The following is a 115343-nucleotide window of genomic DNA, read 5'->3' on the forward strand; positions in this document are numbered from 1 at the left end:
AAAGCAAGAGAAGATTACATAATGTTTAAAAATTTGAAAAGAAACAATTTAGAATAAAATGGGATTTGTAAAATAGTGCAATCTTTTTTTTATAATCACCTAAAAACTCAAAAAAAAACAATAACCAATAACCTAAATAACCATGAAACTAAAATTAAAAAAACTGATGCTTTTGAGCATTACAACAGCTACTTTACTGGGGCTTACATCTTGTAAAAAAGAGACTTACTCTACAACTAAAACAAGCTTAGCAAGTATTTTTGAAGATTACAATAAGAATAACGAAATTAAAAATACAGTTGATACCATAGTTCTTGACAATGACCAAATGTTTGTTGACTGGTCTTGGCAAAAATTTTTATGGTTAACGTCAAATTCCGAAGATAATGTTCCTGTATTTATGAAAGAATTAAAACAGGTTAATGATTTTGGTGAAGAAATAAAAATAAATGCTTTAAAAACGAAAGGATTACCATCTTCATACATAAAAGATGGCAAATTACCATTAATCTTAGATTTGTATCAACAAGCAGACGGAACAAAATTAAGTAGCAAGAGCAATTCTCTCGTAAGATATTCGATACATGCTAATGACGGAATATTAGAGATGTTTAATTCAGCCGATGCATCATCAATTATTAGCCAAGCAGCTGAAATACTAAAAAATGACAGCTTAAAGCGTTCTATTCGTGAGAGTAAAAATCAATATCCAGTGGGTGCTACCGAAATTAAAATAGCTTGGATAAAAACATCCGAAGTAGTAGATTCTACTAAAACTTTTAATATAACTGCGATTGTTAATAAACCTAATGAAAATTTGGACGAAAATTATAATAACGCTGAGCTGCAAAGAATGTCTATGATTGGCTTTCATATATTTACAGTTACAGCAGAGCACCCTGAAGGCGTGTGGTCAACTTTTGATCAACAAGATTTAGCACCAGATAGAACAAGTTTTCATGGAGACCCTGTAAATTCTAAATCAGATAAATACACATTATTCGATGGAGGCTCTGTTGGAAATACAGCAGATGGAATTATTCAAGATAAAACCACTCTTACTCCAAAAGTTAAAAATAAAGTATTTCAATCCTATCCTGAAGGAGTTAGATACAATCAGGCATCTCAAGGAATGGACGTTATTAAAGAAGATAAAGAGTTTGCTACAATGATTAAATCTAGTAACGAATTAGCTAAAAAATCCCTTACGAATGATAAAGTTAAAATATGGGCGAACTATAAATTTGTCGGCTCTATATGGTCAAAAACGAATGCTCCAATTAATGAGTTGCTCGATGGAGATTTATCAAAACCATATGGTACCGGTAATGGGCAAAGTTTTGGTAGTTTAAATTTAGCAAATGTCACTATGGAAACCACATTCCAAGCAGAAGGAATGAATTGTTTTACTTGTCACTCTATGAATAATAATTTATATAGGACAAATGGATCAAAAAAAATAAATGTTAAGTCTCCTTTAATTAGCTCACACTTATTTGAAAAATACGCAGAATTAAAAGCAGCATTATTAGCAAGTCAAGGAACAGCCAAAACTGACATTAATAAAGAATTGAATACTAGTACAATAAAATCTTCTAATAATATAGATGAAATTAATAAGTTAAAGAATAGCATAAGGGAATCATCTCGTGAAGAAGCTAGAGAATTACTTAAAAAGTAGTTATAATACCCTCAAAATACTGGATCGATATCTAATTTTAAAAATATTTACTTTAAACAAGTCCAAAAAAATAAAATACAAATTCGATCCAGTATTTAAGACAAAAATAGCTCTACAAAAACCATTATGAGTTAAATAACAAATTAATTAAAACTAATAAAAATGGAAAAAAAATACATATCCGATCTTAAAGCTCAGTTCATAGATACTTACCAAAAAGTTATGATAGAAAATGGTGCACATCCAGCACCAAGGGCCGTATTCAGAAAACAACATGGTGTAGTACATGGTGAATTAAGTTTATCCAATAACTTACCCATTGAAAAACTAGTAGGTGATCTTGGTTTCTTTGGCATTAAAGATAATTTCAAGTGTGTAATGCGTTTTTCAAGTGATACAGCTCCTAAAAAAACAGATGTAAAATCTACCATTGGTGTAGGTTTAAAGATTTTTGATTTACCGAATAATGCTGAAGGATTTGATGGGCCAAATACAGATTTTATATTTCAAAATATTGATATGTTTTTCGCTCAAAACGCACAACAAATGGTAGATTTCACTCAAATTTCAGGTTCTGGTGATATCAACCAACTAAATGAATATTATAGAGAAAACAAAGAATTGAAACGTATTTTAGACCAAATGGAAAAATACGAAGACAGTTGTTTAACCACTACATACTATCCTATCATACCATTCCGATTAGGTGAAAAACATATGATCAAACTACGACTTAAACCAGTAGTTAAAGAAAATTTCCCTGTCATCATGAAGCAGAAAGATTATCTCGCTAAAGATTTACAGCAAAAATTATCTAATGATTCTTACCAATTTATTCTTGAAGGGCAAATTAAAGAGCTTGATGAAAAAATAGCAGATAATTTACAATTAAAATGGGATGAAAGTTTTATTGAAATTGGTAGATTAAACCTCCCCAAACAAGATTTGAATCTGATTGGAGTGAAAGAACTTGGTGATCATATTAATTTTAATTGCTGGCGTATCAATTCATTAAATCAACCTCTGGGTAGTATTGCTGAGGCTAGAAGAGATGTTTACAAATATGGTGCAGAAACGAGATACAGTGCCAATGCTTTAGAGTTCAGAGAACCTCAAAAACAAGTTTGCCCTTTTCATGCACAAAATAAGGATGAAAAAATAGTTGACCACGAAATTGTGAGTGCGGCAATATATCCTTCAATAGGCATTATGCGTGTAGGAAATAGTGATGAGTATTATATAGGACCACAAGTTCCGGAACCTATACTATCAAATGATCTTTCTTTTTATAGGGATAGAGAAGGCAAAATCAAAAGACAAGCAGCAGAATTTAGAATATATGGTCTGAATATTAAAGGAGAAGTTGTAAAGGAACTTACCCATCCTGATATTAAAGACAAAGTTGAAATCAGCTGGTCGTGCCATTTAGCTAACCAAAAAGCAGCTTGGTATCAATTTAATCTTGCATTAGATATTCCGGAAGCAAATGAAGATGAATATAAATTTTCATTTAAAAGAAATTCAGATGTCCCGGATCGTATGAGCCTCGTTATTGATGGAGGTATAAAAATTATCAATAGCAAATCGATCAGCAAATCAGCAATATTTAAAGGTAAATTTTTAAAAAACAACGAAGTTTATCTTGGAGAAATATTTTTCGATAAGAATTCACCAAATTCCAAAAGATTGCATGTACTTGGAGGTAAAGGTATATCTAAAAGTTCTAAAAATGAAATTGCCTTAGATTTTGCAAATAATGATGATTGGTATGATGACACTTCTGATGGACCGGTAACAGCCATTGTAAAATTCAATAATAAGGAAATTAATGTAAAACCTGCTTGGGTAATTTGTGCACCTCCAGATTATGCTCCTGTGCAGCAATCGGTAAGAACAATGTGGGATTTAATGAGAGATCTATCTGTAAGAGAACTCAACTTACCTGCTCCCATTAGCCCTTCATTTTCTTATGATATATTTCCCATCTTTAAGAGAATGACAGAACTACAATGGGTAAACAAAGGTTTTTTAACCACTTTTGGGTTCAATGGAGCTTATAATTTCAATGAAAATATATGGATTGAAAAATTAAGAGATGGAACGATGAATAACTTAGAATTCAGAAGACAAATGTTTAATCAGTTCAGACAGTTTGATCTCCCGGGTTCTCAATCTCCGGCTTTATGGCCTTGGTTATATGGAGATGCTATAGAGATAGTAGGAAACGGAAGCCCTAGGCAGCATAGTACACTTACAGATCTGCAAATCAAAATGTTGCAGCAATGGGTAGATGGTAATTTTATTGATGATTGGGATAAATATAAAACCAATTATATTAATCCTAAACCTTTAGATGAATATCCTGTAGAAGAGCAAGCCGACTTACTTACAAGAGCTGCTTTAGATTTTTGTCTGGCAGATGCTTTTCATCCGGGTTGCGAAATGACGTGGCCGGTAAGAATATCTTCTATGTATGATTCTCCTTTCAGATTTAACTTTGATAAAGATAATCTTATTAAAGACAACCTTGATTACGGTCCTTTTATAGATCAAACGTTACTTAATAAAATAATTAACCCTTTCGAATCTCAAGTTGCAGGCGGTATAACACGCTGGATGGCTATTCCCTGGCAAACAGATACAGCCTCTTGTAAAGATGGATACGACACTTCATATGACCCTTATATTCCAACATTTTGGCCAGCACGAGTGCCTAATGAAATTATTACTTACAAGCAATTCAAAGCTTTACAAGAAAAACAAGGAAATCCAGAAGAGCAATTAGAAATACTAAATCAACGTTTTGAGTGGTTAGAAGATTTACCTGGTAACCCCACCATTTATTCTCCATATCAAGAGATTATTAATAAAATGATTACTCATTTTGATTCTGTAGGCACAGTGCTACCTATAAAATTAGATGAAACAATTACGAATAATGAGAATACTAAAGTTCCTAATACTGTGCAGGTTGCCTTAACCAGTTCATACACTAAAATTATCAATATCATTTTAAAAGAAACCAGACAAAAGCAGATAATAGATAATCTCGGAAAAGATAAGGTACTTAAAATAATATCAGATAATGTATTAAATTCTTCTAAATTACAAATTGACGAAGAAGTAAAAAAAGAAGCGGAGCACATATTAAATAACTCAGAAGCATTAGAAAATCTACTGTCAAAAGTTCAGGAAACAAATAAAGATTTACAAATAGAATATGTTAAACCAAATCAGAAAATAGTAACTATTCATGAAAGATTTAGAAGACGTTTTAATTCCTAATAATGAATAACGATTTTGACATTATAATTATTGGAGGAGGCATAGCAGGGTGTATCGCTGCTATGCACCTCCATCCTTTTTACAAAATTTTAGTCATTGAAAAACCAGAAAACACAAATGTTTTACATGGGGAAACTTTAGTGGCATCCAGTAAACGTATTTTTAGTGAACTAGATATTGATATTGATGCAATAATGCAAGAGTCATTGGTGGGCAAACCTACCATTGGGATGCAATCATATTGGGGAACCCCTCATCCTATCATACAAGATAGCATACAAAATCCTGAAGGTCATGGCTGGTCTATCGATAAGAATAATTTTGTATATGAATTACAAAAAATAACAAGTGAGCGAGGTATTAAAATCATTAGAGAAAATATTATTAGTATTGTAGAAGAGTCTCAACAATGGGCTTTGATTACAAAGACAAAGGAGGGTTTTGAAAAAAATTATCAAGCCAAATTTATCATAGATGCTTCAGGACGCAGAAGTTTGATGGCTCAAAAAATGAGCATTAAGAGCCTCAAAAAAGATCAGCTTATCGGGATTCATGGAAGCATATCCATTCCTACTTTAAAAGAACTTTCTACAATCTATGCTGTTGAAAATGGATGGTGGTATATTACTAAACTACCTAATAATAAACATTTGATTAGTTTCTTTACAGATTCCGATTTATGCGATAAAAAGTTGACCAAAGATGGAGAATTTTTTAAAAATTATTTTTTAGCTGAAAAAGATTTAATTAAAATTTTAGAAATTAAAGAAGAAATATTAGAGTATGAATTTTTAGGTACAAAAGCATCACATTCGTCCTATCTTAAACTTCCAATACAATCAAATTGGATAGCAATTGGAGATGCATGTTTAACCTTTGATCCATTATCCTCTCAAGGAATATTTAATGCTTTAGCAATGGCTGCTCAATACTCTAAATTAATCATTAAATCGAATGTAGTTCATACCTTATCAGAAAACATTAAAAATGCATTTATAGCAGAATGCAATCGTATTGCCGAAAATATTTGGTCTCATTACGAATATCATCATTACATCTATTACAAGATGGAGAAAAGATGGCCAAACCAATTATTTTGGAATAGACGTCATGATATTAAATAAGCATTATTGATGAAATTAAGTTATTAGATTTACTTAAAATTAATGCTAGAGTTTTTGCTCAAAAACCGGATCTGATGAGATAGCTTTTCGAGCAACTCAAATTAATTTGAAACTTTCATATATCCTGTTAATAAACAACATTTTACGAAATAAAAAAGGAAAGATCACTAATAAAAGTGATCTTTCCCTTAGAGTGACTTCGGCAGGGTTCGAACCTGCAACCAACGGAGCCGAAATCCGTCATTCTATCCAGTTGAACTACGAAGCCGATTTTATGAATAATGAGTAATTTATAATAAGTAATGCAAATATTGCTCATTACCAATTACTCATTATCTATATTTTAGAATGTAATCTTAATCCCTCCTACAACCTGCGCACCAAGAACTTTATAGCCTTTGTACGTTTGGTATTTTGAGCTTAGAAGATTGTTTCCGAGTGCAAAAATACTGAAATTTTTGTGAATTTTATACTCTGCAGATAAGTTTAAATCTGCGTAACCACCAACTTTATCATTGGTATCTTCAGTTGATTGGAATACCATCGACGGACTTCCCACGCCTTCAAGCATATACGAATTCGTCGTTCTGTCTGTGGCAAAAATTCCTTTGAAACCTAAAGACATTTTTTTCTCAAACATCGTATATTTTGCACCAATACTTCCTGTAACCAAAGGCACATTATAGATATTTTCGTAATTTTTTAAATCATATTTCAAAAATCGCACATCAGCATCTAAAACTAGATTTTCTAATGGGAAATACTGTAGACTACCTTTAATGTCGCTCACATTTCCGTCATCATAAATTGCTGAAAATGTATTGGCAAAATCGTAACCGGGTCTGTCTAAAGTAAATTCATTTGAGAAAAGATTGTTGCCTTTAAAAAACATAATATTTTTCATTTTTCCGAATCCGGCAGAAACATCATATTTAAAAGTTTCGTCGATATCTCCTCTTAAACCTGCGTAAAAATGATACTGTGTTTCAGTAGGTCTTAACATCTGATCTGAAACCAAGAATGGGTTTTCTTGTAACAACTCAGCATACGTATTTAGTTTTAAACCACCGTCAACTCCACCGTAGAATTTAAATTCTTTAGAAGCAGCCACCTGAAATTCAGCCTGTGGAAACCAATAGGTTTTGTTATTTTTTAATTCTTCAGCTAAAATCAAATTAGAATTTCTTGCATTTAAAAAATTAAATGAAGAACCCAACATTAAGTAAGACTCACCTTTTGCAAAAGTTACTTTCGGCGCTAAGCTAGCATTAAAAAAAGTTGCCGAATTTTTGTCTCTGATTGCAAAATCTGTTTTTACAGTTTCTAAACCAACACCCAAATCTGCATTCATTACAATTCCGTTATCTGAAAGCTTTACGGCGTGCTTTGAAAGGTTTGCCAAGATGGAAGCCTGATTTTCTTTTGCATCAAAATGATCGCTTAAAAATGAAGATTTTACCCTTACATCATTCAAAATTTCATTCGAATAAAAATCATAGTAACCGTTTACTTTAAACTGATTTACTTTCTGTTGCAAATCAACACCCGCAGAAGGATTTACAGCATAAATACCATAATAATTATAGTTATTTAAGCCATATTCTGCATTCACATTAATCTTTCCTTTTTCTCCATAAGAATTTAAGAAAGCTCCTAATGTTGCTGAACTTTGCTTAGAATCCCAAGGATACACTTTTTTTAGTCCGTTGGTAGATAAAACATGTACATCTGCTCCTACTTCCAATTTATTTTCAAGGGTTGTAGAAATATTGGCATCCGCTAAAATCTTCCCATAATTCCCCATTCCGAGTTGGAAATAATTATTTTGAGCCGTACCATCAAACTTTGGAGTAACATCTTGCCCCTGAATAGTAGACGTTTTAAAATCTGATACCGCAGGAACATCCGTAATCGTGTATTTTACAGGATTGGCAGACTTTTCTTCAGGCGGATAATTTTTTTCCGTAACGACAGAAGTTTTTTTCTTTTCAATCTTCTTTACTTCCGGTTCTCTTTTTTTGTTAAGAATCAGCTTTTCTTCTTTGATCTGAGAAAACGCCACAGACGAAAATCCCAGAAATAATATAGATAATATTTGAATTCTTTTGTTCATTGCTTATTATTTGTATTAATGCATAATGTCTGATGTAAAATGTATTTTCAACAATACACTTTACTTTTACATATCACATTGTACTTTTTACTTTTTAATTGTTTTTTTAACCTCCTTTGCTTCTGCAACAATCTCTGGGAAATCTGCATAATTGGCAATAATCTGGTCGCAAGTATAACTCGCCTGATAATTATCTTTTAAGCCAATATAATTTTTCGCCATCAAAACCAATGCTTTTGCACCCCAATAATCTTCTGAGGCATAATTATTAGCCAGTTTAAAGATGGTTTCATTAGAAGATTTATAGGCTTTTCCTTTGTTCTGATAAAATGCTTTTGCATAGAAAGCTTCAGCCGCAACTTCAGTATTCGAAGACTTTTCAAGAGCAGTATAAGCCGTTTGAGCATCTTTATCTTTCCCTGAATTCATCAAGCTTCTTGCCTTAATTACTTTTGCGGTTTCGATAACGGCAGCAGAGTTTTTGTTGTTGGCAATTACTGCATCGGCTAATTTTTCAGCCTGCGAGAAGTTCTTTTCTTCAGCATACATTTTCATCAATTCTACATTGGCGTAATTTTTTACGTTAACGTTAGATGAATTTTTAATATTTTCTAAATATTTCTTAGCCTCAGCAGAATTTCCTTGAGCAAGATAAATTTGAGACACTCGAGTTGCCGCATCATCCTGATAATCGTTCTGAACATTCGCTATTTCCTGAAGAACCAATAAAGATTTTGTAGGATTATTGGTCTGATAATAACTTTCACCCAACTCGTATTTAGCCTGATAAAGACCTTCTCCTGTAGGATTTTGAGTTAAATATTTCTCGTAATAAGAAATTGCATTTTTATAGTCTTTCTTGCTGAAATATTGTTTTCCGGTTAATAAATTGATTTCGTCAATTTCAGAAGCGTCTATATTTACACCTGCATTTCTTGCAAAATCTGAATATCCAGAGACATCACCATTTTTCGTAAAAATTGGTTTTGCAGCCAGAACAATTTTCTGTGCATACGCAGTATTTTTATACTGCTCACCAAGAGACTTCAACTCAGATAACGCTTTATCGCTTTGATTCTGATCAATATAATTCTGCGCTCTGTAAATCGATGCATTGGCAACCAAATCTTTATCAGATGAAGATTTTATTACTTTTCCGAAGAAATCGTTTGCGTTATTATAATCATCCTGAGAGGCATAAGCTACCCCGATTTCGTATTGTGCATCATCAATATATTCTGAAGCAGGATATTTTGAAATCAATGATTTTAAATTGGTAATTTTCGCAACATTATCATTTTTAAAGCCTAAAGCCAAAGCTTTTTGGTATAAAGTATAATCGGTAGCATCTTCGTTTTTATCGTAAATGGCAATCGCACGATCCAAATCGTTGTTGGCATAATTAATATCTGCTAAACGAAGCTCGGCATCATTTTTAAATTCAGGTTTCGGATTTTTCAGATATTGGGTAAAATATTGTTCTGCCTGATCGAATTTTTTAGATTTAAAATAAGCATATCCCAAATCGTAAGAAAGCTGCTGCTTTTCAGGGAAAGTTGCGTTGGTTAGTTTTTCGTAACGCACAATGGCAGAAGGATAATTTCCTTTCTGATAATACACCTGACCCAACCAATACAAAGCTCTGCTGTGAAATTCTTTATTTAAATCAAACTCTAAACTTCTAAGGAAATATTTTTCAGCTTCATCAAAACTACCTTTATTAAATTCTTCAGTTCCTAAAAGGTAAGAAACTTCCTGGTCTACTTTATCAGTTTCAGGAGTTGAATTTGGCAATTTATCAATCGCATTCAATGTTTCTTTAAAGTTCCCAGAATACAGATAAGATTTCACCAAAAGTGATCTCATTTCTGAAGTCTTTGCATCATTATTATTAATGGTAATATAATCCTGAATAACGGTGGTAGGGCTTTCAAAAGGGTTCCCAATATCATAACTCAGTTTTGCATACTGCTCGTGCGCTAGTTTTTTCACACTTTTATCATAATCCATCTGATAAGACGAACGGAATGCAGAAAGTGCTTCCTGCTTTTTACCAACCGCCAAATAAGCATTTCCTAATTGATAATAAGCATTCTGCGCCAAAGCCGAATTATTGTTTAACAACTGATTATAATAAGAAACCGCCTCATCATATTTTTTAAGCTGAGCGGCAACAAATCCCATTTCATACAAATCGTTTTCAGTAGGATTTTGCTGTACACTTAAATAATCTTTTAAATGCGGATAAGCAGAATTGTAATCATTTTTCATGAAATAAGATTCACCAATGATTTTATGTACTTCTGCTTTATAAGAATTTGAAATATCTTCATTCAACAAAGCACTTCCTTCCGAAATTGCCTTATCATAATCTTTATCATTGTAATACATCTGCACATAATACGGACGTACTAATTTTGAAAATTTAGACTGGTCTTTTACAGAATCAAAATACTGAAAAGCCTGAGTATTCTGTCTTTTAGAATAATACAAATGTCCCAACATATAAGCAATATCGCCTTTTTGAGAGTCATCTGCCGTTTTATGAGCTTCTTCTAAGGCATCAATAGCCCCTTTAGAATCACCCATCATAAATTTAGCATAACCCAATTTCAGAATATACTGTGTATTTTCTTCTTTGGTCAATTGATATTGATTGACTTTCTTTAAAGTTTTTAAAGCTTCCTTAAAATCTTTTTTAGCTAAATAATAATCTGCCAAAGGTAAATTGGCTTGTGCAAAATAGGCAGAATTAGGATATTCTTTCATAAAAGCCGTCAAACCGTCTTCCGCATGATTTTTCTGAAGAATAACACCTATTACATTATCAAAAAATTGCGCTGCTTCTTTTTTCGACTGCTCCAGATTCTGATTATAGAAATACTGTCGCGCATATTCGTATTGAGAAGCATTGTATATTTTTGTCTGATAAAGATTCTGAGCTAAGTTAAACCTATAGTTTTCCTTTTGGGTAAAGTATTGTGACTGTTGCGCCTCGGAAACTCCGAAATAAAAAACAGCAGCCGCTAAAAGTATTTTTTTTGATTTCATTAATATCAAATTTTAAAATGGATAAGTCTTCAAAAATAAGACCAATATTTTAATGTTGAGATAAGATTTTATCCCCAATTTAGCAACGAAAATATCGAAAAGATATTGTATAAACAAGTCTTTTTGCACATTGTTGGTATCTCAATTCTTTTTTAGCAGTAATTAACTTTTACATAAGAAGCATTAAGAAAAACTTAATTATTTCACAGAAATAATTACATTTGTTTTTTTCAATTTTATATAAACATTCAATGAATCAACTTTTCAGAAGAAAGCAATACTCAGAAACAGATACTTCAACTAATCTTTTAAGAGTTTTAGGGACTTGGGACATCGTATTTTTTGGTATTGCCGCTATTATTGGAGCAGGAAGCTTCAGTAGTTTGGGTGAAGCCGTTTTCAGAGGCGGCCCCGGTGTTATTCTTCTCTATTTGATTTGTGGTTTTGCCTGTGGTTTTACCGCTTTATGCTACGCTGAATTTGCGAGTAGAATTCCTACCGCAGGGTCTGCTTACACCTATGCTTACGCTAGTTTTGGAGAATTAATTGCTTGGGTCATTGGCTGGGCTTTGATTATGGAATATTCTTTCGGAAATATTTATGTTGCATTTTCATGGTCAGATTATTTTACCAGTTTTCTCGAGCGCCTCGGAATGCACATTCCCGATTATCTTACCTGCAGCTACACTGAAGCTAAAAAAGCCTTTACAAACGGCTCTACAAATAAAGAACTCATCAATGCATGGGTAAACGCACCATTATTAGGAAGTTTAAAATTCATCGTTGATGTTCCTGCATTGGTTATTAATGGATTGATTACCTGGCTTTGTTACCGCGGAGTAAAAGAAAGTAAAAACTTCAACAACTCTTTGGTTATTTTAAAATTAGCCGTAATTGTTTTAGTAATTTTGGTTGGTTTTTCATACATCAATACCGAAAATTGGACCCCCGTAAGTATCGAAACTGGCCAACCTTCTTTCATGCCAAATGGTTTTGCAGGAGTGATGAGTGCCGTTTCTGGAGTTTTCTTTGCTTATATAGGATTTGATGCACTGAGCGTACTTTCCGAAGAAACCAAAGACCCACAAAAAACCCTACCAAAAGGAATGATTATTTCTTTAGTTCTTTGTACCGTAATTTACATTGCATTGACTTTAGTTTTAACCGGAATGGTAGATTACAGAAAATTTGACGGTATTGGCGACCCACTATCATTTATATTTGAAAAAACGAATGCTAATGTTGCATGGATGGAATTGACAGTTTCTTTCGTAGCCATTGTAGCAATTACTACTGTGTTATTGGTTTTCCAAATGGGACAGCCAAGAATTTGGTACGCGATGAGCCGTGACGGATTAATGCCTAAAAAATTTCAAGACGTACATCCAAAATACAAAACTCCGTCATTTGCAACCATCGTAACCGGAATTGTAGTAGGAGTACCTATTATTTTCACCGACAAAAGTTTCATCTTAGATTTTACAAGTATCGGAACTATTTTCGCCTTTGTATTGGTTTGTGCAGGAGTTTTAATGCTTCCGCCTAAAGAAAAAATTCAAGGTCGTTTCCACCTTCCTTATATTAATGGGAAAATCATTTTCCCTATACTTTTTATTGGTTTATTGATAGGTTTTCATTATTTCCAACCGGAATTTTTCGATAATTTGATGGATTGGAATGACCCTAAAGAAGGAGAATTCAGAGCTTCTATTTTCTTTTTTATCTTAATTAATCTTGCGCTCTGCGTTTTCACTTTTATTAAAAACTTCTCACTGATTCCATTGATTGGATTAAGCTCTTGCTTATATCTTCTTACCGGAATGAGCCACGAAAACTGGTATTACTTCGGATTATGGTTCGCAGTAGGTTTGGTTATTTATTTCTGTTATGGTTATAGAAACAGCAAGCTTAAAAATGCATAATTGATTGATGAAATATCTTTTCTGTATATTATTTTTAATGATTATCGGATGCAACAAAACCAAAGTTGAATCCGATAATCATTCAGGAAGTGATAATTTAGAAGAAACTAAAATTCCATACAAAGAATTTATAGCTTCAATCAACAAAAAATCTAGAGAAGAAAAGAAGAATTATCTGTTTAAATTTATCAATTATGATGTTCCCAATTATTGGACTTCTACTCCATGGTCATTTAACGGAACATCGAGAGAGCCCCAGAAAGGAACTATCGCCTGTGGATACTTTGTAACCAATACGTTGACAGATTTTGGTTTTGACATCAACAGAACCTATTTAGCTCAACAGGCTTCATCAATAATGATAAAAAAACTTTGTAAAGACATCAAATATTTTAGTAAAAGACAGGATTTAGAAAGTTATATTTTAAGTAAAGAAAAGAACCAAGTGTATATTGTTGGGCTAGATTTTCATACTGGATTTATTACCAGAGAAAACAAAGACACTTATTTCATTCATTCCAATTATATCAAAAATAAAGGCGTTGTAAAAGAGCTTACTCAAAATTCTAAGGCACTCAACGCTTCCAAAACCTTTATGATAGGAAGTTTAAACTATTAGTAGTTGATAGGTTTTGTTGATATTGGTATCTAACACAAGTAAAACCTATTCACAGGATTTCATAACAGAAAATCTTTGATTTTCAACTGATGTGTTCTAAAATATTTTCAAAGTATTAAAACTAAAACTTATGTGACTTATGTGTCAAAAAAAACTTATATATTTTTAGTTTTTAATTGTTTAAAGATAAATAATTGGCGAAATTATTGCTAAGATTCCTTCAAGAACGTTAAACTATAAACGTCATGTCTGAAAGAATAAAAACATACCACGAGTTCTATGAGTTTTACCTCGGTGAACACAAAAAACTGGGAACCCGGATTTTTCATTTTTTGGGAATCCTATCTGTATTTCTCGTCATTGGTTTTGTCATTTATACTGAAAAAGAAAGATTCTTATGGTATATTCCGATATTTGGATATGGTTTTGCATGGTTGAGTCACGCTTTTATTGAAAGAAATAAGCCCGCCACTTTTAAATATCCTCTTTGGTCTTTAGGGTCTGATTTTAAACTATTTTTTGAATTATTAATTGGAAAACAGAAATTTAACGGAAAGTAAAACACTCCTACCCACTCTCACAAAACACTGACAACAAGCCAATTACCACAAACCTATTATTTAAAATGTATTCAGAAATAATATTTTTGGCACAAAACTTGTAAACCAACCCCCAAATTATATGAAGTTATGAAAAATGCGAAACGATTCCTAAAAGGAACTTTATTAGCATCGTCTTTATTTGTTTTATCACAATGTAAGCCGATGCCAAACTCGACACCAGACAATGAAAAAACATTTATTGTAGGTTCCGAAACAGCAGATTGTACAGGAGTAGCTCCTATGAAATGTCTTCAGATAAAAGAAAAAGCATCTGACAATTGGCAAAATTTCTACACCAATATTGACGGTTTCACGTACGAACCTGGATACGAATATGTATTAAAAGTAAAAACAGAAAAAATCGAAAATCCACCAATGGATGCCTCATCGATAAAATACACTTTAATAAAGCAGGTTTCTAAAACCAAGAAATAAAAAAATCCCTTTCAAAATAATTTGAAAGGGATTTTTTTAAATTATATTGTCTATTCCTGAAAACCTCTGTTTTTTGGAGGATTAGGCATCGGAGCCTTATTGGCTTCATCCATTTTTTGCGTTGCCGCCATAGAAACTACCAGATCATTCAACATAGAACTTGCAGCCGTTGGAGAATTAGGTAATAACACCAAATTACTTCTGTTATTGGCACCAATCGAGCTTAATGTATCATAATGTTGCGTAACTACGATTAATGCAGAGGCTTCCTGAGCATTGATATTGGCTGCATTCAGCATTTTCACAGACTCTTCCAAACCTTTTGCGATCTCTCTTCTTTGGTCTGCAATACCTTGTCCCTGCAGTTTTTTAGATTCTGCTTCAGCTTTTGCTACAGCAACAATTCTGATTCTTTGAGCTTCAGATTCATATTCTGCAGCGGTTTTTTCACGTTCTGCAGCGTTAATTCTATTCATGGCGTGTTTTACTTGCTCATCCGGATCTATATCGGTTACCAAAGCTTTGATAATGTCATATCCATAACTTTGCATCGCTTCTTGTAATTCATTTTTTACCGCATTGGCGATATCATCTTTTCTTACAAAAACATCGTCTAATTTCGTTTTCGGAACTTCTGCACGCACCACATCAAAAACGTAAGATGTAATTTGATTTTCAGGATTCTCAAGACGATAATATGCGTCTTTTACATTTTCTCTGATGACCTGATACTGCACAGAAACTTTCATTTTAATGAAAACATTGTCTAAAGTTTTAGTATCAATCATCACGTCCAACTGCTGAATTCTTAGATTCAGACGTTTAGAAATCTGATCCAAAAACGGAATCTTCAAATGCAAACCAGCATGGCTTACTTTTAAAAATTTACCTAATCTTTCTACTACTGCTGCAGATTCCTGTTTTACGGTAAAGAAAGATGCAAATAATGTTATAAGTCCAAAAAAGACCAAAATACCTAAATACACCATATAGTTTTTATTTTAATTGATATGTCGAGAAGATACAAAAAAGTTACAGATACATCAAATAAAATTGAATAAACTACATCGTCATCCCGATGTCAATTCCTTTTATTTTTCTGTACAAATCTGTAGCGTAATTATCGGTCATTCCGGAAACAAAATCAATCACGCCTAACGTTTTTTGATAATCACTACCCTCTTCATAAATAAATTGTTGCGGAAGAAGCTTCAGCGCCATTTTATCGTAAGATTTTCTTGCGTCTTTTGGTTTTAAAACTGATGGAATAAAATGATCCAGTAATTCATACATTACATTATAGCCAGCATTTTCTATCTCTACTACCGCTTTATGATTGTAAATTTTCGCAATTGAATAAGATTCTATTTCCTGCATTGCTTTATTTCCATCTCTGTAAATATCCAGCAAACCTTTATCTAAATTCCCTTCTAAAATCGTATTAAAATTGGTTTTAAAACTCTCAATCGATTTATTAATTAAAGCATTAATCACTTTCGCTCTCAGATAAGAAACCCTTTCATTATCATTAGAAATAGCCACCAACTTATCTTTCACTTTTTTCATGTCCTGATTTTCCGACTCGATAAGGTCTAAGAAAAGATTTTCGCAGTCAGCGTTTGAAATAATTCCCAAACGGTGCGCATCTTCCATATCAATAATGTTGTAGCAAATATCATCAGCCGCTTCTACTAACCAAACAAATGGATGCCTTTTAAAAATATACGGTTCATCATTTTCTTGAATCAGATTGACCCCTTTTGCAATTTCCAGAAAAGTTTCTTTTTCGTTCTGAAAAAAACCGAATTTCTTTCGATGGATAATTCCTTTTTGCTTTGCAATCGCTTCACAAGGATATTTTGCAATACTTGCCAAGGTCGTAAACGTCAACTGAGTTCCTCCAAAATCTTTTCCTTGTTGTTGATGTGCTAAAACACGAATCGCATTGGCGTTTCCTTCAAAATTAACAAGATCGGCCCATTCTTTTTCTACGAATTTAGGTTTAAGATCGTTTTCGTTTTTATCAAAATAACTTGCAATTGCATCTTCGCCAGAATGCCCGAAAGCAGGATTTCCTACATCATGACAAAGACATGCCGCAGCAATTACATTTCCTAAATTATGATTGTAAAAATTCTTTGACTCTTCTGTAAGTTCACTTTTGTGATTTTCAGCAATAAACTCTCCGATTACACTTCCTAAACTTCTTCCCACAGAGGAAACCTCTAAAGAATGCGTCAATCTGTTATGTACAAAAACACTTCCCGGAAGTGGAAAAACCTGCGTTTTATTTTGTAGTCTTCTGAAAGCCGAAGAAAAGATAATACGGTCAAAATCTCTCTGAAAATCCGTTCTTGAAGCAACAGTATTTGGATTGTTACCGGTACGCTGACTCGTAAAAATCTGGTTCAAATTCATCATTTTCCAAAATTAATTCAATTTTTACTTTTAAAGGAATAATATTTGAATTTTTGTTGAAAACAAAACAATGCCCGAAGGTCCTACGATTGTTCTTATGAAGGAAGAACTTCAACAATTCATTGGTAATAAAATAATTTCCGTTGAAGGAGATTTCGTTTTTGAGACTTCCCAGATAAAAGGAGAAATTTTAAGAGACATCAAAACTTTCGGTAAACAAACATACCTGATTTTTGATACTGTCATTTTAAAAATTCATTTGTTGATGTTTGGCTCTTACAGTTTATATAAAAGAAAAGACATAGACACTCTTTGATTGGGATTAACTTTCAAAAATGCCGGAATGTATTTTTATACTTGTTCTGTAAAGATTGTCGATGAAAGCTTTCTTAAAAAAATCAATTGGAAAGCTGACGTAATGAGTGATGTCTGGAATCCCGAAAAAACTGAAAATATTTTAAAAACTACCCCTAAAACGATGATTTGTGATGCTTTGATGAATCAGGATATTTTTTCGGGTGTTGGAAACATTATTAAAAATGAAGCTTTATTCAGAGTCGGTATACATCCTGAAAGTCTAATTGGAAATTTACCTTCAAAAAAATTAAAAGAAATTATTTCGGAAGCAAGAAATTATAGTTTTGATTTTAAAAAGTGGAAAAAAGCGAATGTTCTAAGTAAACATTTTCAGATTTATCACCAGAAGAATTGCCCGAAATGCGGTGCAGAAGTCGTTAAAAAAGATACCGGAAAAAGCAAAAGAACAAGTTTTTTCTGCGAAAAAGACCAGAAAATGTATTAAAAGTCATGTTTTTAAGAACAAAAAATATTCTAAATTTATAAAACCTTAATTACATGAAATGACCGATAACAAATGGCTTGACCGATGGAACGAAAGATACAGCAACGATGAATTTGCTTATGGCACGCAACCCAACAATTATTTAAAAGAACAGCTGCAAAAATTAGAAATAGGTTCTATTCTTTTTCCTGCAGAAGGTGAAGGACGAAATGCTATTTTTGCAGCTCAACTTGGATGGAAAGTCTCTGCATTCGATATTAGTCCTGAAGGAAAAAATAAGGCTTTACAATTAGCTGAAGCCAATCATGTTGAAATTGATTACCAAGTTGGCGAATTGCAAACTTTAAACTACAAAAAAGAGCAATTTGATGCTATTGCATTAATTTACGCACATTTTCCAGCTGATATTAAATCATCAATTCATAAAATGCTTGATACTTATATACGGAAAGGTGGTTTTATAATTTTCGAAGCATTCAGCAAAAAGCATCTTGATTTTGTCTTGAAAAACGAAAAAGTTGGCGGCCCAAAAGATATAGAGTCTCTGTTTTCAATCGAAGAAATTAAATCTGATTTTCCGGAATATGATATTATTGAATTAGAAGAAAAAGAGATTGAGCTTCAGGAAGGTGTTTTTCACAATGGTACAGGTTCGGTGATTCGGTTTTTAGGAAAGAAAAAATAAGATATTCTAAACATCAAAATTCAATGAACCTCCTGAATAAGCTGTAAAAAAATCAGATTTATAGACTTCTCCCAAAGGAACTTCAGACTCATCTATAAAAATAGTATGGTTATCAAAAGAATCAATACTGTTTAAATTAACGACAAAAGATTTGCTGACTCTGCAAAAAATTTCCGGAGGAAGTTTTTGGTGAATCGTTTTGAGATTCATTGCTGTAATCAGTTTTTGAGTTTTGGTGTGAATGACTACATAATCTTTCAACCCTTCAATAAATTTAATCTCATCGAAATTGAGTTTATAAAATCTTCTGTCTGCTTTTATAAATAAAAATTCTTTGGTGTTTGATGCAAATGTATTTTTCACAGTGTCTTGTGAAAGCAACTGATGATAGAGAATTGCTTTTCCGATTGCTTTTTCCAAACGCGGCTTTTCTATAGGTTTTAATAGATAATCAATAGCATCGAGCTCATAACTTTTTAAGGCATATTGGGAATAAGCGGTTGTGAAAATAATCAGGCAATCTTTGGGAAGCATTTTTGCAAATTCAAGACCTGTCACGAGAGGCATTTCTATATCTAGAAAGATAAGATTCACCACATTTGTTTTTAAAAATTCTAAAGCTGCAGGAGCATTGGAAAACAATCCAACAATATTTATTTTTGAAACTTCAAGAATCAACGACTGCATTTCGGCTCTTGCCAAAGGCTCATCGTCTACAATAATACAGTTCATAAAGGAATTATTAGGTATACAATATATTCGTTGTTGGTGGAATTGATTTCCAAAGTAAAAGTATCTTTATAAAGAAGCTCAAGTCTCCTTTTGATATTCACTAATCCGAGTCCGCTATAAATAGTTTCCGGAACCGGAAAATCTGAGTTTTGAGAATTTCGGCATTCAAAATGAAGATTTTTATCTTGTATTTCAATATTCACTTTCACATAAGATTCTTTTCCCGTAATATCTACACTATGTTTCACAGCATTTTCTACAAATGTGGTAAATAAGTTGGGCGGAATAAAAGTGCTGTTTAAAATTTTTTTATCGGTTTTGCTATCAATATAAACCTGAAAGTCTTCTCTTCTTATCTTTTCAAGATTTAGAAAGTTTGATAAAAAATCTATTTCAGAGGTAAGGATTGTTTTTTCTTCGTTGTTTTCGTAAAGCTGATAGCGTAGAAATTCTGAAAGTTTCATAATGACAACAGTTGCTTTTTCAGGATCTGTTCTTATTAATGCCTTCACATTATTCATCATATTAAACAAAAAATGAGGATTAATCTGATTACGCAATTCATTAAGTTCCATTTTTAACGTCAGATTGCTCAGTTCTATAATTCTCTTGTTATCACTTGTCCATTTCTGAATAAGTTTCACCGTGGTGCTCACCAAAATAATCGGAATACAAATCATAATCCCTTCATAAAGCCCACCTCTACGAACATCATTCTCGAGACCTTCTATTTTATATTCTGAAAAGAAAATTTCAAAACAGTTACCTATCAAATTAAGCCCCGCAATTCCCATAAGGAAAAGCAACAGAAAGTAAATAGCATATCGGGTTTTAAAGAAAAAATACGGCACTAAAACATAAATATTAATATACGCCATACCAATTAATGACACAAAAACGAAAAACAAAACTAAATATCGATACCCTTCTTTGTACCAATGCCAAAAATCTGCGAAGTAGAGAAATATAAAAAAACAAATCGCAGACACCATATGTCTTAATAAACGGTAGCGATCTTCTACCAGAAAATCTATCACTATGGTGTCGTTTAATTCTTTAGACTTGTAATTCATTAAATATTTAATTGTAAACAAAAATAATTAATAACGACATCACACCCCATATTATTATACGAACCCTGCCTTTTTTTATACAAAATTTCAAACCGTCAGATTTGGTAGAATTTGTAAGGCAGTTGGTATAAAAAACAGATTACAAAAGTGTTTTCTATATTCCTTTGTCCTTTAAAATTTATTTAAGACATGGAATTAAACGTTTTTCAGAAACTCACAGAACAAATTACACAAGAATGTTATTTTATGACCGATTCTCAGCAGGAAGAAAAAGTGATACAATTAATCGATCTTCATCATTTTATAGAATCTTACAATCAAAGCCTAAAGGTGATTGATTACATTCATCATCCTATCAACATCATTGAAGAAAACGGAGTAAAAAAAGGGATTCTATTTTACGATATGAAGTATGCTCATGCTTTAGACATTTACGAATCTGAACTTTTTAAAGCCCAGCATCAGATACAAGAATTATGGTTTGTTTTTGTGGAGGAAGAAAGCATATCGCAAGCCGAAAAGTATATCAACTTTATCAATTCAAATGCGATAGAAGTTTTTTATGATAGAATATTTATGTTCAGTTTCTTTCAATCTACCATCCAGTCAATCAAGTAATATTCTATGAAACCATTAAAAAAAAATCTAATCACTTTTGCTCTAGTTCCTGTTGCAACATTGCTTTCTGCTCAAAAGAAAGACAGTATTCCGCATAAAGTAATTGCTTTTGTTACTGACAAATTTCCTCAGGCAAGAGATTTAAACGTAGAATTTACCCAAATGACTCCGTATAAATTTTCTCCCGAATTGTATGGAAATGATTTACCGGAAAACAAAGTAAAATCTTTTCAGCAGGTAAGAGCTAATGCCAATTTTTATTTTATTAAAAACAGGAAATGGATGCTTAATACCTCATTAAATTACCGCTTTACCTCGATTAACTCTGAAAACAACATCAATATATTTTCTGATCAAAATATAAATAAAGGAAATTTCCATTATCATTCTGAAGCCATAAATGTCACTCATTTCTCAAAACTGTTTAATAAAATAGCGGTTTACACAGCAACAGCATCCGTGGACGGAAGCGACCAACATTTTGAAAGAATCAGAGGAATGGTAACCGGAAGTTTGATTTTAAAAGCCAATGCAAAAACTAAAATGACTTTAGGAATTGCTGTTTTAATCGACCCTAGCACACCGGTTCCTGCGCTTCCTATTTTCACATACGAACATAAATTTGATAACGGTTGGGTTGCAGATGTTCTATTGCCGAAAAAGATTCTCATTAGAAAAGACATTTTCTCAAACGGAAGAATATCACTGGGAACAGAGATGGATAATACTTCATTCTATCTTTATCCTTCAGGAAAGAAATATGAATTCAGGCAATTGGAAATCAATTCCGGAGCTATTTATGAGCATCATTTAGGCGGAAACTTTATCGGAACATTAAAAACCGGGCTCAGAGCAACGCCAAGTTCAAGGATTTTTGAAAAGAAAGAATCTCAGAAAGACTATATTTTCGAATCCAATGCAAAGCCTTCTTTTTATTTCAATTTAGGACTTTCTTACAATCCTTTTGGAAAACCGAGAACAAAATGACATAAAAATTCAATGTAAAAATGTCAGCTTTTGATGTTTCTAACATTTAATATGCTTTACATTTCATTTCCTTGATATTGTCAACCTGAAAACAACAAATACAAAAACATTAACAAATTCTTAATTTTTTATGAATTAAATAATTAAAAACAAAAGTAAAAAGCATATAAAACAGTTAATCCATTAATACTAAATTCATCTAAAAACCTATTTACACACTCTTAAAACACTGATATACATCATAGCAATTGAATTTGGCACGTCATTTGAAAGTTGTAATATTGCAATTATAAAATTCGCAATAAAAAATAAATAATTTAAAAATTCAAAAATTATGATCGCTTATATTGGTATCGCTACATGTGCAGTTATTGTTACTTCTTATTTTGTAACAGTTAGAAAAGAAGGAAACTAGTTTTTAGTAAACATTCTTTTATTTAACAAATTTCAATTAATATTTTTTTTATGTTTGCAGTCTGAAAACTGCGGCTCTTTTACTCAACCGGAGTAAAAGAGCAGAAAACATAAAATCATGATTATACCTATCGAGAAACTTCAGGAATTACTTTTTTCACCTCTCGGTTTAATCATATCAAATCTACATCAGGAGCCTGAATGCGAAGATTATTTCGGATTCAATTTTCAGCTCAATCATTTTCAAATTAAATTCAGAAAAGCTAAAATAACGCCGACCAAAATTGGTCAGTTTGTTACCCTGTGGAAAAGAAATCCCATTTCTAAAGAAACAGAACCATTTACTTCTGAAGACTCTTCTGATTTTTATTTAATTTTAACCGAAACTTCAGAACATTTCGGGTTTTTCCTTTTTACGAAAGATATTTTAATTGAAAATAAAATCCTTAGCACAGATTCCAAAGAAGGAAAACGAGGTTTCAGAGTGTATCCGGACTGGGATATTCCACAAAATAAACAGGCAAAGAAAACCCAAAACTGGCAGACTCAGTTTTTTATTGATTGCAGTCAGGAAAATTATCTTGAGAAGTTTAACTCTATTTTAAAATCTGAAGTTAAATAAAAATTACAATTTTCTCTCGCAGATTTTGCGGATTGAGCAGATTTAAATACCTTAAAATGGATGAGTTTATCTGTAATAATTTAAAAATAAATAGAAGAAATTGCTTTTCAGACTCATTTAAACTGGCTTCAAAATTTTAAATCAAGTATCTTTGCAGACCAATTAAATCTTCTACTACTATGAATCTGTACAATCTCATTATTCAGGATAAAGAAGCCGTAACGCTTGATGAAGTTTATCTTGAACCACAAAATAAACAGCAATTTGTACAGCTCATTAAAGAACACACTTACAGTAAAGAACTTCAAGAATACGGACTTCCCATCAATAATAAAATACTTCTGGAAGGAAGTTCCGGTTGTGGAAAAACAATGACCGCAAAAGCGATTGCCAATGCGTTGGGGAAGAGCATTATCATTCTTAATCTGAGCAATATTGTTTCCTCAAGAATTGGTGAAACTTCTCAGAATATCAAGATGATTTTCGACAAAGCTGCAAGAGAAAGGTCGGTTCTGTTTCTGGACGAATTAGACCAAATCGGAAAAGCCCGCGGAAGCGACGATAAAGATGTTGGTGAAATGCGAAGACTCGTTAATACTTTGATTCAACTGATTGATTATTATCCTGAAAATGCGCTTTTATTGTGCGCTACCAATCACGCTGAGATTATTGATACCGCTTTAATAAGACGTTTTCAATTAAAGATAAACTACAAAATGCCTTCTAAAGATTTTCTGGATGAATATTACGACCATCTTTTGTCTCAGTTTCCCGAAGAATTGAGAAATATTGAAAGAAAATATGAGATTTCGTTCGCCGAAGCGAAGGATTATACTTTTACGGTGGTGAAAGGGAATTTGATTGAAAAGTTGGAAGCCAAAAATTCAATACTTCTATAAATATTGAGATAAAGATTTTTCTTTCAATGTTGAATTAAAATTGTTTTGAACTAGATAATTATATTACTTTAGCGCAATTAGTTTCGATTGACGTAATGTGTGAAGCGAAACGTTAACAGTAATTTTAAAACAACAACATGAATATTGAAAATTTAGACGATTACGTAATTTCAAAAGTAATTTATGCTTATTTGATAGAATCTAAAAGTCATAGGCAAATACAAAAAGAAATTTTAGGATTACCTGCTCCACAAAAAGGTGGTGGTTTTGTTACAATGGAAGTTTTACACCATTTTAATCTAAAAAAAGAAGCAAAAGGAATTCTAAGTGAGAACCTAAATCAATTAGATACTCTTAATGTTGAAGTTCAAGAAATTATCTGTGAATTTTTAAATATTCAAGCTGAAGCAGAAGCCTTAATCCAGAAAAAGCAAATAAACCCTAATAACAATAAAACAGAACGATTAACAACAGTAAAAGCTCGAGTTTATCAAGATGTTTTAAAGAAACATGTATCTGAAAACTATAATCATTGTTGTTCACTTTGTGAAAATGATCAACCTGAATTATTGGTAGCAAGTCATATAGTTCCATGGAAAAGTGATGAATCTAAAAGATTAGATTTAGATAATTGTATATTATTATGTAATTTTCATGATAAATTATTTGATAAAGGTTTTATAACATTAACCGACGAATATTCGGTTTTAATTTCTGAAAAGCTAAGTGTTAATATTGCTAAACAAATTACTAATACAACTTTTCAAACTCCAAAATTTGAAAGCCCTAATAGTGAAAATCTAAAATTACATAGAGAAGAAATATTTAGATAAAAACGGCTGCTAACAAGGGTTTACGTCAGGCGAGCTGAAGTGTAAAATCGAAGTTTTATTTTTTCATTGAAGTTTACATTTATGAAGTTTCGTACTTCGAGTACCGCCTGAACGCAAAGTCCCCAACCGTTAGCAGAAATTTTAAACATACACTCGTCACAAATGAAATTTATTATATTTTTTCTTGGGATTTCTACCTTTTGCTTCTCGCAAAAAATAAGTTTTATTTACGAAACAAAATACAAACTGAATTCAGAAAAACAAGATGATGTTTATTCCGAGAATATGATTTTGGATTTAAAAAATAATACTTCAATTTTTAGAGATTCACTAGACAAAAAATCAGATTCAATAAGGTTGAATAAAGGAAACGGAAGGTATAAAATGGGTGTTGAAAACCAATTCTATGTCAAAAAAAATTTAGCTCAAAAAAGAATTGAAAAAATAATAACCTATTTGGGAACAGATTATCTTCTTCCAGTTGAGGAAATATTAAATTGGAATATAACTTCGGAACAAAAACTCATTGGAAAATATAAATCTCAAAAAGCAGAAACAAATTACGGAGGAAGAAACTGGATTGCTTGGTTTACTACAGAATTACCTTTTGCAGATGGTCCCTATATTTTCAGTGGTTTACCTGGATTGATTATTTCTATTCAAGATTTAAACAACGACTATTCATTTAATTTGATAGAAGTCAAGAAAAGCGGGAATATTTTTGACGCACGCACAAAAACAGTAAAAATTGATTGGAAAAAATATGAAACACTTGCAAAGTCATATTTTAATGACCCCTATGATGTAAATTCAAAAATAAGAATGGGAAAAACAGTTACATTTACCGGCCCGAATGGTATTGCAATGGATATTTCTATAAAGAATAAAGAAATGCAAATTAATATTTTACAAGAAAATAATCCTATTGAATTAAATCATAAAATAAACTACAAATAAAAATTTCTTCTAATGTTGTATTGGCAAAATGCGGAAGAAAAGGATAATTGAAAAAATTACCACATTTGACCTACACTTCTCCATTACTTTTTCCGTTCGCAGAAATTCTAAAAAACATTCTGCTTTACAATTGAACCAACCTTAAAATATGATAATGCGAATATTAAAGTTTAAAATTTTATTTGTAATTCTAGCACTATATTTCATCTCGTGTGAACCTAAACTAACTGATAAAAATAAAATTTTTCACGCAGGACCAAATGAAAGTGGCTTTGGAGGAACTTTTTTTTCATTGTATAAAGACAATTATTACGAATTTTGTGATGGAGATTTTATGAATCATGGTTGTTATTCTGGAAAATATAAACTTAATGGAGATACTTTAACGTTAGAAGATTTAAAATTAAATGACAATGTAAAAAATAATCGATTTATTATTTATAGACTAAGTGAACAAGATAGTTTGTATTACAAAAATAAATATCCTAAAGCTTCAAACTGGAAAGAATCAAAAGAAAGTGATTCACTTCGCGGATTTCAAGGAGATATCTATGAATTAGATAAAAATAATGTTCCAAGAACAAACGTTAATTATTGGTACGTAATTAGACTTGATAAATTAAAATAAGGATTTCTGCTAACATAGGTTTTACAAAATGAAAAAAATCTATCTATTCTCGCTTTTGACAATAGTATTTTCCTGTACCGAAAAGTATACCGGAGAAGTCAGCTTTAAATCTTGCAAAATCAAATATGATGTCGTAGATGAGAAAGAAGAAAAACGCATCTATGGTCAGAATATGGTTGGTAATCAATGGAGATTAGAATCTGCAAAACAAGAATTAGCGCTTTGCCTTTGTGAGAAATATTTACAGAAACCTAATCCGGAAATAAAAGACAAAATTTTAGAAATCTATATTGATGATTTGGAATACTATCGTAGAGAGAAAAGTTTTAAACCCGTTAATTTCGATTCAATCCTAGAAAATAGAAAGGTAGTTTTTGATTATAGAATCCTTGTAGACTAAAGTAAATTTTTAAAGGTATCTCGTAGTATCTAAATTTAAGAATCATTTTTCAATTCTTTATTGATAAAAAACCTCACTTTAATCCTAATTATTCATCCACTTCATTGGAAAAAATATCTTTAATTAGACAGATGTAAAATATGATTGCACCATTACTCTAAATCATTTATATTTACTTCCTATTAAAAATCACAATGATAGAGCCCAACCAGTTTCTTTTTTTCTTTAGTGCTTTAGGAGCTTTCAACGGTATTTTGCTTTCTATTTACTTCGCAGTTAATGCCAATAAGAAAGTTTTTACAAATTACTATTTGTCTTTTCTGTTACTGGTTTTGAGCATTCGGATTATAAAGTCTGTATTCTTCTATTTTAATCCGCAATTGGCTAATATTTTTATTCAAATCGGGCTTTCTGCATGTATATTAATTGGCCCTTTTCTTTATTTGTATCTAAAATCTTATTCTGAAAATACAAAACAGAACTGGCAAATACACGTGATTCCTTACGTGGTAGTGCTTTCCATTGTAGGTTATTTTTATCCTTATGTAGAACATCGCCCAATTTGGAGCCAATGGATTGTGAGTGCAATTTGTGCGCAATGGTTTATTTACATGATTTTCTCAGTTAAAAGTGTAAAACCCATTTTCCATAAATTAAAAACTAAAGAAAACCTTCTGAAAATAGACATCTGGGTATTGAGTATTTTTATCGGTGTAGCATTGATATGGCTGGCTTACACCACTTCCGCTTACACCTCTTATATTGCCGGATCTTTGTCATTTACCTTTATTTTATACATCATTGTTTTGCTTCTGGTTTTCAGAAAAAGCGATGAACCCGAATTTTCTCCGGAAAAAGAGAAGTATAAAAACAAAATTGACGAATCGATGTTGGTTTTAATTGATAAAAAACTAGATATCATTATTGAAAAAGAATTATTTCTCAATCCCAATTTCACCTTAGAAGAAGCGGCAAAAGAACTGAAACTAAGTAAGCATTTATTATCTCAATATATCAATGAAAATTTAGGCAAATCTTTCTCTACGCTTATCAAAGAATATCGTGTAAACAGAGCCAAACAACTTTTGGAAACCGAAAACAATTACACCATCGAAAGTTTAGGTTACGAAAGCGGATTCAATTCTAAATCAAGTTTTTTCACAGCATTCAAAAAAATAACTGGTGTTACGCCTGCAGAGTACCAAAAAGCATATTCTAAGTAAGTTCTATTTTATAAATTCATACTTCTAAATTATAAACGAAAGCTTTTGAAAGGGCTATAATCCTCACTTTTGTTCTCATTATTTAACAAATTAAATTTTATTAAAAATGAGAAAATTATTTCTATTCATCGGATTATGCTTTACCTTTTTGAATGTAACTGCTCAGACAGAAGACCCACAAAGTGACTTCAATTTAATTCAAAAAACCATAAATCTTTACATCGACGGGCAGTCAGTCAACGATACAGTTAAGGTAGGAAAGTCTTTCGACGACTCCTGGCAAATCAAAGTCTTCCGAGACAATAAAGTCAATGTAATTTCTAAAAAACAATACCTCACAGGCTGGAAAAAAGCAACCAAAAGCGACAATTGGTTTGGTAGAATCGTATCTATTGATATCACCAACAATATTGCCGTATCAAAAATTGAAATAAGCACACCTACCCTTTTATTTACAGACTATTTTAATCTTTTAAAAACCGATAAAGGCTGGCTTATCGTAGACAAAATTTCAACAAGAACTCCACATAAAACTGCAGAAGCTCCTGCCAATAAACCAAAACAATAATCGATTAAAAATGAAAAAACTACTCATTGTATGGTTGGTTGTTCTAAGCACAATAAATCTGTTGGCACAAAAGAAGATTCTTTTTGTTACTTCCAATCAGCATTTCTATGGCAATACGAACATCAATACTTCTAATCATTTTGAAGAAATCACCATTCCTTATGATATATTTACAAAAGCAGGATTTGTGGTTGATTTTATAAGCCCAAAAGGTGGCGCTATTCCGTTGGGATATATCAATACATCAGACAGTATTCAGAAAAAACATTTGTATGATAATGTATACATGAACCAACTGAAATACACAAAGAAACCCTCAGAAATTAATCCCGATAACTATGCTGCGATATTTTACGGTGGTGGTGGCGCCGCAATGTATGGCGTACCGGAAGATATTACCATCCAAAAACTGGCAAAAAACATTTACATCAAAAAAGGGATTATTGCAACCATCTGTCATGGTACTGCAGGAATTGCTTATCTGAAAGACGACAACGGAAAATCACTTTATGCTGGAAAAAAAATAACCGGCTATCCCGACTATTTTGAAAATAAAGAAATGGATTATTACAAAGCCTTCCCTTTCTCTATGGATAAAGCCATCAAAAATAATGAGGGCAACTTTGTTTATTCTGAAAATCGGGGCGATGGATTTTATGTCGTAGATGGAAGGTTTGTGACCGGACAAGACCCAAGTTCTTCAGCAAAAGTAGCTCATGAAATAGTTTCTATGTTGAAGAAAAATTTATAAAAGCAACAACAAATGACTCTATATTATAAGAATGTTTAAATTTAGATGAAAATAATTTATCTCGCAGATTTTGCTGATTTCTTTCTTTTTAATCTGCTAAATCTGTATAATCTGCGAGAATTACTCTAAAGACAGATTCTAAAACGATTTAATCGCTTCGTCCGTTCGAGTGTTTTTCTGCAACGAAGTGGAAGAAAAATGTATCGAGAACCCGTGAGCTGAAGTACAAAGTTTATCTTCTCATCAACAACTTCTCGATATGATTTTTTTCAAAAATCTACTCGAAGTGACGGGGCGTACAAACTACTTTCTTAATTGAGAATTATTTATTTTTAACGAAAAAATTGTTTAAACTTTTTATTAAACCACAAAAGACACAAAAGATTTTGTGCATATCCGTCTTTAAGCATAACGCTAAAATTAGCAGTCGTTTTGTCATTCCGCAGGAATCTCAACACATTGAAAATTAATCAGTTTAGATTCCTACGGAATGACAAACAAGCTGTTAAAAATTAAGTTATTATTAATTACGGACATCCATAAAAGATTTAGATATTTCTATTAAAAGCTTATTTCTAAAATGAAAAAGAACACATAAGTTTTCAAAAATCTTAGATTTTTATTCTTTGGAGAGCTTTGAATATCTAAATAATATACACTTCAAATTTCTTTTGTCTCTTTTGCGGTTAAACAAAAATTAGCTTAAACAGATTTGAAATTATATTTTTGATTGTTGCATTACATAAAACCAAATATAAGTGCTATCTAACCATTTAATCAAATAATTAAACTATATCCATGAAATATTTAAGCGCTATTTTATTTTTTGCCTTGCTTGGGTGTAAAAGTGTTCAGCAAATCGATAAACAAAATGTTGAAAATGCGATTACAAAAAATGCTCAACAGCTATTAGAAGACAAAAGATTTCATTCTGTTTCTGTTGCAGTCTTTAAAAATGGTGAATCCACAATAAAGCATTTCGGAGAATTAACTATTGGAAAAGGAAACAAACCCAATGATTCTACACTTTATGAACTGGCTTCTGTAACGAAAACTTTTACAGGTTATATAGCCGCTAAAGCGGTACTTGATAAAAAAGTAAATTTAGATGATGATATTAGAATTTATCTTGACGAAGCTTATCCCAATTTAGAATTTAAAGGAGAACCAATAAGAATTAAACATCTCATCACCCATACGGGTGGATTCCCTAACTTCCCTATAAAAAGCGAAAATAAAGAGGCTTTTTTTGAAGGATTGAAATTAATTAAAATTGAAACAAAACCTGGCGAAAAATATTACTATTCAAACACAGCTCCCGAGGTAACAGCATATATACTTGAAAAAGTGTATCAAAAACCTTTTGAAGAATTGGTCACTGAATTTGTTTTGAAGCCAAATAAAATGAACCAAACTAAGTTTACACTTAATGAAAATGATAAAACAAGATTGGTAAAAGGCTATAACGATAAAAACGAGTTAATGCCTAACTTCAATAGAACTTTATGGGGCGGAATTTCAGGTCTGCACTCTACAACTACCGATTTAGTAAAATATATGAAATTGCAACTTGATACATCAAATCTTATTGTAAACGAATCTCATAAAAGATTATATAAAGAAGGTTCTGATTTTTGGGAAGGCTATCATTGGTATATCATAGAAAATGATGATAAATTGATTTATAGACATCATGGAGGTATATACGGAATGCAGAATTGGTTTGTCATTTATCCCAAACAAAACATAGGAATATCTATACTGACAAACACCAGCTTTAACGAAACGGGAGAAATTTTAGAAAAAGTTGTTGACAAGCTGTATAATGACATCAATGTAAATAAAAAATAAACAACATGTAATAGCATATTTGTAGTACATAAGATTATAAACTATTTAGTCTTTTCCAAGATAAAACAAAGGGGAATATATCGAGAACCTGCAAACTGAAGTACAAAATCTGTCTTCTCATCAACAGCTTCTCGATATGATTTTTTTTTTTAAGTCTACTCGAAGTGACGGGATTCATTATCACACTATTAAGACGTCAAGATAGTTTGATGGAAGCTTCAATCACTTAGAAATACCGTTCAAGCATTCAATTGCGATAATCAACTACTTCGTTAGGGCAATCAATCACTTCGATGAGAGAATCAAGTACTTCAATGAGACAATCATCCATTTCGTTGAAAGAATCATTCACTTCGAAGAGGTAATCAACCACTCCGTTGAAGCAATCAACCACTCCGAAGAGGCAATCAAGTACAATTTATTATATCCCAACACTTTACAAGCTCTTCTAGAAAGCCAGCTCGTTAAACAATCTATTTAAAAATAGAATTAAATGCTATTCTTAACTCAAACCAAAGATTGCCGCTTAATATAATTCCATAAAAAAAGGATTTCAAAATTTGAAATCCTTTTTACTTATATTTTTTTAATCTTACAATCCGATTACCGGCATTGATAACATTAAGATATTTTCGTTTTCTTCAAGGCCGTCAAGCGGCTCGATGATTCCCGGTCTGTTGGGCTGAGACATTTTCATTGTGATATCATCTGCTCCTAAAATACCTAGCATTTCTGTTAAAAATTTAGAACTGAAACCAATGTTGATATCTTCACCGTTATAATCACAAGGAATCTGCATATCTGCCTTGTTTGCATATTCTGTATCTTCTGCATGAAGGTGAAGAATATTAGCCGATAATTTGAATCTTACCTGATTGGTTGATTTATTAGACATGATTGACGCTCTCTTGATTGCACCTAATAAAAGGTTTCTGTTAATCGTCAATACATTCGGGTTTTCTTTAGGAATTACCGCTGTATAATTAGGATATTTACCGTCAATCAATCTACAAATCCAGATGTGTTTACCAAAGGTAAATTTCGCCATATTCTCGTTGAAGTCGATGGTGATATCTTCGTTTGAGCTTGCTAAAATATTTTTGAAAATATTCAACGGCTTTTTAGGCATGATAAATTCCATCGGCTCCGCATTCACCAAATCTGTTCTTTTGTACACGACCAATCTGTGAGAATCTGTAGAAACAAAATTGGTTTCGTTTTCCCTAAACTGGAATAAAACTCCCGTCATTACCGGACGAAGAGAATCGTTACTTGTTGCAAAAAGAGTATTCGTTAAAGCTTCAGATAAAACTCCGGCAGGCATGGTTACACTTTGAGAAGCGTCAAATTCCGGAATTTCCGGATAATCATCTGCATTATCTAAAGCCACAGCAAAATTATCTTTTTCATCTAAAATCTCCAACAAACTACCTGTACCTTCGGCATTGTCTTTCACTACCAAGGTAAGAGGCTGCTCGCCATACGTTTTTATAAAATCTTGAAAAATCTTAGCTGGAACCGCAAATTTACCCGAGTCGTCTGACTTTACCTCCAAAGAAGTAATAAGCGTTGTTTCTCCATCAGATGCAGTAATGGTAACGATGTTTTCGTTTAGTTCAAAAAGATAGTTTTCTAAAATCGGTCTCGATTGAGAGCTTGATATTACGCCACTTACAGTTTGCAAAGCCTTCTGCAGTTCACCACTTGAAATAATAAATTTCATAGATTTAATAATAAGTTTCTACAAATATAATAAATAGAAAACAGATAGAAAAGAATAATTCTGAGAGTTATTAACAAATATCATTATTCTGTTTTTAGCATCGATATAATATTCAGGGTTTTGTAGTCATTAATTTTGGGGTCAAAAATCTCCATCGTAAAATAGCTGATGTTAACTTTCTTGTTTATCAAAGTCTGATATTCTTTAGGTAAATCTAAATTGGAGTCCACAGATGAAATCCAATAAAGCTTATTAAGCATTTTATTTTCTCCTACCACGTGAAAAATAATAAAGTTTTCTTTCTCTATTTTAGAGACCGTTCCGTTTATCAAAAGCTCTGAAGATTCTTTTTCACCTGCTTCCTCATCAGCATATTGAGCTATTTTCAAAAACTCTTCCTGACATTCTTCTGCCATCAGAATTCCCATTTTTATTCCTAACTGCTCCATTTTAGCACCATCCGTAATATCGGCAGTAGGGTCAATATTATAATCCTTTTTGATTTCTTTTGAAAAAGGCATTGCGGCTTTCAGCATACATACCCCTAACTCAGCAGTTATTGTGGAGCCTTCTTTTCCCTCAGTCTTAATTGACCTAACGCAATCACAAGAAGATTTAGCAATTTTTTTCTTATAATCCTGTGCAAAAAGGCCAGTGGAAAGTACTAAGCCTAATAAAAGAAATACATTTTTCATCATTGAAATTAAATTTGTCAAATATAAGAGAAAAATTAAAAAGCACCCCCTTTTTTCTATCTTTGTAAAAAGAAAAAGATGCGCAAACCACCCATTCACAAAAGTATTTTGAATGCTTTTCGAGGTCTTTTTTTCATGCTGACATCTGAGAGAAATTTTCAGTTGGAAGTTTTAGCTTTGTTAATTAACATATTTTTAATTTTTTATTTAAAACTTTCAACTATTGATACCATTCTCATTCTTATCGTTTGTTTTATGGTTTTAGTCGCAGAAATTTTTAATACAGCAATTGAAAAATTATGCGACATGATTCAGCCGGAATTTGATAAAAGAATTGGTTTTATTAAAGATATTTCTGCAGGAGCAGTTACCTTGATGGCTATACTTTCTTTGATTGTGGGAGTTTTTGTGTACTGGAAATATATTTTCATTTAAACCGTCATTGTGAGGCAACGAAGCAATCTTCTGAGGTAAGTTTTGGCTAAAGCCTTATTGTCGGATTACAAACACAAACGAACTAAAGTTCGTTTCTATTGATTAAAATTTTTGCCTACAGATTTCTCATATTTTCACAGATATTTGTGTGTTTTTTTGAAAACATTTAACTTAAAAGTTAGTCTAAAATTAACGTAATGTTTTTATGAGACTCTATGATTTCAATTAAAATCTCAAATAGAGTTTGTCCATTTCCAGAAAGTAAATCATCAAGTTTTTGCTGAATCAATTGTACGTTGAAAGGCTTTCCCTGCATGATTTTATTTTTGTAGAACTCTTTAGTTAAATCAAATCCTAAATCTTCTTTTGATTTCCGAGAATCTTTCCAGGTAATATCCGATTCAACTCCATACAAAACATCATCAAAATCGTCTAAAGTTCCTATGTTCCAATCTTCATCCTTTATAAAAAATTGAGAAACCTCTTCATAAAAGCCTGCTAAATCTGAAAAATGACCGCCATTGATGACAGTCATTTTCTTATGATGAATTTCGTTTTTCATTTAATACGATATCAATTATTTTCTTAGATAAATATTACCATATTTGGATTCCAGATTATATTGTGGTCCGCTTCCAAATGTTGTCGTAACTAAAGTACGAAAACCTTCCGAATCTTTTCCTGTGAATTTAGCATCCAGATTTGAATAAATTTGTCCGAAATGAGTTTCTGCAGAAAGTTTTCCTATTTTTTTATCTACAATGGTCGCATCAATTCCGCCATATATTGCATTCACCTTAATGTTTCCACCAAAATCTTTCACTTCTACCAAACCATATTGAGATTCTATCTGAGTCATTAAGTATTTCGGAACTTTAATTTCTAGTTGAATATCAACATCAGCACCCTGCGTCATTGAATTAAACGTTACATTGTCTTCTTTACAATATTTTTGATATTCTTCTCTGGTTTTAAAAATCAACTTTCTATCTCCTTGCTGAACTTTGATTCGATGCGGAATATTTTTCATTTCAGGTATTTTCCCTTCGATAACCAGAGCGTTTCCTTGTTTGGACTCCTTTATTTGAAAAGCATCATTACTTTCGTTGCCATTAATATTGACAGTTCCCGAAATCTGAACTTCAGACTTATCCCAACTGCTGATTCGTATCAATTGTGGATAATCAAACTTTAAGGATAGATTTTGATTTTTATCGGTAGAAAAACTTTTATTAATCGCTGTTTGTGCTGCAGTAAGACCGAAAACGAAACTTACTGCAAGAGTTAATAGCGTTCTCATTTCGCTCTTAAATAAACTTTACTGTAATCGGAACGAACTTCGATATTAGTACCGCCACCATTCACTTTTCCAATCAATTCATCACCTTGACGTATCAAACCATCTTTCTTTTCAACATCAATCTTAAAATCCGGAGACATATAAATTTCACCATACGAAGTTGTTGTTTTCAAATTAGCTTTCACCGATTTAGGAAGTGTAACATCAGTAAGACCGTACACCGAAATAATAGACAAAGGACCTTTTGTATTTTGGCTAAAAACCGCTTCTACATTACCATAAATAGATTTTACCGTTGCAGGACCTGTAATGTTTTCCAGCTTAATATTGTTATAAGTGGTTGAGATTTCAATTTCATTCTGAATATTTTTGAAAACTATGTCCCCACCATATTGCGATTGATGTTTAAAAGAAACAATAACGTTTTCTGGAACTAAGATTTTTACATCCGGAAAAGACATTTTTTTCAACGAATTCACTTCCATCATACCGTCTTTTTCACTTACATTAATTCCAAGCCCAGTATTGTCTACAAGCCCTAAAGAATTAATGATTTGCAGGCCCTCCGCACGCTTATCTTCTTCAGCATCTTCTCCTTTAACCGAAAAAATGATTTCGCTCCCCTTGTAACCTTCCACCGTTACTTGACCTAGATTAAGGAGCAGCTTGCCTTTACTTTTTTTGATTTTATACGTTTTAGAAATCTCTTGTGAAGAATTAATTTGCTCAGTATCTTCTTGTGCGTGTACAGAAAGCGTGATCAAAGCAAATAAGATTAAATATATCTTTTTCATAGGTAGATTTTTATTGTTTTTTAATTGCCATATGTTATCGCTATACCTTCACACGTGTTTATGTTTCCAAATAATGGCGATTTCATAATGTTTAATTTGTTAATAATTTATTTGTTTATATATAAAAGCTTTTAATATCTCATTAAAACTGCGTATGCTTCGTCCTTCACGAACACTGCCGTTGTAGGATTCAGAGTAAGTTCTCTAAGTTTTGCATTAACTTCACCGTGAAGCTGGGATGGATTTTTCTCAGTTAAAATCGCAATAAGTTCTTTTTGTACAAGAGGGTCATCCTGATTGAGAAAAATCTGTCGAATATTTTTACCAACCTCTGCATCTTCAATATGTACAGACAAAGCGTCAACAGCAGCCAATCTTACATTTGTACTTTCGTCTGAAAGGGCTTTTTCCGACAAAACATTGATAATTTTTTCATCGGAAACTGAAAAACGCTTCAGTAAATCAATTCCTCGTAACCTTGAACTTGCAGAATGCTGATTATTAATCAATTCTAAAGCTTTCAGTTCATCAAAACTACTTTCACCTGCAAGTTTTTCATTCTGAACAAGATTTTCAGTTTTTACTATTTTCTTTGAATTATCTGAATAGTTTTTTGTGAAAACTTCGCCTGTATTCTGTTGTACTACAACCTCTGTTTTCAACGTTTCTAAATCATTTTTTTGATTTAAAACATCATTTTCATTTTCCTTAAATTTTTCATGAACCGCAATCATAGGTTTTTCACCTTCTCTTTGATTCCAAAAAGTATAAAGTCCGACGCTGAAAATCACCGCCACTGAAGCTGCTACGCTCCATTTTTTCCATGAAAATAAGGGAACTGTTTTTTCTACAGAAATTGTTGGTTCATTCAGTCTTGACATTATTTTGTCAAACATTTCATCCGGAGCTTCGAGGGTGTCGAATTCCTCACGGTGGTCTTGAATATATTTTTTAAGCGGATCTTTCATTTTCAGATTTTTGAGTTATTTTTTCAAAAATTTTCTTTTTAGCACGATGATAATAACTTCTTACTGTACCGTGCGGAATATTGAGGCTTTTTGCCACTTCTTCTTGCGACATATCTTCAAACAGAAGAAGATTTACTATAGTTCTGATTTGTAACGGAAGCTCTGCAATAGCGTTCTGAAGTTCTTCTATACGAAATTCTAAAGCGAGTTTTTCTTCCAGCTCATCATCATTGATATCCAACATCTTATCATCATCAATTTCTGCAAAGTAAATTTTCTTTTTTCGAAGAAAAGTAAGCGAATGATTGATGGCTATTCGTTTAATCCAACCTCCGAAACTATCAGTGTTTTTTAAAGATTTTATTTCCGAAAACGCTTTTAGGAAAACCTCCTGAAGCAAATCTTCTGCATCTTCCCTGTCATTTACAATACGAAAGATAGAATTGAAAACAGCTTTCGAATACCTTTGATAAAGCAGAGAATATCCGGAATTGTTACCAGAACTACACCGTTCTAACAATTCCCTGTCACTGATATTTACTGTTGTTGTTTTCAAAAATTATTAGTTATTATTTGTTGTCTCTATTCAATAGACGCGATGACATCGTTAATGTTGCAATTTATTTTAAATTTTTCCAATTTTTGAATTTCATATTACCATTTCAATTTTCTTGCTATTAAAAAGATGAATGAATATAGAAAATGTTGCACGATTTTCAATAAAAAATGACTGCCATTGCTGACAGTCATTTTATTTGTATTATTTGAAATACTCAAATATGTGGCTATAATTAAACCTTACAAAAATCTAATGGTTTAAAAGCTTATTTAAAATATTCAACTCCGTTTTTAAAGATATTATGATAATTCGCTGTTGGAATATTTTTCATCAAACCTTCTGCAAAACGTTCAGGGTGTCCCATTCTACCATATATTTTTCCACATGGGCTCGTAATTCCTTCAATTCCGAATAATGAATTATTTGGATTAAAAGGCATTCCGTGAGCGATGTTTCCTTCTAAATCTAAGTATTGAGTCGCAATCTGTCCGTTTTCATACAACTTCTGAATCTCTTCTTTTGAAGCCATAAAACGACCTTCACCATGAGAAATCGGAATTGTATAAACTTGTCCTTTCATTCCTTTCAACCAAGGTGATTCGTCATTCAGAACTTTCACGTTCACCATTTGAGAAATATGTCTTCTGATAGCGTTATGAGCTAACGTAGGAGAATTTTCATCTAAGTCTTTGATTCTACCATAAGGTAATAACCCTGACTTCACCAAAGCCTGGAAACCGTTGCAGATTCCGATAATCATTCCGTCTCTGTCTAGCAATTCGTGAACAGCATTTCTCATCTTCTCATTCTTCAAAACATTCACGATAAACTTAGCAGAACCGTCCGGTTCGTCACCTGCAGAAAACCCTCCAGAGAATGCTAAAATCTGTGACTGTTTAATTTCTTCAACCCACGCATCGATGCTTTCATCAAGCAATTGATGATTGATATTTTTCAACGGTAAACTGTTTACAACTGCACCTTCTTTTGCAAATGCATTCAGCGTATCATATTCACAGTTTGTTCCCGGAAACACAGGAGCAAAAACTCTTGGCTTCGCCATCCCATGTTTTTTAATAATGATATTCCTTGGGTTGATTGAGTTTACTTTCTCATCAATCTCAACCGTCAATTTTTCTTTTTCAACCGTTGGAAAAAGGTTTTCAAAAGTATTTGTATTTGCTTCAAGTAATTTTTCGATTTCAAAATTCAAATTACTGATTTTCAAAATATTTGAACTTTTAACTTCACCAATCAATTGAAGTTCAACAGAACTTAATTCTTCAGTTGATTCAATGATTAAACTTCCAATATTTTTAGCTAATAAAACTTTCTCATCAGCGATATTTATTTCAGCACCTAATCTGTTTCCGAAGCTCATTTTCGCTAAAGCAACGGCAACTCCACCTTCTTTAATTGTTTTCACAGAAACGATTTTTCCGGCTTTGATATTTTCAAAAACCAATTCAAAAACAGCTTTTAATTTATCGTAGTTTGGAAGTCCGTTTTCTTGAGCGATATGATTAAAGAAATATAATTTATTTCCTGCCTGTTTAAATTCCGGAGAGATTATATTTTTCTTTTCTCCGTTTGCACAAGCGAAAGAAATCAAGGTTGGCGGAACATTCAAATCTTGGTATGTACCACTCATTGAATCTTTACCACCAATTGCTGCTAAACCGAAATTAATCTGAGCATCATAAGCTCCAAGTAAAGAAGCCAAAGGTTTCCCCCATTTTTCAGGACTCTGACCTAGTTTCTCAAAATACTCCTGGAAACTGAATCTGATATTTTTGTAATCGCCACCCATCGCAACGATTTTAGCAACACTTTCTACAACAGCATAAGAAGCTCCTAGCAATGAGTTTTGCTTTGAAATTTCAGCATCAAATCCCCAACTTGCCAAAGAAACCGTTTCGATATTTTTTGCGCCTAAAATTGGTAGCGTTTGAGCACTACCTTCCATTAAAGTTTGCTGGTATTTTCCACCTAAAGGCATCGCAACCGTAGTCGCACCAATCGATGAATCAAACATTTCTAGCAAACCTTTTTGAGAAGCAACGTTTTTATCGCTTAATATTTTTAAGAAATTCTCTTCATTGAATGTCAAAGTTTCTTCTTTAACTTCTTCTAAATGAGTAATTTTTGCTTCCTGAGTTTTTGAACAACCATTTGTATCTAAAAAGGCTCTTGAAAGGTCAACAATCATATCACCCTTCCAGAACATCTGCATTCTTCCTGAATCTGTCACTTTTGCCACTTCAACAGCCACAATGTTTTCAGCTTCACAGAATTTGATAAATTGTTCTTTATCTTTTGGCTCAACCACAACCGCCATTCTTTCCTGAGATTCAGAAATAGCCAATTCAGTTCCGTTCAAACCTTCATATTTTAAAGGTAAAACATCTAAATTAACCTCCAAAGAATCAGCGATTTCACCGATTGCCACAGAAACACCTCCAGCACCGAAGTCGTTAGATTTTTTAATCAATCTCGTCACTTCAGGATTTCTGAATAATCTCTGGATTTTACGTTCTTCAACAGCATTTCCTTTCTGAACTTCAGAACTCATCGTGTGGATAGAAGTTTCGTCTTGTTCTTTAGAACTTCCGCTTGCTCCACCAACTCCGTCACGACCAGTCGCGCCTCCTAAAATGATGATAGAATCACCAGCTTCAGGCTTTTCACGTCTTACCCAATCCACAGGAACGGCTCCGGCAACGAAACCAACTTCCATTCTTTTTGCTTTGTATCCTTCATCATAGATTTCGGAAACCATTGTAGTCGCCAAACCGATTTGATTACCGTAAGAAGAATATCCGTTTGCAGCCTGTTTTGTGATTGTTTTTTGAGGTAATTTACCCGGAAGAGTTTTATCAACTGATTCTAAAACATCAGCAGCACCCGTTAATCTCATCGCCTGGAAAACGAAAGAACGCCCAGACAAAGGGTCTCTAATTGCACCACCTAAGCAAGTTGACGCCCCACCAAAAGGCTCGATTTCGGTTGGGTGATTGTGCGTTTCATTTTTGAATAATAAATACCAAGGTTCTTTTTTACCATCGTATTCAGCTTCAATTTGGATGGTACAAGCGTTGATTTCATCAGAAACTACCAAGTTATCCAATTGACCTGTTTTATGGAAATATCTTCCGCAAACTGTTGCCAAATCCATCAAAGAAATTGGTTTTAATTCGCGTCCTAAGAATTTTCTTTTTTCGATATAATCATTGAAAATCGTTTCCAATGTATGTTTAAATTGTCCTTCAAATTCAATATTTGACAATTCTGTTTCAAATGTAGTATGACGACAGTGGTCGCTCCAATACGTGTCTAAAACTTTAAGTTCAGTTTCTGTAGGATTTCTTTCTTCCGTTTTAAAATATTCCTGAATGAATTTTAAGTCATCCAATCCTAATGCAAAACCGTGATTATTAAAGAATTCTTCCAATTGAGCATCATCAAAATCAATGAAACCTTCGTGAACAATTACTTTCGACGGCGTTTCTTCTGCAGGAATATCCAAAATAGATAAATCTTTTTCCTGAGATTCTACTTTATTGATTAAAAGGTCTTTGATTTTTGTTAAATCAGAATCGGAAACTCCTTCAAATTCGATTAATTTTCCGCTTCTTACTTTAGACTTCTCATTTCCAGTCAATAAAGCGATACATTGTTGCGCAGAATCGGCACGTTGGTCGTATTGTCCCGGTAAAAATTCTAATGCGAAATAAATTCCTTGTGCAGGGTTTTCTTCGATTAAAATATCAGTAACTGGGTCTACAAAAGTACTGTTAACTACTTTTTCGAATTCACCATCATTTAAACCAAAAATATCGTAAACGTTATACACCTTTACGCTTTGGATAGACGGAACAACCGCTTTTACTTCATCAAAAATTTTTGGACTTTCTACATCGAAAATCTCTCTTTTTTCTACGAAAATTCTTTTGTTCATTTTTATAGATATAAGATTTTAGTTTTCATTCTAAAATCATTTATTAGATTTATTAATTTTATTTAAATCAACTGCGCAACTCTGTTTATTGAGCAGTATTCATCACATTTTCCACTTCTTCTATCAGCTTTTGCTTATCTGGCAAAACAGTGATATATTTTGAAGCAAAAAGATTATTTTCAAATCCACCCAAAATATATTCTGCAGTAATTTCGTCTTTTTCAGCACAAAGAATAATTCCTATTGGTGGATTGTCATTCTCGTCATTCACCTCTGTTTTATAATAATTAAGATAGGTATTTAGTTGTCCACCATCCGCAATATTTAGTTTTGTGGTTTTCAATTCTATCAAAATATAGCATTGCAATATTTTATTATAAAAAACCATATCAACATAATAATGTGTATTGTTGATAGTTATACGTTGTTGAGAGCCGACAAACATAAAACCTTTACCCAATTCTAACAAAAAGTCTTCGATATGCCGGATGAGTTTCCTTTCTAAATCTTTTTCAAGGATAGGTTTATTCTCAGGAATTCCCAAAAACTCAAAAACATAAGGACTTTTAAGAATATCTTCAGCCTTAGTTAGTTCTTGGCCTTTATTTGATAATTCTAAAACCTTTTCTTTGTTAGATTTTCCTTGAGAGAGTAAAAGCCTTTCATAAAGAGAACTATCAATTTGTCTTTTCAATTCACGAATAGACCAATGAGAGTTTACTGTTTCTTTTTCGTAAAAACTTCTTTTCGATTTATCTTCAATAATGAGTAACTCGCAAATATGTGTCCAAGTAAGTTGTATTGAAGACAAGAAAAGATTTTCATCAAACTGTCCAGTCGGTGACTGGACACTTGAGTATTCTAGATAAAACTTCCTCATATTGAAAAGATTAGAACGAGAAAAACCTTTTCCAATCTCTTTAGTCAACAATTTAGATAGCTTCAGAATAATCTGTCTGGATGTGGAATAATCAATATCATTTCTCCTTTCAGCTTCCACAATTTCTTTCCCAATTTCCCAGTAGGTAAGTATCAGTTCCCGGTTTATTCGTTGATACGCATTTGACCGAGCTTTAAGAACAATAGATTTAATGTTCTCAAGCAGATTTACATCAATGGCGGACAAATGATTATCTTCCTTCATAATTTTCTCAGGAACGGTCATTCCAATTACAATTTCACAATACCTCTGTTCAAATAATAAACAAAAATTATTTTTACAAAATATGCAGCCGAAAAGACTGCATATTATTTATACTTTAAGATCAGCTTCTAATCCTATCAGCTCTTTGTTTGCATCAATAATCGGCTGAACTTCATTTGCAATGAATTCTTCCGTTTGAATAGGTGCAAAACCAATGAAATTTTTAGGATCAAGAACTTCTTTTAATTTTGATTTATCTAATTTTAATGAATCATCATTCAAGATTCTTTCGATAAGATCGTTTTCTAGACCTTCTTCTTTTACCTTTTTAGATGCTTCCATAGAATGAACTCTGATTACTTCGTGAATTTCCTGACGGTCACCACCAGCTTTCACTTCTTCCATGATGATGTATTCTGTCGCCATGAAAGGAAGTTCTTCCATAATATGTTTGTTGATTCTGTTCGGATAAACCACGATTCCGTTCATGATGTTATTCCAAATCAATAGAATTGCATCAACCGCTAAAAACGCTTGAGGAATGGTTAATCTCTTGTTTGCAGAATCGTCCAATGTTCTTTCAAACCATTGTGTTGAAGCAACCATTGCAGAACTTGTCGTTAAAGACATTACGTATTTTGCCAATGCTCCGATTCTTTCGCTTCTCATCGGGTTACGCTTGTAAGCCATTGCAGATGAACCGATTTGGTTTTTCTCGAACGGCTCTTCAATTTCTTTCAAATTTTGAAGTAAACGTAAATCGTTTGTGAATTTATGTGCAGATTGTGCGATATTACCTAATAAGGCAACCACTTTTGCATCGATTTTTCTATCGTAAGTCTGTCCTGAAACGCCGAATACTTTTTCGAAACCGAATCTCTTTGACAATTCTTTATCTAAATGTTTTACTTTAGAATAATCACCGTTGAAAAGCTCCAAGAAACTTGCTGCAGTTCCGGTTGTTCCTTTTACACCTCTGAATCTTAATGTTTCCAAGAAGAAATCAAGCTCTTCGATGTCAAGAACTAAACTTTGTAACCAAAGTGTTGCTCTTTTTCCAACAGTTGTTAACTGAGCTGGTTGGAAGTGAGTGAATCCTAAAGTTGGAAGGTCTTTATATTGAATTGAAAAATCAGCAAGATTCTTCATCACGTTCACCAACTTTTTCTTTAAAATTAAAAGTCCGTCACGGATCTGAATTAAATCTGTATTGTCTCCTACAAACGCCGAAGTTGCTCCTAAGTGAATAATTCCCTTTGCAGAAGGCGCCACATCACCATAAGCGTGAACGTGAGCCATTACATCGTGACGGAATTTTTTCTCGTATTCTGCTGCTTTATCGTAATCGATATTGTCAACATTCGCTTTCAACTCAGCAATTTGCTCGTCTGTAATTTCAAGACCTAAGTCTTTTTCGATTTCAGCCAGAGCAATCCAAAGCTTTCTCCAATTCTGGAATTTATTGTTGTGTGAAAAGTTAAACAACATCTCTTCGCTTGAATAGCGTTCTTCCAAAGGATTTTTGTAGGAATTCATTTCTTTACTTTTACTTTTTAGATATGCAAAAATAAGGATTTTCGGTGAGAGATAAAAATCGTGATGTTGGTTTTAAATTTTGTTTAAATCAAACTTATTTTAATCGATTTAAAATTCATTTTTAGTTCAGATAAATTCCAAAAAACCACGTCCAGGCTATTAAAATAATCTGCATAGGAATTCTTTCTTTATACAGATAGCTCATTCCGGGACCCGAATAATCTGCTTTAAAAAGATTGACTTTTTTTCTTGATGAATTAATATTCGCAATAAAAACTAACACCAAAAAGATAATCAACAAAATTGAAGTCAGCTCACGAATTGAAGGAATCATCAAACCAATTCCTGCCGCAATTTCGATAATACCGGTAAAGTAAACCCAAAACATTTTTGCAGGCATAAATTCAGGAATCATTAAAGCCATTCCTTTTTGGAATTTAAAATGAGCAAAACCTGTGAATAGTATAAAAACTGCCATTCCGAGGTTTCCTGAAAAGAGAAAGTTCCAGTTTCCCTGAAAGATTTTTGTCCCCAGTAGCGCTAAAGCAAATGTTATGAAAAGGATTGATAGTAGTTTCATGATAATTATTTAGATTCCTACAGATTACGAAGATTTTCGCAGATGATTGAGGATATTTTTTAAAGTTAAATAAAAAAGAGGCTTTCTCTAAAAACCTCTTGATATAAATTATTCAAATCATATTATTTAGATTCGGAAAGATCTTTTACAATCTGTAAGCCTTTTGTAAACCCTTCATTCATATGATCTTTCCATTCGCTCTCAGCTTGAACTTCTGCCTGAAGCTTTACCGTTCCGTCATCCAGGGAAATCAGGAAATATTTTTCAAAAGAACCGTTCCACTCCATCACTTCTTTGCTTTGGGTGTCTTCGTTTCCGTCTTTATCGACCATTCCCAAATGTTTAAAAACAATCTGATCAGGTTTTTCCAAACTATCAATTGTAGAAACCATTCCTTCACCATCTGTGTTTGTGAAATAGGTTTTCCCACCGACCTGCCAATCAGATTTCATCAATGAAATAGATTTAGGATTAAAAAATTTCGTCCATTCAGAGTAGGTTTGGGGAGTCCACAAAACATCCCATATTTTTTCTTTAGGAGCATCAATAATGATATTGTATGATAAATTTTCCATGATAATGATTTTTTGGCGTGTATTATTTAACTTAAAAAATCATTTGTGTCTTTGAAAGTAATCATCAGTAAATTAAAGCTGATTTTCCGACAGATTCTTCACATTCTGAAGTGCTGCAGGAAATTTTTCCTCAAAAAAATCTTTGAATTCTGGCGAAGATTTAATTGTGGCTTTTAATATTGTTTCTTCTTCTGTTTCCTCTAAAGTATAAGTTTCTGTGGCATCACCCCAATCTTGTGGGGTTTCTATCCCATCATAAATTTCACCCAAATGCAGAAAAGTCATCTCTTTATTGGGATCGTTTTTCAAAACACGGCTGTACATTCCGTTGTTATTAGGATCAAAAAACTTTATAATACTGCCTTCATCCCAAGTTCCCACATAGAAAGAACCTTTTGTGAATGCGGAAGTCCATTGTCTGTAATGCATATCGTCCCACAGAACGGTCCATATTTTTTCGGGACTTGCATTGATTTTTATTTCAAATTCTAAAACTTCCATGGTTTAGGTTTAGGTTTAGGTTTAGGTTTAGGTTTAGGTTTAGGTTTAGGTAAAATTATTTATACTTCATCAAAATCTTCGCCATTCATGTGGATAATTTCACTGGTGATAAAACCAACTACACTCTTGACCAAAATTTTCATGAAAAAATAACGTCTAACATCCAGCTTTCATCATTCAACTAAGAATTATAAGCTTCTTCTAAGTCTTTAATCACAATTTTTTGCATTTTCATCATTGCTTGCACTACTTTTTGAGCTTTCAGCTGATCAGAATCGCTCATCAATTCAATGAGTCTTTTGGGTACAATTTGCCAGCTCATTCCGAATTTATCTTTTAGCCAACCACACATGCTTTCTCTTCCCCCTTCTGCTGTTAACGAATTCCAAAGGTTATCTGTTTCTTCCTGATTATTTGTCATAATGACCATAGAAATCCCTTCATTAAAATCAAACTTGTGATCATAAGAATTATCCATGCAAAACATCGAATAACCGTCGATTTCAAAATGGGCATGCTGTACGTTTTCCGGAATTTCGTGGTTTTCACCATTTACTCCTTCTCCATATTTCAGCACGCTTTCTATTTTTGAGTTTGGAAAAACATGAGTGTATAATTCCATTGCTTCTGATGCTTTTCCGTTATTTTGATGAATAAACATTAAAGTCGGAATAATTCTTTGCTCGCTTTTCTTTTCACCTAAATACAATTGCCATGTAACGCCAAATTTATCTCGGATCCAACCATATTTTTTACTCCAAGGATAAGAATCTAACGCCATCAAAACAATTCCTCCGTCTTCCAATTGATCCCAATATTTCTGAACTTCGTCTTCCGTTTCACACATCACCATAAACGAAACTGAAGCATTTTTTTCAAAATGAGGGCCACCGTTCAAAAGCATTATTTTCTGCCCGAAAATCTCAATATTCATTACAACAGGTGTGTCTGCAGTAATTTTTCCGCCAAATACTTTGCAATAAAACTCTGCAGATTGTTTAGCATCACCATCATACCATAAACACGGGAAAATATTGTTATTCATTTTTTTTTAACTTAGGATTTATTAAATATTTTTCTGAACCTCTTTTTCTGAGACTCAATTTATTTTATTGATTTTTAAAAGAAAAATTATTTTCTTTCATGTAATTTTTAAGCTTTGAAATTGTATTTTTTCCGAAACCGTGAAATTTCAGCAATTCATTTTCAGAATAATCTGATAGTTTTCTAAGAGAATCGATCTGTTCTTTTTCCAGCGTTCTTCTTGCAGGCATTGCTATAACGCCTTGTAAAAATTGATTTCCCTCCACATGATTCTCAGCGCAAATGGGTTTTAAACATTTTGCCATTATTACCAAATTGATCATGATTACACGTTTTTAAAGTTTAATGGTTTTCTACATATTTATGAAAATTATTGAGAATCGCATACCATCCTTCACGCTGCATCTCCACTGAATTTTGTTTTTCAGCATCAAAAATTTGGATTACTTTGGTTGTATTCTCGTCAATTTTTTCAAAAATCACTTCTACTTCTCTACCATCTTCAATCTGATATTTTATTCTTTCATTCTTATCCACTTCATCATAAATTCCTGCAAAATCAAATCCGAAGCTGCCGTCTTTTGCTTCCATTCTATTATTGAATTTACCACCGATTTTCAAATCATTTTCAGATTTTGGACAATACCAACTTTCATGGGCAAAATTCCATTTAACAATATGTTTTGGAGCATTAAAATAATCCCAAACTTTTTCTACTGGTGCCAGTATCGTAATATCAATTTTAACTTTATCCATTTAATAATTTGTTTTTAGGGTGTAAAAAGAAGGGTAAACTCAACATCTACCCTTTCAATAATTAAATATAAAACTATTTTGTGTATTCTTCATTATAATTAATCATCCAATGTACACCAAATTGGTCCTGAAAACTACCGAAATAGTCTCCCCAAAATTGGTCTTCAAGTGGCATTTCAACATTTCCACCTTCTGAAAGTCCTTTAAAGATTCTTTCTGCATCTTCTCTGGAATCTGGAAATACTGAAACGTAATTATTATTCCCAACGGTTAAGTTTTGCCCAAATGACGGTACAATATCTGAAGCCATCAAAAGGTCTCCCCCAATAGGAAGCGCAATATGCATTACTCTGTTTTTTTCTTCATCTGATAAATTTTCAGTTCCGGGAGCGTTACCCATTTTATGAATTTCTCCAACGAATTCTCCGCCAAACACAGATTTGTAAAATGTGAATGCTTTTTCTGCTGTACCGTCAAAATTGAGGTAAGGATTTAATTTTGCCATGATTTTTATTTTTAAAAGTTAGTTTTTTTTTAACACTAATTTCACTAATGTTTTTTTTCACAAATAACACGATTAAATTGGTGTCTATTGCTGTTTTATTTTAACGCAAAGAGCGCAAATATTTTTTAGAGCTTGTTTAAATTTTATTAATTTAAATTCTGTGCGATTAAGTTGTGATTTTTTCCAATCATTTTTTATATAATTCTCGCAAATCACACAGATTTAGCAGATTAAAAACTGAGAAACTAATCTGCTAAATCAGCAAAATCTGCGAGATAAATTATTTTCATTTAAATTTAAACAGCTCTTAATCTAATTGAGAATATTTTTTGTTCGCAAAGGCGTTCTACTCAGCAAAGACTACATTAATATTTCATATTTTCGTCAAAATCGTATTTCATTCCTTCGTAATTAAGGATTCTACGCATTAATCCTATTTGTCCGCAGAGATAATCTTCGCGACCGATGCACATTCCGATAAAATTGAGTACATTTTCAGGAAAAAACTCAATATTCATTCCCATTGGAAAAGCTTTATCTAAATCTTCATCTGAAGCTTCCAATAATTTTTGATAAACAAGAGGTGAAATTTTATGAAAAGAACCTTTCAACTGCTGTAAAGACGGATATTCTAAATTTTCATCTAACGCTTTTCCCTGAAAGAAAAAATCTTTAAACTCAAATTCTTCATTCAAACCGAGTACGCTTCCCATTGCATAACGCATATCGAGAAAATTTCCAACCATCCAAATGATATGGTTGGTTCTGCCTTCAATTCTTTTTAAGGCATCTTCTTCTGAAATCCTGTCAAGAACCATCAGAAAATTCTGACTATGTCCTCGAAATGCAGGAATAATGATTTCTAATTTTGTTGATTTTGGAGTGTCCATAATTTGATTTTTATTTATTTAGCCACAGGTTCTTCCGATTTACATAGATAATTATGATTATAAGACTCTGTAGATTTATTATTAATTTCCTCTCGTAGATTTTACGGATTGAGCAGATATTTTCAGATTAAACAATCTGCGTTATCAGCTAAATTTGCAATAATTTAAAAATTATTCAGTAGGCATTTGAGAGATATCAGCAAATGTTACATTCCAACCATGACCGTTGATGTCCCAAAAAGAGTTCTGGTACATCCATCCATAATCCTGAGGTTCTTCATGTTGAGTTGCTCCGTTTTCAACAGCTGCGTTAACAATTTTATCAACTTCTTCACGACTGTTTAAGCCAATAGCTACCAAAACCTGCGTAGTATCACCTTTTGGAATCGGTCTTTCTGAAAAAGTCTGGAAATATTCTTCCGTTAAAAACATCACGTAAATAGTATCGCTCAACACAACACAAACTGCTTTGTCATCTGAAAACTGTTCGTTAATAGTGAATCCTACATTCGTCCAGAATTCTTTTGTTTTTAGAATGTCTTTTACCGGAAGGTTGACATAAATTTGGTTGATTTTCATATTGTAATTTTTGGGTGTAATACTTTTAACCAAAATTACTAAGTCGCTACGAAAATCAACTTGCCATAAGACAAGATTTAATTTTTCTTGGGATGGGAAACCAATTCTTTACGAATTCGGCTTAAAGAAGTGTCTGTCACACCTAAGTAGGAAGCAATTTGCTTTAGTGGAGCAAATTGTACAACATGAGGTTTTTGTTCTAATAAATTGAGGTAACGTTTGGTGGCAGAAAGCGTAAACATCTCTACAGAACGTTGTTTATAAATGAAAAGTTGCTGAGACATCCATGCTCTTCCCCATTCTCTGAGGTTTGGGATTTTGTGAAATAATTCCTGAAAGGTTTCAAAATCAAATTTCCAGCATTCGCAATCTGTAATGCAAACAATATTTTCCTGAGTCGGAATTCTTTGGAATAATGATGAAACATCAATAATGATTTCATTTTCTACAAAAAAGTGGGTGGTGACTTCATTTCCATTAAAATCATTGACCCATGAACGAGCAAGACCTTTTTCTAAAATATAATATTCATTGGCGGTTTTTCCTTCTTCGAGAATGTATTCTCCTTTTTGAAAACTTACTTTTTCATGAGCCTGAAAAATTTCAACAAGTTCTTTCTGAAAGAAAAAAGGAAAATCGCGATAAACATCAAAGGCTTTGCTAGTCATCCAAATACTATTTTGAGATTTTAAATTTATAATTTTTATTGGAATTGAACGTATTTTTTTTGACAGCTTAAATTTTCAACTCATCGTAAGGTTTTTAAATCCCTAATACTTATTATCATTGTTGTCCGATTAAAACAATAAACAAATTGACAAACTCAATGTTAATAATGTAAATCGATAGGTCGCTCCTCTGGAGCTTTGTTTTGGATTATTTCATTTTTTCTATTAACAGAAAATCCCGATGGGATTAATGCAGCTCCATTAGGAGCAAACTGTTAATAGAAAATAGTGGTTCTTTTATCATTAAAGCTCCTGAGGAGCGAGCTGTTAATTGTATTTCTAATTTTTACCGGACATCAATGATTTATCATAAATATCTATAATTGGTAATAAGTTAGTTTTTAACAGCTTATTTGTTTTTCCTTAGGAAACCTAATCTAATGGTTCGACGAAGTCGATTTAAGATACTTTATATTTAGTATATTAAGATTCCTACGGAAAGACAAAATGTCTGCTGGTTTCTAAACTTTGGTTAAAAACGGACATTCATAATATTTATAAATTGATTTTCTGTTTTAAGACAAACACCCTTGTTTTAACTAAAACAGATTTCTACGAAAGGATAAACACACCCGTTTTAATACAAACAGAATTGTGTTTTTATTAAATCACTATTGTTTTAACCAAAACAGATTTGCGATTGAGTACAAACACCTTTGTTATAATTAAAAATCAGATTTACAAGAATAAATATTTAAAACAAAGAAAGCTGAATCGGCTTTGGTTTTGAAGGTTTTTCTGCATCCCCAAAAACAGTTTTTCCACCAAAACGCCAAGAGTTTTGTCTTTCTTCTTCAATCACCTCATTAATATCAAAATCTGGTGTGAAGTTTTTCTCAGCTTCAGAAATAATCGTGTGAAGCTTATTGATAGACTGCAATTTGTCTGAATTTCCCAACTTAGATTTTTCAATTCCTTTTTGCAAAATTGAAATTGTCTCGTCATAAACATTGATGGGAACAGGAAACGGATGACCGTCTTTTCCACCATTCGCAAACGAAAATCTCGCAGGGTCTCTGAATCTTGAAGGCGCCCCATGAATCACTTCACTTACCAATGCCAAACTTTGTAAAGTTCGCGGTCCTACGCCTTTTAATAACAATAATTCTTCAAAATTTTCAGGTGGCTTTTCTCGGGTCATGTACAAAAGTGTGCCCAGTTTTTTCAAATCTACATCCGAAGCACGTACGTCATGATGAGCAGGCAGAATGAGATTGGCAAAATCCTGCATTATTTTTTCTGAATTGGTGTGTGAGATTTCCAAGATTCCTTTGCGGCTGTTTTTAGCTTCACTCGCTGTTAGATTTAAAATTTCACCTCTATTAATCCCTTGAATTCCTTTGTGTGGTTCTTCTACAAAAGATTCCATATTTTCAGAATGCCAATGGTAACGTCGCGCTGTGCCATCAGAATCATTCATTCCTTGCTGTACAACTGCCCAATTTCCTTCATCTGACAAAATAAAATTATGAAGATACAGTTGATAACCATCCTGAATCGCAGTATTATCCACTTTTGCAGAGAGTTTACTTGCACGAACCAATTCGTTTCCATTTAGTCCGGTTTTATCAGCAATAACTAATAATTCATTCGGAGTTTCTTTGGAAAGCTTGCCTTTTCCACCACAAATATAAATTCCTAGTTCTTTAGAATTAGGATTAATGCTGCGTTTTAATGCTCCCATTACCGAAGTTGTGATGCCTGAAGAATGCCAATCCATTCCCATTACCGCACCGAAACTTTGAAACCAAAACGGGTCTGCTAATCTGCGAAGCACTTCATTTTTACCATAATCTGCTAACATTACTTCTACGATGGAAAGTCCGAGCACGGCCATTCTTTCGTATAGCCAAGGCGGTACTTTTCCGTAATGAAGTGGTAAAGTTGCGGTTCCGGAGCGTTTCATTTATTAGAATTGATAGTTGATAGTTGATAGTTGATAGTTGATAGTTGATAGTTGATAGTTGATAGTTGATAGTTGATAGTTGATAGTTGATAGGCAAAATTAAAGCCTTACAGTTGAAATACATAAGGCTTTAACATTTTTATTTTTTTGATGCAATGATTTTTAATTAACTAAAATTAATAGAATAATATTAGACTTATTGATGTGAAAGAATATTAATGAGCTTTCCGAACGGGTCTATCACAAAGAATCTTCGAACACCCCAATCTTCATTGGTTATTTTGTAGATAATTTTAAATTCTGAATCTACCATTTTGTCATATATTTCATCGACATTATCAACTTCAATAGAAAAGTCGGGAACCTTGGTGTCATTTCCACCTTGAGTTGCAAAACTTATCTGAACTTTTGATTTTTCCTCATTACCGAAAGTTTTAATCCAGCCATGATTCATCAATGTTTCGAGACCCAAAATATCATGATAAAATACATCAGCTTTAGATAAATCTTCAGTTTTTATATTGGCTACGATTCTTTTTACCATTTCATTAAAATTAAAATTTAAGTTTAAAATTAACAAAAAAGCCTTGTAAAAATAATTCTACAAGGCAATATTTATTATTAATTTGAACTTTAATGCTTCACAATTTCCTTTACAATTCCGCCTTGAGGTTCTCTTACGGTTTGGGTAAAAATAAATGCTTTCGGATCAATTGAACGAACAATATTCTGTAGTTTTCGAACTTCCAGCCTGGTTACAATTGTAAAAATAATATCGGCATCGGCGCTTTGCTCAAAAGATTCTTTCATAAAACCTCTTTCTCCTCTGTAAACAGTAATTCCTTTATTCATCGTTAAAACCAAAGCTTTTTTAATCTCTTCGCTGTTTCCTGAAATAATCGTTACTCCTGTATAGGCTTCAATTCCTTCAATCACATATTTAGTAATCTGACTAGCCACGAGATACGTCATAATTGCATACAAAGCGGTTTCAAATTTAAGAAAAACGGTTGCGATGATAAAGATAATCACATTCATTCCTAAAATAATTTCGGTGATACTGAAACTACTTTTTTTGAATGTTAATAATGCTAAAACTTCCATTCCGTCGAAAGTTCCGCCACCTCGCATAGATAAACCGATTCCAATTCCCATGAAAAATCCGCCAAATACAGCGACCAATAATTTGTCATGGGTCACTTCCGGAAAAGGGACGAAAAAAATGGTGATGATGATTAGTAAAATCGTTAAAAAACTTCTGATGGCAAAGTGTTTTCCGATTTGGAAGTACGCCAGAATGATAAATGGTAAGTTTAAAACCAATAGAACGACTCCGAGATTCCAATGGTAAACTTCGTGAAGTAAAAGTGAAACACCGGTAACACCACCATCTAAAAAGTGATTGGGAACGAGGAAAGATTTTAAAGCAAAACTCGCAGAAATAACTCCTAAAACGAGATAAATAATATCTGAAAGAGTAAAAAGCGGGCCATGTTTAGTTGAAGCAGAGCTCATAAAGTAATCAGTTGTTTTTTAGTTTTGTTTTAATAATATTCAGGTTATCCTGTTTTTTTTCTTTTCTGGTATTGATGGCAGTTTCTGTGAAATAATGATGGCTTTCTAAGAATTTCTCCTGTAATAAATTCCAATCACGCTCGGAATTGACAATTCCGAACATCGAAAGTTCTTCAAACAACTTATCACCAATTACAAAAAAGTCATCTCTTCCCAAGTAATCTAAATCGGCATCGGCAACGATTTGTTCTAAATGGTTTTTCGGAGTCTGAGGAATTTTTGTCGCCATGATCATTCCTTTTATTTTATCTAACTGATCTTGCGAAAAGCCATATTCTAACAGATATTCTGCAGCAATTTCACATGATTTTTCCTCATGATTTTTTGATCCGTATAAAAATCCGGTATCGTGAAACAACGCCGCGGTTTTTAGCAATACTAAATCTTCATCACTAACTCCTTCAGATTTAGCAATTTTTTCTACAGCATCGATAACGTCTTTTACGTGCATCACGCTGTGATAAGAAAGATGCTCAGGAAGGTTTTCTCTGAGTCTTTTTAATATGAGTTTATTTAGTTTTTCGTATTCCATATTTAAAATAGAAAATGTTTTTTAAATTTTGTGAACTTTTAATTTTCAAAGATAAAATGCTTTAAATTCAGCAAGAAAACTTTTGTTTCTTTTGTGGTTAAATATTTTTAGCTTCCAATGCAAAATACATATCCATATCTCCTTTTCCTTTTGTATGAATTTTACCTCGGTATTCGCAGGTAATTTTTTCTTTTATCAATTGGTAAGTCGATTCTGAAATATTTATTTTTCCTCTTTCGCTGTTTTGCTCCATTCTTGCTGCGGTATTTACGGTATCGCCCCAAATGTCGTAAGCGAATTTTTTCACCCCAACAATTCCGGCAATTAAAGAACCAGAATTAATCCCGATTCTGATATCTAAAACATCAGGATTGGTCTTTTTTCTTTCTTCAATAAAATGAATAATATCTAAAGCGACCAATACTGTTTTGTAAGCGTGGCATTCATTTTTAATAGGCAATCCGCAAACTGCCAGGTAAGCATCACCGATGGTTTTTATCTTTTCTAAACCATGCTTCTCCATTATCATATCGAAAGCGGTAAAACATTCGTTGAGTTCGACAAGCATTTTTTCAGCACCCATTTTTTCGGAACTTTGGGTAAAATTAACAAAATCGGTAAATAAAACACTTACTTCATCATAATATTTAGCTTCAGAGCTTCCATTTTCCTTCAGTTCTTCGGCCACTTCATGCGGAAGAATATTGAGGAGTAGATTTTCTGTTTTTTGCTTTTCTTTCTGCAATTCAAAAGTACGCTCATCAACCTGTTGCTCAAGCAAATCATTTTGATCTTGCAAAATCTGCTGTTTTTCCTGTTCCTGTTTCAAATTAATATCAGAAAGTCGGTTGACTTCATCCAGCTGTTTTACCAAACTTAAATTCGTTGAAGCAAATTGCCAACCCAAATAAGCCGAAATAGAAATCGGGAAGCTTACAAAAATAACAATCAAGACTATTATTCCGAATGTATCTCCTGAAAACATTTTTGGGGCAACAATATTTAAAGAATCTAAAATATTAAAAATGATGGTAAGAATAATGATAGCAACGAAAGTAAGAATTCCGCCACCAACTATAAAAGCCGATTTTTCTTTTCTTATCATGGCTCTTATGATAAGATACAACGATTCAGACCAAACGAAAAACAGATAAAACATAACCAAACTGATCGCTACTTTTGCACTGAAGTAATACAGTATCAGAAGCAGAGCTGCAAAAATCAGTAAGATTTTTAATCTAATTTTACTTCTACCAAATAATGTATTAACAAAACCAGTGAGCGATGCTCCAAAAGCCAACATGGAAAGAAAAGAAAAGAAAGCGTAAGCATCTATTTTCTCAGGATTATTCATTTCAAAAAATAAAAGAACCATATAGCTCATTAAGCCAATAGAGAGGTTATATATTGAGAAATACAGATTATAAATCGCTTTTCTATAAAATAAAAATAAGAGCAGGTGTATGAATCCCAGTGCGGAAAAAACGCCACAAATCAGCATCGATACAAAGTTAAACCCCTGTTCCATTTCTACTTTGTCATGAATAAACTCCTTGGCATCTATTAATTCTATATCTAATGCTACAGGACTGTAATTGATCGCCATTTTTTTTCCACCGACGATAGGCAGAAAGCGAATCGCCAAGACATTGACTTCTGTATTATTTAACGAAAACAATTCAGGAATATCATTTTTCATTCTAAATTCTCTTGCACCGCTTTTTCCTATTTTCCCTATCGTTTCAATCTTTTTACCATTGAGATAAATTTCGGAAGCTCCTACTTGTTTGATATCAAAACACAAAGACTTATTTACAGAGGCCGAATCTATTTTAAAGTAATATCGGATCCAGTAAACCTGATCTTTATCGTAGGCTTTTTTAGAACTAAAATCAGCATATTTCCAAGCAGAATCATTGTAGTTTGGTAATGCAAACGCGGGGTTATCGTCGGCAATAAATTTACTCTCTTCATCAATCAATGCTCCATACATCAGATTTTTTTCAGTAAACACTTTAGGTTTATCAAAAGAGTTTTGGGCAAAACAGAATGTCTGTAACACCATTAAAACCAAAAATGCAAAGAGTATATTTTTTTTCAATTTTTTAAGATTTAGCTAAATGATTGACAAAATACATATCCATATCACCTTTTCCTTTGGTATGGATTTTCCCTCTGTATTCGCAATTAATTTTCTCTTTTATTAATTGGTATGTAGATTCTGAAATATTTATTTTTCCTTTTTCGCTATTTTGCTCCATTCTTGCTGCGGTATTCACCGTATCACCCCAAATATCGTATGCGAATTTTTTAACCCCAACAATTCCGGCAATTAAAGAACCCGAATTAATCCCGATTCTGATATCTAAAACATCAGGATTGGTCTTTTTTCTTTCTTCAATAAATTCAATAATATCTAAAGCGACCAAAGTTGTTTGATAGGCATGATTCTCATTTTTAATAGGCAATCCACAAACTGCCAAATAAGCATCACCGATGGTTTTTATCTTTTCTAAACCATGCTTCTCCATAATCATATCGAAAGCGGTGAAGCATTCATTGAGTTCTACAAGCATTTTTTCAGCACCCATTTTCTCTGAACTTTGGGTAAAATTAACAAAATCGGTAAATAAAACACTTACTTCATCATAATATTTAGCTTCAGAGCTTCCGTTTTCCTTCAGTTCTTCGGCCACTTCATGTGGAAGAATATTGAGGAGTAGATTTTCTGTTTTTTGCTTTTCTTTTTGCAATTCAAAAGTACGCTCATCAACCTGTTTTTCAAGCAAATCATTTTGATCTTGCAAAATCTGTTGCTTTTCTTGTTCCTGTTTCAAATTAATATCAGAAAGTCGATTGACTTCATCCAACTGTTTTACCAAGCTTAAATTAGTGGAAGCAAATTGCCAACCCAAATAAGCCGAAATCGAAATCGGGAAACTGATGAAAATAAATATAAAAACATAAGTAATAAAATCATCTCCGAAGAAATTATTTATATCAATAGTATTCAGTTTATTTAAAAGCATGAAAATAATGACCATTACAATAAAAAGGAAGAATACCAAAACTCCGCCTCCAACAATGAAAGCCGATTTTTCTCTCCTGATCATCGCTCTGATGATTAAATAAAAAGATTCGAAAGCAACGAAAGCAATATAAAAAAACGCAAAACTTGCTGCAGTAGTGGCACTAAAATAATAGAGCAGAACAATAGAGGCAGAAATAATCAACATTACTTTCAGCCTTTTTTTTGTTCTTCCAAACAATGTATTGATAAAACCTGTAAGTGAAGTACCAAATAACATCACCGCCAAAAATGAAGCAAAGGTATAAGTATCCAGATTTAAAGGATCTGTCATTTCAGAAAAGAGCAACGTTAAATAGCTCATCAAAGAAATAGAAATATTGTAGGTAGAGAAATACAGGTTATAAATCGCTTTTCTATAAAAAAGAAACAACAATAAATGAATAAATCCTAATGCACCAAATATACCGCAAATCAGCATCGTATAAAAATTAAAATCCTTCCACAATGAGACTTTATCTTTAATAAAATTGTGAGCAGAAACAAGCTCTATACTTATTGCGACAGGACTAAGATTGACAGTCTTTTTTTTGACTACTACAAATGGTAAAAAACGTATCGCTAAAACATTTACATCGGTTTTATCTAAAGAAAACAACTCTGGAATTTTGTTTTTCATCTTAAACTCTTTCAACTTTATATTTCCGATGCTTTCTATCTTTTTACCATTTAGATAAATCTCTGAAGAACCAAGTTGAGTGATATTCAAACACAAAGGTTGATTCAGTAATGTAGAATCTATTTTAAAATAATAACGAACCCAATAAACCTGATCTTTTTTAGAAGCATTTTCAGGACTTAATTTAATAGGATTCCAAGAATAGATTTTTTTAGAATTAAAATTGGCATGTTTCCATGAAGAATCATCAAATTCTGGCAAAGCAAAAGCAGGGTTGTCACCGGCAAAAATTTTACTACTTTCATTGATTGGTGCACCAATTATAATTTCATTTTCAGTAAAAATTCTGGGTTTTTCAAGAGAATTTTGAGCAAAACAGAATGTCTGTACCACCATTAAAACCAAAAATGCAAAGAGTATATTTTTTTTCAATTTTTTAAGATTTAGCTAAATGATTGACAAAATACATATCCATATCACCTTTTCCTTTGGTGTGGATTTTCCCTCTGTATTCGCAGATAATCTTTTCTTTAATCAATTGATAGGTCGATTCAGAAATGTTTATTTTTCCTTTTTCACTATTTTGTTCCATTCTTGCAGCTGTATTTACGGTGTCGCCCCAAATATCGTATGCGAATTTTTTCACCCCAACAATTCCGGCAATTAAAGAACCCGAATTAATCCCGATTCTAATATCTAAAACATCCGGATTAGTCTTTTTTCTTTCTTCAATATATTCAAGAATATCTAAAGCTACCAAAGCTGTTTGATAGGCATGATTCTCATTTTTAATGGGCAATCCACAAACGGCCAAATAAGCATCACCGATGGTTTTTATCTTTTCTAAACCATGTTTTTCCATAATCATATCGAAAGCGGTGAAGCATTCATTGAGTTCAGCCAGCATTTTTTCAGCACCCATCTTCTCGGAACTCTGGGTAAAATTAACAAAATCAGTAAATAAAACACTTACCTCATCGTAATATTTAGCTTCAGAGCTTCCGTTCTCTTTCAGTTCTTCAGCCACTTCATGCGGAAGAATATTGAGGAGCAGATTTTCTGTTTTTTGCTTTTCTTTCTGCAATTCAAAAGTACGCTCATCAACCTGTTGCTCAAGCAAATCATTTTGGTCTTGCAAAATCTGCTGTTTTTCTTGTTCCTGTTTCAAATTAATCTCAGAAAGTTGGTTGACTTTGTCCAGCTGTTTTACCAAGCTTAAATTAGTGGAAGCAAATTGCCAAGCCAAATATGCCGAAATAGAAATTGGGAAACTGATGATGATTAATATCAAAAAATATGCTCCAAAATCGTCTTTTGAAAACTTCCCAGAGAAAGATACATTAAGATTGTCTAAAACATTAAGAATAATAATGAGTAACGTGAATACAAAAAACGACAATATACCACCTCCAACAATATACGCCGCCTTTTCTCTTCTTATCATCGCCCTAATTACCAAATAAAAAGATTCGAAAGCTACAAAAGCGAGATAAAAAAAGCCAAGAATGATTGCGAATGTATCATTGAAGTAATAAAAGATAACTAAGATGACAGCAAGAATAAGCATCACTATTAATCTTGTCTTTGATTTTGCAAAAAGAGTATTAACAAATCCGCTTAAAGCTGATGCAAACAACATCATCGATAAAAACCCAATAAATACGTATGTATAAACTAAGTCTGGATCTCGCATTTTATACAAAAGGATGACCAAATATCCAAACAACGCAATGGAAATATTGTATATGGAAAAGAACAGATTATACAATGCTTTTCTATAAAAAAGGAATAACAAAAGATGAATAAAACCCAATGCAGTAAAGACTCCACAGGTAAGCATCATATAAAAATTAACTTCTTCTCCAACTTCCAATTTATCTTGTACAAGATAATCTGCCTGTTTAATTTCGATATTGAGAAGCCTTGCATTATTGATCACTCTAGATCTGTTAAGTAGTGGTAAATATCGTATCGCTAAAACATTGACATCCGTATCATTAAGTGTAAAAATAGTTGGTATCGTATTTTTGATGACAAATTTTCGGGATTTCCCTTTGCCTATTTTACCAATGCTTTCTATTTTTTTGCCGTTGAGATAGATTTCTGATGCGCCAAGCTGACTCAGTTCCAGACCAAGTGGTTTGTTGACAGATGAAGAGTCTATTTTGAAGTAATACCGAATCCAATAAGGTTGATCTTTTTTATAAACTTTTTTGGAGTTGAAATTTTCATATTTCCATAAAGAATCATCAAATGTAGGTAATGCAAAAGCCTGATTATCATTCTCAGAAAATTTACTTTTCTCATCAATTAAAACACCACTTCTTATTTCTTTTTCAGTAAAAACTCTAGGTTTTTCAAGAGAATTTTGAGCAAAACAAAAAATTTGCAATAGAAATGATACAGAAAGTAGAAATTTAAAGAGTAGATTTTTTTTCAATTTTTTAAGATTTAACTAAATGATTTACAAAATACATATCCATTGCCCCTTTTCCTTTGGTTTCGATTTTTCCACGATGCTCAAAACTAAAGTCTTCTTTTATTAACTGATAGGTTGCTTCAGAAATATTTACTTTTCCCGCTGAACTGTTCTGCTCCATTCTTGCTGCCGTGTTTACCGTGTCACCCCAAATATCGTAAGCAAATTTTTTCACACCCACGATTCCGGCAATCACCGGTCCTGAATGAATTCCTATTCTGATATCTAAAGCATTTGGATTCTCTTTTTTTCTTTGCTGAATATAAGAAAGAATTTCTAAAGCTGCATTCACTGCATTTTTTGCATGCTGTTCATTAGAAATAGGTAAACCGCTTACCGCCAAATAGGCATCACCAATGGTTTTTATCTTTTCTAAATTGTATTTCTCCATGATTCTGTCGAATTCTGTAAAACAGATATTCAGTTCATTCAAAACTTCCTGCACCCCAATTCTTTCTGAATTTGCAGTAAAATTGACAAAATCGGTAAACAAAACAGAAACCTGATCAAAATGTTTGGCACTGGTTTTTCCTTTTTCTTTTAATTCTTCGGCAACTTCATGAGGAAGGATATTTAACAATAAATCATCCGATTTCTTTTTCTCTTCAGCGATTTTTTTATTGTCTTTACGTTTTTGATTGTAAGAAAATCCGGCAAAACCTAATAACAGCAAAGATAAACCGGCTCCAATTGCCCACATATTTTTTTGTATTTTAGAACTTTCTAAATCTGCTTTCGCAAGGGCATCTTTTTTTTCCTGATTGATTTTAGCAATATTTTTTTCCTGAGCATATTTTAGAGCCACTGCTTTTTGCTCTTCATCAAATTTAATCTGAATTTCTTTTCTTTTTAAATCTTCCTCTAGCGCAAGTCTTTTTCGTTCTTCCTCAGTTTTTGCAGCCGCCTGTTTTTTTTCGTATTCAAAACGGAGTGCTTTTAGTTCTATTTCTTTTTGAAGCTGGATGCGTTTGGTTTCTTCTTCTAGCTTTATCCGGGTTCTTTCGTTTGCAAGTTCCGTTTGTGACTGTATATCGGAAAGGTTTCTCATATTATCCAAACCGTATGTTTCTTCCTTTTTATCTTTTGCCTTTTTTAGATAAAATAAAGCTTTCTTATAATCTCCCAATTTTTCATAGGCTTGCTGCAAAATATCATAATTTTGAATAAAAACTTCAGCAGAAACCACTGTTTTTAAATTCAAAAAATATTCTAAACTTTCCGATTGTTTATTCGTAAGTTTTTGAAGTTCTTGTGCTTTTGCAACGTCTTGACCAAAATCTGCTTCATCATCAATCAAAGTTTTTAACTCAATCAATCCTTTTTGGTGTGTAAAATAATGATACATTGGATCTTGTTCACTACTCAATTTCAAAGCTTTATTAATGTAGAGCAAAGCATTTGTATAATCTTTCTGTTTATAATTTATATCAGAAAAATAGTAATAAAGCATCTGTAAACTACTATTTAATTGATGTTCTTCAAAGTAATTTTTAGCATCATTAAAAAAAAGTTTTGCTTTTTCGTACTGCTTCGTTTCAGAGTATATATTGCCTATAAACATTTTAGAATTAGCAACTTGCTGCTCATTCTTACTTTTCTTTGCAATTTCAAGTGACCTCTGATAGTAGTCTAGTGATTTTTTAAAATCTTTATTTGAAAGATAAAATGTTCCTGCGAAAAAGTACGCATCATAAATAAATTCTGGAAAATTATTTATTGTAAACTCGATATATGTATTTAAAGATTTGTAGGCTTCAACTGGGTTTTCTTGAAGAAAATTATTTTGAAACAATCGTTGATATGCTGTCAGAACTAACTTTTTATCTTTAATTTTATTCTGATTATAAAGATTTAGGATTTGATTACAATAATCGTTTGCTACTTTATTTTTTTTATTAACCGAATTTACTGTAGCTAATAAATAGTAAGCCCAAGCTCTTTTGTCATAATTTTCAGTCTTATTGAGATATCGCTCTCCTTCCACAAGATATCTTTCGCTATTCGCAAAATCCATTTTTTGTAGTAATAACCCACCAATAAAAAGATTAGACCTACCTATTTGTTCAATATTATTTAATTTTTCGTAAATAGGTAAACTCAATTTAGAATATGCTAACGCACTGTCAATAATCTTACTATCTGAGTATTTGTTCGCAAGATCATCATATAATTTAACTTTTTCTCTGTCATTTTTTGTGGTAAGCAATTTATTTTTAAGGTCTAAAATCTCTTTAGATTCCTGCGCTTGAAAAACTGTATTCCCATAAAAAAGGAAACAGATAATTGCAAAAGAGGTAAATTTATTTTTCACCGACTAATTATTGAGTTCGCACAAAAATAAAAAAATCATTCTATTAAATAACAGAATGATTTCAAATTGATGAGAAATATTTTTATTTACTTCAAAGAAGCGATAGCGGCTTCGTAATTAGGCTCTTGTCCTATTTCCGGAACTTGCTCTGTGTAGATCACATTAGTTTTTTCGTCTAAAACCACAACAGCTCTGCTCAAAAGCCCTTTTAAAGGCGAATCTGTAAGAGTAACTCCATAATCTTCACCAAAATTTCCTCTGAAATCTGATAACGTTTCTACATTCGTTAAACCTTCAGCTGCACAAAATCTAGATAATGCAAAAGGTAAGTCTCTAGAAACATTGATAACAACAGTATTATCAAGAGTAGAAGCCTCTTCATTGAATTTTCTTGCTGAAGCTGCACAAATTCCTGTATCAATGCTTGGGAAGATATTTAATACTACTCTTTTCCCTGTGTAATCAGCAAGATTTTTTTCAGATAAATCTCCAGAAACCATTGTGAATTCCTGAGCTTGGTTTCCAACTTGTGGAAGGCTTCCTATTGTATTTATTGGGTTTCCTTTAAATGTAATTGTAGACATAGTTGATGTATTTATAATTTTCTTCAAATTTATTTAAATTTAGAATGATTAAGGCTGAAATAAAGGTTAAATAATTCTTAAAGTGGAAAGCAAAATTTTTTATCCCCACAAATGTGAAATTTATTTATATTAGCGGTCTTAAATAAATATAAATGCGAAAAAAAATTACCCTCTTATTATTTGGAGTTCCTTTTTTCGGCTTTGCCCAGTCTGTGATTGGAGGCATCAATTCCGGAGCAGTTTCTGCAGATAACTTCAACCATTCGGTTGGTGAGATTTATGTAATCCCGACCGATCCCGACCAAGCAAATTCCGGAACAATGGGAATGTTTTATCAATCTGTCCTGCAGGTTTTAGGAGTTACCGAACTTGAAAAAGACAATGTAAAAATTTACCCGAATCCTACCGCAGATTTCGTTTACGTAAAATTGAACTCAAAATCAAAAATCGAAAGTGCTGAAATCTATGATCTTTCAGGGAAGCTTGTCTTCAAAACAAAATTAGAATCAGAGAAACTGGATCTTAGAAACCTTCCTCAAGGTGTTTACATGATTGTTTTCAGAAATTCTGATATCAAGCCTATTAAAATTATCAAAAAAAATTAAAAACTCATTGAAATGAAAAAACTTTACACAAGTATAGGATTATTTTTAGCTACATTATTAAGCGCACAGGTTCCACAAGCTTTTAGTTACCAAACAATTGCTTTTAACGCAGCTGGAGCTCCAATTGCCAATGGAAACGTAGCTTTAAAGATCAGTATTTTAGAAAACTCAGCTACAGGAACTGTTTTATATACAGAAACACACAACAAAACAACCAATGCTAAAGGTTTAGTTAATTTAAATATCGGACAAGGAACTGCAACAACAGGAACTTTTGGAGGAATTAACTGGGGAGCAAACACAAAATTTTTAAAAGTAGAGATGGATCCTGCGGGAGGTTCTAACTATACAAATGTTGGAGTAAATCAACTGATGAGTGTACCTTATTCCCAAGTTAGTAAAACAGTTGTAACTGGATCTGGGCAAGGAATTACACTTACTTCTCCGAATGGAACACCTTATACTTTGAACGTAAGTGACTCAGGAACGTTGAGTTTACCGACTACATCAAGTTCTAGTTCAACTGCCCCTACAAATCTTTATATGTATGGTTCACATAACAGTTTTAATGCTACCACTGCTGAATTATTAAGAAATGTTGGAAATAAAAAAATCGGATATAGATACTTACCTGCAAATACTCAATTAAAATTCATTTCATCACAAGCTAATGGTGCCCAAGTTTATGGAGTGGGTAGCCAATCTGTTTTAGTGCCCAATGGTAGTGACTTTAATATTTCTTCCAATGGTTTCTACGAAATTGCCATTACAGATTATGGTCTATCTGCAACTATAGCAGCAGAAAATATTATGCCTTCTGTAGATTTCATTGGTAGTTATCCGTCATCAATGACACCTTTATCGTATAATGTAACAAATAATACATTTTCTACACAAGTTTTTGGAATTACAAATGTGATGGCTTCTACTTTTGTAATTACTGTAGGTGATGAAGAATATGGTGATAATTTAAGTGATGGTAATATTGATGTGGGAGGAGCTCCTATTACATTTCCAAATTTGACTTCAACTCCTAAAAATTATCAAATCACATTTACAATAAACTTTAACGGCACAGGAACATATACAATCACACAATTATAAATTTAAAGAGGCAATAGCCTCTTTTTTTATGTAAAGATTCCAAATAAAACAATCATAATCACTAAATTTGTGAAACTAAAAATTTAAATAATAAATTACAGTATAATGTCAGACAAATCAAAAATCTATTACACACTTACGGATGAAGCTCCAATGTTGGCTACACACTCGTTTTTACCTATCGTAAAGGCATTTACAAAATCGGCAAACATTGAGATCGCCGTTCCGGATATTTCTTTGGCAGGAAGAATTCTAGCAAACTTTCCTGAGTTTTTGAATGATAATCAAAAAGTTGGTGATGCTTTGGCTGAATTAGGTCAATTGGCAACTCAACCTGATGCAAACATTATCAAATTACCAAATATTTCTGCTTCTGCTCCTCAATTGGATGCGGCTATCGCTGAATTACAAGGAAAAGGTTTCGCAGTTCCAAATTATCCTGCAGAACCTAAAAATGACGAAGAAAAAGCAATCAAAGCTAAATATGCTAAAGTTTTAGGAAGTGCTGTAAACCCTGTGTTAAGAGAAGGAAATTCTGACAGACGTGCTCCAAAAGCAGTAAAAAATTACGCAAAAGCAAACCCTCACAGAATGGGTAACTGGGCTTCAGACAGTAAAACTGATGTTGCTCACATGAACAACGGAGATTTCTACGGTACAGAAACTTCTACGACTCTTGAGAATGCTACAAAATATAAAATCGTTTTCAAAGGAAATGACGGTGCTGAAACTTTATTAAAAGATTTCGCAGGTCTTCAGGCTGGAGAAGTAATTGATTCTTCTGTAATGAACTTAAATGCTTTGAAAGCTTTCGTACAAGAAGCTATTGAAGAAGCTAAAAACAGAAACGTACTTCTTTCTGCTCACTTGAAAGCGACGATGATGAAGATCTCAGATCCTATCGTATTCGGAGCGATTGTTGAGACTTTCTTTAAAGATGTTTTCACTAAATATGCGGATACGTTCAAGTCTTTAGATGTTAATCCAAACAACGGTTTAGCTGATCTTTTCGATAAAATTAAAGGAAATGCTCAGGAAGCTGATATTAAAGCTGATATTGAAGCAACTTTGGCAAACGGACCAAGAGTAGCGATGGTAAATTCTGACAAAGGAATTACCAATTTCCACGTTCCTTCTGATATTATTGTTGATGCTTCTATGGCTGCTTTAGTAAGAGGTGGTGGAAAAATGTGGAACAAAGACGGAAACGAAGAAGATACCGTTTGTATTATTCCAGACCGTTCTTACGCAGGATTCTATCAATCTGTTATTGATGATATGAAAGCGCATGGGAAACTAGATCCTACAACAATGGGTTCTGTTCCTAATGTTGGTTTGATGGCTCAAAAAGCTGAAGAATATGGTTCTCACGACAAAACATTCCAAGCTTCTGCTGAAGGAACAATTGAAGTGCAAGACGAAAACGGAAACGTTCTTCTTTTTCAAAAAGTTGAAACGGGTGATATTTTCAGAATGTGCCAGACTAAAGATGCTCCCATCCAAGACTGGGTAAAATTAGCGGTAAACAGAGCGAGACTTTCTGATACGCCTGCCATTTTCTGGTTAGACAAAGGAAGAGCGCACGACAGAGAAATGATTAAAAAAGTTGAAAAATATTTAGCTGATCACGATACTGAAGGATTAGAAATTGAGATCCTTGATGTAAAAAATGCAATGACTGAAACCTTAATCAGAGCAAGAGAAGGAAAAGATACTATTTCTGTTTCAGGAAACGTATTGAGAGATTATTTGACTGACCTTTTCCCAATTCTTGAGCTTGGAACTTCTGCGAAAATGCTTTCTATCGTTCCATTGATGAATGGTGGTGGTTTATTTGAAACTGGAGCTGGAGGTTCTGCACCAAAACACGTTGAGCAATTCTTGGAAGAAGGCTACTTAAGATGGGATTCTTTAGGTGAATTCTTAGCTTTACAAGCTTCTTTAGAGCATTTAGCACAAACTCAAGGAAACACTAAATCTCAGGTTTTAGCAGATGCTTTAGATGAAGCTAATGCTAAATTTTTAGCGACAGATAAGTCTCCAGCAAGAAAAGTAGGACAAATTGATAACAGAGGTTCTCACTTCTATTTAGCAATGTATTGGGCTGAAGCATTGGCAAATCAAACTGCAGATGCTGAATTAGCTGAACAATTTGCTCCGGTTGCAGAAGCAATGCAGGAAAATGAAGAAGTAATCAATGCTGAATTAATTGGTGCTCAAGGAAAACCTCAAAACATCGATGGTTATTTCAAAACTGACACTTATAAAACGTATGAGGCAATGAGACCAAGTACTGTTTTAAATGAAATTATTGATCAGATTTAATTTTCAGATTTAATATAAATTGAAAGCTCCTTTTTTAAGGAGCTTTTTTGTTTTTTTAAACACGAATGACACGAATATTTTTCACGAATTACACAATTTTATTTTCAATAAAGAATTGTAAAAAGTTTAAATTTTAAGTTTCTGCTAAAGCCAATCTTTCTATTACAAAGAAATAAGCGGGCTAAAGCCCGCTTATATTGATATTAATTAGCTCAAAAATAGAGATTTATCAAAAAACTAATTCCTAATTAATCAAACATGTGCCTTTCTCCATTTAATCATACTCAAAATAAACAATCCTAAAACTCCTAGCAGAAAATATCCTTCAGCTACTTCCATTTGGATTTGAGGTTTGATAATCGCAACAATTCCATAGCTTAGTGCTGAGGTGATGATAAAGACTACTCCACCGGTCATTCCGCCTGCAAGTCCGGCAGAATTTGGAAATCTTCCGATACAGTAAGAGAAATAATTATTAAAAATAAATCCGGCTGTGACATGAATAACAAATGCAAAAGCAACGAGACTGTAGATATTATTAGAAAAATAGGAAGCCATAAACATCAAAACAATTAAAAATAATTGAATAAAATTCGCATATCTAATCTTAGGTAAAAATGCTTTCTCAATCAGTGCTTTCCCAAGAAAACCACCCGCCATCCATGCAAATCCTAAAATTAAAGAAATATAGCCTGCGGTTACTTCAGAATAGCCCATTTTATGCTCAATAATAAAAGATCCGCAAAGATTAAAAAACATAATCATCGAATAGCTGATTCCGCACATCACCATTCCGTAGAAAAAATCTTTGGCTTTAAACATAGAATCATATTCTTTCAGTAAAAATTCTACATGAAAAGGGTTTCTTTTCTTTAATGTCTCACCAGAAAAAATCAGTTCTAAAATTAAAAGAACCAAACTATATCCTGCCAAAACATAGAAATTCGACTGCCATCCGAAAATTTTCTGTAAATAACCACCAATAAAAGGGGCGATTATCGGACCGACAGACCAAACAATCGTCATAATACTAAGATAATGTTTCCGCTCATCACCTTCATAAACATCGACAAAAAAAGCCCGTTTTGAAACCACTGCAAATCCTGATAAAATCCCCTGCAAAACACGCATTGCATAAATAACGAATATATTTTGTGTCGTTGCAGTAATCAAAAAAGAAACGACAAACAAAGCTAAAGAAGCCATTGAAATTTTGTACCGGCCGAAAGAATCAACAATACTTCCTGCGAAAAACTGAGTGATCCCGTAACTAATCAGAAATATCGATAATGTAAGCTGAATATTGCTTTCCGGTTGATGAAGTTCAGTTGCCATACTCGGCATAGAAGGAAGATAAATATCGGTCGTCAAACCCGACATCGGAATCATTGCAAAAGCCAAAATCGTTGCAATGAATTTATTTTTCTCTTTGAGTGTTACCATTCGTTATTAAATCTTTTCATAGAAACCCAAATTGTCGGAAATTTTATCAGCAATCTGGATTTTGTTTTGGAAGTTTTTAGTTATTCACCAATTTCATAGAACCTTCACTATATCTTTCCCCGATATTTGGATATTTTTTAAGAAGAGAATCGATAGTTTCTAAATCTGATGGAGAAAGTTCAAGATTAATTGCTTCAATATTTTCTTCAAGATATTTTCTACGCTTTGTTCCCGGAATCGGAATAATATCTTCACCTTGATTTAACACCCATGCAAGTGCTAACTGTGTTCCCTTTACTCCTTTTGAAGCAGCAAAATCATTAATTTCTTTAGCTAAATTTTTATTGTTTTCCAGATTTTCGGACTGATAACGAGGTAAAGATTTTCTGAAATCTTCATCACTAAAATTTTGAGCCTCATTAATATTAGAAAAAAGACCTCTCGCCAAAGGGGAATAAGGAACTAAAGTAATTCCTAGTTCTCTAATTGTCGGTAAAATTTCTTTTTCAACATCTTTAGTTAAAATAGAATATTCTGACTGCAACGCTGTAATCGGATGAATTTTATTGGCTTTTCTAATTGATTCTGTAGAAGCTTCAGACAAACCTAAATATCTCACTTTTCCGGCTTTTACTAAATCTGCCATTGCACCAACTGTTTCTTCAATAGGAATATTAGGGTCTACTCTGTGAGCATAATACAAATCAATCTCATTAATTTTCAATCTTTGAAGACTTAAATCAACTGCTTTTTTAATCCATTCCGGGGAGCCATCAAAATAGGTTCCGGGAGCACCACTGTGATTGGCTTTTCCATCTTTAAACCTAAATCCAAATTTTGTAGCAATAAAAATTTTGTCACGGTTCGGAACTAATACTTTCGAAATCAACTTTTCATTTTCTCCGTTGGCGTACATGTCTGCAGTATCCAAAAAATTCACACCTAAATCTAAAGCCCTGTGCAAAGTACTGATACTTTCCTGTTCATCTGTTGGTCCGTATGCAAAACTCATTCCCATACATCCTAAACCGATCGCAGATAACTGCTCTTCTGTTTTTCCTAATTTTCTAAATTTCATGATAACTTGTGATTTAAAATTTATTGTACAAAATTATAACTGAAATTTCCCGATTGTAATATACAATTCAAACGAAGAATTATAAAATTCAAACAACCGCTGTTCGAACAGCATTGGGTGTTATTCCTGTTTGTTTTTTGAAATAATTAGTAAAGTATGCTGGTTCTTCAAAACCTAATCCGTAGGCAATTTCAGAGATATTCCAGTCAGTGTGTTTAAGCAATGCATTGGCTTCCTGAATAATTCTTGAGGTAATCTGCTGACTGGTTGTTCTTCCCGTAATTTCTTTTACAGAACGGTTTAATGAGTTGACGTGAATTGACAAATTTTCTGCATAATCAACCGGACTTTTTAACTTTAAAAAACTTTCAGGACTATCGATTGGAAATTGCCTTTCCAATAATTCCATAAACAATGACGCGACTCTTTGTGAAGCATTCTGATAATGCTCAAAACTTTCAGCAGGACGCATCTTTATTGTTTCATGAATCAAAAGGTGAAGATAAGCGCGCAACATATCGTATTTATGCAAATAATCAGATTGAATTTCGGTCATCATTTTAATGAAAATATCGGTAACCGTTCTTTGTTGCTCTTCATCGATAAAGAAGACAGGAGTTCCTCCAATTCTGAAAAGCGGTGACTCCTGAAGGGTTCCCAATCTATTTCCATCGTGCAGAAAATGATCGGTAAACAAACAGAAAAATCCTTTTTGATTATCATTCTCAGCTTCCCATGAATAAGGAATGACAGGATTAGAAAACAATAAGGCAGGTTTATCAACGTAAATCCACTTATCTGCATAATGAAGTTTACCTTTTCCGATAATTAATGAAATTTTATAATAATCTCTTCGGCTGTACGGCGTAATTGACGAACAATTTTCTCGCGAAAACACATTAAAATGACCTACTCCGGGAGTTTTTATACATTGTAAACCTTGATTCTGAGCATTGCGCTCATAAAAGCCTTTTATTGTCTCTCTAGATTCCATGGTTCAAAATTATAAAATTCAAACAACAACATCATCGCTCAATAATAATCATTGATAAATAAAATTTAAACACGATCTAAAATATAATTTCGTTAAGATTATTTAAATATGATCTTATTATCACTAAAAATTTGTAATTTTAAAGAAGAGTTTCACCAAGAATCAAACATTATGGAAAATATAAAATTTGAATTATCACCTTATCAAGATGAGCTACAATTGTTAATTGATGATAAAAAAGTAGGTTATATGTCGATTTCCGTAGACGGAAGATTGCTTAATGTATATTACACCAAAATTGATGAAGATCTTGAAGGACATGGCTACGCAAAGCTGCTTTTAGACAAACTGGTTAATTATGCAGAAGAAAAAGATCTAATGATTGACCCAGAATGTGATTTCGTAAGACAGCAGCTGGAAAATCATCCGAAAAGATATAAAGGAATTTGGCACGAATAGAAATTTGTTAAGCTTTTCTAAATATTTAAAAAATTACTTTTGTAAATTTTTAAACGCAAAGATTTAATTATAAGTAATTAGAATAAAATAATGTCGTATTTAATTGTTTGCAATGGATAAATTCGGTATATTTATCTCATTATGAGATATGTAACACTTAAAAAAGGAGAGATTGAGTTATTAGAGCACCTTCATCAAAATAGCCCTAATAATACTGTTAGAAAACGCAGTCAATGCCTTGTTTTATCAGATCAACGGCACAAGATTAAAGAGCTAGCTTCTATTTTTAAAGTAAGTCGCAGAACAATTGAACGTTGGTTTGATAATTGGGATAAAATAGGGGTTGATTCCCTTGCTATATCAGAGGGAAGAGGTGCGAAAACCCTTTTGAAAGACTATTCCAAAGAGGTTTCAGAGCAATTAGAACTTCACAATAGAAATTTAAAAAATGTATTAATTTACTTTGAACAGCAACACAATATTATCATCTGCAAAAAAACATTGCAGAATTTTTTAAAAGTTACTGGGTTATAAATGGAAAAGAGCTAGGCTCTCTTTAAAAGGGAAACGAAACGAAGAACAATTTCGATTTAAACAAAAGCAAATAGAAACATTAAAGAGTTTGGAAGATATCGGTTATATTGATGTATATTTTGGAGACCAAAGTCATTTTGGACTCCATCCTAATGTACCTTATGCTTGGCAAACAAAGGATAATCAAATAGTATTACCTGCTGCTAAAGGCAAATATCAGAATGTAGTTGGGTTGATGAACCGTAAAAATAAACTTCATTTCGAAATACTTGAAACAACCTTTAATTCAGATAGACTTATCTGCTTTATGAATCGTTTTGTGGAACAAACCGTTAAAAAAACGATCGTCATTCTTGACAATTCACCAATCCATAAATCAAAGAAATTTATGGCTAAAATAGAACAATGGAAAGAAAAAGATGTTTTTATTTACTTTTTGCCACCATATTCTCCAGAGTTAAATCTAATTGAAATTCTATGGCGAAGGATAAAGTATCAATGGTTAGATTTTGAGGCTTATCAATCATTTCAAAATCTCAAAGAAAATTAAATCTTGCTTTGACTAATTTCGGAACAAAATACGACATTAAATTTTAACCATTACTTAGTATTATTCTCCTGAACGGTAGTGTCTGATAAAACAAAATTCGAAGTATTCATTTTTGCATCGTGCATTCTTACGCTGTACGCGAAGATTTTTTCGATGCCTTCTTCTCCAATTCTTTTTCGAAAATGAACGAAATTGCTGGAATCACAAGGAAATTCGTGTTCAAAGAAAACGCTACCAGAAAAATACTGCATGTAAGGATTCATCATCCAGGCTTTTTCCAAAGTTTCATCGCCCAAATTATAAAGATGTTTCAGAAGCAAACAGCCGACCATAAACCGAATCGGATGGCTAGGATTGCCTACTTTCGAATACAATGGCGAAAATTCTTTCTCAAAATAGTTCCAATCAATTTTTCCTGAAAGCAAAACGAGTTCATGCTTATCATCAATAAAATCCACCAACATCGGGCGGAATAATTCTGGCAGTTTTTCTGGATTTTTTCCCAACATATTTGCAAGGTTTTACACCTCTAAAGTACAAAAACCTGCAAGAAAAAACAAACAAATTAACATTTAAAACACTATAATACAGCGGTTTAAATGCATTTTAAGGAGCGACTAATTATTGTCAAAAATTACAATACCAAAGATGGTAAAGAAACTTATTTTTACAGACTCTAAAAATAGAGGGAGTAGTAAATAGCAAGGTATGGGAATTGTCACTACAATTATACTTCGTTTCATTGTAAACATATTCCCGACCTTGCCCCTAAAGGGGAAAATTTTTTAACGGCTTTGCCTAAAATTTTTAGTTTATAAATATTTTTTTTACCAAAAGAAATAATAGTGAAATTTAAAATTGAACAAAAATAAAATAGTTGCTAAATACAAATTATATGGGTCTTATTTTATCAGAATATATAAGACAATTTTGCATATATGGGGATGTGGATATGCAAATAAAAACTCCAGTTAAAGTTAAGCTACATTTTGATAAATTTTGTTTTGATTATTAAACTCTTCTATTGTCTTAAAATTTAGTTTACCATGACGTCTTTTTTTGTTGTACCAAATTTCAATGTATTCAAAGATTTCTAACTGCATTTGTTCTTTTGTAATGAGCTTGTTGCCATAAATGAGTTCCGTTTTTAATGATTTGAAAAAACTTTCAGCCACTGCATTATCCCAACAATTTCCTCTACGGCTCATACTTCTTGTGACGTTATAAAAATCTAATGTATTTACAAATTTTTTGCTTGCATATTGAACACCTCTGTCGCTATGAAAAATTAATCCATCTGCTGTTTTTCTGTTTTTGACAGCCATTTTCCAGGCTGTAAGACTTGTTTCTTCTGTACTCATTCCCTTACTCAAACTCCATCCGATTATTTTTCGGTCGTATAAATCAATAACAGTTGTCAAGTACAAAAATCCTTCTTTGGTCTGGATATAAGTGATGTCTGAAACTCAAACTTTCGAGGATTTATCTGCTGTAAAGTTTCTGTCTAAGATGTTGTCTACTACCAAATAATTGTGTTTAGAGTTCGTAGTTACTTTAAATTTCTTGCTTAATTTACTTCTCAAACCCAGCTCCTTCATATATTTCGCCACCGTGATTCGCGATATTCTGTATCCTAATGAATTTAATTCAAAGGTAATTCTAGGGCTTCCATAGCGTTGTTTTGATGAAAAATAAATCGAAGTTATTTGCTCTTTTATTTTTTCTTTCAAAAGCAGTCTACTGCTACTACATCTATTTTTCCATTTATAATAACCGCTGGAACTTAATTTTAAAATATTGCACATCTTTTCAATCGGGTCATATTATTCATCCTTGAATTTAATAATATTATATTTTCCACCATAATCATCAAAACTTATCATATACCCTTCTAAAAACATTTTATATAAAATTGTTTGCATATCACTAGTCGAAAAACCTTTAGAATAAAAATAATATTTTTCTTTAATATCGGTCTGTTGAAAGTATTTTTCTATAATGAATTTTGTTGATAACTTCATAATTTCGGGATTCACTGTAAAAGTCTGGTATTTGTATTTAGCTGCAATTTCCGTATTTATTTCGAAACTTTGTCTTAGGGACATTTGTAAAAAACTATGAAAATCTTTAAACCTATTTTTATAATGCTCATTGTAAAGAGTATTTAAAAAATTCACATTAGTCACTAAAATCAAAGAATTATCTGTTTTGACATATAAGTTATATACTACATACTTTGAGGGTAATGATTCCTCTACCAATGCTATTTTTTCAATAAAAACATCTGAAATACTTGGGCTTGAACTTTGACTTTTTGAACACCCTATTATTAAAACAAAGGCAAAAAATATAACTTTTGATTTCATATATATTATTTATTATTTCCGTTTTTGACTAGGAAGAATATAATTTTTAGGATTTGGATTTACTTTTTCACCTCCATATGAAGTTCTTTTTTTTATTTTTTCCAAACCTCTTGCTCTATTTTCATCTTTTACAGCTCTTTGTTCTCTAGGAGAACTTGCTCCAGATAATCCGTTACCATCCGCATGGTTTCCTTGATCATAATCAAATTGATGTCGCATTTCATGAGCTACTGTCGAAAAATCCGAAAAGGGAATTTCCTCTAATTTTGTAAAGCTATCCTTTTCTTTTTTACTAAAATTGAAAACTGTCTGTGTTCCTATTTCACCTAAACCATTCCCATTAGGATAAACACCACTACCTTCTGTAGTAGTTCCTTCTACCCAATGTTTTTTTTCACTTGTTTCAAGAGTATGAAGCATCCCTTTTAAAACTTCGTCTTTGGAATGTTCTATTTTTCGGTATTGAACAGCTAATGTAAATAATTCGGGGCTTCCTTTATGAGTTCGTCCATCATACTTAGCTCCAAGCTTTCCATTTTCCCAACGACGAAAACTCCCATTAGAATATTTCCATTGTTCTGTAGACTTTCCTTTGGAATCTCTTACTATATATATTATTTCTCTTCCATCTGGATCGATTGCATTTACCGGATTATCAGCCACGTAAACATATGGAGAAAGACTCGGATACTTCTCTGCCAGCGGATCCACACCATACCAAATACTCAATCTTGGGTTATAATATCTCGCTCCATAATAGTACAATCCGGTGTCGTCATCTAACTCTTTTGCATTAAACTTAAACGGATTATTATACGTTCCGTCTGTCTGTTCATACATTGTTTCTCCAAAAGGTAAATTTAAGAAAAATTGCGTTGCTTCCGATTGGGAGTTGGTTACAAATGTAGCCGTTCCCAAATGATCGCCATGCAGATAGTATAAACCAGTATGCCAAGGTGTTTCTTTCAGTTCTACCGATAAATCACTACCAAGACCAGATTTTTCTAGATATTTTTCAAAATCTGACTTTACATCTGCTGGTTTTGCAGTGGGTTTATCTTCTGCTGTTCTATTGGTGTATAATACCGCAGGATCTTTAAATCTACCTGCACCGTCCATCACTCTGCTTGCAAATCTTTTTGGGCCTTCAAAGTAATGCTTTGTATACTGTCCTGTTGAGCTTACGGTAACGTAAGGATTAGGATATAATTTATACTCGAAAAGTTTCAGTTCATCAATTTTAACAGGTATACCGTTTTGATAAAGCTGTGAAGGGATTTCAAGTCCGTATTTAATAACCCTTTCTCCTTTATCATCGTAAGTATAGTACTGGTAAACACCTTTATAGTCATCATAAAAAGCTCTTAAACGATCATGCTCGTCCCAGAACATTTGCTTTATTCCGTTCATATCTGTGTGTCCAATAGCATTACCATTCAGATCGTATTCAAAATATTCCATAGCTCCGGAAGTATCAGCTACCTTCTCTAGACGATGAGATCCGGCAATATATCCATAATTATTGTCATAAGTGTTTTCCGGTACAATATTCTGATCTTTTTCATGGTGCTGGTGTTTTCGTGTGATTCCACCTACATTATTGTATTCCATCGCAAGATTATAGGTCGATGGCGTAAAAGAAGTAATAGGTATTGGTAGGTTTTCTTTACCACGAATGATGACCTCTCCAGTTTCTGTGCCAATCAACCTGTTTAGGGTATCATAATTCAGATTAAACTGGAATGCTCCGCCCATACCGTTTGCCAAAGGATCTGCCTCATTTTGAATCATACTGATATTGGAGAACTGATCGTATTTATACGTATTCTCCAACATCGTTTTATTGGTATTATTCATGAGGTAATATCGTTTTAATTTTCTATTTTGTAGATTATAGACATAATTCTGGTGTGTACCATTACCATATTTAATTTTTAAACGTTCCTCATAATTATCATATTTGATGTTCTCTATCAACGTTTCACCATAATTATTATCAACAGATTTAAGATTCCCTCCAAGATCATAATGATAAGAAACGATTTCATCATCAGGATACTTGATTTTCGTCAAACGGTTCCAGCTATCATAGTTGAAATATGTTTTAAAATACATTTCAGGAATATGGTGACCACGAACTGTTTTCAGTTCCGAAATTACTTCTCCCATTCTTCCATACTTGTATACTGTATCTCCGGATCCGTCTACTTTTGTAACAATCTTACCTGCATTATTACCCGCGGTTGAAAGCCCATATTGATACTCTATGTTATTCGGGTTTTGATCTCCCGAAGGAAGATCAGGCAAGAATATTCCTAGTAATCGATCATAATCGTATTTATATTCTATATAATGGGTATTAATGCTGGAGTCATTTAATAAGTTATCGGTTGTTAGTCTTCTGAGATTTCCTGCAGGATCATATTCGTAACTTGTAATACCTTTATCCGGGTGACGTTGCTGAATACGTCTTCCTGCAAGATCATAAGAATAACTTGTTACCATCCCTTCAGGGTCTTCAACAGAAGACAACTCACCAATAGGATTGTATTTAAAAATTGTTGATAATGGCACAGTGTAGAAATAATCATCTTTCTGAATTATTTTACCTTCGGTATTGGTATAAGATTCAGACTTTTGATTGCCAAATTCTTCTGTGGTTTTCAACAAATTCCCAGAAATAGTATAATTGGTTGTTTTCGTATTAGTATCTTCATCTGTTGCAGTAATCACTCTGTCCCGATTGTCATATGTTTGAGAGGTACTCGGACCGCTAAATCCGTTTACATTAAGATTTGTATTTACAAAAATTTCAAATTTAGGATGGTACTGTTTGATTGTTCTTCCCAATATATCAAAAACAGCAGGTCCGGATACAGAACGTCTTTCATAACCATCAAGTTCAATATCTTTTTTTACCTGTACCACTCTTCCCAAAAAGTCGGCATATGTATCGGTCATGATCGTATTATTGGCACTTGCATATTCGGGATCATAATTTGAGGTTGATGCTCGATAGATTTTAATCGCACTGTTATTATTAGGAATTCCTGCATGATCTGTCCAATATCTGTATTTCACAGTAGGAACGGTAGAGTTGTTTGCAATCTCATTAGGCCCCATAATCGACGAAGTTCTTCCGAAACCGTCATAATAAAATACCATTGCATTACCTCCGGTATCTACTTTTCTTGTTACCACATCGAATAGCGGATTGTATACTGCTGTAGACTGAATATCATGAATATCCTTTACTTTCGTAACATATTTTCCGGTGACTGTGTCATCATAAGTGTATTCGATCCAGTATCTTGCATTATTATGGTTAGGTGGAGAGGTTACTTTTTTAATGTTTCCAGAAGAGTAATATTCAATATCAGTAGGAATGTCATTGGCGCCATCAAATACTAAGAATGTTCTTACATCTCCTGTGTAAGGATTAATATTATCTGATTTTCTTCTTCTTAATAATACCGATTGAGTGCTACCTTCGTATACTTCCATAAGAGTTGGAACTCCAATAATATTATTAAAAAATGACTGATATTTTATATTGGTATTGTAAGATGTAGATGGGCTGGTATATTGATAATTTGTAATTAAACCACCAGGTGTATATTTAAATTGTTCCTTGGTCGTTATACTCCCTCCTGATTCATAAATTGTTCTTATTTTGTCAGTCAATAGAGTAATAGCCATTTTTCTCCCTTCTCTACCACCAGTATCATAATCGGCTCCCAGATCTGAATTTAAATCAATCTGAGATGTATTATTGATAAATTTATGTAACTTATATTCGTAATTTGTTTCAGAAATCGTATTTCCATTGGCATCCGTAACAATACTGCTCTTCGGAATACCGTTCATCAGATAGCTATTGTTATAGTAATAATCGGTTGAAACTCTTTCAGCAGAACCGCCATTCATTTCAGATTTGGTTACTGTTTCAAATCCAAAATCATCTCTTTCTCTTCTGTCATATTTTCTTTTACTGAAAGAATATTTAGTTTCCATTTTATTCCCTTGATCAGTGGTATAATTCTGAGAAAATACATCAGGCTCTACAACTGTAATTTTATTTACAATCAATTTAGCATGAGGGCTATCATAATTAGCTCTTTCAAATTGATAATCCAGGTTATATCTACCTTTTGAGATAGTATTTGTTATTGCCTTTAGTTTGTTTGTTCTACCAATCTGCGAATAATTGACAGTAAAGCCATTATTGTTATCAACTACGAGGTCAGTATATCCATCGCCGTTCATGTCTTTAAATGCCTTTCTGGTCTCAGAAACATTAAGACCAATATTAGCTGTAGCTCCCCCTCCGGCTTTAATCCAAAGTGTTAACAGTATAAAAGGTGGAATTAATGTGATTGGTCCTATATTAAACATATAAGTACCTCCGAATGAGAATGAACCGTTGAATGATCTTGTCTCATCGGTAAAATTAATTGCTCCCGCAGATTTTAGTAGCGGAGTTGGGCTGTCAAACTTGTTTCCAAGATTGTATCGTACCGTGGTTGAATTGTTAGAATTATTAATTTCAAGAATATCAATAAGACCATCTCCATTAATGTCTTCATACACTGTTTCTGCAGTACCTATAGAGGCTGATGCACCTGCACTTGCACTGATTCCAAATCCAAAGCTGCTTAATGCACTTAAATTGGCAGATCCGCCTAATGAAGCGCCAATTCCTAAACTTAAACTGCCTTTAGGACGTGAACGGTATGTAATTAGGTTTTCATAAGATGAATATGTGCTTAAACTTTTACCTAAATTTAAAGCATAAGACATATGGGGTGTACCTCCATCCTTTATTCTGTCTGGAAGACCATCCCCGTTAATATCCATCCAGAAAGTTTTTCCAGAATCATAAGAATCGTAGTAATCATTTACACCAGCACTTATGGAGGCTCCTCCTGACCAAGGCATACCGCTATCAGGCTGTGTGTTTGTTCCGTTATCACCTTGTGCTCCTATTCTTCCTGTTACTGAAAATGCATTATAAGAAAAACCAAGAGAATTCATTTTCTGATAACTGTTCGATCTCGTTGGGTAGTCTCCTGAATCTAAGACTTGTATATTATTTAAGCTTCCTGTTGAATTCGTGAACTGAACAGATTGTGGATACACGATATCCGGATAACCATCTCCGTTAAGATCCGAAAATGTTTGGGTTTCTATACTTCCAACCCCGGCAAGTTGGGTAATAGAATTACCAGCACTTCCCATACCATAACTCAGACCTTGTGTATTGTTGTGAGAGCCACTTTTATTTACTCTATCAATCCCTTTCATGGTAGTGTCTATAGACAATTGCCCGGAATTAAAGGTAATTGGAGTAACAGGAGGCAATGCAGGAACGGGACTAGTGAAATAATTGACTGTTTCATCATTATTAAAACTAGATTCGTTAGTATACTGGTCCGGCCCAATACCCACCCAATATTTTTTGAAGCCTCCTCTTGTTATTACCAGACTAGGTTTCATAATAGCGATTGTACTAGCAACAGTATTATTACCTGTATTTGGATTGTTGTTACTTGCATTTAAAATACATGCTGCCAAATCTGCCTGGTTTGTGATTCCCTGACATTGTGGATATGTATTTTGTGTTGTCGTATTTGTGGTAAATGCTGCAACCTCTATTGGTGGACCATAAGTATAATCATTAAAGCTTCCGGGCTGATACAAGACTTGCCCCCAGTTATTGTAGAAAACAGATTTTGTATTATACATTGCCGTGTTAACTGCTGTGGCTGAAGTATTTCCATATACATTTGTTGTATCATAATATACTACAAATGGTTTACCTTGAAAATAAGCTGAATAATTATTAAATAGAGTAAAGTCTCCACCTGTCTTACAATATACCTGTACCGTTATAAAATCATTATTATTGGCCATAACTGGATTCCCTGTATAAAAATCAATCGGCAATATGCCGTTTATTGCTTGTCCTGAAGTCATATCTTCTTCCTCTAATATATTATTGGTATGAGACACAACAACTCTTCTTTTTGCAAGAATATCATTTCCTTTTTTAATGACATAATAAAATGAACCCGTACCAAGACTAGAGAAATTTCCAATATTTTTATTGATTTGGACACCAAAATTGTGACTACCTGATACACCAAGATTAGACATCTGATTTATATCTAACTTATTTGTTAACTGATCAACAACAAATGAAGGATATTCAGCTACAGGAAAATAGCTAAGGTTCACATTGGAATTATAGGTGGTCGAAGCATTATAAAATACATTGATTTTCCCATTCCAGCTTGTACTATAAAAATCGGTATGTGAATCAGATTCTACAATAAACCTCAAATGAACAGGGTTTGATGCAGTAGTTGATAATGTGAGTGAATGAGCAAGGGTGCTTAAATGAGTTGAATCATAAATTTCTGGAGTAATCAGATTAGTAAGATTTCCTGCACTATCCTCTGTAACAATTCTGAAAGTAACCTTGTCCCTAAGATATGGGAACTTAAATTGTGATACTTGAATAGACGCAGTACCGTTTGCATCAAAATAAATAGGAGCCGAAATGTTATTTAAAAACATATTATTACCGTAAGTCCCGTTATTTAACTGAAACTGATCTTGAGAAAGTGTAGAATTATTTGGTATTTCAGTACCAGAAATAGGATCAACATAAGCCACTTTTGGATTAGAAATCACCGGATAATTCCCATCCATATTTTTATGAAGTCTCACATATATTTTATCACCGCTTTTTACAAATAATCTATTAGAATTATTGATTCCCCAATGGCTGTTTACCCCATTTTGAGGAATATTATTTTGTATATAAGGTAAATAATCATTATATCGCTCAATAAGAACCGATTGTGACAAGGCACCTGCTTGCAGTTGGGTTAAATAAATTCTACCATTAGAATAGGTAACTGGATTATTTCCAGAAGGTGTAGGATTAAGAATTTCTACAGAATAATACAACTTTGGTAACTTTTGAGCTATACCATTATTATACTGAATATTATCCGTAAATCTTACATATCCATCTTTTGGAGCTATCCATACTTTTACCACATCCGTTATTGGTGTTGGAGGGAGAACGATATCCTGAGGGCATATCTTCGGATCAGGACATGCGACTAAAGCGCTTTGTATTGCTTTAGCTTTAATGATCATATTCTCTGTATGCTCAGAATGCTTGGTCATTTCAGATTTGCCACTTGCGATATCGAATTTGTTGAACCATATTTCTCCATTGTGTACGATATCTGTAAGGCCGTCTGAGTTGGCATCAACCAAGTATGTTTTGGTAGTGCTTGTTGAGGAAGATTTAATTTGTGATTTACTATATATGATTGCTCCCATGTCCCAGCCTGAATTGCTGGTCTTTGTTTCTGTAAATGAGAAGTCACCGCTATAGTTTTCGATAGGCTGAGAAGATTTAAAATTTAAATTTCCGAATCCATCAAGATAACCTGTTCTTAAGAATAATCGTTCACTTGGCACCCTGTAAATCATATCCTGAATACCATCTCCGTTAAAATCGATAAGCTGCTGGGCATTTCTTGCTTCAGCATTGGAAAAACCGAAAGGAAAACCAAACATCAGATGACCGTATGCATCATTGGAAGGATAAAAGAAATTTAATCCTGCAGCAATTCTGAAATTCACTCCTTTTTCAGTGCTGATATTTCCATTTATTTTTGATGGAGTAAGCAGTCCACGAACAAATCCTGAATATGCTTCTTTATCATTTTGTAAGCTTATATTGGTATCAGAGCCATAAATTCGTAAACTTCCCTGGCTGTCTCGTACATCATTGTAATAATCAAACGTGTAGCTGTCTGTAATTTCATTACAAGTAGGCTCAATACCTCCGTCTGTACCTCCGGTTCCACCACTTCCATCGTCAATATCGTCTCTTTCGCCTTTGCTCTCGGTGCTATTTTCACTTCTGTTTGCAAGAGTCGTTGAGCAAGGATTATGAGGTACTATATATAAACGTTTTAACAAGGTTTTGTAAAACTCCCCGTCGATGTAATCCATCTTATAAGTCCTTACAAGCTCGGTTTTATATTTTACTTCAATATCCTTTAGAAGGTAAGGTTCTGATCTGGGAAATCCTTGCTTCGCATTGATGCTGATGTCTTTTCTGGTAACAGAGCTTTGTCTGTTGAAATTTACCGTATAGTCTTTATTTTTACCATAAGCTACTTTTTTTATTTGAAAGAAATGTCCACCACTGGCTGCCTCGTTATAATAGGTAAATTCCATGGTGTTTCCGTGTACATCTTCAATCAATCTCAGGCCCCAATGAGAACCTGAAAGCATAGAGTCCGGAGATCCGCCATAATAACTTTTTGTTCCGTCTGTTGAAGTAACCTTCCATGTATAATTACCTGGAGAATCTCCTATTCTTTCAATAAGACTAAAATCATGATTTTTCCTTAGATAAAACTGTTTTATACCATTGTTTGTAAAATCAACCCTTTTTTGTCGGTCAGTTGTTATTGCTGTATTATTTTCACTTATATCGTTGTGTCTGTGCGGAAGGTATGAATTAGGATACACCAACATTTCTCCATCTAATGAATAGAGTTCTGTTTCACCTGTTGCATCAAATTCAGGTGTACCCCAGCGGGTATCCACAGTAATGGCAGAGACTCCATTAATATTCCAGCCATCACCCATCCAACCGTTGCCACCACCGCTGCTGTAGCCTATCGACATTGAAGGTTGTAAACCTCCTACTCCACTTGGTACTCGAATTGGATAATTAGCACTTGCATCTCCTTTTTGTGTAGCAGTTGGAACTGCCATAAGTTGTAAACCAGCTGTTGGATCAGCAGCTTTCAGCCCACTGATGCTGGTTGGAGCAAAGGCTTCCAATTGTGATGATTCAGGAAGAGAAATTACACCATTAATATAGTCTGTATCTCCATCACCTTCTACAGTAATTACTTTGTTTTCGACATCTACTTTTCCTGTAGGTTCTACTTTCCATTTTTTTGAAGCGTAATCAAAATAAAAAGCTTTAATCTCTTTTGATGATCTTGCGCCCAGCTTTTTATCATCGTAAGGTATTGATAGTTTGACTTTTTTGTTTAGTGTACCCGAAATTTTATTTAATCGATACGCGTAAGAACTAGGAGTCATGTTTTTTATTTCTCCAGTTAGGGAAGGGTAGTCTTTTTTTCTCAATTTTAAAACCTGAATGGTAGCAGCTTCTAAAACAGAATTTTTTTCTATATTGATTACAGTTCCTTCATAGTTCTTTGTGAACTCTGTATCTTTTCCTACTTCAAAAGTTACTGGGCTGAATTTTTCATCAGCGATTGTTTTAAATGAATCAGTACTTTTCGGAATCTTATACTGTTTGCTCTGCGTACCATTTACAATAGAAACAAAGCCTTTCGCTTTATCCTCTTCGCTAAGGTTTACAAGAGTTTCAAACTCACCGTTTGTTTTTGTAACGGCCGTATTATGTATTTGCAGTGAACTTAGACCGGAGGAGTTCTGTACCCCTTTTACATAGAGTTGATTGCCTGATAGCAATGCTGAAATAGCATCTGCAGTGTAATCTGCTTTTGCAAAAATAATCTTTACATTTTTTACCTTGTACTTAATGCCATTAGCTGCAGCGGTAAATAAAATACTATTCTTGCCTTTCTGCAGCGAGTTGATACTAATCAGCTCTTTTTGAGTGCTCCATTTGTTTGAAGGAACAATAATATTTCCTCCAAACGCAAGATTTTTGTTGATTGAACGGGATACCGAATGGTAACTTTCCATACCAAAAAGCTCATACTGCAAAAATGCTTTAGAAGAGAGATTCTTTATTTCAGGAATATTGATGGTAAAGAAGTTATCAGAAGGATTATCAGATTCTTCTTCTGATAGCTCACCAATAAGTCCCTGCTTTTCTTCAGAATCAAATTGATTTAAAAAGTCATCAGCATTAATCATGTTATTAGAAGATACTGCTTCAAAAGAAGCGTAATCTTCTAAATTTGTATTTTTAGTTTCTTGAAGTACATAATCTGTTAGGGTCTCTGATTTCTTATTTTCTTTAGAATTTTCTTCGGATAAAATTTCCTCTTTATGAGGGAAATATTTTTCCATCATCTTAAGTTTGAATTCTCTTACCTTCTGTCTATCTTCTTTTGTTAAGCTTGCAAAAAGAAACATGCTTGCAAAAAAACAAATAAGCAGTACCGACCTTTTTGTAAAAGGAAGTTTATTAAATGGTATTTTCATGATTATGGCTTAGTTGACAATAATTTTAAATGTTTTGATGACTTTTCCGTCTTTTGTAAGACTAATAAGATAAAAACTTTGAATAGCAAGTGAACTTGAATAAGACTTGGCCTTATGATCAATTTTCTCTAATCTCACTAATCTTCCCCCACCGTCGTATATAGAAATATTTAGGTTTTCCATAGCTGGAAATTTTATCGTAAATAATTCATCTTTTTTTACAGGATTAGGATATAAAACGATTTGTTCAAAATCAAGTGAAATCTGATCTGGGGTAATTTCTGAAATAGGAGATGTTTTTATATCATCTTTTTTATCAAGTCGTAATGGTGTTACTGCAAATGTGAACTTGTTAAATAGATTAGTATCGTAATCATTGATAAAGTTTACTTTAGAAAAATTAATGAAACTATCATCGGCTATACCTTGTATTTTAATTGTTTCACCATTTACACTCTTGAGAATCATCCAGTATACCAAAGGTAAATTATCTGGATTAACGGATTTTTTATCAATTCTTACTTTATAATCTTTTTTTGAAATAGTTGGACCTATGAAATTAATTTCCCAACTTCTTTCAAGAACATCAAAATTTCCATCTTTTTTAAAAGACATTTTTTTGTTATCATCAGACCACATAACAAAGTTATTATGATCAAATATGCTGGGATTCTCAGCATTGAGATTTTTAATATAGGTTTTACCAATCGTTAAAAATTGATCTTCCTGATTACATGACTGTTTTTGATATAATTCATTTCCATCATCTCTTCCAAGTCCGGTAGGTCTGTGGATAAACTCTTTCTGTTTTTCAGGATCCCAAATAATCTTTCCATCGCTCCCATAATATTTTCCTCTTTCTAGAGATATTCCATACTTTATTGATAAGTAAGAATGTATTTTGTTAAGATCAATTGGCTTCGACTTTTTAGGAAGAAAAATTAGTTCATACAGATTATGATCATCAAAAGAGATTTGTAAACTGTCATTTTTTCCTTTTTCTCTTTCAGCATTGCTATTTAAGGTAAAAATGCTAGGCTTTTTTTTAATTTTAAAAACTTTTTTACCATCTCTAATTTCATATGCATTATTACTTAAAGAGCTCTTTCTTTCTTCTCTCTCCCAAATTTTATCATCTTCTTTTGAGGTATGTACAAGACTTAATGTATGACTTTTATTTATACTGTGTTTAATATACTTTTTGAAAAGTCGGTTTTTTATTCCTGGGTGAAAGTTCACTAGAGTTTCTTCACTCCTACTGGAGGCTTCACGAAGTGTAGGTGCCGATTTTTCCCAGATTTGAGCATCCGATCCAACCAGTTGCGAGAAAACATTCGATGAACACATGAGGATGAGTATCAACGTCGTTTTTAGACATAAAAGTTTTGACATAATAGTGATTATGTATTAATATTATTGGAGGTGAATTTTTTCAGTAAAAAATGAGGAGAATTCCTGAAAGTTAATGGAATATTGTATGTTTTGGCTTCATATTATGGTGAGTTAGTTATTAGTGCCGCAAAAGTAATAAAATAATCATAGTAAAGTAAAAAAAATATTAAAATATGTTAAATATCTTTTTTTTAGTTAGTTATCGTACAAAACTAATAGCTTAAAGCGACAAAACTCGACGTATTTTTTTCCTATACATAATACATTGGATAATAAAACGGTTAGTTTATACAGATACATTTTTAAATATTGAAAAAGCAAAAATTTTTGCTAATTTATTCAGAAGTGATATTAATGAAAAATATGATTGGAAATACTTTTTAGGGCTAGCCGATTGCCTTAATAGTATAAACATTAATGCTTTTTATTTTCTTAAAGAAATGGCGGAAATAGATTATGAAATTTCCAAAACACCAGAGAATAGAAAACTTCCTAGAAATGGGGAAAAGGAAGCCTTATTATATTCTTGTGGAATTGCACATGAAAGGAGTGGCTGGAGCTCTAGTTTTAATATATCTCAAGTTGGAAAAGATCTCTACGAATATGTAATAAAAAATTAAAATAAACTTATAAATAGGATTTATATGTCAAAAATGACCATACAGATGACGAAAAAAAAATGTCTAATGCTAAAAGCGGTTTTGCAAAATTTGCGTTTCCGGGTTTAAATTAAAATTTGTTTTGAACTTTAGACAAATCAAGTCCCAAACTTATTAAATTCCAGAAACATACATATAAGTAATGGTTAAAATTTAATGTCGTATTTTGTTCCGAAATTAGTCAAAACAAGATTTAATTTTCTTTGAGATTTTGAAATGATTGATAAGCCTCAAAATCTAACCATTGATACTTTATCCTTCGCCATAGAATTTCAATTAGATTTAACTCTGGAGAATATGGTGGCAAAAAGTAAATAAAAACATCTTTTTCTTTCCATTGTTCTATTTTAGCCATAAATTTCTTTGATTTATGGATTGGTGAATTGTCAAGAATGACGATCGTTTTTTTAACGGTTTGTTCCACAAAACGATTCATAAAGCAGATAAGTCTATCTGAATTAAAGGTTGTTTCAAGTATTTCGAAATGAAGTTTATTTTTACGGTTCATCAACCCAACTACATTCTGATATTTGCCTTTAGCAGCAGGTAATACTATTTGATTATCCTTTGTTTGCCAAGCATAAGGTACATTAGGATGGAGTCCAAAATGACTTTGGTCTCCAAAATATACATCAATATAACCGATATCTTCCAAACTCTTTAATGTTTCTATTTGCTTTTGTTTAAATCGAAATTGTTCTTCGTTTCGTTTCCCTTTTAAAGAGAGCCTAGCTCTTTTCCATTTATAACCCAGTAACTTTTAAAAAATTCTGCAATGTTTTTTTGCAGATGATAATATTGTGTTGCTGTTCAAAGTAAATTAATACATTTTTTAAATTTCTATTGTGAAGTTCTAATTGCTCTGAAACCTCTTTGGAATAGTCTTTCAAAAGGGTTTTCGCACCTCTTCCCTCTGATATAGCAAGGGAATCAACCCCTATTTTATCCCAATTATCAAACCAACGTTCAATTGTTCTGCGACTTACTTTAAAAATAGAAGCTAGCTCTTTAATCTTGTGCCGTTGATCTGATAAAACAAGGCATTGACTGCGTTTTCTAACAGTATTATTAGGGCTATTTTGATGAAGGTGCTCTAATAACTCAATCTCTCCTTTTTTAAGTGTTACATATCTCATAATGAGATAAATATACCGAATTTACCCATTGCAAACAATTAAATACGACATTATTTTATTCTAATTACTTAACATTGAAAATTTAAGAAGCAAAGATTATAAAACAAGTCGATTAAGCATGAACTATTCATGAGCTTTATCATTCATCTTTACTTTCTAAAATATTTGCGTGAAAAATATAATCTATATCGATTAAGATATAAACTGCTTTAAATTATTCCCACCAATTCTGAAAATGATGATTGGTTTTATTTAAATCTAAAACTTCACCGATTTTTGGAGTAAGAATCTGTAGATTTTTTTCTTTTCCAAGCGATGTTACCTTTTGCAAAGGCTCATTCCAGGGATGTAAAGCCAAAGCAAATTTTGCGGAATGTACAGGAATAATATTTTTTGCCTGGATATCTAAACTTGCCTGAATAACATCTTCTGGCAAAGCGTGAATGTATTTCCAGGCAGGATTGTACTGTCCGTTTTCCATAATGGCAAAATCAAATGGTCCGTATTGTTCACCAATTGTTTTAAAATGAGTATCATAACCGCTATCACCACCTAAAAATAGTTTTTTCGTAGGAGTTTCCAAAACATAAGAAGTCCACAACGTTGTATTTCTTTGGAATTTTCTTCCCGAAAAGTGTCTTGCCGGAGTAAAAGTTATTTTAAAATCATTTTTTAAAGCTACCGTTGCGCCCCAGTCTTCTTCAATCAACTGGTTTTCAGAATAACCCCATCTTTCAAAATGCGCTCCTACTCCCAAAGGCATAATTACTTTTCCTACTTTCTCACGAATGGCTTTTACCGTCGGAAAATCTAAATGGTCATAATGATCATGTGTAATTACCAGATAATCGATATTTGGAATATCTTGAGGTTTAAACAAATCTGAACCGTCAAAAGCTTTATTAAAAAACTTAAAAGGCGAACCAAAAGTGCTCAAAACAGGATCAATCAGAAAAGAAACTCCATTGATTTTTATGAAATAAGAAGAATGTCCCATCCAAATGAAAACATCTTCACTATCAGAAATTTTACTTAAATCGGTATGAATTGCAGGAATTGCTTGTAATGGCTTTAATAATGGGTCTTTTTTACCAAACAAAAAATTGACCATTACTTTTGGCATCGAAAAACCTTCCGCAATCTGTGGAGTAAAACTCTGATTTTGGAATTGTTTATTCTTGTAATTTTTAGAATTAAGTATTTTTTCAAGACGTTTTCCTTTTGCTTCGGCACCAAAAACCTCCTGAGACATTACAAAATAAGTTGCTGCTACCAATACTGCAATCAATATAATTAAATAAACCATCATTAAAATTTGAAATTCAAATGTAAAAAACTTTCTTTAAGTTATCTACTCTTTCCTCAATGACGAATGAAAATGAATTTTACTTTTTTAATAAACAATTAAAATGTTGGTAATCGCAAAGAGCGCAAAGATTTTTAATTTTCATACTGTTTTTAAGGCGCAAGAAAATCAAAGATTTTCAGTTATTAAGTATTACATTTTATAAAAATAGATATCTGATTGTAAGAGCTTGTTTAAGTTTTATTAATTTAAATTCTGTACGATTGGCTTTTGATTTTTTTTAATCATTTTTATATAATTCTCGCAGATACAAAGATTTAGCTGATTAAAAGGAGAGTTATTAATCTGCTAAATCAGCAAAATCAGCGAGATAAATTATTTTTATTTAATTTTTCACAGGCTCTAAGTCTTCTATTTCATCTACTTATTTTGCTAAATTAAATATAAAATGATATTGTGATTCTAAAATTTTAGCTTTGATAAAATCCTTGCGCCTTAATAATTTTAAGTTTTAAAAAAGTTCTTTGCGCATTTGCGAAAACCAGCAAAAAGAAGACTTCAATATCCATCAAAAATATTTAAATTCGTTTACCGAAAAAACTTTCTATTTTGAAATATTTTATCTTCACTTTATTGGCGTTAAGTTTTGCTTCATGCAATTCTGTGAAAAAATATAATGAGCAAAGATTAAGCATGGTTTCTCCTGAAAAACTGCGTGATGATGTCGATTTCACTTACCAAAAACTTCAGGAGATGCATCCTAATCTGAATTGGTATATTTCAAAAAAAGAACTCGATTTTAAATTTGATAGTTTAAAGATGGCTATCAATAAGCCTTTAACGCCTACTGAGTTTTATTTTAAACTACAACCTGTTATCAGTCAAATCCGCGAAGGTCATTTATCTTTAAAAATTCCTGCAAAAAGGTTTTCAAAAAAAGAAATTAAAGCTTTAAAAAATAAAAAAGGACTCTTTGGAAGATTTGAATATCATGTAGTAGATGACCATTTGTATTTCATTGAAAATAAAGATTCTATTCAAAATATCAAACCGGGAACAGAACTTTTAAGTATTAATGGAGTTTCTGTGGCAGATTATCTTAAAAAATATCGTGAACTCATAAGCAGTGACGGTTACAATTCTACTTTTTATCCTTATTATTTAAAAGATGTTTTCTTTAATTTTTTTACTGCTGAAAAAGGGATTTTAGACAGTGCAAAAATTGAAACTCTTTATGAAGATAAAAAACAAACTCTGGTTTTAAAAAGGGAAAGTAAAAACAAAACAGAAATTGAAAAAGAAAAAATCGATAAAAAGAGAACTGCCGAAAAAAAACTTAATGATTATGTAGCATCAACAAGCTCTTACAATAGAAATTTCAATTTTTTAGACAAAGACAGTACGATTGCTTATATGAAAATTAAAAGCTTCACAAGAACATTTTCAGATAAATTTTATAAAGAATCTTTTGCCAAAATTAAAAATGCGGAATCTTCTTACCTCATCATCGATATTCGTGAAAATTATGGTGGCTCGTTGTATGAAATCAATCAGCTTTATTCTTATCTCGCTCCTGAACCTTTTGTTTTGATAAAACCTTCTCAACTTACCTCGAGAGTAAGCCCGCTTAAAACCAATTATTTTAGAAAGTCAAGCCCACTGCAATATACTTTTAAAAGCCTTGCTTATCCAGGATATTTCTTTTATCAGACGTTGAATGTGTATAAAGGAAAAGATGGTGTCGCTTATTATAAAATGAAAGAAAATAAATCTACCAAGCCAAAACAAGATGCTTTCAAAGGAAAAGTGTATGTTTTGATTAATGGCGGAAGTTTTTCAGCGTCGTCTATTATTTCATCTAAATTAAAATTTGACAAGCGTGTAACATTAGTTGGTGAAGAAACCGGCGGCGCCAATGACGGAACGGTTGCAGGATTTTATTCTTATCAAATGCTTCCCAATTCTAAAATAGATTTACCTATAGGATTACTTTTGGTGCAGCCCAATATTGATTTTACACATACAAAAAAAGGAGTCGTTCCTGATGTTGAAATTTCTCAAGGCGTTCAGGATATTATCGATAAAAAAGATGTACAATTAGACTGGATAAAAGCTGAAATTGAAAAAGAGAAAAGTTTAAAAACTACTAAGTGATGAAAATTTTAATCAAATCATTTAAGTTTTTAGTCTTCCTGATGATTTCTTGGTTCATTGCACATACCATCTACATTGTCGTTGACGGGTTATCTGATGAAGGTAAAAAAGCAGATATTGCGATTATCCTCGGAAGCAAAGTAAATGAAGACGGTACTTTATCTACAAGACTTGAAAAACGTTTGGAAACCGGAATTAAACTGTACAAAAATCATCGTGTCAAAAAAATTCTGGTCAGTGGCGGTTTAGGTAAAGAAGGCTTTTATGAAGGTTCAAAAATGAAAGAATTTTTAGTTAATAAGGCAGTTCCGGACTCTATAATTTTAGTGGATAATTATGGTAATAATACCAGATTAACTGTAGAAAACACTTTGAAATTTCAGCAAAAATATAAGTTTAAAAACATCATCGTTGTTTCCCAATATTTTCATGTAACCCGCACAAAAAAACTTTTTAAAGAAAAAGGTTTTACACAGGTAGAAAGTGTAAGCCCAAGATATTTTGAATGGCGGAATTTGTATTCAATTTTAAGAGAATTTCCGGCTTATTATACCCAATAAGTGTTGATAGTTTTAATTTCAGCGCATTAAAATTTAATTTTAGCATTAAAAAAGCTCCCGAATTGGGAGCTTTCAAACTACATATTGATAATTAGTTGATATGTTCTACGCTAAGAATTTCAATTTTTCTATCACCATTTTCAAAAGGCCAATCGATAATTTCGCCTTCTTTATTCCCTACAATCGCCAGTGCAATATTAGATAATACAGAATATTTTCCTTTTTTTACTTTGGCTTTATCCTCAGAAACAATCACAAATTTCTGCTCTTGAGGATGTGAAGAATCTTTTATTTTAACTTCGCAATTGATGGTTACAACATCTTTTGGCAAATCACGACGTAAAACCTGCTTTGCGTTTCTTAATTGAGCAAGAAGTATTTTTTCTTCTTCAGCAGTTGTTTTTTTTCTTCTTAAATGTTCTTTTATTAAATCATATACTCCTGTGGTTAAAATAATCTGTTCTGACATAATTTTATTTTTTAAAAATTGAGATTTCTGAATGCAGAATATTGACTCAGACATAACCATTGTGCACAAAAATTTGTGATAAGGTATGCAGAATGCACATTCAGAAAAAAAAATGAATTGGTTCAAACACTTAATAATGCCCTGTCCCGAGTCTCGACAGGGATACTAAATAAACTCTTTAGAATTTTTTAAAAATTTATCATCATGCAGATATGACAAAGACAACGAAAGTGTAATCGAAGTATACTTTACCGGAAAAAAGTACTTTTTTGTCATTTAATTGAATTGTTACGAAGATACGACTTATAATCGACATGATGAAAATCGTAGCTTCGTATCAATTTATTTTTTTTGAAATTCAATCAAAATATTTTCTATTTGCTGAACGTATTTTCCATAAAACATTTTATACCAATATTTCCCCAGCAAGAAAAGACCAAAAAGACCGATAGCAAGTGTAGAAAGAATCGTAGTCGCTACCTTAAAATCACTCATCGGTTTGGGATGCGGGATAAATTCGACAACGATAATAAGTTCACAGACCAAAAATGGCACAAATGAAAGCATAAATGATAGATAATACTGCTTATTAAGGTCAAACTGGTACATTAAATCTTTCAAAGAATCGTAGGTATTCATCATTGGGTTGCCTATATTATTGTATAATTTAAAAAACTTACTGAAGAAAAATGATACTACAATTACCATTGAGAAAAGCAAAACCGTCAAATAAAATTTAAACTTAAATGGAGCTTCCGGCACAGGAATCCAGACTACAGCGAATCCAAAGAGTAATATTCCTACGGTAGACCAAAATTCCATTCGCATGTTTTTTCTGATTTTTTCTAGCGGAAGATTAATTTTATTTTTCTGTTCAATACTGATTTCAGGCGTTTCATCAGAAACATCGTCATTCCATGCATTTTTTAGGTCATCTATATTCATAATGTTTATTTTTTTGTTTGGAGATACAGGATTCGAGTTTCGGGATTCGAGATTCGAGATTCGAGATTCGAGTTTCGGGATTCGAGTATTAAGTCTCACTTTCGAATCTTGTATCTCGTAACACGTATCTCATATCTAATTACTATTTAAAATCTCTTTCAATTTATTTTTGGCGCGATTCATTTTCACTCTTACATTTCCTTCCGAAATACCCATTTGCTCGGCGATTTGCTTTCCGGAAAAATCTTCTAAGTAATAAAAAATAAATGCTTTATCGATTGGGTTTAGCTGATTGATTGCTTTATACATTTCGGCAAGCTTCTCTTCTTTTTCATGGTCGTATTCATCCTCTGTAATTTTATAATTCGAAAAATCTTCGTTGGCTATAAAGCTTCTTTTCTTTTCAGATTTTAAGAAAATAATGGCTGTATTAAGTGCAATTCTGTACAGCCAGGTTGAAAATTCACTTTCACCCTTAAATTTTGGATAAGCTTTCCAGACCTGAAACGTAATCTCCTGAAAAAGATCATCGCGGTCATCTTTATCATCCATATACATTTTAGAAATCTTAAAAATGATTCCTTTATGCTTTTCTATTTTGGTAATAAATTCTTGTTCTGAGGTCATGGTTTCTTTACGCTCTGTAGAGTTAGTAGTTTTTTGAAATAAATGTTACATTCTTTTTTATTTTTTTTTAGAAAACCCGATTAATAACTTTGTCAGCGTTATTTCCAGGGTACTAATTAAACTTCATAAGGTTTAACAAATATAAAAACTCATTTTATTGGCTAAAAATATTAAAATCATCATAAATACATACCAAATCAGCATTTCACATCATTCGTGGCGTAAAATTTGTGTTTTATGCTGAACATCACAAAAAAATATTAATATGCCTTACCTTACAAAACAAGACAGCAAAAATGTTGAACTTTACTACGAAGATTTCGGTTCCGGACAACCCATTATTCTTATTCACGGATGGCCGTTAAGCGGAAAATCCTGGGAGCTACAGATTCCTGTACTTTTAGATTTAGGATATCGTGTGATTACCTATGACAGAAAAGGTTTCGGAAAATCTTCTCCTACTTTAGATGGTTATGATTATGACGGTTTAGCGGCTGATTTACACGAACTCATTACTCAACTAGAATTAAAAAATGTCATTCTTTTTGGCTTTTCAATGGGTGGTGGCGAAGCTGTACGTTATTTAACCAATTACGGTTCAGAAAATGTAGATAAAGTAGCCTTGATTTCTTCAATTATTCCTTTGGTAAAACAGAAAGACGATAATCCGCATGGCGTTTCTGAGGAAGAATTATATGGAATTTTAACCAGCCTTAAAACCGACAGAGTTACTTTCCTTGAAAGTTTCCACAAAAACTTTTATAATTACGGATTGCTTTCTCAAAAAGTGAGTCAAAAACAGCTGGATTATGATTGGAATATTGCCTCTCACGCCTCTCCTATTGCAACAATAAAGTGTGCTGAAAGCTGGGCAAATACAGACTTCAGACCAGAGTTAAGTAATGTTAATGTAAAAACGCTTATTGTACATGGTGACGATGATCAGATTGTCCCAATAGAAACCGCAGGGAAACAAGCTGCCGCAGGAATTGCCGATAATGATTTTGTCATTATTGAAGGCGCTCCACACGGATTAAACATTACACATGCAGATCATTTAAATGAAATCTTAACAAGATTCCTTACCAACAAATAAAACTTTGTTCAATCAGATTGTTTTTAAAATCAGAAAAGCGCAATTAAAAATATTGCGCTTTTATTTTGTATGATACTTTATACCATCAAGTATACAAAAAAGCAGTACAATTATGAAAAATTGTACTGCTTTTTATAATTTTTTGAGAGAGTTACAATTGTTTTAATTTTTTCAAAGTAATCCCGAAAATTATCTGTAGAACCCCAAACATAATGATGGAGAAAGCCGTATAATACACAATGGTTAAACCTCCAATAAGAGGGTTAAAAATCATTAATAACGAAAGTAAAATTCCTAAAATTCCGAATATTAAGGGTGCTATCCACGCAGAAACATTCATTTCTTTAAGTGCAATAGCATGTCCAATCCCTGTAATAGAACGGAACATTATAATAAACCCAACGTATATCGGAAGAAAAGTAGCCGTTAACATGGGAGAAGCCATTAAAATAATCCCGAAAATTAAATCTATAATTCCGCCAACCAATGCCCAACCCCAATTTTGAAAATGCCTATTGCTGAGTGCATTTACAATTTCAAAAATCCCACTAATAAAGAAGATTGCAGCAAAAAGCATCGTGAGCGCCAAATAAGATGACAACGGGGTACGGAATATGTAGATTCCGCTAATGATAAAAATAATCCCAGTAATAATGGGTAAAAACCAATATTTGTAAGGTTTAGGGTAAGATTCGTTCATAATAAAATTGTTTTTTTTGGTTAGATTTATAAATAATTAATGTGTTCTATTTTACTGTGTATTTTACGTTAAAAACTATAGCCAGCTCCCAAATTCAAATATACTGGCCTCATGGTAAAAGTTATGGTTTTAAAATCTGATTTAAACATATTATTTAAGCCAAAACTGAAATCACCAAAGACATTGAGATGTTTAGAAAACTGCCAAGTAGTACCCAACTGAAGACCATAGGAAAACTTTCTCAAATCATTTGAAAAATCATAAGAAGCTGTTTTGTCATCTTCAAAAATAACTTTTACGCCGGTAGGATCGCCTTCTCTAAGATAACCATCAAAAACATATCCTGAAAAATTCTTATCCATGAGAAAAGACCAAAAAGCACCACCCGAAAAAGACCAACAATCATTTACTTTAAAAATAGCTAAAGTAGGAATGGTGATGTAAGAATTTGCGATGTGAGTCGACACGCCGCCCGTCCAATTTCCGGCTACCCTCTCACCTTCTCCGCCAATAATTTCCATTCTGTAATTTTTAACCATAGAATTGGCTTTCATCCCTTTGTTTTCTAATTTAACACCCGTTCTAATTCCCCAAGAACTAGGAGTTTGTTTGAACAAATAAATAATGCTTCCTTCAAGACTGATATTCAGCATCGGATTAAAACTGCTCAGTTCTCTAATTTCTGCAGGAATCGGGATTGGAGTAAATCCGCCAATATTAATCCCAGCACGTAATTGATACTCAATAACTCCTTTTTCTTTTTTTTCAGTATCTAAATCTTGCGCAAAGATTAATGAGCTTCCTGCAAAAAGAAACACGAATGAATTGATGAAAAGGCGATAGAAATTGTATTTCATTTTTAATGTATTAATTCGACTTCATCAATTAAAAGAGTACTTTCTACGGCACCTGCAAAAGTATCTCCGTCAATACTTGATGTAAAAACCAAAGTCAGGCTATATTTTCCATCTTTCAATTTTTGCTGATCGATTGTTTTATTATTTAATACATTAAAAGGAATATAAAATTCCGTCCAATCTGAAGCTTCAATTCTTTGTACATCTGTAATTTGAGCAATAGAATAGATATTAGGATGGGTAAATTTATTTGTTCCATCAAGATATTTTAAGGCAGTATCTGTTTCAAAAAAAACAGCATAGATGTCCCAAGTATCTTTCTTGTTGGGCTGTACCACTCCATTCTCTTTATATACTGGCCCTGCTTTATATTTGAAAAAACCTTTTACCCCATCAGGAACAAAATCTACTGGCACCCCAAGGTGTAAGCTTTTTAAAGGATTGGTAATAGAAGCAGCTAAATCAAATTCTCCCATAAATAAGTTTCCTGCAGCTATAGGTTTCCCCATTGTAGCGCCTAAAGCTCCGGTAGATTGGGTGGTTAGTTTTACTGCCTGACCTACTTTTCCTGCTGCCCAACGTGCAGTAGGATACCCTTCAGGAGTAGAAGAAGCTCCTGTTAGGCTAAAAGCGATATTTCCACTGGCCCAATCCATAATATTTTGATTATTATGGTCTGTCTCAAAAAACACATCAAACTTACCATTTTCAATACGTACGTTTTCAAAATTATACATCGAACTTACCGTCGAAACAATATAAGAAACCTCATATTTCTTTTGATACTGCCGATCTTCTGAAGTTACCGTATAAATCTGAGGTTGACTGAAGTTAAGCACCGTTCCACTTTCTGGAAAGATTGTAGCCCCAGGAGTTAATGTAAAAATGGGCGCCTGTTTGGTTATATCTGTGGATGGTATTACCAATATCTGAATACGGTCGTTCTGTATAATAGGGTCTTTTCGTAATATCGCAGGATCTACATCACATGATAATATATCGGCTTCTGCATTGGGAAGTTCTGACTGTATGCAGGATAAAAGCCAACAACTGCACAAGAAAAATAAGATATATTTTAAATGTTTCATAGGTTAAAAATAAATAAGTCGAACTTAAAAAAGCTCGTATTGAAGATACGAATTATTTATTTTAAAATTTATAAAAACTGAATTTTCAATTAAATAGACCATAATTTCTTATTTTCTATCCTCTTATTCGATAGCTAAAAATGAATGAAACTTTCTTTCTTTTTCTTTAAAACACAATCGTAATTAATTATTTTTTCTTTCTAAAGCTTTTTTTAGTTGTAATAATAACAACTCCATTATTACCCTTACTTCCATAAAGTGCAGTGGCTTGGGCTCCTTTAATCACATTTATGGTCTTAATTTTCTTAGAATCAAAATCACGGATGGTTTTTGCTTCTACAATTTCATGATCAATCACCCATAATGGTTCGTTATTGCTCTGAATTGATGAAGGCATACCTCTCGTTGAAGCAAAAAACGTAGTATTTTCTGTGGGAGCAGAAAGACAAACTAGTTTCCCTTGTAAACTTTCCAAAAAAGAACGTTTTATGGTATCTTTTTCCTGAGCATTTACAGAAACAATTCCAGCTGCCGTTAAAATAAAACCCACGGCAAACTTTGAAAATAAGGAATTGATTGATGAATGCTGTATATTTCGGTTAAGCTGAGATTGGTAAAAGTTACCACAGGTATTTTCAGAATCAGAATCAGAAAAATAATCTAAAATTTCATCATCAGAATCATTCGTAAAATCTCTGACAGTTTTCGAACAAACAGTACAGAATCTTCCTTTTTCCTGCGGAGTCATGCTTTCCCATTTTTCATGACAAGGTTTTGGTAAAGTAATTTTCATTGTCTTTTTTATTTAAAAGATGCGTTATTAAATAAAAAGGTTGGAAAAGTTTCTTTATAATTTAAAAACATAGCTGAAATTCAAACCAAAATCCTGTAACTTTATCCATATTACAATAAATAAGAATGACAGAGAAAATAATCTATAGACAAGAAACACAAAATGACTTTTCAGAAGTTTTTGAGCTTAATAATAAAGCTTTCGGGCAAGATAATGAAGCTAAATTAGTAAATGCTTTAAGAAAGAATCTGAATGTTTTTATTCCGGAACTTTCTATTGTTGCAACAGAAAAAAACAAGATTATTGGACACATTCTGCTGACCAAAATTACCATAAAAGACAATAATGGAAATCTTAATGAAAGTTTAGGGCTTGCTCCAATGGCTGTATTACCTGAGTTTCAGAGAAATGGAATTGGCGGACAGTTAATTAAATACGCCCTTGACACTGCTAAAAAATTGGGTTATCAATCAGTAATTGTTTTAGGACATGAGCATTATTATCCAAAATTCGGATTTGAACCTGCTGAAAAATGGAATATTAAAGCTCCGTTTGATGTTCCTTCTAACGTATTTATGGCCATTGAGTTGGAAAAAGATAGTCTTAAAAATATCTCGGGAACCGTTATTTATCCTAAAGAATTTGAATCGGTTTGATTTTAAATAATTGAAATAAAAAAATTCCTTTAAAGATAGTATAGTTGAACATTCAGTCCTTTTATTAAACTAGCAGTAAACCATTAATTCATTTAAATATAAATTTTAAGACGATGAAAAAACAGAATTTATTGAGGATGGATAATGTGGGAATTGTTGTAGAATCTTTAGACAAAACCATTGCTTTTTTTCTTGAGCTCGGGCTGGAATTAGAAGGAAGATCAATGGTTAGAGGCGAATGGGCGGGTCGCGTAACGGGGCTTGGTAATCAATCTGTAGAAATTGCTATGATGGCTACCCCAGACGGAAACAGCCGACTGGAGCTCTCCAGATTTATTAACCCGAAAATAATAGAAGACCATCGCAATGCTCCGGTAAATGCTTTAGGATATTTACGTGGTTTGCCGTGACTGATTTAAATGAAACGCTCAACAGACTTTATAAACATGGTGCAAAACTTGTGGAAGAAGTCGTTGATTATCAAAACATTTATAAACTTTGCTATATTCGAGGACCTGAAGGAATTCTTATCGGACTGGCAGAAAAAATTGACAACAAATGAATCTCGAAGATTATCTGCACAAATTTGAAAATAGTGTAAAAGCAGTTGATGCAAAAGCATTAAAAGAAAGTGGATTAGAAATTCAAACCGGTATTTGGCTAAACTCCACTGTTATCAGGCTTCAAAAAAAACATTGGGCCAATAATCCTAATGAACAGCCACATTCGGGTTCTGCTATTTTTATGGGAATTTGGATTAACCAGCAAGCTTTTTCTAATCGAGTTCTTAATTATAACATTCATGCGTTAAGACTAAGACAACTTAATGGATATGCTTTGCAAAGTCGTGCTTTTGCAACATCTTTTAGAGAAAAGTTTAAAGAATTTGAAAATAAATGGGAAAATGTGAGTGTGCAATTTGCTCCACAAACATTAATGGAAGGAAAAATAACACTCAACGATGAAAATATTGAAAAGGACATTTTAAATATTGTAAACAATTTTATAGAAATAACCCCTTTAATCGATGAAACTCTTTTAGAATTCAAAAAGAAAACAACAAATCTCTAAGCTTCGTTTTAAAATACTAATTCCCTACAATTATTAATATGCAACAACAAGCCTATTATTACCATTCTTTTTTATGATTTTCTTTATATTTGAAAAATAATTAAAGCAGATGAAAGAAGAAAATATCAATAAACTCAATTCCCTATTCTCAAACTTAAAAACTGAAGACCAAAAACTGAAAGAAAGTCTGGAGAAAAAGAAAAGCGAAGATGATTTATTTATTGAAGGCTTCAGAACGTTATGTAAGAATTATATCGACCCCAAAATGCAGGAATTCAGAAGAATGCTGAGAGAAAATGGGTTTGGCTGTAAAATTACTTTTAATGAGGAAACTAAAAACGGTTTAGGCATCAATTCTCAAACTCATATCAAGCTTCAAATTTCAAAAAATGTAGATTCTAATTTTTATACCAACGACAAATTTCCACACATTATGTTTGTTGCTGATAAAAACTTAAAAAGAATCGTTATCCATCAAGATACTATTTTCCAAAACGGAACAGGAAGTGCAGCTTTGAAAGAACAAAACTATACTCTAGAAAATATTAAAGAAGATGATATCGAAAAAGAAATCCTGGAATCTGTTGAAAATATTTTGGTGAATAAGTAATTGACAACTAGGTTGCTATAGTTTTACAACATTTTAATCATCAAACTTCTTGATATGCTTTACTACTCGAAATGGCTTTGCTCATTATTTTTTTTGATACTGTACATTAGAAACTAAAACAGAATCATTTAATGTTGTTAAAAAAGCCAGTAAATTTTCTTTTTCCTGAGCGTTGAAGACAATAGGTTTATGTAATTCTTTCGCTAAAGTCGGACTTTTTACTATTCCTTTTTCATAATGTTCCAAAACTTCATAAAGCGTTTTAAATCTGCCATCATGCATATAAGGATAAGTGTAAGTAAGATTTCTTAAACTTGGAATTTTAAACATCAATTTATCTGCAGGCTCAAAAGTTTTGTTCCATTTTCCATTATCGTTGAGTTCAGGATTAAAAGGAAGTCCGTTATTGGCAAATTCATAGGTTGAAAAAAGAGGTTCAGCGTGACATGAGCTGCAATTTTCTCGAAACAATTGATAGCCTTTATTTTCGGAAGCAGTAAACTTCACTTTCCCTCGTTTCATTTTATCATATTTTGAATTGACTGAAACAATTGTTAACTGAAACTGAGAAAGTGCTTTCATCAGTCGTTCAGAAGTCGCTAAACTGTCACCAAAACTTTTATAGAAAAGCGTTTTGTATTCTTTTGATTGATTGAGCTTCCGAACAGCAACATTAATATCTTCACCCATTTCTTTAGGATGATTAATAGGCGCCAAAGCCTGTACATCAATATTGACGACCGAGCCATCCCACATAAATGTTTTTTGCCAGGCTAAATTAAAAATCGCAGGAGAATTCCGGTCACCAATTCCGTCTTCAATCCCTTTGCTTAAATGATTTCCGGCGTGCGAAAAAGCCTGATTAGAAAGATGACAAGACGAACATGAAATTGTCTGATTCCTCGATAAAATAGGATCATAAAATAACTTTCTGCCCAATTCTACGGTAGAAGATTTCAATGGATTTTTCTTAAAATCATAAACAGGTTTTGGAAAATAAGAAGGATAAACCAATGATAAATCCTGAAAAGTATATGATAATACAGACAGTAAAAAACAAGCCGCCAAGAAAGGCTTAAACTTAGAATATATTGATTTAATCATTCAGAGATTGATAATTTTCATCAGGGTTTTGGAAGTTTTGGAGAATGCGGACGATATTAATTTCATCGTTTTCTACTTTGTAAATTATAGTATTGTGTTTCGTTAAAAGAAGTTTTCTAAAATCAGTATCAAGATATTTTTCAAAATTGACATTTGCAGTTTCTAAAATATTAATAGCATCAATTAGTTTTTGATAAAAATCATCAGCAACTTTTTCATTCCATTTATTAAGCAAATATTCTTCAATTTTAATTAAATCTGATTTTGCATCCGAAGAAATTTTAACTTTTCGCATTGTGCAGTATTTTTAATTTGTCTCTGCGTTCAGCTACAAAATTGTAAAAATCTGTCGTTTCTCCGTTTTTTATTTCCTCTTCTGCTCGTTTCAAAGACTCTAAAATTTCTTCTTTGGTTTCATTTTTCCATTCTTTAATCTCAATGGTTTTTGATATCACTAAAAGTTCTTCCGGAGTAAATCTTTTTTCTTTTAATTTTTTGAAAAAAGTAGGTTTCTTGATTCCCGATTTTTCGATAATATAAGACATTTTGAAAGGGGAATTTTTCAAAATCTCATCAATATTATTTTGTATCTCTATATATTTTTCTATTTCAGCTATCATAATGTTGTATGTTTTAGTATCACTTTGTGAGACAAATATAGTCAAATTCTTTAATTTTTATAAAGTATTGAAATTTATTTAAACGCAATGAGCGCAATGTTTTTGTTTAAATGCTTGAAAACATTTTCCGTTCGAAAAGGCGTTTCACTCAGCAATGAACGCATATGTCATTAGCTGAACGAAGTGCCTTTGCGAACGGAAAAATAAAGCAGTGATCAATAAAACTCTTCGCGACCCTTGCGTTGAAAAATTTCAACATAACTTACAAATGAAAATACCTAGGATCTGGATATTGAAATTCAAAATCAAGCTCTGAAATTAATTTTGCAGGAGAAATCGTTCTTCCCACACTTGCTCTCTCACCATCATAAGACAAACCTTTCTGCGCATTAATGACTTCTTCTTTGCTTGGATATATCGGCGCAACAATGTTGTACACTTTAGATTCTGATTGATGATCTAACATTTTCTCAACAACCGAACAAATATCTGCGTAATGAATATGATTCACCAACTGATCTAAGTTTGAAATGTTATAATTCTTCAGAAGTCGCTGGTCGCCCATCAATCCAGCTAATCGTAAGATATTGGTTTGTGGAAACTGCTCTAAAATAAACTGCTCACTTTCCACCGTTGAGGCAGGTTGCTCGTCTTCTGTAAACTCTTTTTCCGTGTCGGGATAAACACCGGTTGAGCTCATTAAAAACAACTGTCCTTTATAATTCCCTAAAAAGTTCAGGAGATTCTGACGTTTTTCGGTCATAGAAATCTGCGCTCCTCTTATTCCCGAAAAAGGAATTCCAATAATAATGGCATCTAATTCTGGTGCCACTTCCCACGCTGTCATATCATGATTAATTTCATCAGGAAAATTGACTAAAGTCGGATGGAAACCTTTAGATTTAAAATCATCTATTTTGGATACTGTCGTTGTGGTGGGGAAAATTTCGTATCGGTTTGATAATCTTTCTGCAATGTGAGTTCCAAGCCAGCCGCAACCGATGATGCCTATTTTTTTGTTCATAATTTTTTATTTATTCTCAAAAGCGTTTATAAAACCTTTCGGTTTCATATTTTTTGTATAATGTAATTTTAAGAATCCCAAAAATATCATTTTAATCCCATATAGTTTGTCATTCGTCAGAAATCTCAACATTATATTAGAATTTATATATCAATATTCGCGTTTAGATTTTTTCAGAATGACAAGCTTTGCGATAATGCATTATACTTCTTAAATATCTAACCACACACTTTGTCTTTCCGTAGGAACCTCAACATCGTATCAGAGAATTGCTTGGGAATATCTGCGTTTAGATCCTTTCAGGATGACAAACGTTGGCGTTAAGTGTTCGTACAAAACCCATAACACACACTTTGTCATTCCGCAGGAATCTCAACATTATATTAGAGAATTGCCTGGTTATATTCGCGTTTAGATTCTTTCAGAATGACAAACATTGTGGCGAATGACAATCAAAATTCCTGCTGAAAAAGATTATTCAAAAAATCTAAATTTGGGTTCTGAATTCTTATCAGGTCTAATTTTTTAATTCGAGATAAATTTTTTATTTCTTTTTCTCGTTCGATAGCTTGCTGAATCCATCCAAACTTTTCATAGTAAATCAAGAATTCTACATTGTATTTTGCAGTAAAGGAGTTAGGATTTGCCTTCGTCTTATGTTGATGTAATCTTCTATGTAAATTATTCGTTACGCCTGTGTAAAGAACAGTTCTGCTTGTATTGGTAAGAATATAAACATAAAACGTATATATTCCTTCAGTAAATTCAATCATTATTTGTTGTTTTTATTTAAACCAATATATTTAATTTATATCAAATAATCTGTAATATCTTACCATGCACTTTGTCATCCCGTAGGGATCTCAACATAGCATTAGAGAACCACTTGGAAAGATTCGCATTTAGATCCTTTCAGGATGACAAACATGACGCTTATCTTTTTTTTGCAAAACCCAAAAACCTCTGCACAAATTTCTACACACACTTTGTCATCCCGCAGGGATCTCAATATAGTATTAGAGAATTTATATGGAAAGATTCGAGCTTAGATCCCTACGGGATGACAAACATGACGCTTATTTTATTTTTGCACCAAAAAAAACTTTGCATACACTTCTACCCACACTTTGTCATCCCGCAGGGATCTCAACATAGCATTAGAAAATTGCTTGGAAAGATTCGCATTTAGATCCCTACGGGATGACAAACATGACGCTTATCTTTTTTTGCAAAACCCAAAAACCTCTGCACAAATTTCTACACACACTTTGTCATCCCGTAGGGATCTCAATATAGCATTAGAGAACCGCTTGAAAAGATTCGCATTTAGATCCTTTCAGGATGACAAACATAACGCTTATTTTTTTTTGCAAAACCCAAAAACCTCTGCACAAATTTTCACACACACTTTGTCATCCCGCAGGGATCTCAATATAATATTAGAGAAATCTTTATGAAAAGATTCGGGCTTAGATCCTTTCAGGATGACAAACGTTGGGGTTAAGTGTTTGTATAAAACAAAAAAACTCACCCATTCGCTGAGTTCTTTATTTATAGATTATTTTCTTCTTTCCGTTGTATATCCGAATTTTTCGCTGCCTTCACCAGCTCATTGGTATCGCTGTAGAGAAGCTCCCAACTGGGAACGTCTTTCATGGCGGTTAGTAGGTTGAGGTAAGATTTCAGGGTTTTCTCCAAATCTTTTCGGATTGCCGAAGCACTCGTCATCTGTCGGAGGTCAGCATTAGCTTCTGCCTGATCCGCAAACAGCAGTTCAAAAGCCTCATGCTTGGTTTTCATATCAGTAAAAGCAGGGTTGATAGAAAGCACGTTTATTTTCTGCATATTTTCAGGCGTTTCCAAAACTTCGATGAGCTTTTTCATTTGTGCCGTTTGCGAAGAATAGCTTAGGCGGTCGAGGTTTAAACCAAAAGTTTTAAACACCGTGTACAAATCCTCTGCGAACTGATAATTAGGTGCCGAAGCAAGCTTTCGGTAGCCATTGAGAAAGGCTTTCAAATTCTTGTACGCCACATCTCTTTCCAGATCTGCGGTGGCAACATCTTTACCTTTTCCGCTGTAGATTTGTTTGGTGTAGACCAAATCGTATTCTGTGTAGAAAGTCTGCAAAGTCGCTGTAAGCGGATGGTTGGAAATTACAGGATATTTTCCTGATTGGATGTTGCTGATAATTCTTTGAGCCAAAGTCGCAAGGTCTTTAGTGCTCAGCTTAGTGAGTGTAATTTTCATCTTGTTGTGTTTTAATGAATTAATATTTTAAAGATATGAAAAATTTCTTTAGTTACAAACAATCTTGTTTTAAACCAAAGAAGTCCTCCGAAGCTTTCCCGCAAATTGCAGGAGACTTCCGCAGTCCTCCGGAACTTACAAACAACTCTGTTTTAAACCAAAGAAGTTCTCCGAAGGTTTCCCGCAACTTGCAGGAGACTTCCGGAGGACTACGGAATAGGCAAACAGGGTTGCTTTAAACAAACGGAGGTGTTGGGAGGTTTGTTTTAAGGGTGTTTGTGAGGTTTTTAATGAAAGGATTCTTTAGTTATAGTTGCTTCTATAATATGATTTTCTTTTTAGTATTCTGAAAGTGTGTCAATCAAATTTTTAAATGACAAAAAGTCATTTAATTCACTAAACACAGAAAAAAAGTGGCAATTAAGTCACACGCAAATTACTGGGTGTGATATTTGTCATGTTTAAGGCTAATATTAAATTTAAATTGTATGCGTAATTTTTTACCTCCTACAGAATTTTTCAGAGAAAAAAAAATTGAAATTTTCTTTCTTGAAAAACAAAAAAAAATTGTTGATGAAATTAAATCTTATTCAGAGTCATCAATTAATAAAATTAATTTTGAAGAAGAAGCTGATAATATTATCAAGCGTTCCAACTTTAAAGTTCCGAAGCTGATAAAAGAAGGAACAACAACTGGAATATCTACATTAATACTTTCAGGAAGACAACTTCCACCTGGTAGATTTTATCAACAAGGTCGAAATTACGAAGTAGAGGTTGCTGACTATGGAGTTCCCTTTGAAGGTAATAAAGACTTTTTTAAAATATATCCAAGTAAGTATCACAGTAAAAATGTAGAAGCTGTATTAAATACTAATGGTTTAGTTTTTAGACTTACTAACTATGGAAAAATAACTGGAAACGAGACCGAAATAGAAAACCTAAAAAGAGAATTTCTTGCAAATATTGATGCTACCGAAAAAACACTTCTTCAAATTGAGAAGGAGTTAACGGATTACCTGCCTAAACTCAGGGCTCTAATTATTCAAAGTTTAGAAAACAGAAAACAGTTTTTAAATAGTAAAAAAGATAGTACTGATAAACTAAATCCATTTAATTAAAAATTTACAAAACCTAAAAGATGAAGAAAATTTCAGTAAACAACATCATTATATTTAGACAAAAACCTGAGAAAAGCCAACAGACATTTCTAAATTTTCTTAAAAGAAAAAGTTTAGTTCAGGAAGCTACAGAAAGTAGCGGAGGAAATTACTGGGTAAGAAGTTTAAGTGCGATGAGTAACGCCTTCAGAGAGATTAGCAATAAGCCGGTAAAGGATAAAATTTCCGAAGTTGTAGATCTTTTCACACCTAAATTAACTAAGCAAACAAAAGATATGTATCAAAGAAATCTCGATATTCTACATAATTATGAGGATTTTGATTTTTCGAAATGGTTACCTGATAAAATAAATATAGTTTCTAAAACAAGTAAAAAATCTATAATTTATCTAAATACTGTTCCTGTACAAATCAACCCAAGTCAAATTTATACATTTGATAAAGATGATAAAAAATGCGTAGGAGCTATTTGGTTTGTAGCAAGATTAGAAGGATATAAAGAAGAAGAACTTGGGATGTTTGCAGAAGCCCTTTACATTTATCTTTCAAATAATTTTGACGAAGAATATTTTGTAAGTCCTGAAAATTGTTTAGTTGTTCACGTACTTGACAAAAAAGAAGTTACCTATAAAATGATTGTTGATAAAGAAATTCCATCAGTTTTCGACGCAACGTTAAAACAGATAAAAAAATTATATGTATATCCGTTTTTCATCATACTGCCGTAATGTTAGCAATAATGAGCCTTTCGAAGAGTTGGTCTCCAAAATATCTTCGGTTTAGTTTGTAGATAAATTCATTTAAGTATAGTTGTAAGTACTTTCTTTTGATTTTATGATAATTTCCCAATAAATTTCGCTTCGCATTGCTGATGGTAATATGAACCCATTTTAAAATCTCTTCCGTAGTTTCTTTGTCCGATTTTTCTGTAATATGAAGCTCAACAAAATCAGAAATATCTACGTAAGATGTGCTTTTATCAGTGAAAACAATACTTTCATTATCGATACATTCTTTAATGGTTTCATTAATTTCTAAGGAAAGATGCGTTTCTAAAACTTTAGCCTTAAAATACCTACAAGAACTAGATTTTTCTCCAGTTTCAAGATTCTCCAAAGGGGTAGATTCAGCCATCACAGCAACGTTTTGTTTGCCTGCTGCACCTCTGCCTCGAACTCCTTTTTCTTGTTCAATCTCGCTGGATTCTACCGTGAAATATCCTTCATCAAACTCTATCATCCCTTCCAAAGTATATCTTTCATCGCGGGTTCCCATGGCTTTTCTTAGTTTATGAACCATTGCCCAAACTGGCTCATAACGCTTTAATCCTAATTGTTTCTGGATTTCTTTAGACGAAAAACCTTTCTTGGTAACGCTCATCAGAAACATGGTTTTGTACCAAACTAAAAAAGAAAGATTTGAGTTCTGCATAATCGTACCGCTCTTCAAGGAAATCCTTTTACGACACTTTTTGCATTCGTAGCTCCAGATACTTTTAATCCAGAAATGCTCATTGTGACCGCATTTACAAACAACCCCAATTTTATCTCTCTGCTCTTTAAAATGAATTTTGCAATCTTCCTCAGTACCAAAATGAGCTGTAAAACTAAATATATCCATCTAACTTATTAAACTATAGGTAAATATACGAAATTATGGACAATTACGGATATACATAAAAAATTAATATAAATATCAAAAAAAATAAAAATATACTATGAAATTTAACTTTGAAAATTTAGACCAAACTATTCGCCAGCTAATGATTAACGAGATGGATTTTGACATACAAAATAACAAGTTATATCTAAGTAAAAGATTTAATGATAATGGTCAAGAAAAATATGAAGATTTATTAAAACAATCTTTAGAAAGTGGAGATGAGCAAACTTTAGCGGTATCTCTTAAAAATAATAATTGCTTTAAATCACAAGAGGAAAGAAAAACAAAAACCGGAACATCATTGGTAAAAGTGCCAGAGAATGCTAATATAACTTTTGCTGAAGGTGAGTTTAATAGATTTTATATTAGAGCACTTTGCTTAAAAGCAATAGATGAAAATTTAGTGTTAGAGGTTTATAGAGCAAGACATTCAGACAAAACTAGATCAGAGTCTGAAAATTTAATAGGTGAAATTGTTGATCCTCAAAATCTATTAAATGATCTAAGGGAAAATATCGGGATAGATACAGCATTAGGACTTCCTCCGGGTCCAAATAGTGGTCTATCAATAAAAGTTAAGTTATGAGAGTCAATCTTTGGTACGATGACGGAAGGCACATTTGGGGTTATTTCGAAGACAATAAGTTTAGATTATGGGATGAAAATTCAAAATATATTTGGGGAGAATGTATAAGTGATAGGATTCAACTTTGGACTGATGATAATCAATACATTTGGGGGAATTTGGAAAACAATGAAATTAAATTATGGGATGAAAAAGAAAATTTTATATTTGGAAAAATAGATAAATAATGAATTTAATAAAAAAACCTGCCTCACAGCAGGTTTTCATATTTTAAATCACAAACTTCTCGATATGCTTTTTTCAAAAGCTACTCGAAGTGACGGGATGATTGAGTATTTTCAAATGAACTCATTTTCAAATCTTCAAATTAATTTATTTTCAAATTAAAAAAGACTTTCATCCACAAAATTCGGCAAAGTCACTTTCAAATTCGGTTCTGCTTCCATCGCTCTTTTGATGGCGAAAACAGCACCTTCATTTCTTGCCCAGCTTCGTCGGGAAATTCCGTTGTTGACGTCCCAGAACAGCATTGATTTTAATCTTCTGTCGGCATCATCGCTACCATCGAGCAACATCCCGAAACCACCGTTGATGACTTCGCCCCAGCCAACGCCACCACCGTTGTGAATACTTACCCAAGTTGCACCACGGAAACTGTCGCCAATCACATTGTGAATGGCCATATCTGCCGTAAATCTCGAGCCGTCGTAAATATTGGAAGTCTCTCTGTACGGAGAATCCGTACCCGAAACATCGTGATGGTCTCTACCCAAAACCACCGCTCCGATTTCTCCGTTGGCAATGGCTTTGTTGAAGGCTTCTGCGATTTTCATTCTTCCTTCTGCATCAGCGTATAAAATTCTCGCCTGCGAACCAACAACTAATTTATTTTCCTGTGCCCCTTTAATCCAAGTGATATTGTCTTTCATCTGCTGTTGGATTTCTTCAGGAGAATTTTTAATCATTTCCTCTAAAACGTTGCAGGCAATTTCATCTGTTTTCTGTAAATCTTCAGGTTTTCCACTGGTACAAACCCAACGGAACGGCCCGAAACCATAATCAAAACACATCGGCCCCATAATATCCTGAACGTAAGAAGGCCATTTAAACTCTCTTCCCAAGGTAGGATTATCCGACATTACATCGGCTCCGGCTCTGGAAGCTTCCAATAAGAAAGCATTTCCGTAATCGAAGAAATAGGTTCCTTTCTCGGTGTGCTTATTGATTGCTGCAGCGTGTCTTCTCAAGGTTTCCTGAACTTTTTCTTTGAATAATTCAGGGTTTTCTGCCATCATCGCATTAGACTCTTCGAAAGTTTGTCCGACCGGATAATAACCGCCCGCCCAAGGATTGTGAAGCGAAGTCTGGTCGCTACCGATATCGATTCTTAAATTTTCTGCATCAAATTTTTCCCAAACCTCAACGATATTTCCTAGATACGCCAGAGAAACCACTTCCTGATTTTCCTGAGCTTTTCTAACTCTTGCCACCAATTCATCAAGATTTTCGTGAATTTCATTCACCCATTTTTGTTCGTGACGGATTTTGGTAATCTTTGGATTCACTTCTGCAATGACAGTAACACAACCTGCAATATTTCCAGCTTTTGGTTGCGCTCCGGACATTCCGCCTAAACCTGAAGTGACGAATAATCCGCCTTTTGGTTCTTTATTTATTTTTCTGAAAGCATTCAGAACCGTAATCGTCGTTCCGTGAACAATTCCTTGTGGACCGATGTACATATAACTTCCCGCCGTCATTTGTCCATATTGTGTTACTCCAAGAGCATTGAATTTCTCCCAATCATCCGGTTTAGAATAATTCGGAATCATCATTCCGTTCGTAACCACCACTCTCGGTGCATCTTTATGCGAAGGAAACAATCCCATCGGATGCCCTGAATACATTGTTAATGTTTGCTCGTCTGTCATTTCAGACAGATATTTCATCGTCAAAAGATACTGCGCCCAGTTGCTGAAAACCGCACCGTTTCCACCATACGTAATCAGTTCGTGAGGATGTTGTGCCACGGCATAATCCAGATTGTTCTGAATCATCAGCATAATCGATTTTGCCTGCTCAGATTTTCCGGGATATTCTGCAATGTCTCTCGCTTTCATCTCATAATCAGGGCGAAAACGGTACATATAAATCCTTCCAAACTCATTGAGTTCTTTTTTAAATTCTTGAATTAATTCTGCATGAAATTGCGGTTCGAAATAACGTAAAGCGTTCTTTAATGCTAATTTTTTCTCTTCATCCGTTAAAATTTCTTTACGTTTCGGAGCATGGTTGATATTGGTATCGTATGGTTTTGGCTGAGGTAACTGATTAGGAATACCTTGCTGTATTTGTTCTTGAAAAGTCATTATATAATTGATGATTTTTGTTGATTGTTATTTGGTTTTAAAGATATTCAAAATAGGAAATTCCTGCAACTCTAATGAGAAAATATGCAGAATAAGAGAATTCCCCTCCTTTGGAGGGGAATTTTAATCCTGTAAAAAAATAATTTAGATACAAATAAAAACCTCACTGAAAGTCAGCGAGGTTTCATCATTTAAAATATTTTTAAAGTTTTAATTATTATTCTTCACTAAAACCCATCCTGTAAACGTTCTTCCATCCGGAAGTGTAATTACATACCAATAACTTGAAGTAGGAATCGGTCTTCCAGCGATTGTTCCGTCCCAGATAATTTCAGTGTTTGTATTTTGCTCGAAAATTAAATACTGATAACGGTCAAATACTTTTACATTGGTCATTTTTGTTCCGAAAACATGAAGGTTTCTGATAATCCATTTATCATTCATCCCGTCTCCGTTTGGTGTAATGGCATTTTTAATATCTAGAATAACTCCATCCTGCTTTACAATACATTTTCCTTCAACATATTTTACGTAGAATGTTGTAATTCCTGTCGGAAGATTGTAGAAAACATTTGTGGACTGCCAATTAATTCCGTCAATTGAATAGAGGATTGGCTGCGAACCGGTGGCTATAATTGTATAGGTATTACCACTCGCAATCATATTCTGAATAACAGGAACATCATAATATTTTGCTTCAAAAGTAGCAGTGTAAGAACATCCGTTATCGGCAGTTACGGTAACTGTATAAGTTCCGACCAAATTCATATTAACAATCGTATCGGTAGTAGAAACTACCTGACCTGCAGGATTTGTCCATACATAACTTACAATATTAAATCCTTCTACTTCTAAAGTATAACTAAACCTTCCATCCGGACAGAAATACTGTATTGGAATTTCAAAGACAGGAACTTTTTTAAGCGAAATTTTAATCGTTGCCATTTCAGGGCAAAATCCGGGAACACTTACTTTTACATAAATAATATCTGACCCTAAATTTTGATTAAAAGAATAATTTGCAGGATTTGTAATGGCATTCGTTCCTGAATTTAAATCAGCTAAAGAAGTGTAATAAGTAAAAGTAGCATTAGTCCCTGAAAAAATTTGCGATTGATATTGAGTAAGATTTACATTTTCAATTCCGTCATTTAGCGTATCACAAACATCATTTAGAAGAAACGGCCCCGCATTTTGAAGCACGACTTTACTACCAATAATAAAATTAATCGTTGCAATATCATCACAGCCGGGAATATTCATCACTTTTACCCAAATCTGCTGTGGAAAAGGATTTGCCGTAAAACTTTGCGGATTTGAGATTGCATTGGTTCCGTTTTGCGCATCACTTTGAGTAAGATAGAAAGTGAAAGTATTAATCTGATTCGGAATATCGACATAAAGATTGGTGTAATTCATTAGATTGACTTCGAAAATTCCGTCAAGATTATCATCACAAACCGTTATGCTAGAATTAATAGCTTTTGGAGGAAAATAGGTATTCAACTCAATCGGGGCTACCGAAAAACAACCCGTCGTTTTCGACTGAAATCTTGCCCAAACCTGCACCGTAGAAACCGTTGTCACCATACTGTTTCCAATCTGAGTGGAAGGAATTCCTGCATTGGCTTCGGCTAAAGTATTGTAGTAAGAAATAGTCATATCGGAAAGTGGATACGTGTTCTGAGAAGCTAAAAATAGTTGTGAAACCGCATCATTGAGCTGAAAGGTTTCATTTAAATTAAAATCTTCATCACACGTATTTAAAACCGCATTCTTTAATACAATCACCGGTAAAAACGTCATCTGAATATTTAATTGTGCTGCAGAAAAGCATTCATTATTGTTGAATTTCACTTTCACATAAACCGTTGCACTCCCTTGAACAGGAAACTGAGTAGGATTACTAATAGTTCCCGAAAAAACGTGTGTCGTAGGATTGTATGAAGTGTAATAGGTAAATGTAATATTCGAACCACTAAAAATTTGAGGCTGTGCCAATAAAAGATTGTACAGCTCTACTCCATCATTATTGTTGTCACAAATATCAGTCAGATTAACATTCACAACATTATTTACCGCGGGAGTTGATACCAAACTAATCGTAACCGGATAAATCTGAGTACAATTGTAAGAATTTATTTTTACAAAAACCTGTCTTGTACCCACGACATTGACACTTGTTATAGGGTTGGTACCGTTCTGAGCTTCAGTCTGCGTAAGATAGAAAGTCGTCGTTGCATTCTGATTTCCGATAATAGCGCCAGAAAATTGGGCAAGAGAAACTACTTCTGTGTTATCATTATTAAAATCACAAACCGTAAAATTTGAATTTACAATAACCGGATGAACCAAATGTACAGTAATCGCTTTAATGGTATAGCAGGTTTCGCTTTCCTCAAACCGAACATAGAAAGTCTTGCTTACCAAGTTGCCATTCTCTGTAATAGTCTGGGTTGGTGAAATAGGACTTATCCCGTCTAATGCAGCTGAATAATTATCATAAAACTCTATAACAGGTACCGTTGCAGGAGCAATAAGCATATTGGCAGACAATGTTTGAAGATTTACAGTAATATCATCGATTCCATTAAAACAGATATATTCATTTTTATCATTAACCAGAATCTTTATAAAAGTGATGTTTAAATTGACAGGGACTACCGCAAAACATCCTCCCGGAATCTGAACTCTTACATAAACCGTATACTGCCCTTCTTTAATAAATCCTATCACAGTTCCCGAATTATTATAAGCCTCTGCAAAAGTCTGATATACCGTAAAAATAGCTCCGGGTTGTGTTGTAATTAGAGGGCCAATGTTTAAACCAAAATCAAAAGGTTCGTTATTATCTGCATTAATATCACATATCGTGTACGGAAAGTTAATCGGTGAATTGGCATTAACACCCGGCTGAAAAGTGAAACTAACAGGCCCGAGAATATAAGTACACGTTGCATCCTGTATTCTCACCCAAAGTTGAGTGCTTGTTGTAATATTTGCAGTCGTTACGGCATTTGTATTATTTTGAGCATTCGCCTGAGACAGATAATATGAAAATCCGGATGTTCCTGCAGGAAAAAGAAGATTATTAAAGAAACTTAAATCAAAATTGGATTCAA

General features: G+C 32.9%; 105 protein-coding genes and 1 tRNA gene (2 of these 106 cut by a window edge). 42 read left to right on the top strand and 64 right to left on the bottom strand.

Going from position 1 to position 115343, the window contains the following annotated elements:
* From LO744_RS13065 to LO744_RS13080, 4 genes are all read left to right on the top strand, one after another.
* Positions 1-57, top strand: the final stretch of a protein-coding gene (locus LO744_RS13065; protein WP_230669899.1) for a hypothetical protein. It extends 849 nt beyond the left edge of the window; 57 of the gene's 906 nt are visible here — the last part of the coding sequence; its start codon lies beyond the left edge, outside the window; its stop codon occupies positions 55-57.
* A gap of 85 nt (positions 58-142) precedes the next feature.
* Positions 143-1681 carry a hypothetical protein gene (locus LO744_RS13070; RefSeq protein WP_230669901.1) on the top strand — a complete coding sequence of 513 codons (1539 nt, stop codon included), beginning with the start codon at positions 143-145 and terminating at the stop codon, positions 1679-1681.
* A gap of 162 nt (positions 1682-1843) precedes the next feature.
* On the top strand, positions 1844-4966 hold the full coding sequence (locus LO744_RS13075; RefSeq protein ID WP_230669903.1) for a LodA/GoxA family CTQ-dependent oxidase: 3123 nt from the start codon (positions 1844-1846) through the stop codon (positions 4964-4966).
* 2 nt (positions 4967-4968) lie between these two features.
* Positions 4969-6090, top strand: a complete 1122-nt coding sequence (locus LO744_RS13080) for an NAD(P)/FAD-dependent oxidoreductase (RefSeq protein ID WP_230669905.1) — start codon at positions 4969-4971, stop codon at positions 6088-6090.
* Positions 6091-6284: 194 nt separating this feature from the next.
* Here the strand turns inward: LO744_RS13080 and LO744_RS13085 are convergent.
* From LO744_RS13085 to LO744_RS13095, 3 genes are all read right to left on the bottom strand, one after another.
* Positions 6285-6358, bottom strand: a tRNA-Arg gene (locus LO744_RS13085).
* Between the two features lie 75 nt (positions 6359-6433).
* Entirely contained in the window at positions 6434-8203 is a 1770-nt protein-coding gene (locus LO744_RS13090; protein ID WP_230669907.1) for a TonB-dependent receptor, read from the bottom strand.
* Positions 8204-8290: 87 nt separating this feature from the next.
* Positions 8291-11254, bottom strand: coding sequence for a tetratricopeptide repeat protein (locus LO744_RS13095; RefSeq protein ID WP_230669909.1), 2964 nt, complete (start codon positions 11252-11254; stop codon positions 8291-8293).
* A gap of 251 nt (positions 11255-11505) precedes the next feature.
* Here LO744_RS13095 and LO744_RS13100 point away from each other — a divergent pair, with 251 nt between their 5' ends.
* From LO744_RS13100 to LO744_RS13115, 4 genes are all read left to right on the top strand, one after another.
* Entirely contained in the window at positions 11506-13176 is a 1671-nt protein-coding gene (locus LO744_RS13100; protein WP_230669911.1) for an APC family permease, read from the top strand.
* Positions 13177-13183: 7 nt separating this feature from the next.
* Positions 13184-13795: a hypothetical protein gene (locus tag LO744_RS13105; RefSeq protein ID WP_230669912.1), complete on the top strand. Its 612-nt coding sequence runs from the start codon at positions 13184-13186 to the stop codon at positions 13793-13795.
* A gap of 245 nt (positions 13796-14040) precedes the next feature.
* Positions 14041-14355, top strand: coding sequence for an Mpo1-like protein (locus tag LO744_RS13110; protein ID WP_230669914.1), 315 nt, complete (start codon positions 14041-14043; stop codon positions 14353-14355).
* Between the two features lie 129 nt (positions 14356-14484).
* On the top strand, positions 14485-14832 hold the full coding sequence (locus LO744_RS13115; protein ID WP_230669916.1) for a DUF4377 domain-containing protein: 348 nt from the start codon (positions 14485-14487) through the stop codon (positions 14830-14832).
* Between the two features lie 50 nt (positions 14833-14882).
* Here the strand turns inward: LO744_RS13115 and LO744_RS13120 are convergent, their stop codons facing one another.
* Both LO744_RS13120 and dgt read right to left on the bottom strand, forming a co-directional pair.
* Complete coding sequence (locus LO744_RS13120; protein WP_230669918.1) at positions 14883-15821, bottom strand: SPFH domain-containing protein; 939 nt, start codon at positions 15819-15821, stop codon at positions 14883-14885.
* A gap of 73 nt (positions 15822-15894) precedes the next feature.
* Positions 15895-17250: a dGTP triphosphohydrolase gene (gene dgt, locus LO744_RS13125; protein WP_230670582.1), complete on the bottom strand. Its 1356-nt coding sequence runs from the start codon at positions 17248-17250 to the stop codon at positions 15895-15897.
* Between the two features lie 70 nt (positions 17251-17320).
* Here dgt and LO744_RS13130 point away from each other — a divergent pair, with 70 nt between their 5' ends.
* From LO744_RS13130 to LO744_RS13140, 3 genes are read left to right on the top strand one after another with little or no spacing between them, the layout of a single operon-like run.
* Positions 17321-17566, top strand: coding sequence for a DNA-formamidopyrimidine glycosylase family protein (locus LO744_RS13130; RefSeq protein WP_230669920.1), 246 nt, complete (start codon positions 17321-17323; stop codon positions 17564-17566).
* Between the two features lie 27 nt (positions 17567-17593).
* Positions 17594-18052: an Fpg/Nei family DNA glycosylase gene (locus tag LO744_RS13135; RefSeq protein WP_230669922.1), complete on the top strand. Its 459-nt coding sequence runs from the start codon at positions 17594-17596 to the stop codon at positions 18050-18052.
* Between the two features lie 58 nt (positions 18053-18110).
* Positions 18111-18737 (top strand): class I SAM-dependent methyltransferase, encoded by a 627-nt coding sequence (locus tag LO744_RS13140; protein ID WP_230669924.1) that lies wholly within the window; start codon positions 18111-18113, stop codon positions 18735-18737.
* Positions 18738-18743: 6 nt separating this feature from the next.
* Here LO744_RS13140 and LO744_RS13145 read toward each other — a convergent pair whose 3' ends face one another.
* Both LO744_RS13145 and LO744_RS13150 read right to left on the bottom strand, forming a co-directional pair.
* Positions 18744-19469: a LytR/AlgR family response regulator transcription factor gene (locus LO744_RS13145; RefSeq protein ID WP_230669926.1), complete on the bottom strand. Its 726-nt coding sequence runs from the start codon at positions 19467-19469 to the stop codon at positions 18744-18746.
* Positions 19466-20542 (bottom strand): sensor histidine kinase, encoded by a 1077-nt coding sequence (locus tag LO744_RS13150; RefSeq protein ID WP_230669928.1) that lies wholly within the window; start codon positions 20540-20542, stop codon positions 19466-19468. The genes LO744_RS13145 and LO744_RS13150 overlap by 4 nt, the downstream gene beginning before the upstream one ends.
* 189 nt (positions 20543-20731) lie before the next feature.
* Here LO744_RS13150 and LO744_RS13155 point away from each other — a divergent pair, with 189 nt between their 5' ends.
* From LO744_RS13155 to LO744_RS13210, 12 genes are all read left to right on the top strand, one after another.
* Complete coding sequence (locus LO744_RS13155) at positions 20732-21160, top strand: hypothetical protein (protein WP_230669930.1); 429 nt, start codon at positions 20732-20734, stop codon at positions 21158-21160.
* 6 nt (positions 21161-21166) lie between these two features.
* The gene (locus tag LO744_RS13160) at positions 21167-22147 is read left to right on the top strand and encodes a DUF6268 family outer membrane beta-barrel protein (protein WP_230669932.1); all 981 of its coding nucleotides are present in this window, start codon (positions 21167-21169) and stop codon (positions 22145-22147) included.
* Between the two features lie 532 nt (positions 22148-22679).
* Positions 22680-23183 (top strand): MepB family protein, encoded by a 504-nt coding sequence (locus LO744_RS13165; RefSeq protein WP_230669934.1) that lies wholly within the window; start codon positions 22680-22682, stop codon positions 23181-23183.
* Positions 23184-23362: 179 nt separating this feature from the next.
* Positions 23363-24082, top strand: coding sequence for an AAA family ATPase (locus LO744_RS13170; RefSeq protein WP_230669936.1), 720 nt, complete (start codon positions 23363-23365; stop codon positions 24080-24082).
* A 137-nt stretch (positions 24083-24219) separates the two neighbouring features.
* Positions 24220-24915, top strand: coding sequence for an HNH endonuclease (locus tag LO744_RS13175; RefSeq protein ID WP_230669938.1), 696 nt, complete (start codon positions 24220-24222; stop codon positions 24913-24915).
* A gap of 162 nt (positions 24916-25077) precedes the next feature.
* Positions 25078-25872, top strand: coding sequence for a GLPGLI family protein (locus tag LO744_RS13180; protein ID WP_230669940.1), 795 nt, complete (start codon positions 25078-25080; stop codon positions 25870-25872).
* Positions 25873-26026: 154 nt separating this feature from the next.
* Positions 26027-26500 (top strand): hypothetical protein, encoded by a 474-nt coding sequence (locus LO744_RS13185; protein ID WP_230669942.1) that lies wholly within the window; start codon positions 26027-26029, stop codon positions 26498-26500.
* A gap of 28 nt (positions 26501-26528) precedes the next feature.
* Entirely contained in the window at positions 26529-26900 is a 372-nt protein-coding gene (locus LO744_RS13190) for a hypothetical protein (protein ID WP_230669944.1), read from the top strand.
* Positions 26901-27094: 194 nt separating this feature from the next.
* On the top strand, positions 27095-28123 hold the full coding sequence (locus LO744_RS13195; protein WP_230669946.1) for a helix-turn-helix domain-containing protein: 1029 nt from the start codon (positions 27095-27097) through the stop codon (positions 28121-28123).
* A 106-nt stretch (positions 28124-28229) separates the two neighbouring features.
* A complete protein-coding gene (locus LO744_RS13200; protein ID WP_230669948.1) occupies positions 28230-28691 on the top strand; it encodes a nuclear transport factor 2 family protein in 462 nt (153 codons plus the stop codon).
* A gap of 10 nt (positions 28692-28701) precedes the next feature.
* Positions 28702-29442, top strand: coding sequence for a type 1 glutamine amidotransferase domain-containing protein (locus tag LO744_RS13205; protein WP_230669950.1), 741 nt, complete (start codon positions 28702-28704; stop codon positions 29440-29442).
* Positions 29443-30240: 798 nt separating this feature from the next.
* Positions 30241-31293 carry a serine hydrolase domain-containing protein gene (locus tag LO744_RS13210; protein ID WP_230669952.1) on the top strand — a complete coding sequence of 351 codons (1053 nt, stop codon included), beginning with the start codon at positions 30241-30243 and terminating at the stop codon, positions 31291-31293.
* 592 nt (positions 31294-31885) lie between these two features.
* Here the strand turns inward: LO744_RS13210 and dnaN are convergent.
* Both dnaN and LO744_RS13220 read right to left on the bottom strand, forming a co-directional pair.
* Positions 31886-33016, bottom strand: coding sequence for a DNA polymerase III subunit beta (gene dnaN, locus LO744_RS13215; protein WP_230669954.1), 1131 nt, complete (start codon positions 33014-33016; stop codon positions 31886-31888).
* A gap of 83 nt (positions 33017-33099) precedes the next feature.
* Positions 33100-33714 carry a hypothetical protein gene (locus LO744_RS13220; RefSeq protein WP_230669956.1) on the bottom strand — a complete coding sequence of 205 codons (615 nt, stop codon included), beginning with the start codon at positions 33712-33714 and terminating at the stop codon, positions 33100-33102.
* 75 nt (positions 33715-33789) lie between these two features.
* Here LO744_RS13220 and LO744_RS13225 point away from each other — a divergent pair, with 75 nt between their 5' ends.
* On the top strand, positions 33790-34146 hold the full coding sequence (locus tag LO744_RS13225) for a diacylglycerol kinase family protein (RefSeq protein WP_230669958.1): 357 nt from the start codon (positions 33790-33792) through the stop codon (positions 34144-34146).
* A 178-nt stretch (positions 34147-34324) separates the two neighbouring features.
* On the opposite strand, the gene LO744_RS13230 is transcribed toward LO744_RS13225, so the two are convergent.
* The 27 genes from LO744_RS13230 to tpx form a co-directional block, all read right to left on the bottom strand.
* The gene (locus tag LO744_RS13230; RefSeq protein ID WP_230669960.1) at positions 34325-34708 is read right to left on the bottom strand and encodes a ribonuclease inhibitor; all 384 of its coding nucleotides are present in this window, start codon (positions 34706-34708) and stop codon (positions 34325-34327) included.
* Between the two features lie 15 nt (positions 34709-34723).
* Complete coding sequence (locus LO744_RS13235; RefSeq protein ID WP_230669962.1) at positions 34724-35446, bottom strand: DUF4097 family beta strand repeat-containing protein; 723 nt, start codon at positions 35444-35446, stop codon at positions 34724-34726.
* Positions 35443-36240, bottom strand: coding sequence for a DUF4097 family beta strand repeat-containing protein (locus LO744_RS13240; protein WP_230669964.1), 798 nt, complete (start codon positions 36238-36240; stop codon positions 35443-35445). The genes LO744_RS13235 and LO744_RS13240 overlap by 4 nt, the downstream gene beginning before the upstream one ends.
* 131 nt (positions 36241-36371) lie before the next feature.
* Complete coding sequence (locus LO744_RS13245; RefSeq protein WP_230669966.1) at positions 36372-37208, bottom strand: HEAT repeat domain-containing protein; 837 nt, start codon at positions 37206-37208, stop codon at positions 36372-36374.
* The gene (locus LO744_RS13250; protein ID WP_230669968.1) at positions 37192-37764 is read right to left on the bottom strand and encodes an RNA polymerase sigma factor; all 573 of its coding nucleotides are present in this window, start codon (positions 37762-37764) and stop codon (positions 37192-37194) included. Before LO744_RS13250 ends, LO744_RS13245 begins: the two co-directional genes overlap by 17 nt.
* Positions 37765-38032: 268 nt before the next feature.
* A complete protein-coding gene (locus LO744_RS13255; protein ID WP_230669970.1) occupies positions 38033-41725 on the bottom strand; it encodes a phosphoribosylformylglycinamidine synthase in 3693 nt (1230 codons plus the stop codon).
* An 85-nt stretch (positions 41726-41810) separates the two neighbouring features.
* A complete protein-coding gene (locus LO744_RS13260; protein ID WP_230669972.1) occupies positions 41811-42869 on the bottom strand; it encodes a PDDEXK nuclease domain-containing protein in 1059 nt (352 codons plus the stop codon).
* Positions 42870-42977: 108 nt separating this feature from the next.
* Positions 42978-44405, bottom strand: coding sequence for an adenylosuccinate lyase (gene purB, locus LO744_RS13265; protein ID WP_230669974.1), 1428 nt, complete (start codon positions 44403-44405; stop codon positions 42978-42980).
* Between the two features lie 121 nt (positions 44406-44526).
* Positions 44527-44985, bottom strand: a complete 459-nt coding sequence (locus tag LO744_RS13270) for a DoxX family protein (RefSeq protein WP_230669976.1) — start codon at positions 44983-44985, stop codon at positions 44527-44529.
* Between the two features lie 122 nt (positions 44986-45107).
* Complete coding sequence (locus tag LO744_RS13275) at positions 45108-45560, bottom strand: SRPBCC family protein (RefSeq protein WP_230669978.1); 453 nt, start codon at positions 45558-45560, stop codon at positions 45108-45110.
* A 72-nt stretch (positions 45561-45632) separates the two neighbouring features.
* On the bottom strand, positions 45633-46061 hold the full coding sequence (locus LO744_RS13280) for an SRPBCC domain-containing protein (protein ID WP_230669980.1): 429 nt from the start codon (positions 46059-46061) through the stop codon (positions 45633-45635).
* A 181-nt stretch (positions 46062-46242) separates the two neighbouring features.
* Positions 46243-47106, bottom strand: a complete 864-nt coding sequence (locus LO744_RS13285) for a VOC family protein (RefSeq protein WP_230669981.1) — start codon at positions 47104-47106, stop codon at positions 46243-46245.
* Positions 47107-47170: 64 nt separating this feature from the next.
* On the bottom strand, positions 47171-47410 hold the full coding sequence (locus LO744_RS13290) for a DNA-directed RNA polymerase subunit alpha C-terminal domain-containing protein (RefSeq protein ID WP_230669983.1): 240 nt from the start codon (positions 47408-47410) through the stop codon (positions 47171-47173).
* Between the two features lie 37 nt (positions 47411-47447).
* On the bottom strand, positions 47448-47861 hold the full coding sequence (locus LO744_RS13295) for an SRPBCC family protein (protein ID WP_230669985.1): 414 nt from the start codon (positions 47859-47861) through the stop codon (positions 47448-47450).
* 73 nt (positions 47862-47934) lie between these two features.
* On the bottom strand, positions 47935-48366 hold the full coding sequence (locus LO744_RS13300; protein WP_230669987.1) for a VOC family protein: 432 nt from the start codon (positions 48364-48366) through the stop codon (positions 47935-47937).
* A gap of 365 nt (positions 48367-48731) precedes the next feature.
* Positions 48732-49256 (bottom strand): DinB family protein, encoded by a 525-nt coding sequence (locus tag LO744_RS13305; RefSeq protein ID WP_230669989.1) that lies wholly within the window; start codon positions 49254-49256, stop codon positions 48732-48734.
* Positions 49257-49427: 171 nt separating this feature from the next.
* Entirely contained in the window at positions 49428-49835 is a 408-nt protein-coding gene (locus tag LO744_RS13310; RefSeq protein WP_230669991.1) for a VOC family protein, read from the bottom strand.
* A 77-nt stretch (positions 49836-49912) separates the two neighbouring features.
* Positions 49913-50503, bottom strand: a complete 591-nt coding sequence (locus tag LO744_RS13315) for a Crp/Fnr family transcriptional regulator (RefSeq protein WP_230669993.1) — start codon at positions 50501-50503, stop codon at positions 49913-49915.
* A gap of 754 nt (positions 50504-51257) precedes the next feature.
* Positions 51258-52469 (bottom strand): DUF763 domain-containing protein, encoded by a 1212-nt coding sequence (locus tag LO744_RS13320; RefSeq protein WP_230669995.1) that lies wholly within the window; start codon positions 52467-52469, stop codon positions 51258-51260.
* Between the two features lie 196 nt (positions 52470-52665).
* Entirely contained in the window at positions 52666-53013 is a 348-nt protein-coding gene (locus LO744_RS13325) for a glyoxalase superfamily protein (protein WP_230669997.1), read from the bottom strand.
* Positions 53014-53102: 89 nt separating this feature from the next.
* Positions 53103-53984 (bottom strand): YitT family protein, encoded by an 882-nt coding sequence (locus LO744_RS13330; protein ID WP_230669999.1) that lies wholly within the window; start codon positions 53982-53984, stop codon positions 53103-53105.
* A 7-nt stretch (positions 53985-53991) separates the two neighbouring features.
* On the bottom strand, positions 53992-54576 hold the full coding sequence (locus tag LO744_RS13335) for an HD domain-containing protein (RefSeq protein ID WP_230670001.1): 585 nt from the start codon (positions 54574-54576) through the stop codon (positions 53992-53994).
* A 97-nt stretch (positions 54577-54673) separates the two neighbouring features.
* Positions 54674-56677, bottom strand: a complete 2004-nt coding sequence (locus LO744_RS13340) for an adenylate/guanylate cyclase domain-containing protein (RefSeq protein WP_230670003.1) — start codon at positions 56675-56677, stop codon at positions 54674-54676.
* 4 nt (positions 56678-56681) lie between these two features.
* Complete coding sequence (locus LO744_RS13345) at positions 56682-58715, bottom strand: adenylate/guanylate cyclase domain-containing protein (RefSeq protein ID WP_230670005.1); 2034 nt, start codon at positions 58713-58715, stop codon at positions 56682-56684.
* Between the two features lie 4 nt (positions 58716-58719).
* Positions 58720-60723 carry an adenylate/guanylate cyclase domain-containing protein gene (locus LO744_RS13350; protein WP_230670007.1) on the bottom strand — a complete coding sequence of 668 codons (2004 nt, stop codon included), beginning with the start codon at positions 60721-60723 and terminating at the stop codon, positions 58720-58722.
* A 4-nt stretch (positions 60724-60727) separates the two neighbouring features.
* Positions 60728-63073, bottom strand: coding sequence for an adenylate/guanylate cyclase domain-containing protein (locus LO744_RS13355; RefSeq protein ID WP_230670009.1), 2346 nt, complete (start codon positions 63071-63073; stop codon positions 60728-60730).
* 86 nt (positions 63074-63159) lie between these two features.
* On the bottom strand, positions 63160-63657 hold the full coding sequence (tpx, locus tag LO744_RS13360) for a thiol peroxidase (RefSeq protein ID WP_230670011.1): 498 nt from the start codon (positions 63655-63657) through the stop codon (positions 63160-63162).
* Between the two features lie 152 nt (positions 63658-63809).
* Here tpx and LO744_RS13365 point away from each other — a divergent pair, with 152 nt between their 5' ends.
* The 3 genes from LO744_RS13365 (at position 63810) to LO744_RS13375 (ending at position 67691) form a co-directional block, all read left to right on the top strand.
* Positions 63810-64262: a T9SS type A sorting domain-containing protein gene (locus LO744_RS13365; RefSeq protein ID WP_230670013.1), complete on the top strand. Its 453-nt coding sequence runs from the start codon at positions 63810-63812 to the stop codon at positions 64260-64262.
* 12 nt (positions 64263-64274) lie between these two features.
* Positions 64275-65366: a cadherin repeat domain-containing protein gene (locus tag LO744_RS13370; RefSeq protein WP_230670015.1), complete on the top strand. Its 1092-nt coding sequence runs from the start codon at positions 64275-64277 to the stop codon at positions 65364-65366.
* Positions 65367-65471: 105 nt separating this feature from the next.
* The gene (locus LO744_RS13375) at positions 65472-67691 is read left to right on the top strand and encodes an NADP-dependent isocitrate dehydrogenase (protein ID WP_230670017.1); all 2220 of its coding nucleotides are present in this window, start codon (positions 65472-65474) and stop codon (positions 67689-67691) included.
* Positions 67692-67943: 252 nt separating this feature from the next.
* Here the strand turns inward: LO744_RS13375 and LO744_RS13380 are convergent, their stop codons facing one another.
* The 3 genes from LO744_RS13380 to LO744_RS13390 all read right to left on the bottom strand — a co-directional run bounded on the left by LO744_RS13380 (position 67944) and on the right by LO744_RS13390 (position 71206).
* Positions 67944-69134: an MFS transporter gene (locus tag LO744_RS13380; RefSeq protein ID WP_230670019.1), complete on the bottom strand. Its 1191-nt coding sequence runs from the start codon at positions 69132-69134 to the stop codon at positions 67944-67946.
* A gap of 76 nt (positions 69135-69210) precedes the next feature.
* Positions 69211-70212, bottom strand: coding sequence for an aldo/keto reductase (locus LO744_RS13385; RefSeq protein ID WP_230670021.1), 1002 nt, complete (start codon positions 70210-70212; stop codon positions 69211-69213).
* Positions 70213-70300: 88 nt separating this feature from the next.
* The gene (locus LO744_RS13390; RefSeq protein WP_230670023.1) at positions 70301-71206 is read right to left on the bottom strand and encodes a helix-turn-helix domain-containing protein; all 906 of its coding nucleotides are present in this window, start codon (positions 71204-71206) and stop codon (positions 70301-70303) included.
* A gap of 171 nt (positions 71207-71377) precedes the next feature.
* Here LO744_RS13390 and LO744_RS13395 point away from each other — a divergent pair, with 171 nt between their 5' ends.
* The 3 genes from LO744_RS13395 to LO744_RS13405 all read left to right on the top strand — a co-directional run bounded on the left by LO744_RS13395 (position 71378) and on the right by LO744_RS13405 (position 72749).
* A complete protein-coding gene (locus tag LO744_RS13395) occupies positions 71378-71665 on the top strand; it encodes a GNAT family N-acetyltransferase (RefSeq protein ID WP_230670025.1) in 288 nt (95 codons plus the stop codon).
* Between the two features lie 141 nt (positions 71666-71806).
* The gene (locus LO744_RS13400; protein ID WP_230670027.1) at positions 71807-72199 is read left to right on the top strand and encodes a helix-turn-helix domain-containing protein; all 393 of its coding nucleotides are present in this window, start codon (positions 71807-71809) and stop codon (positions 72197-72199) included.
* Positions 72189-72749 carry an IS630 family transposase gene (locus tag LO744_RS13405; protein ID WP_230670584.1) on the top strand — a complete coding sequence of 187 codons (561 nt, stop codon included), beginning with the start codon at positions 72189-72191 and terminating at the stop codon, positions 72747-72749. Before LO744_RS13400 ends, LO744_RS13405 begins: the two co-directional genes overlap by 11 nt.
* A gap of 50 nt (positions 72750-72799) precedes the next feature.
* Here the strand turns inward: LO744_RS13405 and LO744_RS13410 are convergent, their stop codons facing one another.
* The 6 genes from LO744_RS13410 to LO744_RS13430 all read right to left on the bottom strand — a co-directional run bounded on the left by LO744_RS13410 (position 72800) and on the right by LO744_RS13430 (position 86758).
* On the bottom strand, positions 72800-73258 hold the full coding sequence (locus LO744_RS13410) for a transposase (RefSeq protein WP_230670029.1): 459 nt from the start codon (positions 73256-73258) through the stop codon (positions 72800-72802).
* A 468-nt stretch (positions 73259-73726) separates the two neighbouring features.
* Positions 73727-74206, bottom strand: coding sequence for an IS3 family transposase (locus tag LO744_RS13415; RefSeq protein ID WP_317207265.1), 480 nt, complete (start codon positions 74204-74206; stop codon positions 73727-73729).
* A gap of 9 nt (positions 74207-74215) precedes the next feature.
* Positions 74216-74554, bottom strand: a complete 339-nt coding sequence (locus tag LO744_RS20490; RefSeq protein WP_394799519.1) for an IS3 family transposase — start codon at positions 74552-74554, stop codon at positions 74216-74218.
* 18 nt (positions 74555-74572) lie between these two features.
* Positions 74573-75115, bottom strand: a complete 543-nt coding sequence (locus LO744_RS13420; protein WP_230670033.1) for a hypothetical protein — start codon at positions 75113-75115, stop codon at positions 74573-74575.
* Positions 75116-75127: 12 nt separating this feature from the next.
* Positions 75128-85366, bottom strand: coding sequence for an RHS repeat-associated core domain-containing protein (locus LO744_RS13425; protein ID WP_230670035.1), 10239 nt, complete (start codon positions 85364-85366; stop codon positions 75128-75130).
* Positions 85367-85375: 9 nt separating this feature from the next.
* Positions 85376-86758 carry a T9SS type A sorting domain-containing protein gene (locus tag LO744_RS13430; RefSeq protein ID WP_230670037.1) on the bottom strand — a complete coding sequence of 461 codons (1383 nt, stop codon included), beginning with the start codon at positions 86756-86758 and terminating at the stop codon, positions 85376-85378.
* A gap of 440 nt (positions 86759-87198) precedes the next feature.
* Here LO744_RS13430 and LO744_RS13435 point away from each other — a divergent pair, with 440 nt between their 5' ends.
* On the top strand, positions 87199-87378 hold the full coding sequence (locus tag LO744_RS13435; RefSeq protein WP_230670039.1) for a hypothetical protein: 180 nt from the start codon (positions 87199-87201) through the stop codon (positions 87376-87378).
* A 232-nt stretch (positions 87379-87610) separates the two neighbouring features.
* Here the strand turns inward: LO744_RS13435 and LO744_RS13440 are convergent, their stop codons facing one another.
* From LO744_RS13440 to LO744_RS13450, 3 genes are all read right to left on the bottom strand, one after another.
* Positions 87611-88171 (bottom strand): IS630 family transposase, encoded by a 561-nt coding sequence (locus tag LO744_RS13440; protein WP_230670584.1) that lies wholly within the window; start codon positions 88169-88171, stop codon positions 87611-87613.
* Positions 88161-88553, bottom strand: coding sequence for a helix-turn-helix domain-containing protein (locus LO744_RS13445; RefSeq protein ID WP_230670027.1), 393 nt, complete (start codon positions 88551-88553; stop codon positions 88161-88163). The genes LO744_RS13440 and LO744_RS13445 overlap by 11 nt, the downstream gene beginning before the upstream one ends.
* A 214-nt stretch (positions 88554-88767) precedes the next feature.
* Positions 88768-89862: an MBL fold metallo-hydrolase gene (locus LO744_RS13450; protein WP_317207258.1), complete on the bottom strand. Its 1095-nt coding sequence runs from the start codon at positions 89860-89862 to the stop codon at positions 88768-88770.
* 606 nt (positions 89863-90468) lie between these two features.
* Between LO744_RS13450 and LO744_RS13455 the strand changes: the two genes are divergently transcribed.
* Positions 90469-92013, top strand: coding sequence for a S41 family peptidase (locus LO744_RS13455; RefSeq protein ID WP_230670041.1), 1545 nt, complete (start codon positions 90469-90471; stop codon positions 92011-92013).
* Positions 92013-92573: a YdcF family protein gene (locus tag LO744_RS13460; RefSeq protein WP_230670043.1), complete on the top strand. Its 561-nt coding sequence runs from the start codon at positions 92013-92015 to the stop codon at positions 92571-92573. Before LO744_RS13455 ends, LO744_RS13460 begins: the two co-directional genes overlap by 1 nt.
* Positions 92574-92664: 91 nt before the next feature.
* Here the strand turns inward: LO744_RS13460 and LO744_RS13465 are convergent, their stop codons facing one another.
* From LO744_RS13465 to LO744_RS13475, 3 genes are all read right to left on the bottom strand, one after another.
* Positions 92665-93042, bottom strand: a complete 378-nt coding sequence (locus LO744_RS13465) for a GreA/GreB family elongation factor (protein WP_230670045.1) — start codon at positions 93040-93042, stop codon at positions 92665-92667.
* A gap of 342 nt (positions 93043-93384) precedes the next feature.
* Positions 93385-93987 (bottom strand): hypothetical protein, encoded by a 603-nt coding sequence (locus LO744_RS13470; RefSeq protein WP_230670046.1) that lies wholly within the window; start codon positions 93985-93987, stop codon positions 93385-93387.
* Between the two features lie 135 nt (positions 93988-94122).
* The gene (locus LO744_RS13475) at positions 94123-94614 is read right to left on the bottom strand and encodes an RNA polymerase sigma factor (protein ID WP_230670048.1); all 492 of its coding nucleotides are present in this window, start codon (positions 94612-94614) and stop codon (positions 94123-94125) included.
* A gap of 265 nt (positions 94615-94879) precedes the next feature.
* On the opposite strand from LO744_RS13475, the gene LO744_RS13480 reads away from it, so the two are divergent.
* Entirely contained in the window at positions 94880-95710 is an 831-nt protein-coding gene (locus tag LO744_RS13480) for an alpha/beta fold hydrolase (RefSeq protein WP_230670050.1), read from the top strand.
* A gap of 151 nt (positions 95711-95861) precedes the next feature.
* Here the strand turns inward: LO744_RS13480 and LO744_RS13485 are convergent, their stop codons facing one another.
* The 4 genes from LO744_RS13485 to LO744_RS13500 form a co-directional block, all read right to left on the bottom strand.
* Entirely contained in the window at positions 95862-96410 is a 549-nt protein-coding gene (locus tag LO744_RS13485) for an HdeD family acid-resistance protein (RefSeq protein WP_230670052.1), read from the bottom strand.
* Positions 96411-96478: 68 nt separating this feature from the next.
* Positions 96479-97267, bottom strand: coding sequence for a porin family protein (locus tag LO744_RS13490; RefSeq protein WP_230670054.1), 789 nt, complete (start codon positions 97265-97267; stop codon positions 96479-96481).
* A gap of 2 nt (positions 97268-97269) precedes the next feature.
* On the bottom strand, positions 97270-98355 hold the full coding sequence (locus LO744_RS13495) for a PCMD domain-containing protein (protein ID WP_230670056.1): 1086 nt from the start codon (positions 98353-98355) through the stop codon (positions 97270-97272).
* Between the two features lie 187 nt (positions 98356-98542).
* Complete coding sequence (locus LO744_RS13500) at positions 98543-99148, bottom strand: hypothetical protein (RefSeq protein WP_230670058.1); 606 nt, start codon at positions 99146-99148, stop codon at positions 98543-98545.
* A gap of 125 nt (positions 99149-99273) precedes the next feature.
* Between LO744_RS13500 and LO744_RS13505 the strand changes: the two genes are divergently transcribed.
* From LO744_RS13505 to LO744_RS13520, 4 genes are all read left to right on the top strand, one after another.
* Positions 99274-99804 (top strand): GNAT family N-acetyltransferase, encoded by a 531-nt coding sequence (locus LO744_RS13505; RefSeq protein ID WP_230670060.1) that lies wholly within the window; start codon positions 99274-99276, stop codon positions 99802-99804.
* A 113-nt stretch (positions 99805-99917) separates the two neighbouring features.
* A complete protein-coding gene (locus LO744_RS13510; protein ID WP_230670062.1) occupies positions 99918-100214 on the top strand; it encodes a VOC family protein in 297 nt (98 codons plus the stop codon).
* Positions 100215-100362: 148 nt separating this feature from the next.
* Positions 100363-100875: a hypothetical protein gene (locus LO744_RS13515; RefSeq protein WP_230670064.1), complete on the top strand. Its 513-nt coding sequence runs from the start codon at positions 100363-100365 to the stop codon at positions 100873-100875.
* A 109-nt stretch (positions 100876-100984) separates the two neighbouring features.
* Entirely contained in the window at positions 100985-101485 is a 501-nt protein-coding gene (locus LO744_RS13520; RefSeq protein ID WP_230670066.1) for a hypothetical protein, read from the top strand.
* Positions 101486-101569: 84 nt separating this feature from the next.
* Here LO744_RS13520 and LO744_RS13525 read toward each other — a convergent pair whose 3' ends face one another.
* From LO744_RS13525 to LO744_RS13550, 6 genes are all read right to left on the bottom strand, one after another.
* The gene (locus tag LO744_RS13525; RefSeq protein ID WP_230670068.1) at positions 101570-102589 is read right to left on the bottom strand and encodes a cytochrome-c peroxidase; all 1020 of its coding nucleotides are present in this window, start codon (positions 102587-102589) and stop codon (positions 101570-101572) included.
* Complete coding sequence (locus LO744_RS13530; RefSeq protein WP_230670070.1) at positions 102582-102884, bottom strand: type II toxin-antitoxin system RelE/ParE family toxin; 303 nt, start codon at positions 102882-102884, stop codon at positions 102582-102584. Before LO744_RS13530 ends, LO744_RS13525 begins: the two co-directional genes overlap by 8 nt.
* On the bottom strand, positions 102871-103209 hold the full coding sequence (locus LO744_RS13535) for a hypothetical protein (RefSeq protein WP_230670072.1): 339 nt from the start codon (positions 103207-103209) through the stop codon (positions 102871-102873). The genes LO744_RS13530 and LO744_RS13535 overlap by 14 nt, the downstream gene beginning before the upstream one ends.
* A gap of 262 nt (positions 103210-103471) precedes the next feature.
* Entirely contained in the window at positions 103472-104233 is a 762-nt protein-coding gene (locus LO744_RS13540) for a Rossmann-fold NAD(P)-binding domain-containing protein (protein ID WP_230670074.1), read from the bottom strand.
* A 452-nt stretch (positions 104234-104685) separates the two neighbouring features.
* The gene (locus LO744_RS13545) at positions 104686-105006 is read right to left on the bottom strand and encodes a GIY-YIG nuclease family protein (RefSeq protein ID WP_230670076.1); all 321 of its coding nucleotides are present in this window, start codon (positions 105004-105006) and stop codon (positions 104686-104688) included.
* 778 nt (positions 105007-105784) lie between these two features.
* Positions 105785-106483, bottom strand: coding sequence for a DUF6261 family protein (locus LO744_RS13550; protein ID WP_230670078.1), 699 nt, complete (start codon positions 106481-106483; stop codon positions 105785-105787).
* Between the two features lie 488 nt (positions 106484-106971).
* Here LO744_RS13550 and LO744_RS13555 point away from each other — a divergent pair, with 488 nt between their 5' ends.
* The gene (locus tag LO744_RS13555) at positions 106972-107604 is read left to right on the top strand and encodes a hypothetical protein (RefSeq protein WP_230670080.1); all 633 of its coding nucleotides are present in this window, start codon (positions 106972-106974) and stop codon (positions 107602-107604) included.
* Between the two features lie 20 nt (positions 107605-107624).
* Positions 107625-108332 (top strand): hypothetical protein, encoded by a 708-nt coding sequence (locus LO744_RS13560; RefSeq protein WP_230670082.1) that lies wholly within the window; start codon positions 107625-107627, stop codon positions 108330-108332.
* On the opposite strand, the gene LO744_RS13565 is transcribed toward LO744_RS13560, so the two are convergent.
* Positions 108319-109224: an IS1595 family transposase gene (locus LO744_RS13565; protein WP_230666864.1), complete on the bottom strand. Its 906-nt coding sequence runs from the start codon at positions 109222-109224 to the stop codon at positions 108319-108321. The two genes, LO744_RS13560 and LO744_RS13565, sit on opposite strands and share 14 nt — an antisense overlap.
* Positions 109225-109321: 97 nt before the next feature.
* Between LO744_RS13565 and LO744_RS13570 the strand changes: the two genes are divergently transcribed.
* Positions 109322-109852 carry a hypothetical protein gene (locus LO744_RS13570; RefSeq protein WP_230670084.1) on the top strand — a complete coding sequence of 177 codons (531 nt, stop codon included), beginning with the start codon at positions 109322-109324 and terminating at the stop codon, positions 109850-109852.
* Positions 109849-110079: a hypothetical protein gene (locus LO744_RS13575; RefSeq protein WP_230670086.1), complete on the top strand. Its 231-nt coding sequence runs from the start codon at positions 109849-109851 to the stop codon at positions 110077-110079. The genes LO744_RS13570 and LO744_RS13575 overlap by 4 nt, the downstream gene beginning before the upstream one ends.
* A gap of 156 nt (positions 110080-110235) precedes the next feature.
* On the opposite strand, the gene LO744_RS13580 is transcribed toward LO744_RS13575, so the two are convergent.
* The gene (locus tag LO744_RS13580; RefSeq protein ID WP_230670088.1) at positions 110236-112221 is read right to left on the bottom strand and encodes a urocanate hydratase; all 1986 of its coding nucleotides are present in this window, start codon (positions 112219-112221) and stop codon (positions 110236-110238) included.
* 210 nt (positions 112222-112431) lie between these two features.
* On the bottom strand, positions 112432-115343 hold the 3' portion of the coding sequence (locus LO744_RS13585; protein ID WP_230670090.1) for a T9SS type B sorting domain-containing protein. Its footprint extends 1288 nt past the window's final position; the window shows 2912 of its 4200 coding nt (coding positions 1289-4200); its start codon lies off the right edge, out of view; it ends in the stop codon at positions 112432-112434.

Source organism: Chryseobacterium turcicum (genome assembly GCF_021010565.1).
Taxonomy (GTDB): domain Bacteria; phylum Bacteroidota; class Bacteroidia; order Flavobacteriales; family Weeksellaceae; genus Chryseobacterium; species Chryseobacterium turcicum.

What these genes read in the sequence shown, in the direction of transcription:
- LO744_RS13325 (WP_230669997.1), bottom strand. Translation starts at nt 53,013, where the DNA reads ATGGTAAAAAGAATCGTAGCCAATATAAAAACTGAAGATTTATCTAAA.
- LO744_RS13410 (WP_230670029.1), bottom strand. Translation starts at nt 73,258, where the DNA reads ATGTTGGGAAAAAATCCAGAAAAACTGCCAGAATTATTCCGCCCGATG.
- LO744_RS13390 (WP_230670023.1), bottom strand. Translation starts at nt 71,206, where the DNA reads ATGGAATCTAGAGAGACAATAAAAGGCTTTTATGAGCGCAATGCTCAG.
- LO744_RS13365 (WP_230670013.1), top strand. Translation starts at nt 63,810, where the DNA reads ATGCGAAAAAAAATTACCCTCTTATTATTTGGAGTTCCTTTTTTCGGC.
- LO744_RS13305 (WP_230669989.1), bottom strand. Translation starts at nt 49,256, where the DNA reads ATGGACACTCCAAAATCAACAAAATTAGAAATCATTATTCCTGCATTT.
- LO744_RS13525 (WP_230670068.1), bottom strand. Translation starts at nt 102,589, where the DNA reads ATGATTAAATCAATATATTCTAAGTTTAAGCCTTTCTTGGCGGCTTGT.
- LO744_RS13255 (WP_230669970.1), bottom strand. Translation starts at nt 41,725, where the DNA reads ATGAACAAAAGAATTTTCGTAGAAAAAAGAGAGATTTTCGATGTAGAA.
- LO744_RS13375 (WP_230670017.1), top strand. Translation starts at nt 65,472, where the DNA reads ATGTCAGACAAATCAAAAATCTATTACACACTTACGGATGAAGCTCCA.
- LO744_RS13575 (WP_230670086.1), top strand. Translation starts at nt 109,849, where the DNA reads ATGAGAGTCAATCTTTGGTACGATGACGGAAGGCACATTTGGGGTTAT.
- LO744_RS13565 (WP_230666864.1), bottom strand. Translation starts at nt 109,224, where the DNA reads ATGGATATATTTAGTTTTACAGCTCATTTTGGTACTGAGGAAGATTGC.
- LO744_RS13430 (WP_230670037.1), bottom strand. Translation starts at nt 86,758, where the DNA reads ATGTCAAAACTTTTATGTCTAAAAACGACGTTGATACTCATCCTCATG.
- LO744_RS13500 (WP_230670058.1), bottom strand. Translation starts at nt 99,148, where the DNA reads ATGAAAATTACTTTACCAAAACCTTGTCATGAAAAATGGGAAAGCATG.
- LO744_RS13115 (WP_230669916.1), top strand. Translation starts at nt 14,485, where the DNA reads ATGAAAAATGCGAAACGATTCCTAAAAGGAACTTTATTAGCATCGTCT.
- LO744_RS13420 (WP_230670033.1), bottom strand. Translation starts at nt 75,115, where the DNA reads ATGAAATCAAAAGTTATATTTTTTGCCTTTGTTTTAATAATAGGGTGT.
- LO744_RS13550 (WP_230670078.1), bottom strand. Translation starts at nt 106,483, where the DNA reads ATGAAAATTACACTCACTAAGCTGAGCACTAAAGACCTTGCGACTTTG.
- LO744_RS13545 (WP_230670076.1), bottom strand. Translation starts at nt 105,006, where the DNA reads ATGATTGAATTTACTGAAGGAATATATACGTTTTATGTTTATATTCTT.
- LO744_RS13385 (WP_230670021.1), bottom strand. Translation starts at nt 70,212, where the DNA reads ATGAAATTTAGAAAATTAGGAAAAACAGAAGAGCAGTTATCTGCGATC.
- LO744_RS13450 (WP_317207258.1), bottom strand. Translation starts at nt 89,862, where the DNA reads ATGATGGTTTATTTAATTATATTGATTGCAGTATTGGTAGCAGCAACT.
- LO744_RS13095 (WP_230669909.1), bottom strand. Translation starts at nt 11,254, where the DNA reads ATGAAATCAAAAAAAATACTTTTAGCGGCTGCTGTTTTTTATTTCGGA.
- LO744_RS13205 (WP_230669950.1), top strand. Translation starts at nt 28,702, where the DNA reads ATGAAAAAACTACTCATTGTATGGTTGGTTGTTCTAAGCACAATAAAT.
- LO744_RS13120 (WP_230669918.1), bottom strand. Translation starts at nt 15,821, where the DNA reads ATGGTGTATTTAGGTATTTTGGTCTTTTTTGGACTTATAACATTATTT.
- LO744_RS13170 (WP_230669936.1), top strand. Translation starts at nt 23,363, where the DNA reads ATGAATCTGTACAATCTCATTATTCAGGATAAAGAAGCCGTAACGCTT.
- LO744_RS13190 (WP_230669944.1), top strand. Translation starts at nt 26,529, where the DNA reads ATGAAAAAAATCTATCTATTCTCGCTTTTGACAATAGTATTTTCCTGT.
- LO744_RS13470 (WP_230670046.1), bottom strand. Translation starts at nt 93,987, where the DNA reads ATGAATATAGATGACCTAAAAAATGCATGGAATGACGATGTTTCTGAT.
- LO744_RS13285 (WP_230669981.1), bottom strand. Translation starts at nt 47,106, where the DNA reads ATGAATAACAATATTTTCCCGTGTTTATGGTATGATGGTGATGCTAAA.
- LO744_RS13135 (WP_230669922.1), top strand. Translation starts at nt 17,594, where the DNA reads ATGTATTTTTATACTTGTTCTGTAAAGATTGTCGATGAAAGCTTTCTT.
- LO744_RS13090 (WP_230669907.1), bottom strand. Translation starts at nt 8,203, where the DNA reads ATGAACAAAAGAATTCAAATATTATCTATATTATTTCTGGGATTTTCG.
- tpx (WP_230670011.1), bottom strand. Translation starts at nt 63,657, where the DNA reads ATGTCTACAATTACATTTAAAGGAAACCCAATAAATACAATAGGAAGC.
- LO744_RS13150 (WP_230669928.1), bottom strand. Translation starts at nt 20,542, where the DNA reads ATGAATTACAAGTCTAAAGAATTAAACGACACCATAGTGATAGATTTT.
- LO744_RS13320 (WP_230669995.1), bottom strand. Translation starts at nt 52,469, where the DNA reads ATGAAACGCTCCGGAACCGCAACTTTACCACTTCATTACGGAAAAGTA.
- LO744_RS13570 (WP_230670084.1), top strand. Translation starts at nt 109,322, where the DNA reads ATGAAATTTAACTTTGAAAATTTAGACCAAACTATTCGCCAGCTAATG.
- LO744_RS13105 (WP_230669912.1), top strand. Translation starts at nt 13,184, where the DNA reads ATGAAATATCTTTTCTGTATATTATTTTTAATGATTATCGGATGCAAC.
- LO744_RS13235 (WP_230669962.1), bottom strand. Translation starts at nt 35,446, where the DNA reads ATGAGAACGCTATTAACTCTTGCAGTAAGTTTCGTTTTCGGTCTTACT.
- LO744_RS13300 (WP_230669987.1), bottom strand. Translation starts at nt 48,366, where the DNA reads ATGGCAAAATTAAATCCTTACCTCAATTTTGACGGTACAGCAGAAAAA.
- LO744_RS13425 (WP_230670035.1), bottom strand. Translation starts at nt 85,366, where the DNA reads ATGAAAATACCATTTAATAAACTTCCTTTTACAAAAAGGTCGGTACTG.
- LO744_RS13460 (WP_230670043.1), top strand. Translation starts at nt 92,013, where the DNA reads ATGAAAATTTTAATCAAATCATTTAAGTTTTTAGTCTTCCTGATGATT.
- LO744_RS13165 (WP_230669934.1), top strand. Translation starts at nt 22,680, where the DNA reads ATGATTATACCTATCGAGAAACTTCAGGAATTACTTTTTTCACCTCTC.
- LO744_RS13130 (WP_230669920.1), top strand. Translation starts at nt 17,321, where the DNA reads ATGCCCGAAGGTCCTACGATTGTTCTTATGAAGGAAGAACTTCAACAA.
- LO744_RS13110 (WP_230669914.1), top strand. Translation starts at nt 14,041, where the DNA reads ATGTCTGAAAGAATAAAAACATACCACGAGTTCTATGAGTTTTACCTC.
- LO744_RS13400 (WP_230670027.1), top strand. Translation starts at nt 71,807, where the DNA reads ATGAGATATGTAACACTTAAAAAAGGAGAGATTGAGTTATTAGAGCAC.
- LO744_RS13260 (WP_230669972.1), bottom strand. Translation starts at nt 42,869, where the DNA reads ATGAAGGAAGATAATCATTTGTCCGCCATTGATGTAAATCTGCTTGAG.
- LO744_RS13275 (WP_230669978.1), bottom strand. Translation starts at nt 45,560, where the DNA reads ATGGAAAATTTATCATACAATATCATTATTGATGCTCCTAAAGAAAAA.
- LO744_RS13465 (WP_230670045.1), bottom strand. Translation starts at nt 93,042, where the DNA reads ATGTCAGAACAGATTATTTTAACCACAGGAGTATATGATTTAATAAAA.
- LO744_RS13225 (WP_230669958.1), top strand. Translation starts at nt 33,790, where the DNA reads ATGCGCAAACCACCCATTCACAAAAGTATTTTGAATGCTTTTCGAGGT.
- LO744_RS13335 (WP_230670001.1), bottom strand. Translation starts at nt 54,576, where the DNA reads ATGGAATACGAAAAACTAAATAAACTCATATTAAAAAGACTCAGAGAA.
- LO744_RS13230 (WP_230669960.1), bottom strand. Translation starts at nt 34,708, where the DNA reads ATGAAAAACGAAATTCATCATAAGAAAATGACTGTCATCAATGGCGGT.
- LO744_RS13310 (WP_230669991.1), bottom strand. Translation starts at nt 49,835, where the DNA reads ATGAAAATCAACCAAATTTATGTCAACCTTCCGGTAAAAGACATTCTA.
- LO744_RS20490 (WP_394799519.1), bottom strand. Translation starts at nt 74,554, where the DNA reads ATGTGCAATATTTTAAAATTAAGTTCCAGCGGTTATTATAAATGGAAA.
- LO744_RS13145 (WP_230669926.1), bottom strand. Translation starts at nt 19,469, where the DNA reads ATGAACTGTATTATTGTAGACGATGAGCCTTTGGCAAGAGCCGAAATG.
- dgt (WP_230670582.1), bottom strand. Translation starts at nt 17,250, where the DNA reads ATGAATTTGAACCAGATTTTTACGAGTCAGCGTACCGGTAACAATCCA.
- LO744_RS13195 (WP_230669946.1), top strand. Translation starts at nt 27,095, where the DNA reads ATGATAGAGCCCAACCAGTTTCTTTTTTTCTTTAGTGCTTTAGGAGCT.
- LO744_RS13245 (WP_230669966.1), bottom strand. Translation starts at nt 37,208, where the DNA reads ATGAAAGATCCGCTTAAAAAATATATTCAAGACCACCGTGAGGAATTC.
- LO744_RS13220 (WP_230669956.1), bottom strand. Translation starts at nt 33,714, where the DNA reads ATGATGAAAAATGTATTTCTTTTATTAGGCTTAGTACTTTCCACTGGC.
- LO744_RS13315 (WP_230669993.1), bottom strand. Translation starts at nt 50,503, where the DNA reads ATGACTAGCAAAGCCTTTGATGTTTATCGCGATTTTCCTTTTTTCTTT.
- LO744_RS13495 (WP_230670056.1), bottom strand. Translation starts at nt 98,355, where the DNA reads ATGAAACATTTAAAATATATCTTATTTTTCTTGTGCAGTTGTTGGCTT.
- LO744_RS13510 (WP_230670062.1), top strand. Translation starts at nt 99,918, where the DNA reads ATGAAAAAACAGAATTTATTGAGGATGGATAATGTGGGAATTGTTGTA.
- LO744_RS13560 (WP_230670082.1), top strand. Translation starts at nt 107,625, where the DNA reads ATGAAGAAAATTTCAGTAAACAACATCATTATATTTAGACAAAAACCT.
- LO744_RS13295 (WP_230669985.1), bottom strand. Translation starts at nt 47,861, where the DNA reads ATGGATAAAGTTAAAATTGATATTACGATACTGGCACCAGTAGAAAAA.
- LO744_RS13240 (WP_230669964.1), bottom strand. Translation starts at nt 36,240, where the DNA reads ATGAAAAAGATATATTTAATCTTATTTGCTTTGATCACGCTTTCTGTA.
- LO744_RS13505 (WP_230670060.1), top strand. Translation starts at nt 99,274, where the DNA reads ATGACAGAGAAAATAATCTATAGACAAGAAACACAAAATGACTTTTCA.
- LO744_RS13200 (WP_230669948.1), top strand. Translation starts at nt 28,230, where the DNA reads ATGAGAAAATTATTTCTATTCATCGGATTATGCTTTACCTTTTTGAAT.
- LO744_RS13180 (WP_230669940.1), top strand. Translation starts at nt 25,078, where the DNA reads ATGAAATTTATTATATTTTTTCTTGGGATTTCTACCTTTTGCTTCTCG.
- dnaN (WP_230669954.1), bottom strand. Translation starts at nt 33,016, where the DNA reads ATGAAATTTATTATTTCAAGTGGTGAACTGCAGAAGGCTTTGCAAACT.
- LO744_RS13535 (WP_230670072.1), bottom strand. Translation starts at nt 103,209, where the DNA reads ATGATAGCTGAAATAGAAAAATATATAGAGATACAAAATAATATTGAT.
- LO744_RS13270 (WP_230669976.1), bottom strand. Translation starts at nt 44,985, where the DNA reads ATGAAACTACTATCAATCCTTTTCATAACATTTGCTTTAGCGCTACTG.
- LO744_RS13155 (WP_230669930.1), top strand. Translation starts at nt 20,732, where the DNA reads ATGGAATTAAACGTTTTTCAGAAACTCACAGAACAAATTACACAAGAA.
- LO744_RS13380 (WP_230670019.1), bottom strand. Translation starts at nt 69,134, where the DNA reads ATGGTAACACTCAAAGAGAAAAATAAATTCATTGCAACGATTTTGGCT.
- LO744_RS13080 (WP_230669905.1), top strand. Translation starts at nt 4,969, where the DNA reads ATGAATAACGATTTTGACATTATAATTATTGGAGGAGGCATAGCAGGG.
- LO744_RS13370 (WP_230670015.1), top strand. Translation starts at nt 64,275, where the DNA reads ATGAAAAAACTTTACACAAGTATAGGATTATTTTTAGCTACATTATTA.
- LO744_RS13280 (WP_230669980.1), bottom strand. Translation starts at nt 46,061, where the DNA reads ATGGAAGTTTTAGAATTTGAAATAAAAATCAATGCAAGTCCCGAAAAA.
- LO744_RS13490 (WP_230670054.1), bottom strand. Translation starts at nt 97,267, where the DNA reads ATGAAATACAATTTCTATCGCCTTTTCATCAATTCATTCGTGTTTCTT.
- LO744_RS13530 (WP_230670070.1), bottom strand. Translation starts at nt 102,884, where the DNA reads ATGCGAAAAGTTAAAATTTCTTCGGATGCAAAATCAGATTTAATTAAA.
- LO744_RS13540 (WP_230670074.1), bottom strand. Translation starts at nt 104,233, where the DNA reads ATGAACAAAAAAATAGGCATCATCGGTTGCGGCTGGCTTGGAACTCAC.
- LO744_RS13070 (WP_230669901.1), top strand. Translation starts at nt 143, where the DNA reads ATGAAACTAAAATTAAAAAAACTGATGCTTTTGAGCATTACAACAGCT.
- LO744_RS13485 (WP_230670052.1), bottom strand. Translation starts at nt 96,410, where the DNA reads ATGAACGAATCTTACCCTAAACCTTACAAATATTGGTTTTTACCCATT.
- LO744_RS13210 (WP_230669952.1), top strand. Translation starts at nt 30,241, where the DNA reads ATGAAATATTTAAGCGCTATTTTATTTTTTGCCTTGCTTGGGTGTAAA.
- LO744_RS13160 (WP_230669932.1), top strand. Translation starts at nt 21,167, where the DNA reads ATGAAACCATTAAAAAAAAATCTAATCACTTTTGCTCTAGTTCCTGTT.
- LO744_RS13475 (WP_230670048.1), bottom strand. Translation starts at nt 94,614, where the DNA reads ATGACCTCAGAACAAGAATTTATTACCAAAATAGAAAAGCATAAAGGA.
- LO744_RS13435 (WP_230670039.1), top strand. Translation starts at nt 87,199, where the DNA reads ATGGCGGAAATAGATTATGAAATTTCCAAAACACCAGAGAATAGAAAA.
- LO744_RS13175 (WP_230669938.1), top strand. Translation starts at nt 24,220, where the DNA reads ATGAATATTGAAAATTTAGACGATTACGTAATTTCAAAAGTAATTTAT.
- LO744_RS13555 (WP_230670080.1), top strand. Translation starts at nt 106,972, where the DNA reads ATGCGTAATTTTTTACCTCCTACAGAATTTTTCAGAGAAAAAAAAATT.
- LO744_RS13330 (WP_230669999.1), bottom strand. Translation starts at nt 53,984, where the DNA reads ATGAGCTCTGCTTCAACTAAACATGGCCCGCTTTTTACTCTTTCAGAT.
- LO744_RS13100 (WP_230669911.1), top strand. Translation starts at nt 11,506, where the DNA reads ATGAATCAACTTTTCAGAAGAAAGCAATACTCAGAAACAGATACTTCA.
- LO744_RS13480 (WP_230670050.1), top strand. Translation starts at nt 94,880, where the DNA reads ATGCCTTACCTTACAAAACAAGACAGCAAAAATGTTGAACTTTACTAC.
- LO744_RS13140 (WP_230669924.1), top strand. Translation starts at nt 18,111, where the DNA reads ATGACCGATAACAAATGGCTTGACCGATGGAACGAAAGATACAGCAAC.
- LO744_RS13075 (WP_230669903.1), top strand. Translation starts at nt 1,844, where the DNA reads ATGGAAAAAAAATACATATCCGATCTTAAAGCTCAGTTCATAGATACT.
- LO744_RS13395 (WP_230670025.1), top strand. Translation starts at nt 71,378, where the DNA reads ATGGAAAATATAAAATTTGAATTATCACCTTATCAAGATGAGCTACAA.
- LO744_RS13445 (WP_230670027.1), bottom strand. Translation starts at nt 88,553, where the DNA reads ATGAGATATGTAACACTTAAAAAAGGAGAGATTGAGTTATTAGAGCAC.
- LO744_RS13515 (WP_230670064.1), top strand. Translation starts at nt 100,363, where the DNA reads ATGAATCTCGAAGATTATCTGCACAAATTTGAAAATAGTGTAAAAGCA.
- purB (WP_230669974.1), bottom strand. Translation starts at nt 44,405, where the DNA reads ATGAATTCCTACAAAAATCCTTTGGAAGAACGCTATTCAAGCGAAGAG.
- LO744_RS13185 (WP_230669942.1), top strand. Translation starts at nt 26,027, where the DNA reads ATGCGAATATTAAAGTTTAAAATTTTATTTGTAATTCTAGCACTATAT.
- LO744_RS13290 (WP_230669983.1), bottom strand. Translation starts at nt 47,410, where the DNA reads ATGGCAAAATGTTTAAAACCCATTTGCGCTGAGAATCATGTGGAGGGA.
- LO744_RS13520 (WP_230670066.1), top strand. Translation starts at nt 100,985, where the DNA reads ATGAAAGAAGAAAATATCAATAAACTCAATTCCCTATTCTCAAACTTA.
- LO744_RS13580 (WP_230670088.1), bottom strand. Translation starts at nt 112,221, where the DNA reads ATGACTTTTCAAGAACAAATACAGCAAGGTATTCCTAATCAGTTACCT.